This window comes from Cytobacillus sp. FSL W7-1323 (assembly GCF_038595015.1).
Taxonomy (GTDB): Bacteria; Bacillota; Bacilli; order Bacillales; family Cytobacillaceae; genus Cytobacillus; species Cytobacillus kochii.
The window spans coordinates 3,687,513-3,802,855 of record NZ_CP151998.1; the positions used below are offsets into that span (position 1 = coordinate 3,687,513).

At 36.6% G+C, this 115,343-nt stretch carries 125 protein-coding genes, 1 riboswitch and 1 other annotated feature (2 of these 127 cut by a window edge); of the genes, 32 read left to right on the top strand and 93 right to left on the bottom strand.

Features of this window, described 5'->3' with window-relative positions; translation table 11 throughout:
- From MKX67_RS18685 to MKX67_RS18810, 26 genes are all read right to left on the bottom strand, one after another.
- Window positions 1-747: the 5' portion of a polysaccharide pyruvyl transferase family protein gene (locus MKX67_RS18685; protein WP_095372109.1), read on the bottom strand. 414 nt of this gene lie to the left of the window's left edge; the window shows 747 of its 1,161 coding nt (coding positions 1-747); the start codon lies at window positions 745-747; the stop codon falls past the left edge of the window.
- A complete protein-coding gene (locus MKX67_RS18690; protein WP_342488580.1) occupies window positions 744-1,793 on the bottom strand; it encodes a glycosyltransferase family 2 protein in 1,050 nt (349 codons plus the stop codon). Before MKX67_RS18690 ends, MKX67_RS18685 begins: the two co-directional genes overlap by 4 nt.
- Window positions 1,794-1,811: 18 nt before the next feature.
- Entirely contained in the window at window positions 1,812-3,005 is a 1,194-nt protein-coding gene (locus tag MKX67_RS18695; RefSeq protein WP_328197434.1) for a glycosyltransferase, read from the bottom strand.
- The gene (locus tag MKX67_RS18700) at window positions 3,002-3,739 is read right to left on the bottom strand and encodes a glycosyltransferase (protein WP_342489292.1); all 738 of its coding nucleotides are present in this window, start codon (window positions 3,737-3,739) and stop codon (window positions 3,002-3,004) included. The genes MKX67_RS18695 and MKX67_RS18700 overlap by 4 nt, the downstream gene beginning before the upstream one ends.
- Window positions 3,740-3,774: 35 nt before the next feature.
- Window positions 3,775-4,089, bottom strand: coding sequence for a helix-turn-helix transcriptional regulator (locus MKX67_RS18705; RefSeq protein WP_095372106.1), 315 nt, complete (start codon window positions 4,087-4,089; stop codon window positions 3,775-3,777).
- A 10-nt stretch (window positions 4,090-4,099) separates the two neighbouring features.
- Window positions 4,100-5,281: an aminotransferase class I/II-fold pyridoxal phosphate-dependent enzyme gene (locus tag MKX67_RS18710; protein WP_322910400.1), complete on the bottom strand. Its 1,182-nt coding sequence runs from the start codon at window positions 5,279-5,281 to the stop codon at window positions 4,100-4,102.
- Complete coding sequence (locus tag MKX67_RS18715; protein ID WP_322910401.1) at window positions 5,268-5,915, bottom strand: acetyltransferase; 648 nt, start codon at window positions 5,913-5,915, stop codon at window positions 5,268-5,270. Before MKX67_RS18715 ends, MKX67_RS18710 begins: the two co-directional genes overlap by 14 nt.
- Window positions 5,916-5,920: 5 nt before the next feature.
- A complete protein-coding gene (locus MKX67_RS18720; RefSeq protein WP_322910402.1) occupies window positions 5,921-6,523 on the bottom strand; it encodes a sugar transferase in 603 nt (200 codons plus the stop codon).
- A gap of 35 nt (window positions 6,524-6,558) precedes the next feature.
- The gene (gene galE, locus MKX67_RS18725) at window positions 6,559-7,617 is read right to left on the bottom strand and encodes a UDP-glucose 4-epimerase GalE (RefSeq protein ID WP_322910403.1); all 1,059 of its coding nucleotides are present in this window, start codon (window positions 7,615-7,617) and stop codon (window positions 6,559-6,561) included.
- A gap of 21 nt (window positions 7,618-7,638) precedes the next feature.
- Window positions 7,639-8,709, bottom strand: a complete 1,071-nt coding sequence (locus tag MKX67_RS18730) for an EpsG family protein (RefSeq protein WP_095372102.1) — start codon at window positions 8,707-8,709, stop codon at window positions 7,639-7,641.
- Between the two features lie 2 nt (window positions 8,710-8,711).
- Window positions 8,712-9,620 carry a glycosyltransferase family A protein gene (locus tag MKX67_RS18735; RefSeq protein WP_095372101.1) on the bottom strand — a complete coding sequence of 303 codons (909 nt, stop codon included), beginning with the start codon at window positions 9,618-9,620 and terminating at the stop codon, window positions 8,712-8,714.
- 1 nt (window position 9,621) lies between these two features.
- Window positions 9,622-10,746 (bottom strand): glycosyltransferase family 1 protein, encoded by a 1,125-nt coding sequence (locus MKX67_RS18740; protein WP_233435205.1) that lies wholly within the window; start codon window positions 10,744-10,746, stop codon window positions 9,622-9,624.
- Between the two features lie 6 nt (window positions 10,747-10,752).
- Complete coding sequence (locus MKX67_RS18745) at window positions 10,753-11,826, bottom strand: glycosyltransferase family 2 protein (RefSeq protein ID WP_095372099.1); 1,074 nt, start codon at window positions 11,824-11,826, stop codon at window positions 10,753-10,755.
- Window positions 11,789-12,952, bottom strand: a complete 1,164-nt coding sequence (locus MKX67_RS18750; RefSeq protein ID WP_095372098.1) for a glycosyltransferase family 4 protein — start codon at window positions 12,950-12,952, stop codon at window positions 11,789-11,791. Before MKX67_RS18750 ends, MKX67_RS18745 begins: the two co-directional genes overlap by 38 nt.
- Window positions 12,949-13,830, bottom strand: coding sequence for a UTP--glucose-1-phosphate uridylyltransferase GalU (gene galU, locus MKX67_RS18755; RefSeq protein ID WP_095372097.1), 882 nt, complete (start codon window positions 13,828-13,830; stop codon window positions 12,949-12,951). The genes MKX67_RS18750 and galU overlap by 4 nt, the downstream gene beginning before the upstream one ends.
- A gap of 20 nt (window positions 13,831-13,850) precedes the next feature.
- Window positions 13,851-15,677, bottom strand: coding sequence for a nucleoside-diphosphate sugar epimerase/dehydratase (locus tag MKX67_RS18760; protein ID WP_095372096.1), 1,827 nt, complete (start codon window positions 15,675-15,677; stop codon window positions 13,851-13,853).
- Between the two features lie 262 nt (window positions 15,678-15,939).
- Window positions 15,940-16,605 carry a CpsD/CapB family tyrosine-protein kinase gene (locus MKX67_RS18765; RefSeq protein WP_095372095.1) on the bottom strand — a complete coding sequence of 222 codons (666 nt, stop codon included), beginning with the start codon at window positions 16,603-16,605 and terminating at the stop codon, window positions 15,940-15,942.
- Window positions 16,565-17,314: a Wzz/FepE/Etk N-terminal domain-containing protein gene (locus MKX67_RS18770; protein WP_095372094.1), complete on the bottom strand. Its 750-nt coding sequence runs from the start codon at window positions 17,312-17,314 to the stop codon at window positions 16,565-16,567. Before MKX67_RS18770 ends, MKX67_RS18765 begins: the two co-directional genes overlap by 41 nt.
- 100 nt (window positions 17,315-17,414) lie before the next feature.
- Window positions 17,415-18,602 (bottom strand): nucleotidyltransferase family protein, encoded by a 1,188-nt coding sequence (locus tag MKX67_RS18775; RefSeq protein WP_157733907.1) that lies wholly within the window; start codon window positions 18,600-18,602, stop codon window positions 17,415-17,417.
- Window positions 18,596-19,072, bottom strand: a complete 477-nt coding sequence (locus MKX67_RS18780) for a lasso peptide biosynthesis B2 protein (RefSeq protein ID WP_095372092.1) — start codon at window positions 19,070-19,072, stop codon at window positions 18,596-18,598. Before MKX67_RS18780 ends, MKX67_RS18775 begins: the two co-directional genes overlap by 7 nt.
- Window positions 19,065-19,364 (bottom strand): lasso peptide biosynthesis PqqD family chaperone, encoded by a 300-nt coding sequence (locus MKX67_RS18785; RefSeq protein WP_095372091.1) that lies wholly within the window; start codon window positions 19,362-19,364, stop codon window positions 19,065-19,067. Before MKX67_RS18785 ends, MKX67_RS18780 begins: the two co-directional genes overlap by 8 nt.
- On the bottom strand, window positions 19,333-20,286 hold the full coding sequence (locus tag MKX67_RS18790; protein WP_095372090.1) for an aldolase: 954 nt from the start codon (window positions 20,284-20,286) through the stop codon (window positions 19,333-19,335). The genes MKX67_RS18785 and MKX67_RS18790 overlap by 32 nt, the downstream gene beginning before the upstream one ends.
- 208 nt (window positions 20,287-20,494) lie before the next feature.
- A complete protein-coding gene (locus MKX67_RS18795) occupies window positions 20,495-20,620 on the bottom strand; it encodes a paeninodin family lasso peptide (RefSeq protein ID WP_157733906.1) in 126 nt (41 codons plus the stop codon).
- A complete protein-coding gene (locus MKX67_RS18800) occupies window positions 20,580-22,544 on the bottom strand; it encodes an asparagine synthase-related protein (protein ID WP_095372089.1) in 1,965 nt (654 codons plus the stop codon). Before MKX67_RS18800 ends, MKX67_RS18795 begins: the two co-directional genes overlap by 41 nt.
- Before the next feature lie 233 nt (window positions 22,545-22,777).
- Window positions 22,778-23,587 carry an endonuclease gene (locus MKX67_RS18805; RefSeq protein WP_095372088.1) on the bottom strand — a complete coding sequence of 270 codons (810 nt, stop codon included), beginning with the start codon at window positions 23,585-23,587 and terminating at the stop codon, window positions 22,778-22,780.
- Between the two features lie 375 nt (window positions 23,588-23,962).
- On the bottom strand, window positions 23,963-24,604 hold the full coding sequence (locus tag MKX67_RS18810) for an SDR family oxidoreductase (RefSeq protein WP_322910405.1): 642 nt from the start codon (window positions 24,602-24,604) through the stop codon (window positions 23,963-23,965).
- A gap of 102 nt (window positions 24,605-24,706) precedes the next feature.
- Between MKX67_RS18810 and MKX67_RS18815 the strand changes: the two genes are divergently transcribed.
- A complete protein-coding gene (locus MKX67_RS18815) occupies window positions 24,707-25,699 on the top strand; it encodes a potassium channel family protein (RefSeq protein ID WP_095372086.1) in 993 nt (330 codons plus the stop codon).
- On the opposite strand, the gene MKX67_RS18820 is transcribed toward MKX67_RS18815, so the two are convergent.
- Window positions 25,696-26,103, bottom strand: coding sequence for a YugN-like family protein (locus MKX67_RS18820; protein WP_095373616.1), 408 nt, complete (start codon window positions 26,101-26,103; stop codon window positions 25,696-25,698). The two genes, MKX67_RS18815 and MKX67_RS18820, sit on opposite strands and share 4 nt — an antisense overlap.
- 259 nt (window positions 26,104-26,362) lie before the next feature.
- Here MKX67_RS18820 and MKX67_RS18825 point away from each other — a divergent pair, with 259 nt between their 5' ends.
- The 4 genes from MKX67_RS18825 (at window position 26,363) to MKX67_RS18840 (ending at window position 28,968) form a co-directional block, all read left to right on the top strand.
- Window positions 26,363-27,406 carry a hypothetical protein gene (locus MKX67_RS18825; protein ID WP_322910406.1) on the top strand — a complete coding sequence of 348 codons (1,044 nt, stop codon included), beginning with the start codon at window positions 26,363-26,365 and terminating at the stop codon, window positions 27,404-27,406.
- 158 nt (window positions 27,407-27,564) lie between these two features.
- On the top strand, window positions 27,565-27,963 hold the full coding sequence (locus MKX67_RS18830; protein WP_322910407.1) for a peptidase G2 autoproteolytic cleavage domain-containing protein: 399 nt from the start codon (window positions 27,565-27,567) through the stop codon (window positions 27,961-27,963).
- Between the two features lie 5 nt (window positions 27,964-27,968).
- Complete coding sequence (locus tag MKX67_RS18835; RefSeq protein WP_322910408.1) at window positions 27,969-28,205, top strand: peptidase G2 autoproteolytic cleavage domain-containing protein; 237 nt, start codon at window positions 27,969-27,971, stop codon at window positions 28,203-28,205.
- 247 nt (window positions 28,206-28,452) lie between these two features.
- Entirely contained in the window at window positions 28,453-28,968 is a 516-nt protein-coding gene (locus MKX67_RS18840; protein ID WP_180317064.1) for a DUF3189 family protein, read from the top strand.
- A 63-nt stretch (window positions 28,969-29,031) separates the two neighbouring features.
- Here MKX67_RS18840 and MKX67_RS18845 read toward each other — a convergent pair whose 3' ends face one another.
- The 4 genes from MKX67_RS18845 to MKX67_RS18860 all read right to left on the bottom strand — a co-directional run bounded on the left by MKX67_RS18845 (window position 29,032) and on the right by MKX67_RS18860 (window position 31,256).
- On the bottom strand, window positions 29,032-29,190 hold the full coding sequence (locus tag MKX67_RS18845; protein ID WP_180316939.1) for a hypothetical protein: 159 nt from the start codon (window positions 29,188-29,190) through the stop codon (window positions 29,032-29,034).
- Window positions 29,191-29,725: 535 nt separating this feature from the next.
- A complete protein-coding gene (locus MKX67_RS18850; RefSeq protein WP_095372083.1) occupies window positions 29,726-30,124 on the bottom strand; it encodes a hypothetical protein in 399 nt (132 codons plus the stop codon).
- A gap of 50 nt (window positions 30,125-30,174) precedes the next feature.
- Window positions 30,175-30,768, bottom strand: coding sequence for a hypothetical protein (locus MKX67_RS18855; protein WP_095372082.1), 594 nt, complete (start codon window positions 30,766-30,768; stop codon window positions 30,175-30,177).
- Between the two features lie 80 nt (window positions 30,769-30,848).
- Window positions 30,849-31,256 carry a hypothetical protein gene (locus MKX67_RS18860; protein WP_095372081.1) on the bottom strand — a complete coding sequence of 136 codons (408 nt, stop codon included), beginning with the start codon at window positions 31,254-31,256 and terminating at the stop codon, window positions 30,849-30,851.
- A gap of 725 nt (window positions 31,257-31,981) precedes the next feature.
- Between MKX67_RS18860 and MKX67_RS18865 the strand changes: the two genes are divergently transcribed.
- Window positions 31,982-32,416 carry a ferritin-like domain-containing protein gene (locus tag MKX67_RS18865; RefSeq protein ID WP_095372080.1) on the top strand — a complete coding sequence of 145 codons (435 nt, stop codon included), beginning with the start codon at window positions 31,982-31,984 and terminating at the stop codon, window positions 32,414-32,416.
- A gap of 532 nt (window positions 32,417-32,948) precedes the next feature.
- Here the strand turns inward: MKX67_RS18865 and MKX67_RS18870 are convergent.
- The 3 genes from MKX67_RS18870 to yugI all read right to left on the bottom strand — a co-directional run bounded on the left by MKX67_RS18870 (window position 32,949) and on the right by yugI (window position 36,374).
- Window positions 32,949-34,298 carry a glucose-6-phosphate isomerase gene (locus MKX67_RS18870; protein ID WP_095372079.1) on the bottom strand — a complete coding sequence of 450 codons (1,350 nt, stop codon included), beginning with the start codon at window positions 34,296-34,298 and terminating at the stop codon, window positions 32,949-32,951.
- A 314-nt stretch (window positions 34,299-34,612) separates the two neighbouring features.
- Window positions 34,613-35,776 (bottom strand): iron-containing alcohol dehydrogenase, encoded by a 1,164-nt coding sequence (locus tag MKX67_RS18875; protein ID WP_095372078.1) that lies wholly within the window; start codon window positions 35,774-35,776, stop codon window positions 34,613-34,615.
- Window positions 35,777-35,969: 193 nt separating this feature from the next.
- Window positions 35,970-36,374, bottom strand: a complete 405-nt coding sequence (gene yugI, locus MKX67_RS18880) for a S1 domain-containing post-transcriptional regulator GSP13 (protein WP_095372077.1) — start codon at window positions 36,372-36,374, stop codon at window positions 35,970-35,972.
- A gap of 191 nt (window positions 36,375-36,565) precedes the next feature.
- On the opposite strand from yugI, the gene MKX67_RS18885 reads away from it, so the two are divergent.
- Together MKX67_RS18885 and MKX67_RS18890 are read left to right on the top strand one after the other, a co-directional pair.
- Window positions 36,566-36,850, top strand: a complete 285-nt coding sequence (locus MKX67_RS18885; protein WP_095372076.1) for a helix-turn-helix transcriptional regulator — start codon at window positions 36,566-36,568, stop codon at window positions 36,848-36,850.
- A 193-nt stretch (window positions 36,851-37,043) separates the two neighbouring features.
- Window positions 37,044-37,880, top strand: a complete 837-nt coding sequence (locus MKX67_RS18890; RefSeq protein WP_233435204.1) for an alpha/beta hydrolase — start codon at window positions 37,044-37,046, stop codon at window positions 37,878-37,880.
- A 19-nt stretch (window positions 37,881-37,899) separates the two neighbouring features.
- Here the strand turns inward: MKX67_RS18890 and MKX67_RS18895 are convergent, their stop codons facing one another.
- Entirely contained in the window at window positions 37,900-38,163 is a 264-nt protein-coding gene (locus MKX67_RS18895) for a DUF1871 family protein (protein ID WP_095372075.1), read from the bottom strand.
- A gap of 88 nt (window positions 38,164-38,251) precedes the next feature.
- Here MKX67_RS18895 and MKX67_RS18900 point away from each other — a divergent pair, with 88 nt between their 5' ends.
- Window positions 38,252-39,421 carry a MalY/PatB family protein gene (locus tag MKX67_RS18900; protein ID WP_095372074.1) on the top strand — a complete coding sequence of 390 codons (1,170 nt, stop codon included), beginning with the start codon at window positions 38,252-38,254 and terminating at the stop codon, window positions 39,419-39,421.
- A gap of 46 nt (window positions 39,422-39,467) precedes the next feature.
- Here MKX67_RS18900 and MKX67_RS18905 read toward each other — a convergent pair whose 3' ends face one another.
- From MKX67_RS18905 to MKX67_RS18920, 4 genes are all read right to left on the bottom strand, one after another.
- Window positions 39,468-40,040, bottom strand: a complete 573-nt coding sequence (locus MKX67_RS18905; RefSeq protein WP_342488587.1) for a GNAT family protein — start codon at window positions 40,038-40,040, stop codon at window positions 39,468-39,470.
- 254 nt (window positions 40,041-40,294) lie between these two features.
- Complete coding sequence (locus tag MKX67_RS18910) at window positions 40,295-40,855, bottom strand: superoxide dismutase family protein (protein WP_095372072.1); 561 nt, start codon at window positions 40,853-40,855, stop codon at window positions 40,295-40,297.
- Between the two features lie 110 nt (window positions 40,856-40,965).
- Entirely contained in the window at window positions 40,966-41,175 is a 210-nt protein-coding gene (locus MKX67_RS18915; RefSeq protein ID WP_095372071.1) for a hypothetical protein, read from the bottom strand.
- A 67-nt stretch (window positions 41,176-41,242) separates the two neighbouring features.
- Window positions 41,243-41,986 (bottom strand): peptidylprolyl isomerase, encoded by a 744-nt coding sequence (locus MKX67_RS18920; RefSeq protein WP_342488589.1) that lies wholly within the window; start codon window positions 41,984-41,986, stop codon window positions 41,243-41,245.
- 147 nt (window positions 41,987-42,133) lie between these two features.
- On the opposite strand from MKX67_RS18920, the gene MKX67_RS18925 reads away from it, so the two are divergent.
- Entirely contained in the window at window positions 42,134-42,514 is a 381-nt protein-coding gene (locus MKX67_RS18925; RefSeq protein WP_095372069.1) for a kinase-associated lipoprotein B, read from the top strand.
- Between the two features lie 416 nt (window positions 42,515-42,930).
- Here the strand turns inward: MKX67_RS18925 and kapD are convergent, their stop codons facing one another.
- Both kapD and MKX67_RS18935 read right to left on the bottom strand, forming a co-directional pair.
- Window positions 42,931-43,542, bottom strand: coding sequence for a 3'-5' exonuclease KapD (kapD, locus tag MKX67_RS18930; protein WP_180316938.1), 612 nt, complete (start codon window positions 43,540-43,542; stop codon window positions 42,931-42,933).
- A 382-nt stretch (window positions 43,543-43,924) separates the two neighbouring features.
- Entirely contained in the window at window positions 43,925-44,128 is a 204-nt protein-coding gene (locus MKX67_RS18935; RefSeq protein ID WP_095372067.1) for a hypothetical protein, read from the bottom strand.
- Window positions 44,129-44,386: 258 nt separating this feature from the next.
- Here MKX67_RS18935 and MKX67_RS18940 point away from each other — a divergent pair, with 258 nt between their 5' ends.
- The 7 genes from MKX67_RS18940 to mnhG are packed head-to-tail and all read left to right on the top strand — an operon-like array spanning window position 44,387 to window position 50,149.
- Entirely contained in the window at window positions 44,387-46,762 is a 2,376-nt protein-coding gene (locus MKX67_RS18940) for a Na+/H+ antiporter subunit A (protein WP_342488590.1), read from the top strand.
- Entirely contained in the window at window positions 46,734-47,174 is a 441-nt protein-coding gene (locus MKX67_RS18945) for a Na(+)/H(+) antiporter subunit B (RefSeq protein ID WP_180316937.1), read from the top strand. Before MKX67_RS18940 ends, MKX67_RS18945 begins: the two co-directional genes overlap by 29 nt.
- A complete protein-coding gene (locus tag MKX67_RS18950) occupies window positions 47,174-47,515 on the top strand; it encodes a Na(+)/H(+) antiporter subunit C (protein WP_095372064.1) in 342 nt (113 codons plus the stop codon). The genes MKX67_RS18945 and MKX67_RS18950 overlap by 1 nt, the downstream gene beginning before the upstream one ends.
- Window positions 47,508-48,998, top strand: a complete 1,491-nt coding sequence (locus MKX67_RS18955) for a Na+/H+ antiporter subunit D (protein WP_095373614.1) — start codon at window positions 47,508-47,510, stop codon at window positions 48,996-48,998. Before MKX67_RS18950 ends, MKX67_RS18955 begins: the two co-directional genes overlap by 8 nt.
- Window positions 48,999-49,003: 5 nt before the next feature.
- Complete coding sequence (locus MKX67_RS18960) at window positions 49,004-49,483, top strand: Na+/H+ antiporter subunit E (RefSeq protein WP_095372063.1); 480 nt, start codon at window positions 49,004-49,006, stop codon at window positions 49,481-49,483.
- Window positions 49,480-49,764 carry a Na(+)/H(+) antiporter subunit F1 gene (locus MKX67_RS18965; protein ID WP_095372062.1) on the top strand — a complete coding sequence of 95 codons (285 nt, stop codon included), beginning with the start codon at window positions 49,480-49,482 and terminating at the stop codon, window positions 49,762-49,764. Before MKX67_RS18960 ends, MKX67_RS18965 begins: the two co-directional genes overlap by 4 nt.
- Window positions 49,748-50,149 (top strand): monovalent cation/H(+) antiporter subunit G, encoded by a 402-nt coding sequence (gene mnhG, locus MKX67_RS18970; RefSeq protein WP_095372061.1) that lies wholly within the window; start codon window positions 49,748-49,750, stop codon window positions 50,147-50,149. The genes MKX67_RS18965 and mnhG overlap by 17 nt, the downstream gene beginning before the upstream one ends.
- Window positions 50,150-50,388: 239 nt before the next feature.
- Here mnhG and MKX67_RS18975 read toward each other — a convergent pair whose 3' ends face one another.
- Window positions 50,389-50,775: a hotdog fold thioesterase gene (locus tag MKX67_RS18975; RefSeq protein WP_095372060.1), complete on the bottom strand. Its 387-nt coding sequence runs from the start codon at window positions 50,773-50,775 to the stop codon at window positions 50,389-50,391.
- 125 nt (window positions 50,776-50,900) lie between these two features.
- On the opposite strand from MKX67_RS18975, the gene MKX67_RS18980 reads away from it, so the two are divergent.
- On the top strand, window positions 50,901-51,296 hold the full coding sequence (locus MKX67_RS18980; RefSeq protein ID WP_095372059.1) for a hypothetical protein: 396 nt from the start codon (window positions 50,901-50,903) through the stop codon (window positions 51,294-51,296).
- A 148-nt stretch (window positions 51,297-51,444) separates the two neighbouring features.
- Here MKX67_RS18980 and MKX67_RS18985 read toward each other — a convergent pair whose 3' ends face one another.
- The 6 genes from MKX67_RS18985 to MKX67_RS19010 form a co-directional block, all read right to left on the bottom strand.
- Window positions 51,445-51,735 carry a hypothetical protein gene (locus MKX67_RS18985; RefSeq protein WP_180316908.1) on the bottom strand — a complete coding sequence of 97 codons (291 nt, stop codon included), beginning with the start codon at window positions 51,733-51,735 and terminating at the stop codon, window positions 51,445-51,447.
- 92 nt (window positions 51,736-51,827) lie between these two features.
- Window positions 51,828-52,412: an ATP-dependent Clp protease proteolytic subunit gene (locus MKX67_RS18990; RefSeq protein ID WP_095372058.1), complete on the bottom strand. Its 585-nt coding sequence runs from the start codon at window positions 52,410-52,412 to the stop codon at window positions 51,828-51,830.
- 24 nt (window positions 52,413-52,436) lie between these two features.
- Entirely contained in the window at window positions 52,437-53,075 is a 639-nt protein-coding gene (locus MKX67_RS18995; protein WP_322910411.1) for a sigma-70 family RNA polymerase sigma factor, read from the bottom strand.
- A gap of 81 nt (window positions 53,076-53,156) precedes the next feature.
- Entirely contained in the window at window positions 53,157-54,587 is a 1,431-nt protein-coding gene (gene proS, locus MKX67_RS19000) for a proline--tRNA ligase (RefSeq protein WP_322910412.1), read from the bottom strand.
- Window positions 54,588-54,645: 58 nt separating this feature from the next.
- Window positions 54,646-54,857: a binding site (T-box leader), on the bottom strand.
- A gap of 480 nt (window positions 54,858-55,337) precedes the next feature.
- Window positions 55,338-56,468, bottom strand: a complete 1,131-nt coding sequence (gene ald / locus MKX67_RS19005) for an alanine dehydrogenase (RefSeq protein ID WP_307318163.1) — start codon at window positions 56,466-56,468, stop codon at window positions 55,338-55,340.
- A gap of 175 nt (window positions 56,469-56,643) precedes the next feature.
- Window positions 56,644-57,903 carry a helix-turn-helix domain-containing protein gene (locus MKX67_RS19010; RefSeq protein WP_224937995.1) on the bottom strand — a complete coding sequence of 420 codons (1,260 nt, stop codon included), beginning with the start codon at window positions 57,901-57,903 and terminating at the stop codon, window positions 56,644-56,646.
- A gap of 289 nt (window positions 57,904-58,192) precedes the next feature.
- Between MKX67_RS19010 and MKX67_RS19015 the strand changes: the two genes are divergently transcribed.
- Window positions 58,193-59,578, top strand: coding sequence for a sodium:alanine symporter family protein (locus MKX67_RS19015; protein WP_224938113.1), 1,386 nt, complete (start codon window positions 58,193-58,195; stop codon window positions 59,576-59,578).
- Window positions 59,579-59,652: 74 nt separating this feature from the next.
- Here MKX67_RS19015 and MKX67_RS19020 read toward each other — a convergent pair whose 3' ends face one another.
- Window positions 59,653-59,886, bottom strand: coding sequence for a hypothetical protein (locus MKX67_RS19020; RefSeq protein WP_224937996.1), 234 nt, complete (start codon window positions 59,884-59,886; stop codon window positions 59,653-59,655).
- A gap of 179 nt (window positions 59,887-60,065) precedes the next feature.
- On the opposite strand from MKX67_RS19020, the gene MKX67_RS19025 reads away from it, so the two are divergent.
- Entirely contained in the window at window positions 60,066-60,581 is a 516-nt protein-coding gene (locus tag MKX67_RS19025; protein ID WP_341106091.1) for a MerR family transcriptional regulator, read from the top strand.
- 416 nt (window positions 60,582-60,997) lie between these two features.
- Here the strand turns inward: MKX67_RS19025 and MKX67_RS19030 are convergent, their stop codons facing one another.
- Together MKX67_RS19030 and MKX67_RS19035 are read right to left on the bottom strand one after the other, a co-directional pair.
- Window positions 60,998-62,311 (bottom strand): Na+/H+ antiporter family protein, encoded by a 1,314-nt coding sequence (locus MKX67_RS19030; protein ID WP_224937997.1) that lies wholly within the window; start codon window positions 62,309-62,311, stop codon window positions 60,998-61,000.
- A 238-nt stretch (window positions 62,312-62,549) separates the two neighbouring features.
- Complete coding sequence (locus MKX67_RS19035; RefSeq protein WP_342488591.1) at window positions 62,550-64,052, bottom strand: leucyl aminopeptidase; 1,503 nt, start codon at window positions 64,050-64,052, stop codon at window positions 62,550-62,552.
- A gap of 206 nt (window positions 64,053-64,258) precedes the next feature.
- Here MKX67_RS19035 and MKX67_RS19040 point away from each other — a divergent pair, with 206 nt between their 5' ends.
- Both MKX67_RS19040 and MKX67_RS19045 read left to right on the top strand, forming a co-directional pair.
- A complete protein-coding gene (locus MKX67_RS19040) occupies window positions 64,259-64,735 on the top strand; it encodes a divergent PAP2 family protein (RefSeq protein WP_095372049.1) in 477 nt (158 codons plus the stop codon).
- Window positions 64,736-64,754: 19 nt separating this feature from the next.
- Window positions 64,755-65,549 carry a cobalamin-binding protein gene (locus MKX67_RS19045; RefSeq protein WP_307318173.1) on the top strand — a complete coding sequence of 265 codons (795 nt, stop codon included), beginning with the start codon at window positions 64,755-64,757 and terminating at the stop codon, window positions 65,547-65,549.
- A 34-nt stretch (window positions 65,550-65,583) separates the two neighbouring features.
- On the opposite strand, the gene MKX67_RS19050 is transcribed toward MKX67_RS19045, so the two are convergent.
- The 13 genes from MKX67_RS19050 to MKX67_RS19110 form a co-directional block, all read right to left on the bottom strand.
- On the bottom strand, window positions 65,584-66,282 hold the full coding sequence (locus tag MKX67_RS19050) for a 3D domain-containing protein (RefSeq protein WP_224938001.1): 699 nt from the start codon (window positions 66,280-66,282) through the stop codon (window positions 65,584-65,586).
- Window positions 66,283-66,808: 526 nt separating this feature from the next.
- On the bottom strand, window positions 66,809-67,714 hold the full coding sequence (locus tag MKX67_RS19055; RefSeq protein WP_342488592.1) for a nuclease-related domain-containing protein: 906 nt from the start codon (window positions 67,712-67,714) through the stop codon (window positions 66,809-66,811).
- Window positions 67,715-67,835: 121 nt separating this feature from the next.
- Complete coding sequence (locus tag MKX67_RS19060) at window positions 67,836-68,159, bottom strand: YuiB family protein (protein ID WP_224938003.1); 324 nt, start codon at window positions 68,157-68,159, stop codon at window positions 67,836-67,838.
- 202 nt (window positions 68,160-68,361) lie between these two features.
- Window positions 68,362-69,786, bottom strand: coding sequence for an FAD-dependent oxidoreductase (locus tag MKX67_RS19065; protein ID WP_224938004.1), 1,425 nt, complete (start codon window positions 69,784-69,786; stop codon window positions 68,362-68,364).
- The gene (locus tag MKX67_RS19070; RefSeq protein WP_224938005.1) at window positions 69,787-70,995 is read right to left on the bottom strand and encodes a dihydrolipoamide acetyltransferase family protein; all 1,209 of its coding nucleotides are present in this window, start codon (window positions 70,993-70,995) and stop codon (window positions 69,787-69,789) included. It abuts the gene before it with no gap.
- 18 nt (window positions 70,996-71,013) lie between these two features.
- Window positions 71,014-72,030, bottom strand: a complete 1,017-nt coding sequence (locus MKX67_RS19075) for an alpha-ketoacid dehydrogenase subunit beta (protein ID WP_224938006.1) — start codon at window positions 72,028-72,030, stop codon at window positions 71,014-71,016.
- 2 nt (window positions 72,031-72,032) lie between these two features.
- A complete protein-coding gene (gene pdhA, locus MKX67_RS19080; protein ID WP_224938007.1) occupies window positions 72,033-73,094 on the bottom strand; it encodes a pyruvate dehydrogenase (acetyl-transferring) E1 component subunit alpha in 1,062 nt (353 codons plus the stop codon).
- A gap of 14 nt (window positions 73,095-73,108) precedes the next feature.
- On the bottom strand, window positions 73,109-74,245 hold the full coding sequence (locus tag MKX67_RS19085; RefSeq protein WP_224938008.1) for a Glu/Leu/Phe/Val dehydrogenase: 1,137 nt from the start codon (window positions 74,243-74,245) through the stop codon (window positions 73,109-73,111).
- Between the two features lie 12 nt (window positions 74,246-74,257).
- The gene (locus MKX67_RS19090; protein ID WP_289434473.1) at window positions 74,258-74,653 is read right to left on the bottom strand and encodes a thioesterase; all 396 of its coding nucleotides are present in this window, start codon (window positions 74,651-74,653) and stop codon (window positions 74,258-74,260) included.
- 698 nt (window positions 74,654-75,351) lie between these two features.
- A complete protein-coding gene (locus MKX67_RS19095) occupies window positions 75,352-76,008 on the bottom strand; it encodes a GntR family transcriptional regulator (protein WP_224938010.1) in 657 nt (218 codons plus the stop codon).
- A 185-nt stretch (window positions 76,009-76,193) separates the two neighbouring features.
- On the bottom strand, window positions 76,194-76,316 hold the full coding sequence (locus tag MKX67_RS19100; RefSeq protein WP_224938011.1) for a YuiA family protein: 123 nt from the start codon (window positions 76,314-76,316) through the stop codon (window positions 76,194-76,196).
- Between the two features lie 164 nt (window positions 76,317-76,480).
- The gene (locus tag MKX67_RS19105; RefSeq protein WP_342488593.1) at window positions 76,481-76,969 is read right to left on the bottom strand and encodes an NUDIX hydrolase; all 489 of its coding nucleotides are present in this window, start codon (window positions 76,967-76,969) and stop codon (window positions 76,481-76,483) included.
- Window positions 76,970-77,043: 74 nt separating this feature from the next.
- Window positions 77,044-78,258 (bottom strand): NAD(P)/FAD-dependent oxidoreductase, encoded by a 1,215-nt coding sequence (locus MKX67_RS19110; RefSeq protein WP_251163656.1) that lies wholly within the window; start codon window positions 78,256-78,258, stop codon window positions 77,044-77,046.
- Window positions 78,259-78,689: 431 nt separating this feature from the next.
- Between MKX67_RS19110 and MKX67_RS19115 the strand changes: the two genes are divergently transcribed.
- Window positions 78,690-79,679 carry an NAD(P)/FAD-dependent oxidoreductase gene (locus tag MKX67_RS19115; protein WP_218971962.1) on the top strand — a complete coding sequence of 330 codons (990 nt, stop codon included), beginning with the start codon at window positions 78,690-78,692 and terminating at the stop codon, window positions 79,677-79,679.
- Window positions 79,680-79,863: 184 nt separating this feature from the next.
- On the opposite strand, the gene MKX67_RS19120 is transcribed toward MKX67_RS19115, so the two are convergent.
- Window positions 79,864-80,226, bottom strand: a complete 363-nt coding sequence (locus MKX67_RS19120; protein ID WP_191817221.1) for an iron-sulfur cluster assembly accessory protein — start codon at window positions 80,224-80,226, stop codon at window positions 79,864-79,866.
- Window positions 80,227-80,348: 122 nt separating this feature from the next.
- Window positions 80,349-80,579: a DUF1450 domain-containing protein gene (locus tag MKX67_RS19125; RefSeq protein ID WP_224938063.1), complete on the bottom strand. Its 231-nt coding sequence runs from the start codon at window positions 80,577-80,579 to the stop codon at window positions 80,349-80,351.
- Between the two features lie 262 nt (window positions 80,580-80,841).
- Between MKX67_RS19125 and MKX67_RS19130 the strand changes: the two genes are divergently transcribed.
- Window positions 80,842-81,909: an NAD(P)/FAD-dependent oxidoreductase gene (locus MKX67_RS19130; protein WP_095372031.1), complete on the top strand. Its 1,068-nt coding sequence runs from the start codon at window positions 80,842-80,844 to the stop codon at window positions 81,907-81,909.
- Between the two features lie 514 nt (window positions 81,910-82,423).
- On the opposite strand, the gene MKX67_RS19135 is transcribed toward MKX67_RS19130, so the two are convergent.
- The 3 genes from MKX67_RS19135 to MKX67_RS19145 form a co-directional block, all read right to left on the bottom strand.
- Window positions 82,424-83,044, bottom strand: a complete 621-nt coding sequence (locus tag MKX67_RS19135) for a VanZ family protein (protein WP_224938065.1) — start codon at window positions 83,042-83,044, stop codon at window positions 82,424-82,426.
- A gap of 55 nt (window positions 83,045-83,099) precedes the next feature.
- Window positions 83,100-83,321, bottom strand: a complete 222-nt coding sequence (locus MKX67_RS19140) for a hypothetical protein (protein ID WP_224938066.1) — start codon at window positions 83,319-83,321, stop codon at window positions 83,100-83,102.
- 117 nt (window positions 83,322-83,438) lie between these two features.
- Entirely contained in the window at window positions 83,439-84,047 is a 609-nt protein-coding gene (locus MKX67_RS19145) for a hypothetical protein (RefSeq protein ID WP_342488595.1), read from the bottom strand.
- 356 nt (window positions 84,048-84,403) lie between these two features.
- On the opposite strand from MKX67_RS19145, the gene MKX67_RS19150 reads away from it, so the two are divergent.
- Window positions 84,404-85,930: an AbgT family transporter gene (locus tag MKX67_RS19150; protein WP_224938068.1), complete on the top strand. Its 1,527-nt coding sequence runs from the start codon at window positions 84,404-84,406 to the stop codon at window positions 85,928-85,930.
- Between the two features lie 68 nt (window positions 85,931-85,998).
- On the opposite strand, the gene MKX67_RS19155 is transcribed toward MKX67_RS19150, so the two are convergent.
- Window positions 85,999-86,322, bottom strand: a complete 324-nt coding sequence (locus MKX67_RS19155) for a YuzD family protein (protein WP_095372025.1) — start codon at window positions 86,320-86,322, stop codon at window positions 85,999-86,001.
- A 154-nt stretch (window positions 86,323-86,476) separates the two neighbouring features.
- Here MKX67_RS19155 and MKX67_RS19160 point away from each other — a divergent pair, with 154 nt between their 5' ends.
- Window positions 86,477-86,716 carry a NifU family protein gene (locus tag MKX67_RS19160; protein ID WP_095372024.1) on the top strand — a complete coding sequence of 80 codons (240 nt, stop codon included), beginning with the start codon at window positions 86,477-86,479 and terminating at the stop codon, window positions 86,714-86,716.
- 25 nt (window positions 86,717-86,741) lie between these two features.
- On the opposite strand, the gene thrB is transcribed toward MKX67_RS19160, so the two are convergent.
- The 7 genes from thrB to yutH form a co-directional block, all read right to left on the bottom strand.
- Window positions 86,742-87,674, bottom strand: a complete 933-nt coding sequence (gene thrB, locus MKX67_RS19165) for a homoserine kinase (RefSeq protein WP_224938069.1) — start codon at window positions 87,672-87,674, stop codon at window positions 86,742-86,744.
- Window positions 87,671-88,735 carry a threonine synthase gene (thrC, locus tag MKX67_RS19170; RefSeq protein WP_342489293.1) on the bottom strand — a complete coding sequence of 355 codons (1,065 nt, stop codon included), beginning with the start codon at window positions 88,733-88,735 and terminating at the stop codon, window positions 87,671-87,673. The genes thrB and thrC overlap by 4 nt, the downstream gene beginning before the upstream one ends.
- On the bottom strand, window positions 88,735-90,030 hold the full coding sequence (locus MKX67_RS19175) for a homoserine dehydrogenase (protein WP_224938070.1): 1,296 nt from the start codon (window positions 90,028-90,030) through the stop codon (window positions 88,735-88,737). The genes thrC and MKX67_RS19175 overlap by 1 nt, the downstream gene beginning before the upstream one ends.
- A 203-nt stretch (window positions 90,031-90,233) precedes the next feature.
- Complete coding sequence (locus MKX67_RS19180; protein ID WP_342488596.1) at window positions 90,234-91,565, bottom strand: PepSY domain-containing protein; 1,332 nt, start codon at window positions 91,563-91,565, stop codon at window positions 90,234-90,236.
- A 30-nt stretch (window positions 91,566-91,595) separates the two neighbouring features.
- Window positions 91,596-92,165: a DeoR family transcriptional regulator gene (locus tag MKX67_RS19185; protein ID WP_251163567.1), complete on the bottom strand. Its 570-nt coding sequence runs from the start codon at window positions 92,163-92,165 to the stop codon at window positions 91,596-91,598.
- 291 nt (window positions 92,166-92,456) lie between these two features.
- A complete protein-coding gene (locus MKX67_RS19190) occupies window positions 92,457-93,422 on the bottom strand; it encodes a D-glycerate dehydrogenase (RefSeq protein ID WP_342488598.1) in 966 nt (321 codons plus the stop codon).
- A gap of 253 nt (window positions 93,423-93,675) precedes the next feature.
- Window positions 93,676-94,695, bottom strand: coding sequence for a spore coat putative kinase YutH (gene yutH, locus MKX67_RS19195; RefSeq protein WP_224938073.1), 1,020 nt, complete (start codon window positions 94,693-94,695; stop codon window positions 93,676-93,678).
- Window positions 94,696-94,880: 185 nt separating this feature from the next.
- Here yutH and MKX67_RS19200 point away from each other — a divergent pair, with 185 nt between their 5' ends.
- A complete protein-coding gene (locus tag MKX67_RS19200) occupies window positions 94,881-95,381 on the top strand; it encodes a phosphatidylglycerophosphatase A (protein ID WP_341108265.1) in 501 nt (166 codons plus the stop codon).
- 211 nt (window positions 95,382-95,592) lie between these two features.
- Here the strand turns inward: MKX67_RS19200 and MKX67_RS19205 are convergent, their stop codons facing one another.
- Window positions 95,593-96,360: a TIGR01457 family HAD-type hydrolase gene (locus tag MKX67_RS19205; RefSeq protein WP_224938074.1), complete on the bottom strand. Its 768-nt coding sequence runs from the start codon at window positions 96,358-96,360 to the stop codon at window positions 95,593-95,595.
- Between the two features lie 11 nt (window positions 96,361-96,371).
- Window positions 96,372-96,809, bottom strand: a complete 438-nt coding sequence (locus MKX67_RS19210) for a DUF86 domain-containing protein (protein WP_095373609.1) — start codon at window positions 96,807-96,809, stop codon at window positions 96,372-96,374.
- 160 nt (window positions 96,810-96,969) lie between these two features.
- Here MKX67_RS19210 and MKX67_RS19215 point away from each other — a divergent pair, with 160 nt between their 5' ends.
- Window positions 96,970-97,236, top strand: a complete 267-nt coding sequence (locus tag MKX67_RS19215) for a DUF3055 domain-containing protein (RefSeq protein ID WP_095372016.1) — start codon at window positions 96,970-96,972, stop codon at window positions 97,234-97,236.
- A gap of 92 nt (window positions 97,237-97,328) precedes the next feature.
- Window positions 97,329-97,586, top strand: coding sequence for a hypothetical protein (locus MKX67_RS19220; RefSeq protein ID WP_251163570.1), 258 nt, complete (start codon window positions 97,329-97,331; stop codon window positions 97,584-97,586).
- Window positions 97,587-97,630: 44 nt separating this feature from the next.
- On the opposite strand, the gene MKX67_RS19225 is transcribed toward MKX67_RS19220, so the two are convergent.
- Window positions 97,631-97,906, bottom strand: coding sequence for a YutD family protein (locus tag MKX67_RS19225; protein ID WP_095372014.1), 276 nt, complete (start codon window positions 97,904-97,906; stop codon window positions 97,631-97,633).
- Window positions 97,907-98,064: 158 nt separating this feature from the next.
- Between MKX67_RS19225 and MKX67_RS19230 the strand changes: the two genes are divergently transcribed.
- The gene (locus MKX67_RS19230; RefSeq protein WP_224938076.1) at window positions 98,065-98,649 is read left to right on the top strand and encodes a YhcN/YlaJ family sporulation lipoprotein; all 585 of its coding nucleotides are present in this window, start codon (window positions 98,065-98,067) and stop codon (window positions 98,647-98,649) included.
- A gap of 55 nt (window positions 98,650-98,704) precedes the next feature.
- Here the strand turns inward: MKX67_RS19230 and lipA are convergent, their stop codons facing one another.
- On the bottom strand, window positions 98,705-99,625 hold the full coding sequence (gene lipA / locus MKX67_RS19235) for a lipoyl synthase (protein WP_224938077.1): 921 nt from the start codon (window positions 99,623-99,625) through the stop codon (window positions 98,705-98,707).
- Window positions 99,626-99,876: 251 nt separating this feature from the next.
- Between lipA and MKX67_RS19240 the strand changes: the two genes are divergently transcribed.
- A complete protein-coding gene (locus tag MKX67_RS19240) occupies window positions 99,877-100,809 on the top strand; it encodes a M23 family metallopeptidase (RefSeq protein WP_342489294.1) in 933 nt (310 codons plus the stop codon).
- 108 nt (window positions 100,810-100,917) lie between these two features.
- On the opposite strand, the gene MKX67_RS19245 is transcribed toward MKX67_RS19240, so the two are convergent.
- The 11 genes from MKX67_RS19245 to MKX67_RS19295 all read right to left on the bottom strand — a co-directional run bounded on the left by MKX67_RS19245 (window position 100,918) and on the right by MKX67_RS19295 (window position 113,177).
- Window positions 100,918-101,622, bottom strand: a complete 705-nt coding sequence (locus tag MKX67_RS19245) for an ABC transporter ATP-binding protein (RefSeq protein ID WP_095372011.1) — start codon at window positions 101,620-101,622, stop codon at window positions 100,918-100,920.
- Window positions 101,609-102,400 carry an ABC transporter ATP-binding protein gene (locus tag MKX67_RS19250; protein WP_095372010.1) on the bottom strand — a complete coding sequence of 264 codons (792 nt, stop codon included), beginning with the start codon at window positions 102,398-102,400 and terminating at the stop codon, window positions 101,609-101,611. Before MKX67_RS19250 ends, MKX67_RS19245 begins: the two co-directional genes overlap by 14 nt.
- Window position 102,401: 1 nt before the next feature.
- Entirely contained in the window at window positions 102,402-103,343 is a 942-nt protein-coding gene (locus MKX67_RS19255) for a branched-chain amino acid ABC transporter permease (protein WP_224938079.1), read from the bottom strand.
- Window positions 103,344-103,348: 5 nt separating this feature from the next.
- Window positions 103,349-104,224 carry a branched-chain amino acid ABC transporter permease gene (locus tag MKX67_RS19260; protein ID WP_224938080.1) on the bottom strand — a complete coding sequence of 292 codons (876 nt, stop codon included), beginning with the start codon at window positions 104,222-104,224 and terminating at the stop codon, window positions 103,349-103,351.
- Window positions 104,225-104,465: 241 nt separating this feature from the next.
- The gene (locus tag MKX67_RS19265) at window positions 104,466-105,653 is read right to left on the bottom strand and encodes an ABC transporter substrate-binding protein (protein ID WP_342488600.1); all 1,188 of its coding nucleotides are present in this window, start codon (window positions 105,651-105,653) and stop codon (window positions 104,466-104,468) included.
- A gap of 478 nt (window positions 105,654-106,131) precedes the next feature.
- Complete coding sequence (locus tag MKX67_RS19270; protein ID WP_342488601.1) at window positions 106,132-107,703, bottom strand: Na+/H+ antiporter NhaC family protein; 1,572 nt, start codon at window positions 107,701-107,703, stop codon at window positions 106,132-106,134.
- Window positions 107,704-107,875: 172 nt separating this feature from the next.
- Window positions 107,876-108,060: riboswitch (Lysine riboswitch) on the bottom strand.
- A 124-nt stretch (window positions 108,061-108,184) separates the two neighbouring features.
- Window positions 108,185-108,487, bottom strand: coding sequence for a DUF1805 domain-containing protein (locus tag MKX67_RS19275; RefSeq protein WP_095372006.1), 303 nt, complete (start codon window positions 108,485-108,487; stop codon window positions 108,185-108,187).
- Between the two features lie 61 nt (window positions 108,488-108,548).
- Window positions 108,549-109,394: a DUF72 domain-containing protein gene (locus MKX67_RS19280; RefSeq protein ID WP_342488602.1), complete on the bottom strand. Its 846-nt coding sequence runs from the start codon at window positions 109,392-109,394 to the stop codon at window positions 108,549-108,551.
- 322 nt (window positions 109,395-109,716) lie between these two features.
- Window positions 109,717-111,702 carry an iron ABC transporter permease gene (locus MKX67_RS19285; RefSeq protein WP_307318385.1) on the bottom strand — a complete coding sequence of 662 codons (1,986 nt, stop codon included), beginning with the start codon at window positions 111,700-111,702 and terminating at the stop codon, window positions 109,717-109,719.
- Between the two features lie 4 nt (window positions 111,703-111,706).
- Entirely contained in the window at window positions 111,707-112,675 is a 969-nt protein-coding gene (locus MKX67_RS19290) for an iron-siderophore ABC transporter substrate-binding protein (protein ID WP_342488603.1), read from the bottom strand.
- Window positions 112,676-113,030: 355 nt separating this feature from the next.
- Window positions 113,031-113,177 carry a lmo0937 family membrane protein gene (locus MKX67_RS19295; protein WP_157733904.1) on the bottom strand — a complete coding sequence of 49 codons (147 nt, stop codon included), beginning with the start codon at window positions 113,175-113,177 and terminating at the stop codon, window positions 113,031-113,033.
- A 159-nt stretch (window positions 113,178-113,336) separates the two neighbouring features.
- Between MKX67_RS19295 and MKX67_RS19300 the strand changes: the two genes are divergently transcribed.
- Window positions 113,337-114,641: a SidA/IucD/PvdA family monooxygenase gene (locus tag MKX67_RS19300; RefSeq protein WP_342488604.1), complete on the top strand. Its 1,305-nt coding sequence runs from the start codon at window positions 113,337-113,339 to the stop codon at window positions 114,639-114,641.
- A gap of 64 nt (window positions 114,642-114,705) precedes the next feature.
- Here MKX67_RS19300 and MKX67_RS19305 read toward each other — a convergent pair whose 3' ends face one another.
- Window positions 114,706-115,343 carry the 3' portion of an SDR family oxidoreductase gene (locus tag MKX67_RS19305; RefSeq protein ID WP_095372001.1) on the bottom strand. It continues 160 nt past the right edge of the window, so 638 of the gene's 798 nt are visible here — the last part of the coding sequence; its start codon lies off the right edge, out of view — the gene reads right to left on this strand; its stop codon occupies window positions 114,706-114,708.

The window sequence follows — 115,343 nt, forward strand, 5'->3', positions numbered from 1 at the left end:
CTTTTGCATGACATGTGGTGTGAGCGCGATGACAGATTCGGTATTTTCTAAAATATATTCAATTAAATGAGAGACAGCTTGTTTACTACCTTGATTCTTGCTAACTAAAAGTGGACTGATATTTAAGCCAATCGTATCCCCATCTTTCCAACCAATGGGCAGGTCTACTTCTTCTTTCTCTAGTGTAAATGCAGGATCACCACAAAGTGTCACATGATGAATGCCTCTCTTTTTTAACATTTGGTACGTATATGTCTCTCGAGCCAAAATTAAATCAAATGTTTTGAGATCTGCTAGCTTTCTTGCCGACATATCTTCCTCTCCGATCGAACACCCCCATAATACTAATTTTTTCCCTTTCTTTTTGACCATTTTATCAACTTCATACCAACCGGGCTGTTCACCATAACAGTAATTATCTCCGCCAATTGAAAGACAAATGTCAGCCACATCAATTTGATTAATCGTTTTTTGTTGCGTTTTTTGCAAGGCGTATGTTTCGTCTTGAAAGAGTTTATTCCGAATCGCAGCTCTCCACCAATCTGTTGAATATTTCCTTATAATTGTTTCTGAACCATCAAAGATTCCATCTAGCTGTTGTATATGTTGATCTGTTTCAGGTTGATAAGATGAAAGAAAAACAGCCACATCTTCCACTTTTTCTTTGAGCATAGTTGACGTTGATCGTACAATCGCCTCACAACCGCGATTCTCACTTCCTCCATGGGCAAACATCAGTATTTTCATGAATGAACCTCCCCTTTTTTTCTATTTCGCCACCTACTATATGCAGTTGCACTATATAAACCAAGAAGCGATTGATGCTTTATACACTTCATTAAGAAGCGGTCATATCTGCCGAGCATTCTTACCTTTTCTACCGGGTAGAGTCGTAAAGCTTCTTGAACAACTGGATGATGAATCATTGTTTGTACATATTGCCTTCTTTCTTTTTTACTTAATTCATTTGTAGGTAAAATATAGATGTGAATATAAGCTAACACTTGATGAAGCAGCTTCATAGCCTTTAGTGTCTTGATTTGAGGGCTACTCATTTCAATCCGACCTGGTATACTACGCTGATAAGAGCGTAACGCATGAGAAAAGTAATCTTTTTCTTGGAGATTTCTTGTCGCACTGCCTGCTACTTCACGATAATAATAACCAGGAAAATCGCTATAAATCGCTGAATTCGCACATAAAAAAAAGGACCAATTAAATTGTCCATCTTCCCCAAGCACCTCGTTTATCGGAAATTGCAGCCGAAGTTTATTCAATGTTTCTCTTCTATATAACTTGTTACACACACTATTAAAATCTTCTTTTTGTAACATGTGTGGAATGATAAACTCATGAATGTCATTTTTATGTAATTTTACCCGCCTTGGAAAGGGATAGCTAATCACTCTTTGAATGCCATTGACCTCTTCAACTAAGTGAAATATAACGACCTCACTATCGAATTGATTAGCAAGCTGATATACGTGCTGATAAGTATTTTCTGTTATTGTATCATCAGCATCTATAAATCCGATGTATTCACCTTTAGCTATTTCAACCCCCTTATTCCTCGCATAGCTGACCCCGTGGTTTTCTTGATTCAAAAGTTTAATGCGATAATCTTTTTCTTGATAAGCTTCAATGAGTTGTTGACTGTGGTCACTAGACCCGTCATTGACGAAGATAAATTCACATTGTTGTAAACTTTGCGTAAGTAAAGATTGAATACATTCTTCCAAATAATCGGCTGCGTTATAAACGGGGATGACGACACTTACTTTCGGTTGTTCCAATGGCCCTATCCCCCTTTTTCATTCACAAATAGCATGTAATTTTTCGAGCTCGGCTTCATTACTAAAGTTCGTTCGTTGACAATTCTTGCTCAACCTCTCCCTTTCCTCCGGATGTTCATATAGCTGAATAATGCTTGAAGCTAATTCTTCTGGATTGTTGCCAGCGATATAACCATCCACTCCAACACGAATTTGGCTTTTTGCTGTAGGATAATTCATAAGTAGTACTGGCTTTGCTAGTATTTGCGCTTCACTTACTGTAACGGCTTTCCCTTCATAACGAGAGGGTTGAACATAGAGGTCACATGCCTTCATAAATGGATAAGGGTTGACCTTTTTACCAAGTAATATAAACTGACTTTCTAAATTACAAGCTTGAATGAGTTGTGTCAGTTCTTTTTCATCTCCACCAAAACCAATCACATACCACACAATGTCGTGATAACCTTTTTCTTTAACTATTTTCATCGCCTGTATGGCAATATCTATTCCTTTTGCTTTTGAGAGTCTAGCAACTGTAACAATAGTAAAACGATGATCTAAGAGAATAGGATTTTCGACTATTTCCTCAGACAATTCTTGTATAAATGTCGGCGATATCAGATTTTCCATCACCATCACCTTATTGGCTAACTGTGGATAAACGGTAAGAAATGCTTCTCTACAAGCATCAGAAACTGCGATAATATGATCAAATAACCGCCAAACTTTTTCATCTTCATTCGTATCAATATGAAGAGAGGAAAAGTCAGTATGAATCCAAGCAATCTTCTTTTTAGCCTTTACTTTATAGGCTACAAAATGGTGGGGCCATAAATAACTAATAGCCACATCGTAAGTTTTATCCATTGTAGGAAGGAAGGGTGATGAATATTTACCGATTTGCTGCATCTGATAGTAACCCCACTCTTCATCACGTGCGTGCAGGCTTTTCCATTGTGTTTGCCATTTGGCTAGTAGTCTTACAGAAGCCAATAGCATATGCTTCTTTTGGATTGTTTCAATAATGGACTGACGAAATGTAGCCATACTTGAAAACTCTTGCAACAAATGCACTTGTTTAGGAAGCAGATGAAAAAAATCGCCTTGATGACGATATAATAATAGATCCACCTCATACTTTTCGTAGTTAAGTTGTTTCAATAATTGTAATAAACTTCTTTCTACCCCACCAATTTCCATATCATATGTAGCAATGAATATTCGGCTCATGACCTCACTCCCGAAAACTTCTTACGTAAATTAGCTAATTTTTCTCCGCCAATCAATTTGACTATATTCCTTTTCACGATTCGTTTAACTAATACATGAGGAGGCAACCAACTCTGATAAAAATGATGCTTCGTTACTGTTTCATCTGATTGCAGGTCGCGACAATTAATATAATCATATGGGGAGAAAATTGTTTGCTCGAATATTACTCCCATTTCTTCTATCACTTGCTTTTGTCCGTTACATATAACCCCTTTTTTCTTCATTTCTTCTGTTATGGCGGCAACATTTGTCCATTCGTTAAAAGTCCCGTCATCATTGATAAAATGATTAGATTGATAGGATTCTAAAAAATACTGGATAAGCGGATGCCCCTTACTGGCACCAATCGTGCTTGTTGCAATATAATTGCCTTCTTCAAATCCCCAAAAGGATGGATAATGAAGGAAACGATCAAAAGATTGATAAACCTCGACATCTGTATCAAGATAAACCCCACCTTCTGTATACAAAGCATACATTCTAAAATAATCACTCACAAAAGCATATTTTTTCGCTTGATACGCTTCGTGTACATAAGCATTACATGTTACATCAACATTGCTTTCATCCCATTGTTTTAGCTCATAATGAGGGAGATGTTCTTCCCAGGACCTTATACACTGTTTCATTAACTCTGGCTTTTCCCCGCCACCAAACCAACAATAATGAATAATTCTTGGTATCTTCTCCATCATTCCAGCGCTCTCTTCCTTTTCTTAAAACTGAGTTATTTATTCTTTACTTCATAAATTCTTTGTTTAACTGTCTCCATCTGATCTTTTTCAATACCTAACTCTCGCATTTCCTTAATAAGTATTTGCCATTGTCTATTTTGCTCCGTGATATAAACGCCTCTGATGACTTCTTCTATTTCAACACCGAGTACGAAAATAATTTTTTCAATGACTTGAATAGAAGGATTTTGATGGACCTCCCTTTCAATATTACTAAGATATGACTTCGCTACGCCCGCTCGTTCGGCTAGTTCTGTTAATGTTAATCCTTTTTGTTTACGTAGTTTTGCAATATTCTTTCCAATCATTCTCTGCCACCTATCCTAATAAATATGGATGCAGATGAAGATTTGAGGTAATGGTTGTTTGAATACAATGTATCACTCTGTTTTGTTGCTCAATTGTCAAATCAGATCCTGAAGGTAAACAAATTCCTTTTTCGAATATCATTTCAGAGATAGATTCGTGCTCGACATCATGTGGATAAAAACTATAACCTTGAAATAACGGTTGTAGATGTAATGGTTTCCATACTGGACGAGCCTCTATATTCTCATTCCTAAGAGCGAAAATTAGCTCCTCGACAGTTACACCAATTGTCTCACTATCAATCAATATAGTAGTTAGCCATCTATTGGAATAGGTTCCCGGAAGCTCAGGTAAAAATGAAATGCCTTCCAATCCTTGAAGCCCTTCTTCATAACGCTGAAAAATTTTCCGACGTGCATTTATTCTCTTTTCCAGATAGGTCAATTGGGCTCTACCAATACCGGCAGCGATATTACTCATACGATAATTAAACCCGATTTGGCTATGCTGGTAATGTAGTGCTATATCTTTTGCCTGTGTGGCTAAAAACGAAGCATACTCCACACCTTCTTTATGATTGGAAACGAGCATCCCCCCTCCAGAAGTAGTAATGATTTTATTACCATTAAATGAGTAAATACCATAACTGCCGATTGTGCCGGTTGGCTTCTCCTTGTATGTAGAACCGAGAGATTCAGCAGCATCTTCAATTAAAGGCACACCATAACGTTGACAAATCATTAGCAATTCATCCATTTTGGCAGGTTGCCCATATAAATGAACGACAATTACCGCTTTTGGTAAATTTCCATTTGCACTCGCTTCCTTTAGAGCTCTTTCTAACGCATCAGGAGACATATTCCAAGTTTCGGGTTCTGAATCAATGAATACCGGTTTTGCCCCAATATAAAGAATAGGATTAGCCGTAGCTACAAATGTAAATGTAGAACAAAAAACGGTGTCTAGAGAGCTAATACCAAGTGCTAATAATGAGAGGTGAATGGCAGCAGTACCCGAGTTCACCGCTAAGCAAGATTGGACATTCACAAGTGTTGACATTTCTTGTTCGAACAAATCGATATGAGGACCGACGGGTGCCACCCAATTATCCGTAAATGCGGATTGTACATAATGAATTTCTTCACCAGTCAAATGGGGAGGCGATAAATAAATACGCTCAGTCAATGTCATCACTCCATTTCAATATTTTCTTTGCTTGTGCGGGTAATCCCACTGCCATTACTCGCTCTGGTATTGAATGAATCACTGTCGAACCTGCCCCTATGACAGACCATTTTCCTAATGTTACTTGTGGAATGACAACAGAAGCAGAACCGAGATGCACCCCCTCTTCAACTTTTACTGATCCAGTTAAAGTTGAACGCGGGGAGATGTGCACATAATCACCAATTTCATTATCATGTTCAATCACTGCTCCTGTATTAATGATTGTATGATGACCAATCACCGCATCCGCATTAATAACCGTCTGCGGCATGATGACGGTTCCTTTACCAATTATTGCGCTCGGACTAATACAAGCAGAAGGATGGATACAAGTGGTGTAGTATTCTATTGGTAAAGCTAGCCTTTCGAACATTTGCTTGCGGATTTTATTATTGCCTATAGAGATAACAAACCGCATATTAGGGTTGATTTTTAGGACATCATGCACATAATCAATCGGTGCTAAAAACGCATTCCCTTTCATTTTTAATGAGCGATGCTTATCATCAAAAATACCAACCACTTTATTTTTTTGCATTGTAATAATGTCAAAGATTACTTTGCTATGCCCGCCATAACCAATTAATGCAATATCCATTTATGTCACTCTTTCATTTTTATTTGGCTTCCCTTAAACACTTCAGTTGTGGCAGCACCTGGCTGATTAATTCCTTCTGAACGGATGACCTTACTAATCGTAAGAAAAAGAATTTTTAAGTCTAGTAAAAAATGTTGATGATCGACATACCATACATCCATTTTTAATTTTTCTTCCCAACTAATCGCATTGCGGCCATTTACTTGTGCCCAGCCTGTGATTCCAGGTTTGACACAATGTCTTCTTGCTTGTTCTGGTGAATATAATGGTAAATAATCTATTAGTAACGGACGAGGTCCAACCAAACTCATTTCACCTTTTAAGACATTAAGCAGTTGTGGTAATTCATCCAAACTATATTTTCTTAACTTATTACCGATTTTGGTCAATCTTTTCTCATCTGGTAACAGATGACCTTGCTCATTTGTTTCATCAGTCATTGTACAAAATTTATATAAGCGAAAGGATGATCCATTAAGTCCAGGTCTTTCTTGTCTGAAAAAAATGGACGATCCGTTGATAAGCAAAACGGTAGATATAATTGCCATTACAGGTGCAAATAAAAGAAGCAGTAAACATGCGCTAATAAAATCAAATAATCTTTTCATTTCCTTCCTCTTCTTATACGGGTTCCGACATCTTATTAAGAAAAAGAAAAAGCCCCACTTTGCATTAAGTGCGGATTTTTCTTATCACTATATCCAGTGGGGTTATTTTTCTGCCAACGCCAGGCGTCTATACACATTTCCTCTAATCCTCTTTGAGCCTTCCAACCTAACCCCGTCGCAGCAGCTGTTGGATCAGCATAACTAATAGGGATATCACCCATACGGGCATCCGTAATGATATACGGTATATTCACATGATTTACTCTCTCAAAAGTTTGGACAATTTCTAAAACACTATAGCCTTTCCCTGTACCTAAATTATAAAAATTAAAACCGGTTACCTTTTTTAATTGTTCTAGTGCACAGATATGTCCCTCAGCTAAATCCATTACATGGATATAATCTCTTACTCCTGTACCATCTTTAGTAGAAAAGCCATCGCCGAATATTTGTAATACCGGTCGTTTACCAATAGCTACTTGGGTAATATAAGGCATGAGGTTATTAGGGATACCTCGTGGATCTTCGCCTAAATTTCCACTTGGATGGGCACCGATTGGATTAAAATAACGTAAGCATGTAATCGCCCAATCATTATCGGATGCATAAATATCTCTCAACATATCTTCGATTATTAGTTTTGTTCTGCCATATGGATTAGTTGCCGATAGATGAGCATTCTCCGCAATCGGTACCTGCTTTGGTCTACCATAAACAGTCGCTGAAGAGCTAAACACCAGTTTTTTTACGTTAAACTGTTTCATTACTTGCAATAAGTAAATCGTGGAAATGAGATTATTATCATAATAGGAAAGTGGATTAACAACTGATTCTCCAACTGCTTTATACCCTGCAAAATGAATCACTGCCTCGATTTCATTATCAGCAAAGACAGAATGAACTGCGTCTTTATCCTTTAAATCAATCGAATAGTACTTTACCTCTTTCTTCGTCATATGCTCAATCCGCTGCACCACTTTTTGATTACTGTTGGAAAAGTCATCAAGAATAATGACATCCATACCACGGTTTAATAAAGAGACACATGTGTGACTGCCAATATACCCTGCTCCACCGGTGACGAGAACACTCATTTTTTTCCCCTCTTTCTCTCGTTATCCTAACCAATCACTTTGGTACTGAATATTTAAACTAATGACTGTTTCATAAAAATAATAGAAAAAATATAGCACAAGGATACAATAATAAATAAAGCGTTGATCCTTTGGTTGAAATAATTTGACTATCCAAGCAACAAGAATCAATTGATAAAGACTAAAATAGATAGAAAATCGCGCAAAAATCCAGTTTTGTGTAGAAATAATCATAAATACTAAACCAACTAGTGCCATATTCACAATAAAATCACTTTTAGGAAAGATAGTCCTTAACTTCTCTCGCCCAAGATAAGCGATGAATAAAGGGGTTGCTTCCACAGCCACGCGTAAAATATTTGCTCCTCCTTCTTGGAATTCTGCATATTGCCCATATTGTGTATCTTCTATCGCTGAAAAAAGGAGTGTCGAAAACTCATTAAAGCCGACAACAATAAGAACGGCTATCAGAAGTAATATCAACGTCGCTTTCGACCAAGCCTTATAACGTACAAAAAAGTAAATAGGTAATAAAATGAGCGCACTTTGATGAATTGAAGAAGCAAGGATAACAAATAAAAAGTACACAGGCCAATTCCCATTTATAAGGAACTTTGTTGCCGCAAATACTATCGCCGCTGCTAAGCATTGGCGAATACCATTCATCGTAACTAAAAATAAACCACCAGTTATATAAATATAAATACTCAACTCAAATAATCTTGCATAGTGTGCGAGAACAAATACTATTAAACTGTTCGTCAATAACGAGACAACGAAAATTAACACTTGCGGGTCATCAGTATAAAACTTCAGAACCATTTGTAATAATCCGAAGCCAATATCCTTTCCCTCTACTATTGTTGCCCAGCTAAAATCATTGACTTCATATGCATGCATATAAAAAAAAGTATCGCCAATATTGGTTCTTGCCCCTGAAACAGCAATAAGAATGAAAGCAACACAAGTAATCATCAGTTTATTAGGATAAACAGTCTGAACTGAATCCCCTACAAGTACAGGTCTAGAAAAGTATCTAGCTATTAAAGCAACACTAAAACTTGCGAATAAACACATCCAAAAAACAGTCATGATTACTGGTCACTTCCCATGGCATTCCTCTTTCGTTGCTCATAGCGTACATAAAATGAAAGTAGATATCCAAATGGTAGCGCAACAAATGTCATTCCTTTTAAAGGTGACGCTTGAATGAAGTGTTTCTTTCGACTTAATAAACAACTAGAAACATAATGTATACATTCTCTTAATTTTTCTTTCAATGATGGAGCATGGATCATTGCTGTTTGACGAAAGAATGCAAAACCTTTCGGGTTTTTATAATATTGATTAAGCATATTTAAACTCGATCCGTCTGGTAAATATTCGACATGGCATAATACTTCATTGAGAAGTAATAACGGTTTTAACTGATCAATAAAAATATACTTATAGCTTAATGGGTAATACTTTTCTCCTGAGAAAATCGGATAAGCAGGGGTCGTTTTTGTCAATGCTGTTCGATAGACAAGCTTCTTATCACCCTTCACTTTATGAACACCATACAATTCCCCTAGAGTACAAGTAGACAAATCAGCGGGTAATTCGGTCCCTATGATATCCCCATTTTGATAGGCATCAAGCCCGACAATTCCAGCTACCTCCTCACTCCCAAATTGGTTCCAATAAGTAATGATTTTCTGTACCGCATCCACTGGCATATAATCGTCAGAATCAATGCACACATTCAATTCTGTTTCGATTAACTCATAGGCTGTATTATGTGCCCCATGCATACCTGAATTTTCCTGGTAATGGTAGCGAATAGAAATGATTCCCTCTTCTATCCACCCTTGAACCAATGACCTTGTTCCATCATTCGAACCATCATCAATGATTAACCACACAAAGGATTGACATGTTTGTTTCTTTAAACTTTCATAGCCTAAATGTAGGGTGTAAGCACGGTTATAGGTAGGGGTAAAGATTGTTAATATTGGTTTCATCTTATCTCGTCCCGCTTGCATGATGTTTAGTATCGTTATATTCGTTATAAAAGGTAGATAACCACTGACTCGTGGTCTCGATATCATAACCAGCTACTTTTAACTCCGTAGAGGTATCCTTATGTTGGTTATCTAATTGCAACAGTTTATCTGCCCATTCAGAAGCCTTTCTAGATAAGCTCACAAATGTTACCCTATTCGTCAGATTCACTTCTGCCGTTATCGTATCAGAGACAAGGCAACTGAGACCTGCAGCTTGTGCTTCAATTAAAACTACAGGTAAACCTTCAAAATGAGAAGGGAATAAAAAGACGTCCAAGGATTGCAAAAGCGAAGGAATATCTTCTCTAACACCTAAAAATTTCACTTGTTGTTCTAGCCCTAGCTTGTGAACTTTTTTCTTTATTTGTGGCATTAAGTCACCATCTCCAGCTAAAATTAAAACAGCGTCTTTTCTTTTATCAGATATAGATTGGAAAATATCTATGATGAAATCATGATTTTTCTGATAATTAAAGCGCCCAATATGACCAATTACAAAAGAATCATCCACGCCCAATTCTCTTCTTATCCGCTTTCGCTCTGGCAAATGATAAAGATATTGACTCACATTTACTGCGTTAGGTAAAACAATTACCTTGTTCTTAGATGATGATGTAAATAACCATTCCCCAGCACGTTCTGAACATGCAAAGTAATAATTAGGATATTCCTTCATGCATAATCTTGCATACTTGCGAAACGGCCATTTAAAATCTATATGTAAATCGCTCAAATGGCTATGCGCAATCCGACACGGCACTCCAGCATCATATGCTGCACGCATAACAAAACTACTGTTTTCGTTTAAATGAGCATGTACAATTCGATAATATGCGTGTTCGGCAAAAAAGGTGTCCAATTGTTTAAAGTATTTTTGGTAATTGCCTGGGCGAATGGATGGCATATGAAATATACGACCACCTAGCCTCTTAATTTCCTTGTCATAATGACCTTCTTCCTGCCGATGGACAATGAAGTCAAATTGAATGCCAACATGCCTAAGCCGACGATAATAATTCATTAACATGGTCTCTAACCCACCACGATTCATAATCGTTACCACTTGCAACACTCTTAATTCCATTATGACCTACCCCCCCCAGCGTTTTTTTCTTAATTTATCAATCATCATAAGCATATAGTAGACACTGCTAGCTGAACGTGAACGGGCACAAACAAAAAATACCCTCCAAACGAATGGAAAGTAGCTGAGATCCAACGCTTTAAAAGCCTCTCTAACAATAGGTGCACTTAATATGTTATCTATTTCATTGATTTTTTCTCGTATCGTTAGTTGGCTTTTAGAAGCAAGGATATTTAAGCCTAAACCAATCATATTTAAGCAAATACGATTATTTAAAGCTGATTGGGCATGACGACTGAATGAATATTCCTTTATGCAATGATTCATTTCATCATAAAGTTGTTGCCAAAGCTGAAATAAATCCGATTTATATTCACTCGTTTGTGAATGTTCATTTTCTTTCCAGTAATGATATAAAGGCCGATCGACATAAACAAAAGAGTCAGCTAGGCTCATCACTTTCATATTGAAAAGGGTATCCTCATTTGATCCAATATGATGTAAATCTGTAAAAAAGATAGGTTGTTTTGTTAATAAATTTTTACGGTATAACTTTGACCAAACGGTTCCCATAGCATCAAGCATACTAGGATCAGATACTTCTTCCTTAATTGGACCTACTAATCGCCTGACAATTTGTTCTTTATAGGCTTGATCTCTATAGGTTTTTTCTTTCAAGTGATGGAAGTATCTTTCCTTAGAAAAGTGTTGATACGCTCGTGTGTATCGGCACATAGCGATATCTGCCTGCTCTCGTTGAAGCGCTTCATATAATGCCTCATACATCTCTTGGTGAACCCAGTCATCAGGATCGACAAAACCAATATACTCTCCTTCCGCGTGCTTTAGTCCAAAATTACGGGCCTGGGAGACACCTTTATTCTCCTGGTAGAAGACCTTCAGCCTTTTATCCTTCTCTTGAAATTTTGAAAGAATGTCCCCCGTTTGATCGGTTGAACCATCATTGACGGCAATAATTTCAATTCTTTTAAATGTTTGTGTGAGCAAACTATGTAGACATCTTTCAATATACATTTCCATATTATATATAGGCACGATAATGCTGATGATTGCTTTCATCTTTCTTCTCCTGCGTGTATTTAGCGTAAAGGATCATTAATTCTTCCATGACGACTTCAGTTGAATATTTGCTAATAAGTTGCCTATTTGCTTTAGCGAACCTCTCTCTCTCTTGTTCAGAATGTATAAGACTCTCCATTTTTTCGGCGAAATGATGAACATCAGTCGCTGCTATAAGATATCCATTATGCCTGTCCCTGATCAATTCATGATGCCCTCGATTCATAGTAGCTACAATGGGTAGGCCACAAGCCATTGCTTCCAAAATATTCACTGGGAGGCCCTCCCTTAAACTAGAAGCCACAGCCACATCACTCATTTGTAACCATTCCTTCACTTCATTTGTAAAGCCGAGAAATACTACCTGACGATCAATTCCAAGCTCAGTAGCAAGCCTTTGACAATCTGATAACAGCGGTCCTTCTCCTGCTAATAGTAATTGGCTAGATGGGTGTTGTTTCGCTATTTTCTTAAACGCTTGTAGTAAAAGCCTTTGGTTTTTGTTTCGATTAAACTCTGCTGCATAAAAAAATAAAAAAGCCTCTTTTTCAATCAGATGCTTTTCTCTTAGTTTTTCCTTTATTTCCTTATCAATTGGCTGATATTGCGCTACATTGACGCCCACTCCATGGATAAAAGCTATTTCCTTCGCTTTCAATGCCTTAGTGGCTAAGGCATAATCTTCTTGATTAATCGTAATTAAACAGTCCGTTTTCCGCGCCAAGGTTTTTTCAATAGGATAATAGATAAGCCAATTAAGTAGTGGTGCACCTTTGCAAAAATGAAATCCATGGGCAGTATAAAATAGTAATGGCTTCTTCTTCAAACTAAAAGTTGCCAATCTACCAAGTAATCCACCAGTGGGTGTATGGCAATGAACAATATCGTATTGATGAATCTCCATTAAGCTTTTCAACTGCTTGTACGCATATAGATTGGCTTTTTTCAACGGATGCCTTTCTATTGGGAGGCGATGCTGTTTGGATACAAAAGGTAAGGTTAAGTCTCCTTTAGCCGCTATATGGATTTCCCAACCTTGTTCGTATAGTTGTCGCATAAAGGGGAGATGAAATGCCTTGAAATGATAGTCGACTGTGGCAACTAATAGCAGTTTCTTTGCTGTCATTTGATTGGATATCTTTCTGTTATCGTTTGTAGAAAACCTAACAGCTCCTCTTGTAAATCCTCACGTTTTAAAGCAAATTCAATGGATGTTTGAATATAACCAAGTCTCTCACCAACATCATAGCGCTCTCCTTGAAATTCGAATGCAAATATCGGTTCACTATGATTTAAAGTAGCTAACGCATCTGTTAGTTGAATTTCATTCCCCCTCCCTGGCTCTTGATATGAAAGAATATCAAAAATACTCGGTGGTAGGATGTATCGCCCCATGATAGCTAAATTAGATGGTGCCTGATTAAGGTCTGGCTTTTCAATTAAAGAACGAACCGTATGAAGTCTTTCCGTCACTATTTCACCATCAATGATGCCATACCTTGATACTTCTTCGTCTTTCACTTTTTTCACCCCGAGAATCGTGCCTTTATGCTCTTCATACTGTTCTATCATTTGAGCTATGCAAGGCGTAAATCCTTCAATAATATCGTCACCTAACAAGACCGCAAACGGCTCATCGCCAATAAACTTCCGTGCACACCATATGGCATGTCCTAACCCAAGCGGTTCTTTTTGTCTGATATAATGAAGGTTGGCCAGTTGAGATGACTTCTTCACTTCTGATAATAATTCAAATTTACCTTTGCTCATTAAATTTTGTTCTAGTTCAAAAGAATAATCAAAGTGATCCTCTATTGCCCTTTTCCCTTTACCTGTAACAATAATAATATCTTCAATACCAGCAGCAACTGCTTCTTCTACAATGTATTGAATTGCCGGTTTATCGACAAGTGGTAGCATTTCTTTTGGCATTGCTTTTGTTGCAGGAAGAAATCTAGTTCCTAAACCGGCAGCTGGAATAATCGCTTTTCTTACTTGCCTCATACTTACTCACTCCTTCTTCCTTAAGATAGTGATAACATATTAGCAATTTCCTGCTGTTTCTCTGGCGTTTCTTTTCGGTTTGCAAGGGTTAACAATCGTTCTCTTAATTCCTCTTTACTCATCACAGGATATAAATCAATTAAACTTTCAATCTCTTCAATATAAAGAGTGGCGCTTTTCCCAATATAAATATGTGGGTAAATTTGCTGATCGTCCATTTCTTCCTTATTCAATAGTTCTTCAAATAACTTCTCCCCTTGGCGAATACCAGTGAATTTAATACTTATTTCCTGAGTTGTATAGCCGGAAAGTTTAATTAAATTTTTTGCTAAATCATATATTCTTACCGGTTTACCCATATCTAAAATAAATATCTCACCACCTAATGCTAGTGCACCTGCCTGTAGCACAAGCCTTGACGCCTCAGGAATGGTCATAAAATATCTCACCATATCAGGGTGCGTGACAGTAATTGGTCCCCCTTTTTCGATTTGCTTTTTAAAAAGGGGAATAACACTCCCTCTACTACCTAATACATTGCCAAACCTTACCGCAACAAAACGAGTTGTACTTACTTTATTCATTTGTTGAACAAGCATTTCTGCAAGACGCTTCGATGAGCCCATTACACTTGTTGGATTTACTGCTTTATCTGTTGACACCATTACAAATACATTGACTTGTGACTGATGAGCTGCCTCTGCCATATTCCTTGTACCAATTATATTATTTTTTACTGCTTCCTCTGGATGTTCTTCCATTAATGGTACATGCTTGTGGGCGGCTGCATGATAAACAACTGCCGGTTGATATTTTTTCATGACTTGAATCATGCGTTCTTTATCTTGAATATCAGCAATAACAGGAATCAGTTCGCTATCACTTTTCATATCTACCAGTTCTAATAATATGGAATAAATGCTGTTTTCTCCATGACCGAGAAGAATCAAACGCTTCGGTGAAAAAATTAAAATCTGTCGACAAATCTCTGAACCAATTGAACCACCTGCACCAGAGACAAGTACCGTTTGATTGGCAATATACTCCGAAATGCTATTGTCCTCTAAGAGAATCGGCTCTCTTCCGAGTAAATCTTCCACCTTTACATCTCGTATATGATTGACTTTTACTTCTCCCATGACAATATCTTCAATAAAGGGTAGTGTTTGTGTCTTGCTATTCGTTTTGGTACATTCATTAAAAATGATTTCGAGCTCTTCTTTTTTAAGTGAAGGGATAGCAATGATTAAATGCTCTATACCCATTTCCTGAACAATCTCTCTTAATTGTTCTACCTTCCCTAAAACCTTTAAGCCTGCTAAATACAAGCCTTGCTTCCTAGAGTCATCATCAATAAATCCGACTGGAATTAATTGATCATGTCCTTGCATCAATTGTTTGGCAAGCATCCCTCCTGCTGAACCAGCACCAATAATTAATGTTTTTTTCTTATTAATAGCTAACTCTTGCATTTGTTCTCGATAGACTCTTACGCCATATCTCGAACTTGTTAATATAATAAGCAACACTAAACTATAAATGATTGTAAATTGTGGAAGAAACGCTTTTAATAACATGTAGTATGTAATCATTGTTAAACAGACTGTCGTTCCTACAAGCCTGAGAATAATGAGAAATTCTCGAATACTAGCATAGGACCATAATTGCTCATAGAATTGCTCTTTATAAGCAAAGATATAATAAAATAGAAGTGATAAACTATAAATTATAATAGCTTGATTGTATGAGATCGAAGTTGGGAGTAATAGATACGTAAATATAAAAGAACTCAATAGTAATACTGCATCCATCAATAACGAAAATATAAGCTTTAGTCTGTATGACACAATATCATCCCTCCCTTGCTTCAGGATTTCAAATGACTTATACCATCAGTGAATGATTAGAACTAATACAAGTCTCAACACATGTAAAGACATTAAATATTTTAAAAGTAAAACAGGGCATCTAACCCCCCCTCTCACCACACTCTTGACGACAGGGCGTCTAAGGTTTCTTTCAACCCACAGCATGACCGAGTATCTCTCTTAGATAAAGGCAAGGAGACATCACCTTAAATATTCTTTATAACGAACAATCATAAAAAAATTAATGGCTTCCATTCAAGATGGTGCCAATAATGTTCGACTTTGCATATTGTAGTGTTTTTTTAGCATTGTAGACATGTTCTGCTTTTGTTTGCCCTTGTTTTACGACGAGTATCACACCATCACTAACATTCGCTAACACCTTTGTATCAGTAACATCTAATAAACAAGGGGAATCAATTAAAATTACATCATATAATGGACTAACTTTAGCTATGAGCTTCTTCATGACACTAGAACCAAGTAGTTCTGAGGGATTGGATGGAATCTTCCCACTAGGCAATAGTTTTAGGCCAGGAATTTGCGTAGAAATAGTCACTTCTTCCTGTATTGCATCGCCTTTCAATACATCTGTTAAACCAGGCTCTTGAGCTGCCATAAACATTTGATGTAATGCTGGATTTCTTAAATTAGCATCAATCAAGAGTACTTTCTCTTTTTGGTTCGCAATTGATACAGCAATATTGCCTATCATTGTCGTTTTACCTTCATAACGATCTGGTGAAGTAATAAGCAAGACCATATGCTTTTTCTCACCATTGATAAATTGGATATTTGTTCTTATCGTGCGGAATTGTTCAGAAATGATAGAATGAGGGTACAAATAAGTGACTAAGTTTCGTCCCTTATTGCTCGTACCGATTTTCCATTTCCGCATATTGACCATTAGTCTTCCTCCTTTCTTTCATTGTTTGTTTTTGTTTCTTTTGTTTCAAATTTTTTGTATGTATGATTGAAACAGTACCAATTGTTGGCACATCGATTAATCTCTCAAGCTGGCTTTCTGACTTTACAGAATCATTTAATGAGTCTAATAGAAAAATAAAGCCTATTCCCGCAACTAAACCTAATACCCCTGCAATTACTATTATATTCAGCCCATTACTTTCATTAATAGGGGTCGGGTTTGTTCTTGCCTCCGACAAAATGCTGACTTCATCAAAATCCATAATTGTCGGGATTTTTTCAATAAACACTTTTGCTGTAGTATTAGCAATTAAAGCGGCTCTTTCTGGATGTGAATCAACTACGGTTATATTCACCACCTGCGTATCATCAACACTCGTAACAGCAATCTTATTCGCTAATTGATCACTTGTTTCCGCTAATCTCAATTCTTTAATTACTTCCTCTAACACCACTGTGTCTCTAATGATGACCTGTAGAGTATTTCGATACCCTACTTCTGCCCCAATAATAATATTCGTATCACTTTGATAGAGTAACGTTGGTTTATTTAATAAGTGATAAATAAAAGCAATCCCACAAGCAAGCAACGTAAAAAGAAGCACCAGCCAAAACCTTTTCTTAATGACTTTAAATAGTTCAGGTAATTGTATTTCTTTAGCCTCAGGTTCATTCAAATATCTGTTCATTTGTAATCCACCTTTTGTATTTTCTTTATAAAGAACAAAAAGAGTAAAAAAATAGAATTAGATTAGATTGATTTTATTTTAGTTCTTTATAAAGAACAAGTCAACAAGTTTTCTTTCTTGCATTTTGTAGTATTTGCCGTTTCCTATTTAGCCATAGAAAAGGTTTTATCACATAATAGAGTGGGAACCATTTTTTCGGTAACGGGAATGCTTGATAATCTTCGGACAAAGGATAGAACCATTGCAAATAATGAATGAACTTCTGCTTCAAAGTAAATAAACTACGTAAATATTGCGCATGATAATGAGCAATTTCCTTTGGTACATGATGATCATGTAACGAAACCAATTGGTGAAAATAAAACGATGCCCCTCTTGCTAATTTTATTGATGCGCGCTTATCCATGCATGTTGATTTTACATTTGAATTAAATAGTTTCACTGATAATAATAATGCCTGCCCAGCGATTTTATCGTATTTGTATTGGGTTAAATGATGTGACCAGTCCTTATCATTCACAAAACTTCCCTGTAACAAGATCTGATGAATGTCGAACAGCCATCTTAACCTTGACCAACCGTGCCTAGCACCGTGAGTACTTAAGAAATAGAATAAATCTTTTTCACCTAAATAAGGAAAGCTAATTTGACTACTCCATTGGCTTTCTCTTCTTCTCTCCCATAACTCGGTAAAATGGGGCTCTGTGCTTGGTGCAGGGTGAAGGCGCCAGTGAACTTCTACCTTCGTTCGATGTTGCTTATGAAAATAGGTAAAGTGGTGATGTCGCCATTTCCAATCATCCAGCACCGATTCAATATATTCATCTTTTTCATAACCTTGTAGGAGCATTAATTGTTCTGCTTGTTCAATACGTTCAATCGGCACCAGCAAATCAATATCAGCACAAGTACGCAAAGACAGATCACCGTAAAGCTCTTTAGCTAGTATCGGACCTTTGAGAAAAAGAAGCGGTAGAGATGCTTGTTGAAACTGCAAATAGAGTGTGTGCATTTCCGCAGTCAAATGCAGCATACGATAGATATTCTGCTCATAATCTTTCTTTATTTTTGTAAATATATATGCTGGCATCTTATCAGCTACCCTTTGTTCATTTATTGCATGATATATTTGCGGGAATATTCGATGATGCTTTACTGCTAGCAGGAACTGATCCCAATCTACCTTGGTACATAATGAAAGTACTAATTGCTTTTCATTTTTCATCAATGATACGATCAACTGCATTTCTAAAGGTAAATTTTGATTATCCAATGACGTTCTTACCATCTCTCCTTCTCCTTTTTCGGTATACATGCAAACATACTAACAATTGTAAACTTATCTTTTTCATGCGCCCCGCTCAGAAAGAAAGTACCACTTCTTAACCATGCATGAGCGACAAACTCACCGTAATCATCCCTTGCAGTCCCTAAATATAAAGTACTTTCTATTCCTCTTCTTTCAAGCATTTTCATACAAGCAACAGCCTTCACTAAGCATTCACTCTCCCAAAACGTATACCGACTCATATGATGTACTGCTTCAGAAATTTGTTGAATAGGATTCTCTCTATGAAGGTCCTGTGTTTGTTCTGTCTCTTTCATATGCTTACCTAATAGATGTGAAACTTTAGAAAATGGTAACTGCTTATAGATTCTTGCATAAGCTAGATAAATTAGGGCCTCTATTAATAATTGTTTTTTCTCCCAGGGAAGAGCAAGAAAATGTTTAAGTTTATGAAAAAGTATGCTATTCATGTTGATGTACTTCAATAAGCCCTTCTTTTAAAAGCTGATCAAGAAAGGAAAACACCTCTTCTTCACACTTGATTTGCTCCACTTCGTATTCTGCTTGCATTTGCACAATGAGAGAAGAGATTAACACGCCTTCTTGCATCTTTCCCCAGATTTCACCACCAATGACACCTAAATTATAATACTTACCGTTTTCAATATTCAGCATCACTTTCTCACCGTTCATATCACTTACCATATTTCCACTTACTTGTTTCACGATATCATTGATTGACAATGGCTTCTTTGTTATCATTCTGCTCCTCCTCAAACAAGTTATGAATCGTATCTGCCAGCTCATATGCTGAAAATAAGTTCGACCGCTCGATCGCATACATAGGAATTTGACTAGCAATCTTAACCGATAAATCAAAATGCCAAGCTAATAGTCCTAACCGCCCGATCATAAAAGGACGATATGTATGAGCATCCAAAACTTCAATTTTTTGCAACCCATTTAAAGGGTGTATTTCTTTTGGTCTTTCATTCACCTGATGTAGGACGAAAATACCTGCAAGTGGAACCGAGTGATGTGTGAATACATTCTGTACAGGTATAGCATATTTATTTTCTCTATCAAAAAGAGGATGATAACTTGTAACTGATAAACCTAACTTTTTAATACTTTCATCCCATAGTTTTTGTTGTGGGTAGCTCGGTACTACATAGGCCGTGCCGTTTACTAATTGAATAGGTATGACATCATCACTTAATAACGACCATCCTTTAAGAATAAGCGTCGAAGCTAGTGTCGACTTTCCTGCCCCTGAATCTCCGACAATTAAATAGGCTTTGCCATCCTTCATTACTGCACTTCCATGAAGGGGTAATATCCGCCTTTGCATTAACAGTACACCCATACACGATCCTAATATAAACAAACGGACCTTATCTATTGAACTACTAGGATGGGGATCAAAATAAATGCTCCTGCCCCCCTCAATATAGAAAGTTGCCGTTTCATTAACTGTAAATAGAACGGATTGATCTGTTAATACTTTAAATTTTCTTTTCTCTCCATAATTATCCCATATAGATGATAAATCTCTTTGTTTAATACTAATCATCTCAATAGGATTAGAAGGCTCAGATTCTTCGGTAGCAACAAGTTCTTTAAATGGAATATCACTTAATACATATAAACCGAATGCCCGATATTTATGTGTCTTCTTATCCAAAACGATCCTCCTTTCTTAGAAAAGCGCCAGACACCACTGCCTATAAGCGTAAAAGAAAGGACGCTGCTTATCCTGTTTTTTTAAGCTATACCAAAGAGTAATAGCGTCCATATTTAGCGCACGAAACGTCAATTAAACTAATTATCTCTCCAACTCTTTTCTAAGAAGCCCTTATACATAAGCACAAGGGCCGTTTCCTTTAATGTGCTTACGAATGATGAATGGTTTCATCTTCATCTGGTTGGACAGCATCCGGGATTTTTAATCCTGGTCCTCCCATTGTTCTTTTTATTTCAAGTTCTTGCAAAGTGGGTGTTTGCCAAATTTTTGTCACTTGTTTCACCTCCTTTAATAAGAAAACGGTAAAGAATGAGTGTCCGCATCGCTATGCGAAAATCATCATCAAACACCTGGTTTGCTTGTGGTTGCTGAATACGCTTTAGATGGTTCCGGATGACTGACACATCGATAAAGTACTGAATGCGCTGATCGTTTAGTGCTTTTTCCATTTCATTTAGAAAAGACGACCAATTTGGTAGGAGACGCAGCAGCCCATCTGCACCTTGCACACCCTTGCTTTTCACATTTAATCGATTAAGATTCGGTAAATATCCTTTTGTTGCTCTACGAATAAAGGCACGATTGAATCCATTTTTCACAAATTGATCCTCCGGAAGCGATAAACAAAAACGGACCACTCGTAAATCATCTGTAGGATCTCTAGGAATTACTCCATATTTCAAGGCCATTTTTGCGCCATATACCCCTGTTGTATGCCAATAATAGAGGTCATTGAATTGTTTTTCTCTCACTTGATATGCATTAGTTAGCCCGTTCCCCGCTTGGTCAATGCCGTTGTCTCTTAATTTTTCATACACCTTTGTTTGCCTTGCAAATGCAGGATGAATAAATTGTGGAAAAGGATGCCCCCGATTCACATGGGATGCTCTTATTTTTTTATTTATAATAGTCGACCAAACTTTTTTTCGATCAACACCTAAAGCGATACTATAGGAATTAGTCTCTTTAAAAAAATGTAATAATCGATACTTTTTAAGAAGACTTGCATAGTAATCAAGCGCTGGACCCCAAGAAATGGTCCAATTGCCACGTTGGCCATTGAGGAGAATACCTATATCTAAAGCTGATGCTTGTTCGTAAATCCCTCGTAACCAATACGTATTATCGAAGTATTTATAAGGTGATTCAATCACATTCAACCACTCATCCATTTCTGTATAAGCATTACGGTCAGAGAAAGATAAGAAGTGCGGAACGAGAGTAGGGTATAGCTTAAGCATCTCTTCAATCCATGGTCTTTCGTTCGCTTGTCTGCTTTTGGGTGTCCAATCGTCAAACTTGGGAATAGGGATGTAACTGAAAGTATGTAACGGTTCCCCTTGTAATGATTTGGCCGCAAATGCAGTGACTGTACCTGAATCCAACCCCCCACTTAAATGAGCACCTTTTCCCTTAAATGTTCTTAATTTAGAATCAACTACTTTTTGAAATAATTCTTGAAATGCTTCAATATATTGTTCATCATTCTTTAGTTTAAGCGGTTCTCTTTCTTCTAGTAGGTGACAGTATTGTTTAAACTGCGTATGATGTTTCGTTATCGTGATTGAGTGTGAAGGTGGAATTTGATAGATTGATTGATAGACTGTTGAGGTTAAATCTACTGATTCTATCGTTAATGGATTAGCAAGATATTCAGCGATCCAGTTCTCATTATATGTATCTTCTACTTCTGGTAAAGTCAGTAGTGCACCCATAGTCGATGCGAATGAAAAGAACAAAGCATTTTTAGTAAAATATAATGTTCTCGTGCCTGAGAAATCTCTAGCTCCAAACCATGTTTGTTTTTTGTCATTCCAAATCATGAATACAAAATCACCGACTAAAAACCTAGGACAATCTTCTCCCCATTTTTCATAGGCATATAAAATCAGTTGACTATCGGTAATCATATATCTCTCATACTTCCGAATATTTAATAGCTGGTATAAGTCTTCGCGATTATCAATAATACTATTGCATATAATAGCTAACCCTTTTTCTCGATTATAATAAGGAATTTCCTCACCCATAGATTGTGGTGTAATCCAATTTAAAGAACAACTTAAGAATAGGCGGCGCTCTCTTATTGTTTGCACTTGATCATAACGGAACCCTTGAAACTGTTGCAACATCCTATCCCCATAATGAACGGGAATTTCCCACTCATTGAAGCTCCATATACCAGTAATTGCTGTCATGCGCTACCTCCCTCTTTGTTAGTTCTTTATAAAGAACATGTAAGTACTTTTAAACTAACATCATACAAATCAACTGTCAATATTGTTTTTGATACAAATGGCTTATTTTTTTAAAATTAAAGTTATTTTGTTTATTGCTAAAATGAGCCTGCCTTTCATTCTCGTGAAGTAAAAAAAGTCTGGTTGAAATGTAAAAAAATTTACAATTATACCAGACTTACTCTATTCCACTTTTACTGTTCATCATCCCAAATAGCAAATGCCCATTCAGGATTATCAATGAAGGGATTGCGGTTATTTTGAAATTCTTCATAGATGAATTGATTTCTACGTTGTTCATTCTCATCTACAGGGTCCTCTTTATGCCACTTTAACAAAACGGATAATTTTCCATGCAAAGGCGTGCGTCCATTATTGACTCTATCGTTCAATTCTAAATCTAACTCGCCATCATCTCCCTCATAACGTACCGCCATATAGAAAAGCATTCTGGCAATATCACCCTTCACTTCATCACGAGGTTCAAAAGAATCATGATCATAATAATTACCCTTTGCTTCCTGATGTTCTTTTCCACCATTATCAAAATCTAAGTTTCCTCTAGAAGCATTTACACTTACATCCGTCGGCCTTAAATGATGCAGGTCTGTTCCTACACCTGGATCAGTATCAAATCCACCATGGGATTTTGCCCAAATATGTTCACGGTTCCAGTCATCTGCATCTGGACCTTTTAAGTCCTTGTCTTGCGATCTTCCACTATAGAATAAAATTACATTGTCTCTATTTTGTGGATCTTCATCTGTCACCATTAACGCTTCCCATACCTCACGATAAGTCAGTTCATTATGATCATCTATAATCTCATGAAGTGCTGCTTTTAATTCATCTCCCGTTTTCCCTTTTGCCTCTTTATAATAGTCACTATCAACCTGATAATCATTTGTTTGTCTTCCCTCTGTAAATGGGGATTCCCCTTCTGGCGTACAACTAACTAACAAGCTCAATAAAACTAATAATGGGATAAAAGAACGTATGCCCATTGTTTCCTCTCCTTCATAAAGTACTTAAAAGAATATTATCTATGAAAAATAAATATTTGAACAGCACCAACAGGAAGGTTTTATTTAATAGAAGTTTTCCTCCCCTCATATGACTATTTTTTATGCAATGAATGCTGAAAGTAATATCTATCTAAAAACTGCAGCAATGAATTGGAAATATCATTTTAGGCAGCTGAGTACTCTTCGTCGTTTTTTAATTTGAATTGGAGGGATTCCTTATATGAAGAAAAATTCATGAGTATGTCGGCAACGAAATTATAAACAGATTGTTTCCAAATGAAACTAGAGCAAATTCTCTATTAGAATTTGCTCTAGTTTCTTTCTATTTATTTCCATGTCTCTGTATTTTTTTTACTAAATCCCTTTTAGCGCCTCACCTATCGTTTCCTCCCCTGTAACGAGGTCGAATGATTTATGAATGGTCTGATCATTATGAAGCACCTCAACGATTGTTGCAGCCACATCTTCACGTGGAATTGTATTTCTTTCAAGAGAAGCAGCAGCCTTCACTTTCCCTATTCCTGGTTCATTTAATAAGCCACCAGGACGTACGATCGTGTAGTCTAATGAGCTATTCATCAGCATTTTATCAGCATAATGTTTAGCTGCCATATATGGCTCAATCGCTGACCATTTTTCTCGGTCATTCGCATGTATGGCACTAACCATCACAAATCTAGAAACGTCGGCTTTTTCCGCTGCTTCGATTGCTTTACCTGCGCCGTCTAAATCGATGAGCAATGTTTGGTCATATCCTGTATGGCCTCCTGATCCTGCTGTGAAGACAACAGCATCACATCCTTGCATAGCCTTAGCCAAATCTTCAACCGTACCAGTTAATGATGCATGGACCGCTTCCATCCCACGGTTTTTAAAATCAGTTAATTGTTCTTCTTTTCTTACCATTGCTACAGGTATATCACCGGTTGTTTCACTTAATTTATCCATCACTTGTTTACCAATTTGCCCGTTCGCTCCTATTACTAATACTTTCATTCTCTTTCTCCTCTCTTCCTTTTCATTTATCGGTGAAAATCGTTTATGAAAATGGATTTTCACCTATACTAAATAATACTATTTTCTAGGGGAGTTTATAAAATGCCACATTATCTGTATTCTTATTTCACTCGCTTACCATTGGTCTTTCGTATACTCATCATGGCACTGATGACAATTATCCTATTTGGCGGTTTTGTTCACTTATTAGAGCCAAATAGTTTTCCTACTTGGTTTGATGGTATCTGGTGGGCTGTCATAACTGCTTCAACTGTCGGGTATGGTGACTTTGTGCCTCACTCTGTTGTCGGAAGACTAGCAGGAATTGTCCTTGTTTTGACAGGAGCAGGTTTTATTGCTTCTTATTTCGTTGCATTGTCTACTGCCGCTGTCGCTAAGCAAAATGACTATATTCAAGGAAATTTCAAGTTTAAAGACCGTGATCATATTATTGTCATCGGTTGGAATGCTCGTTCGAGAGAAATTTTGAAAACGATATGTAGCTATGTTAATAGCGTACCCGTCACATTAATTGATGAAACATTGGAGGAAAATCCATTGCCCCACCAAAACCTTCATTTCGTCAAAGGCAATCCACAAAGAGATGATGTGCTCATGAAAGCAAGTGTAATGGACGCTAGACAATTGATTATTACCGCTGATCAAAACAAAGACGAACACCAAGCAGATATGCACAGTATCTTGACGTTAATTGCTGTTAAAGGAATGAATCCATCCTTACCTTGTATTGTAGAAATCCTAACAACTGAACAGATGAAAAATGCGAAGCGAGCAGGCGCAGATGAAATCGTGCAAACGAACTTATTAACAAGCTTTGTCATGATTAGTAGCCTTACTTCAAGAGAAATGGTTACGGCATTTCTCAGTTTACTAAGGCAAATTGATCAAAGAAGACTAGGTATTGAGCCCATATTGACTGACCATATTGGGGCTAATTTTCGTGATGTAAGTATTAGCTTAATGAATGAAGATATATTGATTCTTGGCATCAAACGAGGAGAAGAGATGATTATTCATCCCCCTCACCCGTTTTCACTTCAAGCAGAGGATTTGCTTATCACGATAAAAAATTAATATTGCAAAATCCCCTCTAGTTCTTTAACAAGCTCGTGACCTATAGCTACATATCTTTCGGTAACTTCTCCGTCCTTATCAACTGGTGCCTGAAATTGATTAAATGAAGCAGAGAAATTACCGATATTTGCGTTATTTTCATCAATATTGCTCTCGTAAATATGTGACAAGAGGTAAGGTGTTCCCAGTTCTACTGTACAATTGCTTGTATCTAATTGACCATCTATGGATTTGAAGGGTATACGTAAGAAATGATAACCATTGTTCGTATCAATCTTGTAATCAAACGCACCATGGTCATAATCCCAATTCCCTCCAATTGTATAACCCATTGGTTTTAATAACTGCTCCAGTTTAAACAAGTGATATTGCTTTCCCTCGATATTAGAATGAATTTCTCTCATTGCTTTCATTCCTTTCAACATCATATTTTGCTTAGTTTTACCCTATTCCCTCTCACTAATACTAGCGCTTTTCACTTCTCTTTAGGCTTCTTCGCAAAAATAGCTAACCTTAATGGACAAACATACAATCGTGATAAGTGCTCAACTCATAAGTTAAAGCAGATGAAGGGTAAATGTATACAGAGTGCCTTCAGTTAACCTCTTTTAAAAATACATCTATATAATTTTATTAACCCGTATGAAAGGAGAGAATTATGTAATGGCAGAATGTAATCGCAATGCAAATGGTGCCTGTTCTGATGCAGGTGGAATAAATACAAATGCAAACGGTGAAGCTGCTCACGCGGAGGGGAATTCAACGACTGCTGATGGTAATGCTTCTCATGCGGAGGGGTTTGAAACATTAGCTACTGGAGTCGCTTCTCATGTGGAAGGGAGCCAAACAAATGCTATTGGCACAGCTGCTCACACAGAGGGGTTTCAAACCACTTCTGTTAGTGACGCTTCTCATGCGGAAGGGAGTTTAACAACTGCTGAAGGTGAGTCAGCTCATGCGGAAGGAACACTCACCTTAGCCAGTGGTCTTAGTGCCCATGCAGAAGGGAATACAACAACAGCTAGTGGTGACTACACGCATGCGGAAGGAATGGACACTGAAGCAAGTGGTTTTGTTGCTCATACAGAAGGAAGAAGTACAGTTGCAAATAATTCTTATGCTCATGCGGAAGGCTTTCAGCCAAATGCTTCTGGGAGTATTTATCATGCAGAAGGGCAAGGGTCTATCGCTTCTGGTACTAACTCTCATGCAGAAGGATATTTAACGACTGCATCTGGCTCCACTTCACATGCAGAAGGTGGTACCAGCGTAGCATCTGATAGCTTTGCTCATGCAGAAGGTCTTTTCACCCAAGCAAGCGGTTATGTTTCTCACGCTGAAGGAAGTTCAACTGTTGCTTCAAATGCTTTTACCCATGCCGAGGGAATAGAAATGACAGCAGCAGGATACGCGTCGCACACCGAAGGATCTCGTACAAGAAGAGAAGGTATAAACGCTCACGCTGAAGGAAATACAACACTAGCAAGTGGGGATTATTCTCATGCAGAAGGAAGAGGAACCACCGCTAGTGGAAACTATGCACATGCAGAAGGGTTCAATAATATCGCCTCTGGAAATGGGGCCCATGTGGAAGGGGAGCGAATGCAAATAACGCTTCTTTACCCAATACTGCTTCTGGTAATAGTTCGCATACTGAAGGTTACGGAACCACCGCAAGCGGCACAGGTGCTCATGCAGAAGGTTTAAATACCCTATCTACAGCGAATGCCTCACATGCGGAGGGTGTCAACAATAACGCGACTGGTCAAGCCGCTCATGTAGAAGGACAAAATAATGTAGCCCAAGGTGTTTTTTCTCATGCTGAAGGGTTTCAAAATATAGCTACAAATATCGGTTCACATATAATGGGAATATATGGAGAAACAACAGACAATTATTCTTGGCATGTCGGTAATGGAACAAGTGCTAGCAACAGAGGTTCAGCTGCGCTACTCCAAGGATGTACAGGAGATTTATTTATCGATGGTACACTTCATGAAAATGGCGCTGACTATGCTGAAATGTTTGAAACGATTGATGGAAACAGCATTACACCAGGTAGATTTATCACATTACAAGGTAAAAAGGTGAAAATAGCAACCAGCGCAGACAGCTATATTTTAGGCATTACAAGTGCTGCCTCCGCCATTAAGGGGAATGCCGCTGAACTGCATTGGCATCATAAGTATCTAAAGAATCAATGGGGCCGTACTCAATATGAACAAATTCCAAGTGACTCTAATGATGAGTACCTCGCAAAGTAACGCGAGTGGCACCAAAATTAACCCCCGCATACGATTCACAGCAATCTTATATACCAAGAAGTAAACGTAAAGAGTGGGTAACAGTTGGATTACTCGGTCAATTGCTAGTGACTGATGATGGTAGTTGCTCAATTAATGGTTACTGTTTACCGAATGATGAAGGAATCGCCACATATTCAGAAACAGGTTACCGTGTGTTGGATAGAATAAGTTCTAATCAGATACTAGTCATGTTTAAATAGAGTTGGCAAGTACTATGGAAGGATCAAAGTTAACTGAGCACAGAGACGTTTCTCATAGCTATTATCGAGAGCTGGTTAACTTATAATTACCACTCTTAAGCCGGTTCTCCTATTTTTCGATTATCATTTCCACCTTTTGGCTCCTCTCAAGAATCTCCAAGGAATTATAATAGGCTACTTTTATGGAAAGAATGAAGTAGGATTACCCTAATTATAAAAGAGAGGATGGATGGATATGAAAGAAAAAATCATCTATATATATCACGATTTTGGAGGTACCCATACCACCTCTTTAGCCGCTGCCTATCACCTAAATATTTTGAGTGATACTAATTTAATACCAAGTAAAGAAGAGATTTTATCTGTTCCGTACTTTAACAAGCTAAAAAAGAAGGACGCTGGGGAGTTTATTTATCATGGAATTGATAGTGATGGTAATACGGTTTATACTATCGGGAGAAGATCATCCAAACTAACTGTAAAATCACTATATAATTTTAGTGAACTTTTATCTCTACAGCATCAAACTATGAATAAAAAAATAATATTTTCTAATACCTCTCCTGTTGTACCGTTAGCTATGACACTCGGAGGCTTTTTTTCACGAGGTCTTGGAATTGATTCCATAGGGGTGCCACTTTTAATTAAAGGGGCACAGCGTTGTAGCGAAAACATCTTTCAACTTGTAATGGAGACAAAAAAAGTGGCTAAAGAATCGAATCAATTAATCGTTAAAATCGAAAACAAAAAATACCAGGCTTGATGTTCTTTAAAGTATATAATAAGGTTGTCACTTATACAAAAAAACCCTTCTATATAGAGGGGTTTAACCATTTAAAAGTCTCATATAAGCTTGGTAACCTACAATTGCTGCTATTAATGATCCAATTAAAAATAAAACTGACCCACCCAATGTAAATAATCTTCCTATATAAATATTTTTAGCTTCTTCGATTTCAATTGAACTATTACTATTTTTATTCATATTGAACTATACCTCCATCTAAATAATCTAAGATATGAAGGATCTGAATAATATAAATCCTATACCTAAACGCCCAGAGTTGTTATTTTTGAATATACTTAAATTATATAATTAAAAAGAAGAACAGCTTTAAATGCATAAAATACCAACAACTTCTAAAACCACACAATGACGATATCAAATGCAATATTTTTCATCTAATAAATTTATGGTACAGTTCGTCTTTTAGCATTATGATATTAGCCTAGAAATGTTTCTTGGCTAATATCATCATTTCACCTGATTTTTTCTGCTTATCATATTTAATAATTGAGCTAAGAAATAAGGAGTTAAACAAATTGAGCATGATAATTGAATAATTATTTCTAATCCTAGATTAAGAACAAGTAAAAAAATTCTCCAGGATGCTTTAACAAAATTAAATAATGCAGTAAATGCGACAGGTATTTTAACTAGAGATCAAATCCCCTTATTAAAACTCTTTATATAATTACACCTAAAATAATATAAACCATTCCTTATTAGCATATAAGTTTTACTTGTTTTTTTTATTTATTTTTTCTATCATTTGCATTGTAGCTAAATATAGTTCTGTTTCTATTTTTTCTAGATTAACAAAATGGGTACTTAAATTTTCAATTTTGATATTTGGTGATCCCTTTATTTCCTGTAATAAATCTTCTAAACATATTATTAGTTTCCTATATGCTTTTACTAAAGATTTAAGCTCACTGTTCATTATTGTTGATTTTTCAGTATTTTCTATCGAAAATAAACAATTATAGCCTGAATTAATGCATTTAGTAATATTATCAATATATTCAATTTTATTTAATATAAGTCTATTCTTATTTATTTTTGGAGATATCACTTGAGAAATATTAATGATATTCCCACCAATTAGTTGTATTGTTTGTGCATATTGTTTACTCATAATAACACCCCCTTACTAACATTTCTCCTTAAAAAAAGTTTGTAAAAGAACTAAGTGACAAACTCTTTATTTATTGCGAATATTAAAATAAAAGATCCGATCACTTGTAACCAACTTCCAATGAAAAGTATTAAATCTCCTTTATCTCTAAAATTATTTAATATAAAGATATTCCCAATTGCTACAACAAAGGATCCGAAAGATATAAGTCCATTACCTAAAATGCCTAGAGCTCTAAAGTTTGAATCCTCCGAAATATATGCACCATATGCTTCAAGTCCTGCACCTAGACCTTGAACTTCACTACCAAGAGTATCAATGAGAATTCCATCTTCTTCTAACCCTGACAGTTCAATACTTATTCCTACCGCATTCCCTGTATTTCCTGCAGCTTCTAGCCATGCTCCTGTAATAGTATAAAGCTCTGAAGGTGTGACCTCTCTTTTGTCATTTAGTAGTAGCGTTCTCCCCACAGCCTGCAAAGAATTCCCAAATGCTTCAACTGAATTTCCTTCTACAATAAGATCCTTACCTAAATCTGTGCCCGTAAAAGATGATTCTGTTTGACCTATGCCCTCAACAACGGCACCTATAGCAAGTATAATGGCTCCAGAAATTACAAGCTTTTCTCCTGAAATAATCATTAACTTAATAATCCTTTCGACAACTAAAGGGGTAATTGATACTCTTACTTATTAAAGAGTTATGTGCCGTTGTTTTCATTTTAAGGTATTATATTTTCATAAATGTTCCCTATACCATCTTCAGCTAAAATCTGTTCTCCTCCAATTGCTTGTAGCCCTGCTCCTATGGATTGAAGTAAATCTCCGGCAACCGCAATTTCTTGAAATTTAAGCAATGTTAGATCGTCTAAAGTTTCTAATTGTTTAGTTACTCCAGTAGCCTCTACTAATTGTCCTATTGTTTGTACCCATATGCCAGATAATATTTTACCCTCCCCAGTTAAGTTTATATTGTCGTTATCTTTTAAGAGATATAGTTTAGTAAGAAGAACAGCTTCGGATAAAACGCCAACTACTTGTATCCACTGTGTAATTACAATATTGCTTTCGATGTTCTTAATTTTTTCTTCAACAGATTTCTCAGATTTATCAGTAGAATTAATTGGCATAAATAATGTCACTCCGGCTCTTTATTATTTTCCTTCTTTCTCTTGCTTTTCGTTCATCCATACTTTTTCTTTTTCACTGTTACTCACCTTTTATACATTATGATATCAGCCTACAAATGTTACTTGTTTAAATCAAAGTTTCCTCATAATTTGTAACCGCCATATAACTTCTCTAAAAAAACTATAATTTCACCTAAAGTCCATGAGTTACCATTATTGAAAGTTCTGAATGTGAAGAGATAAAATTGAAGGTAGAACAAATGAAAGAAATTTTACACAAAGCTTTTAAAGAACCATGGGCGGTGTATCTCCTAAACGATTAAACATTATTTACCACATGCCTTGACCTGTATTAAAGGTGCTCGTTCCCCGTTACCCTTTGAATAGATACCCTAATTAAAAAAAGAGCTTAATCATTTTTTCTTCGGTAGCTCTTTTAAAAAGAAATTCTTTCGTCATAGGGTCTTCAAATCACTATGTACCAAAGACAAGCCTCAGCTATAAATTCTTTTACTTAATGGGGAGGAATGAGAATTGTTTTTCACCAATTTTCACCTTATTCCCTATAGCGGCCTTCCACCCTCTGTTTAGAGCATGGGTGAAACCGTTGAGTTTGTTCATCACCATTATTCTCAGTACTAGTAGTCTTAATAATTCTTGTGGACAAATTCCTTAATTTTTCAAATTGCATATTCTAAACTGATTTAGATTAAGGAGTTGATTAAATGTACTATATGAGTAAGCCAATACAATTCAGAGACAATCACGAACTTATAATGGATATTTCTAAAGCCATTAATGGTGAGTACTCTGCAATTAATTGTTATAAGAAACTTCAGCAATTAGCACCTAATGAGAAAACTAGGACTATTATTAAAGAAATAAGACAAGATGAGAAAAAACATTTTAGGATTTTTAACGAAATATACAGACAACTAACAGGGCATGAGCATTCGCCTCAATTAACTGATCAATGTCCAAATTCTTATCAAACTGGTTTAGATTATTCATTTAACGATGAGCAACAAACTGTGGATTTCTATTTAGAAATTGCCGATAAAACCAGTGACCCATATATTAAAGAACAATTTATTAGAGCAGCTAAAGATGAGCAAAATCATGCTGTTTGGTTTGTCTATTTAATGAATAGAGGATATTAATTTTCATTATTCTTCAAAACATAACAAAAAAGTAGTAATATAAACCCTTCACGCTATAAATACCGATACCGGGATAAACAAACCCATAGCCAATATGTATTTCATTTACTGATCTTCATTTACTGATCTTATGTTTCGGTACGCTTATCTAGTAAACGAAAACAACCTAGGGCATTTCTCTATCTATGACCTATTCGGACTTTCAGTATCGAAGCAAGGAAGTGCTCGGTGGATGGAAAGTAGCATCTAAGACCAACCAGGTCTTATTTTTTTAAAAATAAGAGCATATATTTTAGAGGAGAATGTAAAAATTGTTGATTAACATACCTAAAAGGAGATATTGAAGGTTATATGAAAAGAGGCTGGGTATCATTTGAAGAAATACAAGTTAATCTTGGACATAGAAACCTTATGATTGATAAAATCTCAAAAATATATGGCTGATCTATAGACTTTATGCATGAATTGTGGTCAATCAGCCATATACAATTGTTTTATGTTTACTTATTAGACCATTAAGAGTTGAAGGCTTTTATTTCAAGCGTTCTTCAAGCTCTTTTTTCTTCTCTTCATAACCTGGTTTACCTAGCAATGCAAACATATTCACTTTATATTCTTCCACACCAGGTTGGTCAAATGGATTCACCCCAAGTAAATACCCGCTAATAGCGCAAGCTTTTTCAAAGAAATAGACAAGATAACCAAAAGTGAATGCATCCATTGCTGGAATCGTTACAATGAGGTTAGGTACATCTCCATCTGTGTGGGCAAGCATTGTTCCTTGAAATGCTTTATGATTCACAAAATCAATCGATTGATTAGCTAAATAGTTTAAACCATCTAAGTCATTTTCAAGGTTTTCAATTTTCACTTCATGTCGTGGTTTCTTCACTTTAATAACTGTTTCAAATAAATCTCTTCTACCTTCTTGCACATATTGACCAAGTGAATGAAGATCAGTAGAAAAATTGGCAGATGAAGGATAAATTCCTTTTTGATCTTTTCCTTCACTTTCACCAAATAATTGCTTCCACCATTCTGAAAAGTATTGTAACCCCGGCTCATAATTAACAAGCATTTCAATTGTTTTGCCCTTATTATAAAGGACATTCCTTACTGCTGCATATTGATATGCGATATTCTCTTCTATATCGGCAGAACTTAACTCTTTACGAGCGGCTTCAGCCCCCTCCATTACTTGATTAATATCAATATTCGCAACGGCAACTGGTAATAATCCAACGGCTGTTAACACAGAGTATCTTCCACCAATATCATCCGGAATAATAAATGACTCATAGCCTTCTTCATTCGCTAATGTTTTTAACGCGCCCTTTTCTTTATCAGTGGTAGCGTAAATTCGTTTTCTAGCTTCCTCTACGCCATATTTCTCTTCTAATATTTTTCGAAATAAACGAAAGGCAATTGCTGGTTCTGTCGTTGTTCCAGATTTAGAAATGACATTAATAGAAAAGTCTTTACCTTCCAATAAATCGATGACATCATGTATATAACTTGAGCTAATATTATTGCCTACAAAAACGATTTGAGGTGTTTTCCTTTTTTCTTTTGAAAGAGCATTATAAAAACTATGTTGTAACATCTCAATAGCAGCTCTTGCGCCAAGGTAAGAACCACCAATTCCGATTACTAAAAGAACATCAGAATCTTGCTTGACTTTTGTTGCTGCCTGTTGAATTCTTGCAAATTCCTCGCGATCATAATTTTTCGGTAAATCTACCCACCCTAAGAATTCATGACCTGCTCCTGTTTTATTTTCTATAGCGGTATGCGCTGCTGTTACCGCTCCTTTTAAGTATGATAATTCATGCTCACTAAAAAAGCTAAACGCTTTCGTATAATCAAACTGTATATGAGTCATCGTTATTCCTCCGCTTATGTATTTCATGAATCAATAGTCCTCTATCACTTTATCGAAAGACAAGGAATTTTTCAAGAATCAGTCTTCGCCACCGACGGTTTGCACAACCAGTTTAACCGTTATATAGTTCATGATTACATCATTTCCAAAAATAAGGTTTATAACCCATCACTCGTGCATAAGCCAAATTATCCTTCACATTTTTTACTATGCTTGTATAAAGCAAACTCATACCAGGTGATCACATTTCCATTAAACCCAAATATGATAAGAACCTATAAAGAAAGCTCCCGTTTCACACGAGAGCTTCTTCCTTATAATGCTGAACGATAGATTGAAAGAACATCCTCTTTATCTAATACTTGAAAACGACCAAAAGGACCATTATGAACGGCTTTATTTGCCATATCTTCTAGTTTGCTATCGTCTATACCATAATCTGATAATTGTTCTGGTGCATCAATACTGTTCCAAAACAGTCTTAAACGAGCAATCCCTTCTAATGCGACTTCCTCATCTGTTTTACCTGTTGGATCGACTTCAAACACTCTTATTGCTAATTGTTTCATTCTCTCAGGCTTGGCATGTAATGTATGCTTAATCCAATGAGGGAATAAAATGGCCAAACCGCCACCATGAGGGATATCATAGACTGCCGAAACGGCATGTTCAATATTATGCGTTGCCCAGTCTCCTTTATAACCCATATTGAGAATACCGTTTAACGCCATTGTACCGCTATATAAAATGGTCGCACGATGCTCATAATTTTCTAAGTCATCTATTAGTTTTGGAGCTGTATCCATTATCGTTGTTAAGAGAGATTCGCACATACGATCTTGAAAGTCCGTATTTTCTTCCAAATGGAAATAATGCTCAAGTACATGAGACATCATATCGACTATGCCATAAATCGTTTGGTCTCTTGGCACTGAATATGTATGTTCTGGATCTAAAATTGAAAATTGAGGGAATACAGCTGGGCTTCCCCAAGACAATTTTTCATGTGTTTCCCAATTAGTAATGACCGCTCCAGAATTCATTTCAGAACCCGTTGCAGCTAATGTAAGGACAGTACCAAAGGGAATCGCTTCTTCCATTCTTACTTTATTTGTCACCATATCCCAAGCATCACCAGCAAATTTCGTTGCCCCCGCAATAGCTTTTGTACAATCGATAACACTCCCACCACCAACAGCTAGAATGAAATCAATTTCTTTCTCGCGGCAAATATTCACACCTTCACGAACAGAAGAGACACGAGGATTTGGATCAACCCCACCTAGTTCATACACTTCTGCATCCATTTTCTCAAGCTCATTCATTACCTTATCATATAGACCATTCCTTTTAATACTTCCACCACCATAAACTACCAGCACCTTACGGCCAAAAGGAGAAATCTCTTCACTTAATTTACTAAGTTCACCTTTACCAAAAATCAATCTCGTTGGATTCCAAAATGTAAAATTCTCCATTCTATCACCTTCCTTTTTTGTTATTATCATTTTTTTTACTAAGGATTGCAAAGAATACATCTTTTTTTATTTATTTTAAAAAATAAAATAAATGCCTCTCTGTAATTGTTTCTCCCAAGAAACTAAATGATTCTTTCATTCAACAAAAAAAGACACCGAGATTTCCCGGTGTCTTCTATGAAGCTGAACTAGCTTATTTTTTGATTAAATCTTCACGCTCAGATTGTGCAATCCACTCTTGCAACTTATCTTTTAGTGTATTGAAACCTTGGCTACCATTATCCTCTACTTTTTGAGCTACAGGATTATTTGGACGCTTACGAGGTTTTTTCTCTTTTTCTGTTGGAGCTGGTGCTTCTTGTGTTGCACGAATAGAAAGACCGATTTTTCCGGCATTTTCATCAATAGAAAGTACTTTTACTTGTACTTCATCTCCAACACTTAAATGTTCATTAATATCTTTAACGAAGCCATGAGTAACTTCTGAAATGTGAACAAGTCCTTGTGTATTTTCATCTAATGCAACAAAGGCACCATAAGGTTGAATACCTGTTACTTTACCAGTAATCACGCTGCCTACTTCAATTTTCTCTGACATGGGAACACTCCTAATTATTAATATTTTATCGTTTATATACGCAATAAAAAATTATATCATACTCTGTAGCTAATATCAAAAGTAAAATGGATAGTCAATAAATAGTCACAATTAATTAACGAAATGTTCATACAATTATCCATTAAAAAAGTTTATTGGTGGTAAAATAAAATATAGAAGGGGGGATAAAAATGAATCACATTGGTGAAAACATTCGCTTAGTCCGTGAACAACATGGGTTAACAAGATTTGAACTTGCAAAAAGAGCGCGGGTAGGTAGTGCAGTAATCGAAAGATATGAGTCAGGTATTTCCACCCCAGATACGCTAACAATCCTCAAGCTATGTACAATATTGGACATCCCAGTATCAACTATTACAAATCCACAAGTTGACCTTCAAAATCAGAACGAGTTGAACCATCCTATGCTTCATCAACAGGATACGAATGAAACTATTTCCAATTTTTACGTATAAACATGTAGGTATTCGGAAAGGCTTGTATTGTAAGTCTTTCTAGAATTCCCCCTTTGTTGAAGGCAATCTGTTATAGGATTGCCTATTTTTTATTTTATGCCGAAAATACAATGTTTCTCCTTGTAAGTAATGGCCACGAATGATATGACTTATAGTAACACCTTACATCACTGTAAAGAAATGAGGACAACCATTGCCAAACGATAAAATGCTTCTAAATGGAAATGACTTTTATTATGAATATTACCCACACCCAACCCCTAAACAATCATTTGTATTATTGCATGGGTTTCTTTCTTCCAGTTTTAGTTTTCGAAAGCTCATACCATTGCTACAAAAAGAAAATACAGTACTCACAATTGACCTCCCACCATTTGGGAAGAGCGGAAAAGCAAAAAAGTTTATCTACTCTTATGAAAATATTGCTTCAACTATTATTTTACTTCTTGAAAAATTATCTATTCAACAAATCGTGATGGTTGGGCATTCAATGGGAGGACAAATTTGCCTAAACATTGCTCATCAAAGACCAGACTTGCTCGAGGCTGTAGTCTTATTATGTAGCTCTTCTTATCTACCGAAAATGCCAGCAAAGTATGTTTACGCAAGTCACCTACCTTTCTTTTCTCATTTTGTAAAAAGATATCTTGAGAAATCAGGTGTAGAAAAAAACTTAAACAACGTTGTATATGAAAAAGAAATGATTGATGATGCCATGAGGGATGGTTATCTAGAACCATTTTTAAACAAGGATATCTTCTATTCCTTAGCGAGAATGATACGTGACCGGGAGGGAGATTTGGATGAGACCTTATTAAAAACAATTAACACTCCTTGTTTACTCATATGGGGGGAGGCAGACAAGGTGGTCCCTCTCTCTATCGGTCAAAGGTTACAGGGAGACCTACCGCATAGCGAATTACATATCCTTAAGCAGGCAGGACATCTTATACCCGAAGAAAAGCCTGAGGAGATTGTAGCAATTATCGAACAATATTTACAGAAAAAAGAGAATGGTGGGGTGAGATAATTTTTATTCCTTCACCCATTCATTCAATCTCGCAAGAACTATTATTTTTTATAACCAGGAGTTTCTTCGCGTATTTTTTACATTGAGCAAGAGGAATTACTTCATCAAAAGAGAATTCATATATAGCTTGGATGTTATGGGCCAATTCATTAGTATCGTCAACAGTTTGTACTATTTGGAGGATATCAGCTATTTCCGTATCGTAATTGCCTGTACCGATTTGAAATGGGTCCCAATCATTTAAACAATCTACTAACAATAGATTCATTTGTTGTGTATTCATTATACATTCACCTTATTATTTTTCATTTATGTTTACATATCTTATCATATAGATAGAAATCGATAAATAAAGAAATGGTGGGATAGAAGTGGAAAATCAATATTTTCATGAAATTTTTGATCGTAAAAATACGTCATCAGTGAAGTGGGAATTGACCAAAACGGTTTTTGGAGAAGAAGACGTCCTTCCAATGTGGGTCGCAGATATGGATTTCAAACCGCCTAAAGAGGTAACAAATGCACTACAAAAACGTTTAGATCACGGAATTTATGGTTATACATTTGCGTCCCCATCCTTACCAAAAGCAATCAAGGATTGGGTAAGTGTTCATCACGGCTGGGATATTCCCCTGCAGTCCATATTATACAATACCGGTGTGGTTCCATCTTTGGCAGCGGTCGTACAGACCTATACAGAAGAAGGGGACAATATATTAATACATACCCCTGTTTATCCACCATTCACAAATGTCATTGAAAGTAATCATCGTAAAGTTTTACGTTCTCCACTTAAGCTTGTTAATGGACATTACAAAATTGATTTTGATGACTTTGAACAGCAACTCAAAAAAGGGGCGAAAATGTTTATTCTCTGTAATCCTCATAATCCAGGAGGAAATGTGTGGTCAAAAGAAGATTTACAGAAGATCGGTGACTTATGTATCGCTTATGATTGCTTAATCCTATCAGATGAAATTCATGCAGACCTCGTCTATAAGCCAAAAAAACATGTCGCTATCGCTAGCTTAAGCGAGGAACTGAGAGGCCAGACGATTACATGCATTGCACCAACGAAAACTTTTAATATTGCTGGGTTGCAAGCATCCGCCCTTATTATTCCAAATGAGACATTAAGGAAAAAATTTGAAGATTTTCAAGCAAGACAAGGCTTCCATCAATTATCCATCTTTGGAATGGTCGGCATGGAAGCTGCTTATACCCATGGAGCAGAATGGTTAGAAGCTTTACTCTCATATTTACAACAAAATATCCAGAGTGTAAAAAGTTTTATTGATAAAGAATTGCCTGATATTGATGTCGTTGATCCAGAAGGGACGTATTTAATCTGGCTAGATTGTCGTAAACTCGGCTTAACTGATGATGACATTCAGCAAAAGCTTGTAAAGAAAGGAAAACTTGGATTAGAGCCAGGACCAAAATATGGCCCAGGTGGTGAAGGGTTTGTCCGTATGAACATCGCCTGCCCTCATGATATACTTATGGATGGACTTCACCGTTTAAAAACAGCATTTTCATAAGGATTCTGTAAAAACATGTCCGAAAAACTATTTCCGACATGTTTTTTTATTTCAATAAATTCTCTTCTATATGCTTTTTTATTTCTAGCCAATCTTCTATTGTCACACTATACATCACTGTGTGACGAATTTCTCCATTCCTACGAATCATATGATTACGTAATATTCCCTCCTTCTTAGCACCTATTCTCTCAATTGCCTTTTGTGATTGGAGGTTCTCATGGCCTGTTTTTATTTGTACTCGATTAAATTTCAGTTCTTCAAAACAATAAGACAATAAAAGGTATTTACAATTTGTATTGATTGCACTTCGCCAATAATGAGGATGAAGCCATGTTGAACCGATTTCTAACCTTTTATGGGTAAGATCCACATCTAAAAACCAGGTACAGCCAATAATTTGCTGCTCCTTTTTATTAAAAATAACAAAAGGGAACTCTCTTCCTTCTTCACGCTTTTTGATACCCGCTTCAACATATGTAACGACGTCACTATATTGGGTTAAATCCACTGACATATGTGTCCAAATTGACTCTTCTTTCGCTGCCTTGCTTATCCCTTCAATATGACAAGTTTCCATTGGAATCAGTTGTACTACATTATTTTCTAGTAGCTTCATAAAGGTCCCTCCCTTTAACCTATTAAAGCATATTTACTATAAAATAAATATGCTTTTTTACATAATATTCTTACTTTTATTCACGCAATGATTTTCATAAATTTTATTTTAAAAAACTTATGACTCACTTCGCTCACTTAATGGTTTACTCTCTTCCATCGATAAACCAGCCTAGTTTTTTTTCGTTTCCTAAGCAATAAAAAAGAACAAATTCCTTCCAGAATTTGTTCTTTCTTCCATTCATATAATATTGGTTAACTCTTACTATTTTGTGCTTCTTTCTGCTTTGGTTCTTTGTCTTTCGAAATCACTCCACAGGCAATTCTTTCCCCGGAGTCGCCAGAAGGCTGTGTCATTCCATCATCTGTTTTTTCATCAATGACAATAGATGTACCATCTTTTGTTAATAATGAAGACTTTTCATCTTTCATTGTAACTTCAGCTGCAACTAAGTCTGTCTTCACTTTCCCATCATCTTCCACAATAATATTAGGTAAATCACCCGCATGATGACCATCTTGATTCAGTAAACCATGATCTTTATCTTCGGGATTAAAGTGATTACCAGCCGATTTAAAGTCAGGAGCCTCACACTCACCTTTCTCATGGATATGAATAGCATGATCCCCAGGTGGCAGACCTTTTAAATCTAACCCTAACTTGACCCCACTGGCTTGCTCTTCTAATTTAACCTTACCAAGAGAATCCCCAACTGCGTTAAACATCTCTACATCTACCTTTTTTACTTCCTGTTCTGTACAACCCATTAATAAAACAGATAGACTAAATAATAAATAAACTATCTTCTTATTCATAAAGAAAGCCTCCAAAAAGAAAATCATGCACTTAGCTTTTCCCAATCCAAAAAAAATACAACCACTACTCAAAGTGGTTGTCGAAAAGTTTACAAACATGAAAGTTGTCTTCAATCAACAGAAGAGTTTTTACTTTTTTGTTTTAATTGGTCTTCGAGTTCGCGTGTTTTTTCACTCTCTTTTTTTGAGTGGTGAATAAACCATCTCATTACAAATGCTGCGAGAATCATAAAGGCAACTAACCATATAACGGCCGGAATATATTCTGTCTTGTCTTCTGGAAAATAAAGAAATAAAGAAAACACATAAGTTTGAAGCACGGCTATGTTCCTTTCTTACTTTCGTTGATATCCTTATTATAACAGTCGATGTAATCTATACCAACCTTTATTCGATGACTTGTATTTTCTCAATAATCACGTCTTCTACTGGTTTATCGTTTTCATTTACTTCTACTTGTGCAATATCATCAACAATATCCATTCCATCTATCACCTGTCCAAAAACAGTATGACGCCCATCTAGCCATGGCGTTCCACCACTTTCCACATATTTCTCAATAATTTCAGCTGGATATTCATTATCTTTCATCTGTTGTTCTAGGCCATCCCCTAATGTTGTATTCTGAACAATGAAAAATTGACTACCATTTGTATCAGCACCTTTGTTAGCCATCGATAAGGCACCGCGAATATTAAATAATTGATTAGAGAATTCATCCTCAAAGTATTCCCCGTAAATACTTTCTCCACCAAGTCCTGTGCCTTCAGGGTCTCCACCTTGGACCATAAACTCTTTCATAACACGATGAAAGATAACGCCATCATAATAGCCTTCTTTACTATGAGTGATAAAGTTTTCTACTGTCTTTGGTGCAATATCGGGAAAAAGTTTAATCGTAATTTCGCCTAATGATGTTACCAACTTAACGACTTGCTCATTTTCCCCTACTTCATTGGAAAGCTGTGGGAAACCTTTTACTTTAGCAGCTTCGCCTGTATCATCTTCTTGTGCTTTTTCCTCTGCTGTTGACTTGTCCTCTTTGTCTGCATCAGTTGTATCGTTATTCTCACCACAACCAGCAAGTAATAAAAGAAGCGTGGCAAATAAAACAAACCATTTTTTTCTCATTTTCTCACTCCCAAGCATATGTATTATACTACCATTATTTTAATATTGTACCGCTTTGTAAAGAGCCTATCTATCTGTTTTATGGATTGTCTTTCATTTCTTTCTCATTCATAATATAGGCAAGATCAATTGTTAGGAGGTACATCAATGAGTGAATTAAATATTGGAGATAAAGTTACCGGGATATACAAAACAGGGAAATATATTGGAGAAATCACAGACATCCGTCCGCAAAGTTATTTGGTAAGGGTCTTAGCAGTGCTGAAGCATCCTACACAAGGTGATCTTCACCATCCTAAAGAAGTAGACGGCGTTTTCTTTCAAGAAAGAAGAGCCTTGGCATATAGGGAACAAACGAATGTCCCTTTAAAAATGGTGAAACCTTTTACCGAAGATATTCCCGACTATCAAGATTCACTTCAAGAAGCCATTGAAAAAATGCGTGCAGAATTACTTAGCAAAAACACGCAATGGGCAGAAAAAAGCTTAATGAACTTAAAATCATTAGAAAAAGACTATTTTAAATAATTGTTTTTAAACGAACTGTCACAGATTGAGTCCTAAATCACATTGAGTAATTTAGGACTTAAACACCCCTTAACAGTCCATCTCTTTTGCCTACAGTTCTGGCTGATTTTGAAATCATTTATGTGGGCATTTCTTTGTACTCCATATTTCTAGTTAGCTCCTTTGCTTTTCTGATATTTGCTTTCTCAATAGTATGTGTGCGCTTCGGCTTGCTAACCGTCATTCCTTCTCTCACACCATGAATCCAATGCAAGCTAGTACTGGATTAAGTGGAGTAGATTAGCAACAGTACTGTAAAAACAGCGACTTTTTTCATTCGTAGTTTAGCAGCACCTTGACCACTTTTTTTGCATAAGGTTTGATATTAAAAACAGGTTTACATGCAAAAAAATAAGACCCAATTTCACTTTGAGTCCTTACACATGTTGCTTCAACAGCTTAGAAAAATCTATGACATCCCCGATTGTAGCAGGCTTTGGTTTCTTTAGATAGCGCTTATCTTTTTCCACAAGCTTAAAGATCTGATAAGTCGTTAAGGCATCATCCAATGCTTTATGGTGCTTCCCCGTGCCTTCTTTTCCATACTCTTGCACAGCTCTCCATAAACCTGTCTGATTCTGATTACCGAAGAATCGTTTATATTCCATTGATAAATCTATTTCTTTACCATCAAAGGGAAACGGTAACTCCGTATGTAAACAATTATTTCGCAGCACCTTCATATCCATATTTCCCCATGTAACGATTTTTAAGGAGGAGACAGTTGGTATTTTCGAAAACTGGTCTAGCATTTGTTTAAAAGTGATGCCTGTATCAACCTGTTGTTGAGAAATTTTCAAAAACGAGCTACACCTTTTAGATAAATGAGGGTACTTAATTGGTTTCACATAAGATGAAAACTGGTCAACGATGTTTCCACCCTCTACCAAAATATAGCCTACTTCAATGATTTCAGGATAAAACCCTTTCCAATTCCGTTCTGGCATTGTAAATTCAAAATCAATAAATAAATACCTTGCTCCTTCCATCAGCTGAGATCCCCCTTTTTACGTAAATAATAAGAAAAGATCCTTTCTTTAAACGGATTTTTCCGTGTACTCTTTATTGTTATTATAGCATGCTATTTTTTTATTTTTCAGTTATTTGAATTAAAACCTAAATATACTCCATCATATTCCTGACTGTCCCAAATATGTACCTTTTTATTTCTCATGTGATGTACGCTCATTTCAGAAAAACCCCAAAACCCCTTACCTAAATAAACCAAAGAAGTTATGCATCGTATTAGGATTGCATTATTCATTATAATCTCATAATCATTTCAAATAAAAAAGATCCGAGCAAAGTCAAATTTGCCCGGACCTTCCAAGTCTCATTAGTCATATTTACCACGTATTTTTGAAAATTTTCTCAAGACACTTCTCTAATTTTCACGTACTCTCTCGGAGCAAAATCAGATACATCCGCTTCTATTTCCAGATTACTCCATTCACTTTCATACTTTTTAGATTGATCTGCCTTCAGTTTATTTGACATTTCCTGAGATTCAACGAACCAAGCACTGCAGAAAATAATGGCAAATATGCCTATAGCAGTTATTATTTTCCCAAACATTTACAAACCACCACCTAAAAATAGTTTGTATAATTATTCGTTTTTTTATTCATTTAAAAAATTTTTGCCAAAAATCGACGTGTTTCTACTTATTTATAAAGTTTATGGGGAAACCTACTGCTAGAGGATTTCTTCAATGCAACTGATAACTTTTTACGTTATAATTACTACCGTAGCTGTTGAACTTTAGTATGAATAGCATATTTCTCTGCATTATCTTGCAATTCACAGATTTTTTCTTCAAAAGGGGGTAATTTCTTGTCACTGTTACATTTGGCGATTATTGCGCCATTTATTATCGCAGTGTTTGTACCGCTAATATATAAAAATATTAAGTCAGTACACACAGGGTGGTTTATACTACCACTTCCTATTCTGCTGTTCATTTATTTCAGTAGTTTTATTTCTAAAACAACAAATAAACAAGTAACAATGGAATCGTTTTCATGGATCTCTTCTTTAGGAATTGACTTCACAGTTAAAGTGGATGGACTAGGTTTATTATTCGCTTTATTAATTACTGGGATTGGTTCGTTAGTTATTCTGTATTCTATTTACTATCTTTCTAAACAGAAAGAGAAATTAAATACATTCTATGTTTATTTATTGCTGTTCATGGGGGCAATGCTTGGTGTTGTTTTATCAGACAATTTAATTGTCCTTTATGCGTTTTGGGAATTAACTAGCTTTTCATCTTTTCTCTTAATTGGCTATTGGTACAATCGAGAGAAATCACGTTATGGTGCACAAAAATCAATGATTATCACCGTTTTAGGTGGACTAGCTATGTTGGGAGGAATCATCCTTCTCTATAACATGACCGGAACGTTCAGTATTACCGAAATTGTCGCACAAGCTGACACAATTATTGATCACCCACTTTTTGTTGCCGCTCTTTTATGTATTCTATTAGGTGCATTCACGAAATCGGCACAATTTCCATTCCATATCTGGTTACCAGATGCGATGGAAGCACCAACCCCTGTTAGTGCTTACCTTCACTCAGCTACAATGGTTAAAGCGGGGATCTATCTAGTAGCTAGAATGAGTCCAGTTTTTGCCGAAGACACTTTATGGATGGGGCTCATCATTGCTTTTGGATTGTTCACATTATTCTGGGGATCCTTCTCAGCGGTCAAACAAACAGATCTAAAATCTATCCTAGCCTTTTCGACCATAAGTCAACTTGGATTAATTATGTCTTTACTAGGCGTAGGAGCTGCTGCGCTGCATTACGAACAACCTGAATATTTTATGGTAGCAACTACTGCTGCAATTTTCCATTTGATGAACCATGCTACCTTTAAAGGAAGTTTATTTATGGTCGTAGGGATAGTCGACCATGAAACAGGTACAAGGGATATTCGTAAGCTAGGTGGTTTGATGAACCTCATGCCAATTACATTTACGATTGCTATAATTGGCACCTTTGCTATGGCTGGGTTACCACCATTCAATGGCTTCCTTAGCAAAGAGATGTTCTTTACTGGTATGATTAATGCACTTCATATGGATTTTGATTGGAGCATTATTATTCCAGTTATTGCTTGGATTGCGAGTGTGTTTACTTTCATATACAGTATGATCCTTGTTTTCAAAACATTTACAGGGAAATATCAACCAGAGAAATTAGAGAAAAAACCGCATGAAGCCCCTATTGGTATGCTTATTTCTCCAATTATTTTAGCATCATTAGTTATTGTAATCGGCTTTTTCCCTAATCTCGTAAAACCTTTGTTAGTACCTGCTATAGAAACGATTATGCCTATGTATGAGTTTGATGTTCATATTTCTATGTGGCACGGTTTTAATACAGAATTATTTATGACAATCGGTGTTATTATTGTTGGGATTCTAATGTACCTTGGATTAAATAAATGGCGTGGCATTTATGGTATTTTCCCGGAGAAAATTACACTTAACCGCTTCTATGATGGGTTACTTGATTCAATGTATAAAGGCTCTTTCAGCTTAAATCGCAATGTAATGTCAGGATCCATTAACCATTATTTAAGCTATATGTTTATTTTCATGGTTGTGCTTATTATTGGTTCATTATTTGGGCTAGACGCTTTCGCCTTTAGCACTGATAATTTAGCGCCAATTGAATTCTACGAAGTAATACTAACATTTATTGTGGCTGCTGCATCTATCGCTCTATTGTTTACTAAGTCTCGTATTGTTTCTATTCTACTAACTGGAACAATAGGATATATGGTTGCCTTGCTATTCATCGTTTTTAGAGCGCCAGATTTAGCGCTCACTCAATTGGTGATTGAGACAATTTCTGTATCACTATTCTTACTTTGCTTCTATCACTTACCGAAGAAATTGACAGACGATCCTGTACCAGTGAAAGTGCGAAATGCCATTATTTCAGTAGGGGTTGGCTTATTCGTCATTTTAGTTGGATTAACAGCGCATAGTACGAAACTATTTGATTCTATTTCACAATATTATATTGAGAATACGTATAGTGAAGCTGCTGGGAAGAACATGGTTAATGTAATCTTAGTTGACTTTAGGGGCTTTGATACGATGTTTGAAATCGCCGTGTTAGGTATTGCTGCATTAGCTATTTTCGGTCTGATTAAGCTAAGGAGAAATGGAGGAAAGAAAATTGAAAACAAGTAACGTTATCTTGCAATCGATGACGAAAGTGTTATTATTTCTCATCATGATTTTCTCCATTTATATCTTTTTTGCTGGACATTATACACCTGGAGGCGGATTTGTAGGCGGCTTATTAACGTCAGGCGCCATCCTGCTTCTACTCTTAGCCTATGACCTTCAAACAGTAAGAAATATTTTACCATTCAACTTCTTATATATGGTTGCACTTGGTTTAGTTTTTGCTATTGGAACAGGTGCAGGTGCATTTATTTACAACAAACCTTTTTTAACACATGCATTTGGAGACCTTCATGTACCTATTTTAGGTGAGCTTCACTTGCATACAGCGACATTGTTTGATCTAGGGGTATATCTTGTTGTTGTAGGTGTAACGATGTCCATTATTCAAACGATAGGAGGAGATGATGAATAATGGAAATACTAATGATTTTTATTGCCGGCATTCTTTTCATGTCTGCAACCTATTTGATGCTTTCACGAAGTGTTGTGCGAATCATTTTAGGGACAACTGTATTAAGTCATGGCGTACATCTTCTCTTATTAACTATGGGAGGCTTGAAGAGAGGTGCACCACCTTTAGTGGGTGAAGAAGCAAGCGCATATACAGACCCTCTTCCTCAAGCACTCATTTTGACAGCAATCGTTATTGCTTTTGGAGTTACTGCTCTATTCCTCGTATTAGGGTATCGCTCATACAAAGAACTTGGCACAGATAATATGGAGAAATTGAGAGGAAATGATGGCAATGATTAATTTTTTGATACTCCCTATTCTAGTTCCGTTAATTACCGCCGTCATTCTGATCTTTTTAAATAAATCAGTTATTGCTCAAAGGTGGGTTGCTGGTCTATCAGCCTTTGCTACAGTCATTCTATCTGCACTATTAGTGAATCAGGTAAAAAATGACGGTATACAAACATTAAACTTATCGAACTGGGATGCCCCTTTTGGTATAACCCTTGTTTCTGATATGTTATCATCTTTACTTGTATTAACAACGAGTATCGTCGCATTTGCATGTATTATTTATTCATTTAAAGGAATTGGCGAAGATCGTGAAAAATATCATTTTTATGCCGCTTTACAATTTTTAATTGTTGGTGTAAATGGTGCTTTTACGACAGGCGATATTTTTAACCTTTTTGTATTTTTTGAAGTCATGTTAATGTCTTCTTATGCTTTAATTCTACTCGGTGGAACGAAAATTCAATTAAGAGAATCCATCAAGTATATTTTAGTTAACGTTATTTCTTCCGGTTTATTCGTCATTGCAGTTGGTTACCTTTATTCGGTCGTAGGAACTTTGAATATGGCGCATATTGCTGAGAGAGTGAGTGAAATAAGCGGGGTTTCTCAACCTGGTGTGATTACGATTATTGGAATCATATTCCTCATCGTCTTTGGTTTGAAAGGGGCAATATTCCCGTTATATTTCTGGTTACCGGGCTCTTATTATGCACCTCCAGCACCTGTAATGGCTATTTTTGGAGCACTCCTCACAAAAGTCGGTGTATATTCTATTATTAGAACTTACTCCCTATTCTTTTACGAAGAAGGTGGATATGTTCAACAAGTGATCATGATCTTAGCGATTTTAACTATTATTACTGGGATTATCGGTGCACTGGCTTATTGGGATGTTAAAAAGATTATCATATACAACATTATTGTTGCTGTCGGTATCATTCTGTTCGGAGTAAGTACAATGAATGAAAATGCTTTAACAGGATCAATATTCTATCTTATTCATGACATGATTATCAAAGCAGGGTTATTCTTACTTGTTGGGTTAATGGCAACCATTACGGGTACAAATAACTTAAAGCAAATGGGCGGATTAATAAAGAATTATCCAGGGTTCAGCTGGACATTCTTCCTTGCAGCACTTGCATTAGCTGGTATTCCACCATTAAGTGGTTTCGTTGGAAAAGTCCTTATTGTTCAAGGTGGATTTTCATCTGAACACTTCATTGGCGCTGCAATTGTGTTAGCATCTAGCTTATTCGTGCTCATCTCTATTATGAAAATCTTTATTAATGGCATTTGGGGCGAACCAAAAACATTTGCAAATGAAAAGACAGTTCCTTATAAGCAGTTATTAATCGCTCCAGTGATCTTAGTCATTCTTTCTATCTGCTATGGTGTAGGTGCAGATTTTGTTTATCCGTATATCTCTCAAGCTGCTGAAAGTTTAATCAACACCAATTTATATATCGATGCAGTTCTAAAGGAGTAGTGAGTATGGCAGTTCAAATTTTATTAAATGTTTGTCTTGGGTTTATGTGGATGTTTCTAACAACAACGTATGATCTAGTGGCATTTATCAAAGGATACTTTTTTGGCCTACTCATTTTGTTTGTATTTAGAAATTTCTTCAGCAGCCGTTTTTATTTGTACCGTGTTTATGCAGTGGTTAAATTGCTCTTTATCTTTATACGAGAGCTAATTCTAGCCAACATTGCTGTCGTTAAGATTGTGTTAACACCTAAGCTACACAACACGCCTGGGATATTTGCCTATCCAACAAGTTTAGAAAAGGACTGGGAAATTACCACACTATCTAACTTAATTACCCTAACACCAGGTACGTTAGTAGTAGATATATCAGAAGATAAGAAAATCCTTTTTGTACATGCTGTAGATATGAATGATGTCCAGGATGAAATAGAAGCGATTCAAACAAGCTTCGAAAAGGCGATTATGGAGGTGAGCCGAAAATGATACAAACTGCCGTTACAATTGCAATCATTTGTTTAGCTCTATCCATGCTTGCATTAGTCTACCGAATCATTAAAGGCCCAACATTGCCGGATCGTATCGTTGCTTTAGACGCCGTTGGTGTAAACATTGTTGGTATTGTCGCGTTAATATGTATCAAAGTAGATACAACTGCCTATGTAGAGTTCATTTTACTATTTGGGATATTAGCGTTTATCGGGACAGTAGCCTTCTCCAAATATCTAGAGAAGGGAGTCATCATTGATCATGATAGAGATCGCTAATATTATCATCGTCATATTTATTATTCTCGGAGCGTTCTTTCACTTAATAGCTGCGCTAGGTGTAATCAGATTACCTGATGTATATACGAGAAACCATGCTGCTTCAAAAGCTGCTACACTTGGTGTCCTTTGTATATTATTAGCTGCATTCTTTTACTTTTATTTTCATGAGAGTGAGTTTAATACAAGAGTACTTCTCTGCATCGTCTTTATGTTTTTAACAGCTCCAGTTGCTGGCCATTTACTTGGAAGAGCAGCCTATCATCATGGCGTAAAAATGGAAGGTAGTAAGGTTGATGATTACCAAGAATACCTCGAGATAAAGAAATCTAATGAACAACAAAAATATGAAGAATTTAAAAAGAAATTAGGGAAGAATCTATAAAAAAAAACGCTACCATATGCAATCTAAACTGCATGTAGGTGGCGTTTTTTTTATTTTAATAAACAAATTTTCCAATCGTGACTAATCAAATGAATGAAACGTAACTAAGTGCGGTTTATTAAAAATGATTGTTGTGTGGATACTGGACACCATGCGAAGGTTTAACTTTCATATCATACAATGCCACATATAAAACCAAAAAAAAACAGGGTAGAAATTACCTTTCCACCCGCATTTCATTAAGACTTTTTCAATTTTAAAACAGCCATTGTACACCTTGATGCACATATTAATTTTTCTTGTTCATCGACGATCTTTATTTCCCAAACCATCGTTGTTTTTCCTTGATGTAGAACTGTTGCAATTGCTGTCACAACGCCGTCTTTCTTTGACTTAATATGGTTAGCATTAATCTCTAGTCCTGCTACACCTTCTGTTTCTTTATCAACGAGTTCATAAGCACCTAAGCTCGCTACAGTTTCAGCAAGCGCTACAGAAGCCCCTCCATGAAGGATACCAAATGGCTGTCTCGTTCTGCCGTCTACAGGCATAGTGGCAACAACCTTTCCCTTTTCAAGGCTTGTAATTTCAATACCTAACGTTTCTATCATTGTTTTTGGATACATATGTACGCCTCCCCTCAACTACCATTATAACCGAACATATATTTTATGGGAATATTCTGTTTAATCATAGAATAAGCCTTAGGCACATATATTTATGCTAATGCGATATTGAAAGGAGACCTATGATGTATCCTACACGTTTTAATCCCTCTCCTATTTGTCCGTATCCTTATACCTATCCTATATATTGCCACCCTTATCCACCAATACCTATACGTTCATTCCCTCCAGTTAATCCGGATCAGTTCATTCAATCAGCAAAAGCAATGGAAGTATTAATGAATAGTGCTAGTAAATTACTTGATAAAATGGCGAAGTCCAGAGAATACTCCTATAATATTATGACTGCTGCCCAGGAATCAAATCAAACAAAAGTTAATCAATTAATTGATTCTGCTAATCTGAACAATCATCCGAAAGTTACTTATACACCAGATGGATTAACATTAAATTTTCAATCTGCCGGTGATCAAAGTGCGAATTTGTCATTAAAATTAAAATGGACTACGATGCAAATGTAGGGGTAAGCCATATTTTCAAACCTAATATAGAAGAGCAGTCAATTTACGACTGCTTTTTATTTTTATAATCTTGGTTATGATTTTGCTGTACTATAAATTTAAGCTTACAAAAAAATACCACAGCATCTCTCCGTGGTATCATTTTTATCTAGTTAATCTCATTATTTATATTAATATTTGGTCCATAAAGATTGGGATTGCCAGCATAGGGATTTTGGTAGCCACCAAAACCTTGATTGCCATATGGAACAGGGCCGGGGCCGTAACCGTATCCATATGGTGGACAAGGTCCTCCAAAACACGGCCTAGGTCTAAAGAACAGCGGTGCGGCTAACGCCCCTCCCGCTAATCCTCCAAGAAAACCGCCAACAAATGGCGCCGCCAAAAAGGGAAAAAAGCGTTCATCCGCAACACCAGGATGTCGATAATAATAATGCACTAGGGATTACCTCCTTTAATTAAAAGCTGGGTACCTTCCCTATTACATATGCATCTATCATCAATTAAGCGTGGGCTTAATGTGAGTTATTATCATTCACTCTTCGTTAAAATAGCATCCGCGATTCCATAATCCACCGCTTCTTGTGCGCTCATAAAATAATCACGTTCTGTATCCAACTTCACCTTGTCTAATGGTTGATTTGTTTTCTCGGCAATCATTTGGTTGGTTACGTCTTTTAGCTTTAATATCCTTCTTGCAGAGATCTCAATATCTGTCGCTTGCCCTCTTGCACCACCTAAGGGCTGATGAATCATTACTTCGCTATGAGGAAGCACAAATCGTTTTCCTTTCGTGCCAGATAGAAGCAGTAGTGCACCAAATGAGGCAGCCATCCCTGTACAGATAGTGCGAATATCACACCTAACATAGTCGAGTGTATCTAAAATAGCAAAGCCCGCTGTTGTTGATCCTCCAGGACTATTAATATAGAGTGAAATATCTTTTTTCTCATCTTCTGCAGCTAAAAATAGTATTTGAGCAACAATATTATTCGCCATATGATCATTGATTTCTTCACCAATCATAATAATCCGATCTCTCAATAGTCTTGAATAAATGTCATAGGACCGTTCACCTTTAGCCGTTTGTTCAATTACATAAGGTATTGTACTCATTAGGAAACCTCCAAAAGGCAAGCATTAAGCTGCCATCATATTGAAAGCATTTGAAGGGGTGCTTTGCTTGGAAGTACTATAATGATTAATTATTGGCAGTAATTTGATAAGCTCAGTGGGATGTTGATGCTCAAATGCACGATGGAAAACTTGAAAGATTTTTCTCTCGACCGGCTCATCCCATTGCTGATTTAATTCTTTCATATCTGTTCCTAAACGTCTTCTTGCTCGATGCAATAAACTCTTAACAGAGGCTTCTTTCATATTTAACATCTCTGCAATTTCACTATTCTTAAATAAAAACGCTTCTTTTAATGAAAAAGCTAGCGCCTGTTGCACAGTTAATTTCTCTAATAATAATTCAATTGTTTCTGTCAAATGATGATTTCTTGTTTCGATATCAACATGATTTTCTGTTAATTGCTCTTTTTTCTTTTTTCTAACCACATCGATCCATTGATGATAAGCAATTTTCTTTAACAAAGCTCGTGTTAATTTAGCCTCGTTATACTTCATTGCCTTCAAGATGGTTTCTTGCGCTATGTCCTCTCCATCCCACTCATTTTGGCAAAGAAAGGTGCAATAGCTTACTAAGTCTCGATAATACTTTTTCGCAATCAAATCTAACGTTGCTGACCGGCTTACCATCTGCTCCTTCTGCATTGTTTCCTTCACCCCTTCACACTTTCTATTACTTAAACGGCTATAAGTGAAAAAAAGATATGGGTCAATAAAATTTTTTTCTTAATAAGCTTTAGCCCAATAGACAAGATGCTGTGCTTCTTCTTTACAGCAAACACACGCTTTAGCAATCGCCGTTTCATCAAATGGCATACATCGGGAAGTCACACTTGTGTCTTCTTTTATTTTCTCTTCGCATGCTTGATTGCCACACCACATCGCTTTGACGAATCCTTGTTTTTCATTAAATATCTGCTTAAACTCTTCATAAGTATATGCTTCATACGTATGTTCGTTGCGATGTTCTTTTGCCTTATGATAAAGTGAAGTTTGAACCTTTTCTAAGAGTTGAACAATTGTTTCTTCTAGATTTTCTAATGGAGTGACCATTTTCTCCCCTGTATCTCTTCTTGCAAGTACGACTTGGCCCTTTTCAATATCTTTAGGACCTACTTCTAAGCGAATGGGCACACCCTTCATTTCATATTCATTAAATTTCCAACCTGGCTTTTTATCACTTGCATCAATATCTACGCGCGCTACTTTACTTAGTCTTTCTTTTAAATCATAGGCAAAATCTAATACGCCACCCTTATGTTGCGCAATAGGAACAATCATTACCTGCTTTGGGGCAACCTTTGGCGGAATTACTAAACCTCTGTCATCACCGTGGACCATAATCATCGCACCGATAATTCTGGTTGTGAATCCCCAAGAAGTTTGCTGCACATACTGCTCTTTTCCATCTTGGTCGGTAAATTGAATCCCAAATGCCTTTGCAAAGCCATCTCCTAAATGATGAGATGTCCCTGATTGTAGCGCTTTACCATCATGCATTAAACTTTCAATTGTATAAGTTAATTTAGCGCCAGCAAACTTTTCTTTTTCCGTTTTCTTGCCTTTAACAACAGGGATAGCTAAAAGATTTTCACAAATATCTGCATAGACTTCTAGCATCTTTACTGTTTCTTCTAACGCTTCTTCATCCGTCGCATGACAAGTATGGCCCTCTTGCCATAAAAACTCCAACGTTCGTAAAAATGGTCTTGTTGTTTTCTCCCATCGAACAACATTTGACCATTGATTATAAAGCTTTGGTAAATCACGATAAGAGTGAATAATATTTTTATAATGTTCTCCGAATAGTACTTCTGATGTCGGGCGCACACAAAGTCTCTCAGCAAGCTCATCTTCCCCACCATGAGTTACCCAAGCGACTTCTGGGGCAAATCCTTCAATATGATCTTTTTCTTTCTGAAGAAGGCTCTCAGGTATAAATAGAGGCATATAAACATTTTCATGCCCAGTTTCTTTTATCTTTTGATCAAGTGCTGATTTAATGTTCTCCCAAAGGGCGTAACCATATGGACGAATAATCATTGAACCTCTCACACTCGAATAATCGACTAAATCAGCTTTCTTTACGACATCTGTATACCATTGTGGAAAATCTTCATTCATTGATGTTATTTCTTTCACAAACTGCTTACCCATATTGACACCTCATTTTTAATTTTTATTCTTTCAAAGACACAAAAAAGCCCTGCTTTCAAATAGGGACCCAATGACTGGTGGTACCACCCTATTTCAAAGCAAAGCTTTGCACTCTTATTGATAACGGTTCAACAAGTAAACCGCATATTCTAAAGAATATGTACTCAGAGGGCAGGTTCAGCTTTTCATTAATAGATATCTTACAGCACAAACGGATACCTTCTCTGAAAATAATGATGAAAACTTACTATTCCTCATCAACGATTAACTATTTTTTGAAGATTATATAGAGTTTAATGAAAAATGTCAAATTTTGATTGAAGGCTCTTGGTCTAATGGCTTTTTACTTCTCTTTTTAGCCCTCTCAAGTGACCTTTTTTCTATTACTAGACTAATTGGTACACAAGAAGAGGCAAAAAAATAAGATGATCAATAACAGAATGTGAAAAGATAAACCTTTCCGTACAAAGAATACAATCCATTTTTCTATTTTAATATTTTGAAGGAATTCGATTATCCCCTATATGTGTAACTAGAAAAATACAGCCCTATTAAATCCTTGAATGGTAAAGGGGCTCCTGAAGATACGTTAACCATCATAGCAAAGAATACTAAATGAAGGCTATAAGAAAATCGCGTTCAACATGATTTAGTATCAACTGAACTACTCCTACAAATTCATACATCGTCTAATATATCATCCAAAAAGTAAAAAAACCTACCCCTATTAAGAGGTAGGAGAAAGTATCATTAGTTTGTTATTTCTTCATTTGCGAATGCTGCATCGACTTGAACATAATCATAACCTAAGTCCCTTGCGACTGCTTCATACGTTACATGCCCATTTACTACGTTTACCCCTAATTTCAATGCTGGGTTTTGTTCAACAGCTAGATGTGCACCTTTAGTCGCTATTTGTAATGCATAAGGAATTGTTACATTCGTTAATGCGATTGTTGATGTTCTTGGCACGGCACCTGGCATGTTTGCCACAGCATAATGCACAACACCATGTTTAATATATGTTGGATCATCATGTGTAGTTACATGATCAACCGTTTCAAGAATACCACCTTGGTCAACCGCAACGTCGATAACGACTGCACCAGGTTTCATCGTTTGAATCATTTCTTCTGTTACTAATTTTGGCGCTTTTGCTCCTGGAATGAGTACAGCACCAATTACAAGGTCAGCTTCTTTTACAGATTCAGCAATATTTAATGGATTAGACATTAATGTTTGAATACTATTACCGAAAATATCATCAAGTTGACGAAGTCTTTCAGGGCTTAAATCAATGATTGTTACATCTGCACCAAGACCGATGGCCATTTTCGCAGCATTAATACCCACAACGCCCCCACCAATAATCGTCACTTTTCCTCTTGATACACCTGGTACACCCGCAAGTAATATTCCTTGGCCGCCGTTTGTTTTTTGTAAGAATTGCGCTCCAACTTGTGTTGCCATTCTACCAGCAACTTCACTCATTGGTGTTAGTAATGGAAGTGTACGGTTCACCTCAACCGTTTCATATGCAATAGCCGTTACTCCGCTTTTCACTAGCGCATCTGCCAATTCTGGTTCTGCTGCTAAATGCAAATAAGTAAACAATACTAGGCCTTTACGGAAATAGTCATATTCAGTTGGTAGCGGTTCTTTTACCTTCATTACCATCTCCGCTGCCCATGCTTCTTTTGCCGTGCCTACGATTTTCGCGCCTGTTAACTCGTAATCTTGATCTTGAAATCCACTTCCGAGTCCTGCAGTCGTTTCAATAAGTACTTCATGTCCAGCTTTTACTAATGCATCTACCCCCGCTGGTGTCATTGCTACACGGTTCTCGTTGTTTTTAATTTCTTTAGGTACGCCGATAATCATATCCTTTTGGCCCCTTCCATTTATTATATTAATTTTTAAGTATGAATAAATTGCATAGAATAAATTGTCAAATAATAAATGACAATTTTATGTTTCCCTATTGTCAGTATAATAATAGAATGTTGAAATGACTTTGTTTATATTTGAAAAATGAAAAAGCATCATTTGTGTAATTTCACAAACGATGCTTTTTTTCTATGTATTTGCGGATTTGCAGTTCTAAATACAAGGAAAATTTCTCATGTGTACTTTTAAAGTTCACATGAGTGAGTTCAGTAATTCTCTTCAAACGATAATTTAATGTATTAACGTGAACATGTAGTATCTTAGCAGCGTCATTTACATTGCTATCATTTAAAATAAAGGCTTCTAGCGTCATTAATAGCTCCGTTCGATGAGCATGGTCATAATCTATTAAACGTTGGATGACGGGATGTTCATATGCATCACGGCTTCTTATATCAAGAATGGCATCCAAATATTTAAAGACACCCAATTGGTGATAAGTATAGATTTCTTGCATTTCTTTCGGATATTGTGATTTTAAACGAAGTACTTCTAAGCATTCTGAATAGCGATCTTCAACATGGTCATAGGTCAATTTCAAACTGCTACTACCACTAATGATATGATCAATTTCAAATCTTACATACATTTGATTGATAACAAACTGGACAAACTCAGATAAATCTGTTTCATTTGCCTGTGTAGATGGCGGAGATGCTAGTAAGATAAAATCATTACCCATCGTTGCATAAAAAGTCATATGGATTTTTTGGCTCGTTGAAATGAGATAAATCATGCTTTGTTCTGTTTGCATGTCTATATCGTCTATAAAGCGAAAAATAATGACAGCAGAGTGTAGAGATGGTTTGATATGAAAATCATCTAACTTGTCTATTACTTCTGCATGCTTGGGATATCTGCCAGTTAACAACTGCCAGAAAAAATCCTGATAGCTTTCTTCTCTTTTCTTTTTTTGACGATAAAGCTTCAACAATTCAATTCTTGCCGATTGAGCAGCCAGTTTTAATAAATACATATCTTCTGCTGTAAGAGACTTATCTCGTTCGACCACCCAAATATAGCCAAGCACCTCTTCTTGATGCCTAATGGAGATTGCTACCCTATTCCCCAGACCAATTTCTTTAATTTCTGGAATCTTTAATGGTTCAGCACTCCTTAATAATTGAGGTATAGCATCTGCTTTCCATAAACTATTTATTACCTTTTCGGGAACTTTTCTGCTAATAATCGTTGCAATCCTAGCCTGATCGGTTTGATCATCATGCGTACTATAAGCTAATAACCGATGATTAGCATCTTCAATAGTAACTGGACATTCAAGAACATCTCTAATTTTATCTACAAATGTTTCTAAGTTATCAAATGATCGTTTAAATGGATCTTTCCCGTACTGTTTTTCTCTCTCCATTTCAAACCTCCAACTGCCTCTTTTTTTTATTATATCTAAACCTTTACATGCTGTCGAAAAGCTCTTTTTAAACTTATTGATTATTATAAATAGTTAAACTTTTTTAAAATTGATTGAAGTTATCTTTGTATAATTTTACAATAATAAGTATTCTTATAATTTTCCGTGCACTTCAAGAATTTTACCAAGATGAAAATGGTTTTGGTTTATTCATTTAAGAAAGCGATTACATTTTAAAAAATATAGTATGATATTCAACTAAAGAGAGGAAGATTCATCTGTGGACATTATGAACATACTTGAAAAAGTTAATTCCTTTTTGTGGGGAACCCCCAGTTTAATCTTATTATTTGGGACGGGCCTACTTCTAACAATCATGCTTAAAGGCCGTACATTTACGAAACTTTATTATGCTTTCAAATTAGCATTTACAAAGGAAGGAAACGCGAAGGATACAAATGATGAAGGCGATGTAAGTAATTTCAAAGCGTTAATGACTGCATTGGCAGCAACAATAGGTAACGGAAACATCGCTGGAGTCGCCACAGCTATCACTTTAGGTGGACCAGGCGCCATTTTTTGGATGTGGATTGTTGGGCTTTTCGGGATGGCTACTAAATACGCGGAAGCCTTACTAGCAATGAAATATCGTGTAAAGAATAGCAATGGTGAATATTCAAGTGGACCCATGTACTATATTGAGAGAGGATTAGGAGCTAAGTTTAAATGGTTAGCCATTGCCTTTGCCATTTTTGGTGCTTTTGCCGCTTTAGGTATAGGGAATAGCGTGCAATCTAATACGATTGCTCAAGTAGCTAGTGAATCCTTTGGTATCAACAGTGTGATTACTGGCATCGTTTTAGCTGTTTTTGCTTCACTTATTATTTTTGGAGGTATTCAAAGAATTAGTACCGTCGCTGGATTCTTTGTTCCCATTATGGCTTTTCTTTATATTGGTGGCGCTTTAATCATCATTGCGGTCAATTATGAAATGATTATTCCGTCATTTCAATTAATTTTTCATTATGCTTTTAATCCGATCGCAGCAACCGGTGGTTTTGTAGGAGTTGTTGTATCAGAGGCAATTAAAAATGGTGTCTCAAAAGGAATCTTCTCTAATGAAGCTGGTTTAGGTACTGCTGCTTTAATCGCCGGTAATGCCAAAACAGACCATCCTGTGAAGCAAGCACTTGTTGCTATGACAGGCACTTTCATTGTTACCATCATCGTTTGTACAATGACTGGACTTGTATTAATCATTACTGGCTTTTGGGATTATACAGGTGGATTACTTTCTGGCGTAACCCATGACCCTAATCTCGATGGTGGTGCATTAACGAGTGCAGCATTTGCATCAGTATTAGGAACAGCAGGAGAATATATCGTCGCTTTTTCTGTTATCTTTTTCGGATTTACAACAATTGTAGGCTGGTATGTATACGGTGAGAAATGCTTTGAATATATAGCTGGTACAAAAGGAATTGCAGGCTACCGCGCGATTTATATTATTGCTTGTGCAGCTGGTGCAATGGTTAACTTAGCTACCGTTTGGGCATTTGCTGATATGGCTAACGCATTAATGATGATTCCGAACTTAGTTGGTCTACTCCTGTTGAGGAAAGTTGTTGTACAAGAAACAGACGAATTCTTCACACAACATTATAAAACAAAATAACTCCCTTCATTACGCAAGTAATAAGAGCCTCACAAATTGAATAATTTGGGGGCTTTTTTTATTTACCTGTTCATTTAATAAAAAGCATTCTTCTTCTTTATGTTTTTAAAGATCTTATAATGAAATAAGAATTCCTTACAATATAATTCTTCGTCGTGGTCAAAATCATAAATATTTAGGAACTCGGATAGTATATTTCGATCTGCCTCTAGCCATTGATAAGCAATCCATAATTTATACTTTAATTGTTCATATAAGTGGTAATGCCCTGACTCATGGAAGATGTCTTCTAATTCGTATTCTGTCATTTCACCTATCCTCCCATCTGTTTTCTTCATTCTCCCCACTAAAAACGATTATTACTCAAAAGGTTGTAAAATATTCACTATCTTTGACGAAGCAACACTTGTTTTGTCAAACGTAAAGGAAAATATATTTCTATAAGCGAATGCTTCTTAATAAAGTAATGATAAGGAGGAGATTACTTTTGAATACAGGCGCTGTAGCGAAACTACTCGGTGTATCCCAAAGTACTATTCAGCGATGGATAAAACAGCTAAATTTAAATATGACAAAAAATGAGCATGGACATTATGCTTACTCAGAAGAAGATATTCAATTATTAAAAAGAGTTCATAATCAATTAAATTCAGGTGTCCTTCTTCAAGACATTAAAGTAACTAGCAAAAAAATTCGGCACGCCACTATATCTAGTCCACAGATATCTAATGATGAACTTAGCGCAAGAATAGATATGTTAGAACAACGCTTAAATGCAAAAGCAGATGATGTGACTTCTTATCAGTTGCTACATCACCGGCAGGAGTTAGAAGAATTACACGCAGAAATTGAACGTTTACATGAACGTATACACATACTTGAAAAGCAGAATTTCATGCAAGTGTCTCCTATTCCCTCTGACAGCCCTACTGTTAGTACCTTTCCCAAAAAAAGAATAAAAAAGCGTAATATCCTTACAATGCTTTTCGGCATTAAATTTTAAACAAAAATGGTTCCTCCTCAGATTTGGTTGGAACCATCTTGTTATCCTTTATGCGGTAATGCTTAAAACGAATATCTAGTTCTAAAGATCGCGTTGGAAAATGAAAAGAAGATTGACTGAGGGAACTGATATCCTGTCAATATTCTTTAATAGTTTCTATTCATATCTTATCTGTTAAATCCTAGCTTCCTTTAGGTGTTTATAGTGACATATGCAATGTACGACTACATTTAGCTTTATGGCTTAGACTTTATTACTTTTTCACTTTTTACTCGATTCTGTTCTTTGACGGTCAGATTTACATGCTTAGTCATTCATGATTCAGAAAACTCGACCTATATCCATTGCCTCAGGTCGAGTTCACAAAAATAAACCCAATCAAATATGATCGGGTTTAAGTAATACTCGTTTTTTTTTTATAATACCATTGCAGCAATCCATCCAAATATAATGACAGGTATATTATAATGAATAAATGTTGGTACACATGTATCCCAAATATGATTATGGTTACCATCCACATTCAATCCAGATGTCGGTCCAAGTGTACTATCTGAAGCAGGTGATCCAGCATCACCTAATGCAGCAGATGCACCAATTAATGCAATCGTTGCCATAGGACTAAACCCTAGCTCTATACATAAAGGCACAAAAATGGTCGTGATGATTGGGATAGTTGAAAAGGATGAACCAACACCAATTGTGACTAATAAGCCTACTAAAAGCATTAATAACGCACCAAAGGCTTGATTATTACCTATCATCTCAGCTACATTCGACACAAGGACTTCAACATCCCCTGTTTCTTTCAGCACATCACCGAAACCAAATGCCGCGAGCATGACAAACCCGATAAATGCCATCATTTTCATTCCATCTGTTAATAAGCTATCTGCTTCAGCGCCCTTTATGGTCCCACTTAAATAGACAGTTATAATACCGGCCACTGCTCCCATAATCATTGAATCTAGTTGTATTTGTACAACTAACGCAATAATGATTGATAATACAGCAAATAAGACACCGCGCATACTATAAGATACCGTTTCAGTTTCTATGATTTCTGATGATTGATAGTCTCTCGGTTTTCGATAAGATATAAATACGGCTATTATTAAGCCTACAACCATACCTAAAGCTGGAAGTAGCATAGCTAGTGGTATTTGTTGCATATCAACATTCAAACCGCTACTTGTCATATTATCTGCTAAGATTTGGTGAAATATTTGGCCAAACCCTGCAGGGATAAGCATATAAGGAGTAACTAAACCAAATGTAAGAACGGAAGCAATCAATCTTCTGTCTATCTTCAATTCATTCATCACTTTTAATAATGGTGGGACTAAGATAGGGATGAATGCAATATGAATAGGAATTAGATTTTGTGAGAAACACGCCATAATTAACAATGACAAAATGACTAATGTTTTAGATAACCCTTTCTTTCTTGTCTCTCCCTCTTTCCCTACCTTTTGAATAATTTTATCAACAAGGAGATTAGGTAGACCTGTACGAGAAATAGCAATAGCAAAGCCTCCTAATAAAGCATAACTAAGCGCTACTTCTGCACTGCCACCTAAACCATTTGTAAAGACTTCAATTGTGTTTGTTATACCAAGTCCACCTGTTAACCCTCCCACCAATGCACCTATAATAAGGGATAACACGACATTTACACGTAATAGACTTAGTATTAACATGACTAATACAGCAAGTAAAACAGCATTCATGATTAAAACCTTTCTTTCTATTTATTATTTGCTTTATTTTAGTAAAGTGTTAGAGTAATAAATTAACATACTGATTCAAGTTCGTCAAATAATGGATTTTTAAGAAAAGTTCCATAATTCTCACTCTTATTCATCAACTATCGGAGGTTTCACCTATGCAAATATAAGTGCTAAGGAGGAGTAAAAAAGCATCTTAAGGAGTTTCTCATCCTTTAAGATGCTTTTAATGAATGGTTGATTACTTTACTTCAAATCTTTCTACTAGTAGAGCTAATGTACGCGTCATTACCCCTGTGGCTCCAGCAGGACCTAATTCATAAGGTTTATTTGTTGTAGATGTACCAGCTATATCCAAATGCACCCATGGTGTATCTTCAGCAAATTCTCCAATAAAGCCGCCCGCCATAATCGCATGGCCTTCTCTTCCTGGTGAATTGTTTAAATCTGCCACTGGGCTATTGCGAATTCTTTGTTTATCTTTTTCAAATAATGGGAGTCTCCACATCGCTTCGCCTGCTTCGAATGAGGCTTCTAATACTTGTTCAAAGAAGGTTTCATGATTAGTAATCGCACCTGTTGTTTCTTCTCCTAAGGCAACAATAACACCTCCCGTTAAAGTAGCAACATCGACTAAATAATTGGCACCATGCTGTTTTGCGTACGTAATGGCATCAGCTAAAACGAGACGCCCTTCTGCATCTGTATTTAAGATCTCTATTGTTTTTCCACTTAATGAAGTAATAACATCATCTGGTTTAAAGGCAGATCCACTTATCATATTATCTGTTGATGGAATAACGGCTAATACATTCTGTTCTGGTCTTAACTCCCCGATGATTTCCATCGCACCCAGAACGGCTGCTGCTCCGCCCATATCTGTTTTCATTCCAACAATCCCTGTTTTCGGTTTTATCGAGTAACCACCAGTATCGAAGGTAATTCCTTTTCCAACTAAACTAATGACATCTTCCCACTGATCTTTCCCTTGATATTTTAGAACAATCATTTTCGGTGGCTCTGTCGAACCTTGATTGACAGCTAACAGCGCACCCATCCCAAGCTCTAACATTTCTTTCTTATCTAGTATTTCTATTTCAAAATCATATTTATTAGCTAACTCAATCGCATACTCTGCCATTGTTGTTGCTGTTAACATATTCCCAGGCATATTCACTAAAGTTCTTGCAGAGTTTGTTCCCTTACCATAGGCATAACCAACTGTTAAAGCAGATAAAACATCTTCTCTATTTTCAGTCGTATAGGCTGTGATTTTATCAATTGTCTTTTCAGGTTCATTTGACTTTTGTTTATATCCCTCAAAACGATAGGTAGCAAGGGTATATGCTTCACTAACTGCATGACCAACATCGAGGGCATCAAGCTGATCGGCAACCGTAAATGTGTCTAAAAAAACAGCTACTTCCGAAAGTTTACTTTTTTGAATTTCTTTAAAGGCTAATCCTATCGCTTCTTTTAATTGATTGAATTGTAATGTCTTTTTCTTACCTAGCCCCACAAATAATAATCTCTTTGCGCCAATTTTATTGAAGGTATGTACTTTACTTACTGATTTTAACTTCCCTGATATATCACCTTGCTTAAGAAAATCATTCATTTGTCCTTCAAATTTTTCGTCCAGAGAAGATAATGCATCTTTTATTATATTCGGTTCATCGAACAAACCGATGATTAAAACTTCATGAGCTGAGTCATAAAGATTTTCTTTTTTAACTGTAAACATGTTAACACCTCCATAAGATATATAATCATTATATCTAATCTTTCACATTATTTCGACTAGCTAACTTTATCGTCTAAGAAGATCTGATTTTCAAATCAAAATGTTTTGTGCTAATCTGTTACTAATAGAAAATCCTTCCTTATAGTAATAATTAATTAAAATTAAACACGAACAAAGAATACAAACATCGATAAGGTGGTTAAATAATGGAATTATTTTTGAACTTTCCTCTTTGGTCAGCATTAGCTGCCATTCTCTTTGCACAATTTGTAAAAGTCCCTATTACCTTTTTTGCTACAAGAAAGCTAGATTGGTCACTGTTAACAAGTACAGGAGGGATGCCAAGCTCTCACTCTGCTGCCGTTACAGCTTTATCGACAGGGGTGGCCATCGAGGCAGGATTAGATTCAGTTCCCTTCGCAATATCAGCCATGTTTGCTATCATTACTATGTTTGATGCAACCGGAGTTCGAAGGCAAGCGGGTGAACAAGCCATTGTGCTTAATCAGCTTGTCAATGACTTTAACCGTTTTGTCGATGAAGCGAAATCATGGCCCAAAAAGCCAGACCAAGTAAAACGTAAAGAACTGAAAGAATTATTAGGCCATAAACCAGTAGAAGTGTTTTTTGGAGGATTAACAGGTATTTTATTAACATTACTCTTATATGCATTGATATTTTAAGATATTGGAGGTTTCAATCATGCGAGTCGCCTCTCTTTGCCCTAGTAATACAGAAATTCTCGCCTACTTAGGGTTAACCGATCAACTTGTTGCTGTTGATGATTACTCTGATTGGCCAGCAGCAGTAAATACTCTACCAAAGCTGGGGCCAGACCTCTCTATAGATATGAACGCTGTAGAAAAGGCTAAACCAGACCTTGTGCTGGCATCCTTAAGTGTACCGGGAATGGAAAAAAATATTCTAGCATTGGATGAACGAGGCATTCCCTACATAACATTAAATCCACAAAGCTTAACAGATATAGAAAATGACTTAATCACTGTAGCCACAGCCCTAGGTGAAAAAGAAGTCGGCATGCAGGCCGCAGCAAGCTTTCATGAAGAAGTAATGAACTTAAAAAAGTTAGCTAAACAGGTGAAAAACCCTCTCTCTATTTATTGGGAATGGTGGCCAAAGCCAGTTTTTACGCCTGGAGGTACAAACTGGCTAACTGAAATTAGTGAACTTGTGGGCGGCAAAAACCTTTTCGCATTTAAAGAACAAGCAAATATCCAGACAGACTGGGACACCATCCGTTCGCAAAATCCTGATGTCATTTGTTTAGCCTGGGTAGGTGTAAGACAAGAAAAAGTGAATCCAGTCATTTTACAGAAACGTCCAGGTTGGTCAAATATGGATGCAATGAAAAACAATAACGTTTATGTCCTAGAGGAAGAATTGTTTTGCCGTCCTTCACCAAGATTAATCGAAGGGGCAATCAAATTGGGGCAGTTATTACATCCGAAAATATATTCTTCTCCACTAAAAAAGTAATGGGTGCTCATCCCCCATTACTTTTTTAGTTTAGTTATTCTTTTGTATACTGCTGTCTAAATACTTGTAGTGATTCCGTTTCATTTAACTCTTGTAAATCTTCTTCAGTTAACGTACCATCACCGATTGATATTACATAAACATCCAAAGTTTTCTTCCCCCAAGAATTATATACATCATCTACTGTTTCATAATATAAGTCCAATTTATTTCCTTTAATGGCGCCACCTTTGTCAGCAACTACGCCAAACCCATAATCAGGAATCCACAGTATCGTACCAATGGGGAAAACAGTTAAATCTGCAGCAATCGTAGAATATAAATCCCTTTTCACCTTTACACCAGAATATGTAATACCAAATTCAGGATGACCAGGATTTTTACCTGTCGACTCATAATAGGCCGTATATCCGGTTGCGATAACTTCCTTAGTGTCGTATTGTGACCAATCCCAATCATTCAAAGAAGGTGGTTCCTCAGCAACTGTGCTTGCTGATAATTTCAAGTGATCTGCTTCCAAAGTCTTATTTAAATCTTTAAAGGCCAGTCCAATCGATTTTAAAGCATGTTTGAAAGATAGGGTAGATCCCTCTCCTTCATTAGCTTGTTCACTCATATAATCAATCACTTGCTTTGCTTCTACACCTGAAATCGTTTGGAATGTGGATAATAAAGCGAAAGAAAACGCTACAGCTATCACCATTCTTTTCGCCCATTTTTTTATATCATACATCAGTTAATCACTCCTCCCAACAATAGTCATTTCCCTTAATTCAAGGTAATATTCATTTTTTTTAGAAAGAAGCTAAACATACGGTCCTATAATCAAATAAAACCCTTATGAAAATTCAATATTCCTCATCATTTGATAGCTAACTAATAACCGCTTGGACTTTCATATCAAAAAAACCAAGAGATTCACTCTCTTGGTCCAATAGCTTTCTGCTCGAATCCTTCTACTTTTTCTTTGATCATGGGGGTTTTTGACGAGTTTATGCATGAATCCTACCACTTTTTTCTTCGGTCACGGATTTTTGACGCGTTTTCGCCTGAATCCTACCATTTTTCTCTTCGGTCACGGATTTCTGACGCGTTTTCGCCTGAATCCTACCATTCTTTTCTTCGGTCACGGATTTTTGACAGGTTTTCGCCTATACACTACCAAATTTCTCTTCGATCACGGAATTCTGACACGTTTTCGCCTGAACACTACCAAATTACTCATCAACCACGCATGTTGAAGCAATCCTTGCATTGTTCTATTTTCTTTCATAATAAATACCTCGGCCACTTCCTTTTAAGGAATAATTGTTTAGGAGGACTCTTCGAATAGTTGATTTGCTTATGATCCCATTACACCAATTAAATATGACTTGGTTCGTTACTTTCAAAGCAGGAAAAAGAATGGAAAAATCATGAATCAGATCTAACAATGCATTTTCTAAGGAACACTGACTTTTACACGTAGGGCAGATGACCCGATTAGCTTTCCTTTCCATCTTATTCCTACATTTTTTACAAAATAGCCCTTTGGCTAATTCCTGATATGTATACTTCGGAGTGAAGAACAATGGAGACTCGGTTTGATGGGTTAATAAAGTTTGAATAATCTTTGTATGATGGATTGTGGGGGTGTGACGCATTTGGCTTAAATTTCTTATTAGATTTGGGATTTGTGGGGGAAGAATGAGTTTCTTTCTTGGCTTAGAATCATACAGCATGAATTCAGGGTTTACAAAAACCAACAAATAATCAAAGGTTAGTTGTAAATGATGTTGGTCTACAAATTGTCGAATCAGTGTTTGATTCCGTTCTATTTGAATCAATGGATTTTTTATTTCTTTATTTGAATGATACCAATGCCCATCTTTTATCGTAAAGTTACCGCTAAAATTTTTAATCTCAAAAAAAGTAATATGATGCTGGTGAACCATGAGTGCATCTACCTGAAAAATCGTATGATTACTTTTTAGCGTGAGGTCAAATAGAATAGGGATTTCAGAAGGAAAGCCGTTTAAATATTCTCGCCACCTTTTTTCTCCTTCGTAACCTTTAAGCAATAAGTGAAAGTATTGTTTTTCATCGAGTGAAAATTCCTTTCGCACACTCAGTGCACGTAATAATTGGAGCTGATGTGAGGGATTCAGGGGTTTAATAATGGCCATGATGTACCGCCTTTCTTTTTATCCATTATAAAAGATTCCACCACAATAAACGACATTATTTTAAAATACAAAAAACTCTACTTTTATATATATAGTAGAGTTTTCTTTCCCTATGTATAGATTAAAACATACGATATCCTCTTTTGCGGAGCATGTTAATGACTATGCCAGCAACAATGGCACCAACAAAGCCACTGCTCAAGATGAGAATATCAGCTAATTGGAGACTCGTGATTTCCGTCCAAAGACTAGAAAAGGCAGCACGAGTGTCATTAAAGTATTCAATGAGTCGAACCTTATCAATAATCCTAATAACGACAATTGGATAAACAATTGCCATGATCCATGACATTCTTAAAAGCATATTTAATATAAAACCAATTCCGAAAAACAAAACAAAAAAGAGTAACATAGAAATCGGCAATACGAAAATGGTCATTTGCATTCAGCTTGTCCTCCCTTGCACATCAATACTAAGTTTACTGAAACTTCTCTCTATGCGTCAACATGTTCTTACAATAGAAATGACAAAAAATAAAGATTTTTCTACTTAAAAGTTAAATTTCTACCTTTAAATCGCATTGAAAATGTAAAAAAGCTAGAAGTGCCCATCGAATACGCACGCCTAGCTTCATTATGATTACTGTTCACACCTTAACAGATTTTTTCTCATTCGGTTTCATATGAATCGCACGGTTATTCAAGCCCTCAATTGCTTCTAAAATGGTTTCGTTAAAACTCGGGTGAGGGTACAGTGGGAAATTTAAGTCTTCGTCACGACCAACGAGTTCCATGGCTGTGACTGCTGTACTAATTAATTCAATAGCTGAAGAACCAATGGCATGAAAGCCGAGTAGCACATCATTATCTGCATCTTTAATAATTTTCATGATGCCACTTTTTTCACTAGTCACCATCGCATAGCCATTGCCGCTATAATTGAATTGACTAACAGCAATGTTTAACCCTTTTTCTTTTGCTTCTTGTTCTGTCATGCCCACTGTTGCAAGAGGTGGTATTGTATGGGCAACTGCTGGCATTAAGCTTAAATCCACTTCACTATTCAAGCCAGCTATCCTCTCAGCGACCACTTTTCCTTCTTTAATTGACTTAACAGCCGATTGCCCGCCACCCGTGACATCACCAATAGCGTATATTGTCGGTATATTTGTTTGTAATTGCTGGTTTACTTTAATAAAACCATCAGTTGTACATTCCACACCTATTCTTTGTAAATCGAGGGTCTTGATATTCCCATGATGCGTTCCTTCCATAAATACATGACTACCTTCACATGTGATCTCCTGGTCTGATTTAGATAACTTCAGCTGCAAGAGAGTATGACTTTCTTTTATATCTATTAATTGATAATCACGGTATACTTTGATTTTTTGCTTCTTTAATAATCGCTGTAACTCCCTATTAATACTTTCATCAAATGAGAAATTTTCTTTATTTAAAATGAGGGTCACATCTGCACCAAGTTGACGATAAGTAAAGGCCGCTTCTAATGCAATATAACTATGACCATAAATGATAAGATGAGGAGGAATCTCCGTTAACCGATAAAGTTCAGCTTCTGTTAGGATTTTGGCAGAGCGATACTCTGTTGGTATTTCAGCAGTGCTTCCGGTCGCTATAATGACTTTCTCAAAATCATATAAATCAAAATGATGAGACATTTCAATACCTAAACGCTTTTGATTTATAAATTGAGCCTTGCCACGAATTAACTCAATTTGGTTTGCTTTACAAAGTTCTTCTACCCCTTTACGTAACCGTTCAATTGTCATATTCTTATAATCATTTAACGATTCAATAGCAAAAGTAGGTTCATCAATAGCAATACCAAAAGAAGCATAATACCCTAGCGCTTCTAACTTCTTTGCAGCTTGCGCGTAAACCTTTGAGGGTATACAACCTGAGTTCAGGCAAACACCGCCCAATTCATTCTGTTCAACTAAAGTTACCTTCAACCCTAATTGCGCTGCTCGAATCGCCGCGTTGTATCCTCCAGGACCGCCTCCAATAATGATTAAATCCCGCTTTTCAGCGAATTCGCCTACAACCATTTAAATCAGCTCCACTAATAGTTTTGTTGGTTGTTCAATTAATTCAATGAAACGGTTAGAAAAAGCAATTGATTGCGCACCATCTATGACGCGGTGATCAAAAGAGATAGAAATATTCATGATAGAACGTATAACGATTTCATTTTCAGCATTTACTACCGGCTTTTTCTTCACTGCATGGAAGGTAATAATACTTGTTTCAGGATGATTGATAATTGGCGTTGCCCCTGTACCGCGGCCAAGAGGGCCAACATTATTAACTGTAAAAGTTCCACCCTTCATATCATTAGGAGTTAGCTTACCTTCTTGTGCTTTTTTCGTTAACGATTTCATCTCCTCATGGATCGCTCGGACTGACTTTTGATTAGCTTGGTGAATGACCGGTACCATTAAACCTTCTTTTCCATGTGTCGCCACCCCTATATGATAATCCTTTAACAACCGAATGACACCTGCTTCTTCATCTAATCTTGCATTAAATAATGGGTGTTCTTTTAAGCAGATAACAACTGCTTTCAAGAAAAATGCGGCTGGAGAGAGGCGATCCCCTAAATCCTTTAATTCATTTCGCGCTTCTAATAATTGGGTGACATCGACCTCATCATAATGCGTAACATGAGGAATTGTAAGTAGAGAATGACTCATTCGTTGAGCGATGACTTTTCTAATTCCTGTAAAAGGAATAGTCTCCTCTAATTTTGTTGTTTCTACTTGTGGCTCTGTTCTCTCTTTTTTCGTTTCTTTCGCACGATATCCTTCCACAAATTGATACACATCATCATCCATTACTCTTCCTGCTGGTCCTGTACCAACAATTCTTTCTATATCTATATTTAGATCTCTTGCAATTTTTCTTGTATAAGGTGCTGCAAGTATACGTTGATAGCGATTCCCATTCGCTTCAGGAGGAACTTCTTTTTCCATACGCGGTGGAACGGTTTCCATCACCACTTCTTCTCTCTTTGCAAGGCTCTGTCCATTATCAATTGTCATAATCACCGTTCCAACCGTAACGACTTCTCCTGTTTGAAAAGGAATGGAGGTGATGACACCAGCTGAGGGAGCAGGGATTTCAGCCACCATTTTATCAGTTTGTAGTTCAACCAATGGCTGATCTATCTCCACTGTATCTCCTTCTTTGACAAAGTAATGGATAATCTCTCCTTCTGTCATTCCTTCACCTATATCGCTAAATTTCACATCAGTCATATCATCTCACCCTCCCCTCTAAAATGTATAAGCTTTACGAATAGCTGTCTCTACTCGTTCTGTTGATGGTAAATAATCATTCTCCAAAGAAAATAATGGCACAGGTACATCAAAGCCAGTCACTTTCTCCACCGGTGCTTTCAAATATAGAAAAGAAGTATCATTTATAATAGAAATAATTTCGCTACCTAACCCGCCTGTCTCATGCCCTTCATGAACTATGACAACTCTCCCTGTTTTTTGTACAGAATCAGCAATCAAGTCACGGTCTAGTGGATAAAGGCTTCTTAGATCAATTACATCACAGGAAATACCGTCTTTTTTCATTTGTTCACTAACTTTCATGACTAAGGGAATCATTGCACCCCAAGCAAAAATGGTGACATCATTGCCTTCTTGCACACGAGTGCCTTTGCCTATTTCAATTCGATAATCGCCCGTAGGCACTTCTTCTCTACTTCCACGGTATAGACGCATCGGTTCTAAAAAAAGGACGGGATCTGGGTCATCTACTGCTGCTAACAATAAACCTTTTGCATCATAAGCGTTAGATGGGCACACGACTTTTATTCCTGGCAAATGTGTAAATAATGCTTCGACACTTTCCGAATGGATTTCTGGTGAGCGGACTCCTGCACCGTATGGAGCGCGAATCACCATGGGAATATGATATTGACCGAGTGTACGCATACGCATTCTTGTCACATGAGTCGCAATTTGTTCAAATGCTGGATAGATAAAACCGAGAAATTGAATTTCGACGACTGGTTTTAATCCCGCTAACGCCATCCCTACGGCTGTTCCGACGAACCCTGCTTCACTTAGTGGTGTATCGATGACTCTTTTTTCACCAAAAGTCTCCTGTAAACCATCTGTTGCTCTAAACACACCCCCATTGCGTCCAACGTCTTCACCCATAATAATCGTGTTTTGATCACTGTCTAGCATCGTCTTTAATCCATCCGTGATCGCTTGGATCATCGTCAACGACTGACTTGTTGCTTTCGTTTTTATTATTTCATTTGACATGACCATGATTATCGATTCCCCCCAATCAAGCCTAATTGTTCTTTTTGCCTTGATATCGTCCAAGTAGGTTCTCTAAAGACATGATCAAACATGTCATCTGTGTTAGCAGCAGGTGCATTTTCCATTTTCTCTACAGCTGCTTCTATCTCCTTACGTATATCAGATTGAATACTCTCTACCCACTCTTCACTCCAAAATCCGCGAAATTGTAAATGCTTTTTCAACCGAAGAAGAGGATCCTTCGCCTCTTTTTGACGATTGATTTCTTCTTGATCACGATATTTCGAAGGGTCATCTGCTGTTGTATGTGCCCCAAAACGAATAACAACTGCTTCAATAAGCGTTGGTCCCTGCCCTTTTCGCGCCCGTTCTAAAGCTTCTTTCACTGCATAATGGACAGCAAAAACATCCATACCATCTACCCGCACGCCCGGTATCCCATAAGCAACAGCTTTCTGTGCAATCGTTTCGGAATTCATCTGTTTTTCAATAGGTAACGAAATAGCGTAACCATTATTTTGATTAAAGAAAACGACTGGTGCCTTAAATACACTTGCTATATTTAATCCCTCGTGAAAATCACCTTCAGAAGTAGCACCATCTCCAAAATAAGCAATGGCAGCGTTGTCAGTTCCTTTATAAACCTCCGCAATTGCAGCGCCTGTAGCATGTGGTAAATGGGTAGCAATTGGTATGGAAGCTGGCATAATTCGCTTTTCTTTTGATGGTAAACAACCTTCAATTCTACCATTCCAATGAAGGAGCATCCGATCTAAATCTGCACCAAATGTGAGAGAGGCACCGTGATCACGATAAGTAGGAAACATCCAATCATTTTCTGACAACGCCAGTGCGCTTCCTACTTGTGCTCCTTCGTGCCCTGGAAAAGGCACATACGTACCAATTCTCCCTTGCCGCTGTAACGCAACCCCCTTCTGGTCATAGGTGCGTATACGCAACATGTGGTAATAAAATTCCTTTACTTTTTCCTCATTGAATTCTTCTTCATATGACTTGTTAACCCATTCCCCGTTCTCATCGATCATTTGATATAGTGGATAACTTTCCATAGTAACGCCTCCCATCATTTAAAATCCCATTTAGGTCTTACATTCCGAGAGAAAAAGTTGCTTCTATGTTGCTGTTCTTTCATCTGTCTTTGTAGACGATCTTGGGCGGCTTCTACTGTGTTCTTTCCAGTTGTAGCAGATTCTCGATATAATTGTAGTAAAGTATGATAAATCGTTCTTGTTTTCTGCAATACTCGCTCTTTACTTGGTCCATATAATTCATCTGCAACTTGAATGAGCCCCCCAGCATTCACAATATAATCAGGAGCGTATAGGATACCCTTATCATGTAAAAGAGCGGCGTCAGAAGAATGTGCCAGTTGGTTATTAGCAGATCCGACAATGGCATGGACTCTTAATTCGCTGATGGTTCTTTCGTTTAACACTCCACCCATTGCACATGGAATGAAAATATCGGCCGATACGCGGTAAATTTCTAGATGATCAACTACTTGCACATTACCTCTTAACGTTTCTGCCTTTTCTACAAGTTCTGCTATTGCCTCTTGATTAATATCTGTAACAAACACATTACCACCAGCTTCAAGCAGTGTTTCTGCAATCTTCATCCCAACTTTGCCTAATCCTTGAATACTGTATGTGCGTCCTTCCAAAAGGTCTGTACCATGTAAATATTGATTAGTTGCCTGTATAGCATAAACAACCCCTTGAGCAGTAGGGATGGACGAATCTCCTCCACCTCCATATGCTTCAGGTATCCCATTAATGAATCGCGTTTCTTTTGAAGCATGGACAAAGTCCTCCATCGTTGTCCCCATATCTGTCCCTGTATAAAATCTACCATTCAATGAATCTACAAATTGACCAAAAGCACGAAATAAGGCAGGTGATTTATCCTTTTTCGGATCACCAATAATGACTGCCTTTCCTCCTCCAAAATCAACATCTGCTGCTGCACATTTTGCGGTCATTCCTTCAGCTAAACGTAAAGCGTCTTCTAAGGCGGCATCCATATTTTCATAAGGGTACATCCGCGTTCCACCAAGAGCTGGACCTAATGTGGTATTATGAATGGCTATAATTGCTCGTAAACCTGTACTCGGGTCATTACAAAAGACTACTTGTTCATGATTAGCCATCTTCTTAAAAATATCGTTTCCTACTTCTTGAGACTGATTAAGCTTTTCCATCCTTGCTCCCCCTTAATTGTTGGTAGCTAAAACTTTCTTCGCAATTACTTCTTTCGGAAGAACCGCTTGTTTGACTTCTCCTCTACCAATTAGTCCAAGTTCATTCATCACAATAACCTCCGTTACTAAAGAACGTTCAGTAATTGTCGTAACGGTCGCAGTTAAAGTCACTTTAGAATTTCCCCCAGATGGAGCAACATGTTGCATGTGGACAGCTGCCCCCATTCCCTCTTCATGATCCTCAAGAAACGGAAGAAGGATTTTTCTAGAAACCCACTCCATGTGATACACCATGGATGCAGTTGAATAGACGGGATGAACAACTTCTCCGTCGAACTGCGCAAACATATCCTTTGTGACATTAATTGTCATTACTTCTGATAGACCAATATGTAATCCATCCTTCATTGCTACACACCACCCTTCTTGTATGCGCTTTCATTGTAGTAACAAAAGAAAATTACCCCATGTTAAATTTTTTCGCCGCACCACACTTCTGAATTTTCTTTATATTTCGGATATTACAACATTTACTATTTTTAGTCAACGGAAAACAGTTAACCAACATACCTCTTCATTTATTATTCGCCTTGTTTGACTTGAAAGAGCGAAATGAAATGAAGCTGCAATATTTCTACCTCATACATAGTTTATGTGAAAAAAGGCTGAAAAAGACATACTCACTTTGTGCATTTAAACAAGTAAGGATAACGCAACAACAGGAAAAAGAAGAAGTAGAAAACTTGATCACCTTCAGTTATAGAGGAGGTATATAAGGTTTGCTGCCAGAACAAATATCAGTCAGCTCGAATGCGGGGATGAATTTAGCTATAGGTGGGATCATATGTACACTATTTTTATGAATGAATAACCTAACTCAGTTAGTAAAAGGGATGGGAAATTACCATTGAATTCTCTATAATGGCACTTCCCTTATAAGATGTATATGGTCGTCACTACAAGAGCACACCATACGGGAAACTTTATGAATCAAGTAAACAAGCTGACTTGTCTCACCAGTGTTACAATCAAACCTTTAAACGGGAATCTCTCATAATAATTAAACAAAGCTACTCTATGTAGGCTCTACTTAGAGTAGCTGATCTTTATTTAGAAACGCTTTTATCAATATGCATAAGGACGCCATCAAGTCCTTTTTTTATATGCTGTCTGATATATTCTTGTGCTCCTTTTTCATCACCGCTAAATAATAAGTCTATAATTCTTTCATGTTCTTCTACTAATGTAGGATAGAAGTTTTCCTTTACCATATTACTACGCATATAATGAATCTTTGCCCGAATCATTTCTAATAGCTCTGTTAGCTGTTTATTCTTTGAGGCATAAATAATAATATCATGAAAGGCTTGGTCGAGCTTACCGAGTTCAATTATATCTTTCTTTTCATTTGCCTGATAACTAGCTACTAAATTCTTCTGTAACTTTTCTTTCTCATTCTCTGATATATTATGAATAGCTAAGCTGATCGCAAGAGCTTCTAGACTTTCTCTACATTGGAAAAGATCCACTACATCTTGAACCGTCGGTGTATAAACCTTTACATAGCCATCATTATATACAAGAAGACCATCTTGAATAAGCATTCGAATCGCTTCTCTAACGGGTCCTCTACTTATGCCTAATTTACTTGCCGCTTTTGCTTCTACAATTCTCTCAGAAGGTTGATAAACCCCTTCAAGAATTTCGCTCTTAATTATATGATATGCCTGTTGATGCAGAGACTCAGGTTTAACGATACGCATAAATTGCAACCTCCATTACAAACTTCGCCAATTAATAAACTTTATTATAGCAGAATTTTATTTAAAAATTTTGATATTTGATAGCATGTGAGATAATTCTGCTGTATTTCAACAAAATTAAAAGCGCTCTAAAACTTAGAGCGCTATCATTACATCTTATTCATTTGCTTTATTCATTTGCTGAATTATTTTTCATGTTTACCAGAACCACCGCAACAAGCACATGTTTCCGATCCTCCAAGGATCAGTTGGAAATACCCTTGACCTGCACAATAGATACAAACTTTAGATTCATTTTTTACTGCCATGTTGTTCATCTCCCTTGGAATAATTGAATTTTCTGATAATAACTAAATAATACAGAAAAATATCAAAAATGGAAAGGTTCAAAAAACAGTAAAAACCCTTTATGTAAACGCATACAAGCATTATTATCTTTCTTATGCTTTAAATTATGCAATATATCACGAGGTTACAAAAATAATTTATAAGCAGTGTATCCAAATTGATCTCCGGGATTAATGTCATCAATTAATGTTTTGTTGTTATGATTGAGGTTCTCCCATATATACTGAATCATGACTGAAGTTGGTTGATGATGAATAAGTTCCAGTGGATCCATAAATTGGACATCATCTAATTCTTTGTCTTCTATTACAATTGCCTGATTTGTATCAGCTTCCAAAAGAAAAATGACCATATTATTGCTAATTTCCCTTTTAATCACACCCGTACGAAGACCTATCATCTCTTTCACACGACAAGATAGCCCAGTTTCTTCCTTCACTTCTCTAATAATTGCCTCATCTGCTGTTTCATCTTGCTCTACAAAACCGGCAGGTAATGACCATTTTCCTTTTAAACCACCGTATTTCTTGTTTACAACTAACCATTCATTCTTTTCATTGATTAAAAGACCACTAACCCCAAGCCATACTTTACCTCTATCGGCTTTTCCCATTTTATCTCTCCTTAGATGAATTAATCTATAAAAAAAAGAGCAAACATATCGTTTGCCCTCTTATATTTAACACATTAAAGAACGTTGAATTTACCTTTTTTCGCAACTAATGAAGCGCCACCGATCATTAATAATGCACGGTTATCAACCATCTTCTTCATAAATGAAGCCTTTTTACCAACCACTTTTTTACCAAATACAACACCAATCGCATCATCTTCACCTAAAGAACATACTGTACCTTTGTTATCAAAAGTAAATGTCCCTAGTTCTTTATTTTGAATAAGTGCAGCAATATTTTTTGCAACTAATTCACCTTGTTGCATAGCAATTTGTGCAGTTGGCGGATAAGGGCGATTAATTTCTTCATTAATTACTAATGAACTATCACCAATAACAAAGATATTGTCATGTCCAGGTGCTCTTAAGTTCTCATCCACTTTTATACGTCCACGCATGGCTTCGAATCCTGATTTTTCAATAATGGCATTCCCACGAATACCAGCAGCCCAGATTACAGTACCTGCTTTAATTTCTTCTACATCATCTTCGCCTTTAGCTACGATAATACCATCTGGTGTACCTTCTTTAATCGCTGTGCCAATACGGAATTGAACACCTTTCTTCTCAAGATGAGCAACAGCATATTCAACTAATTCAGGATCAAATCCTGGTAATACCATTGGAGCTGCCTCAACACATACAATTTTCACCTTTTCAAAAGGTACATCATATTCTTTGCATAATTCAGGAATACGGTTACCTAATTCACCAAGGAACTCGATACCTGTGAAACCAGCACCACCAACAACGATTGATAGGCGCGTATCATCTTTTACTTCTTCTGTATTATAAGTAGCAAATTGATACTCGATATGCTCACGAATTTGGCGTGCAGAATTGATATTAGAGATAGAGAAAGCGTATTCTTTCAATCCTTTAATACCAAATGTTTCAGATTCTCCACCTAGTGCAACTACTAGATAATCATATTCAAGCTCACCTTTTTCAAGTAGAACTTTCTTCTCATCTGTTTTAATTTCAACAGCAGTGCCTTTTACAAACTCAACTTTACCGTTGTCAATTACCTTACTTATATCATAACGTACACGGTCGTGATGTAATGTACCCGCAGATGCTTCATGTAACCAAGTTGTTTCATAATGGTAATCATTTTTATTCACAAGAATAATTTCAGCATCATTTGCTCCGATTTGTTTCTGCAAACGAGTTGCAGTCATTAATCCACCGTAACCTGCACCTAAAATAACGATTTTTGGCTTTTTCAAGTGTATCACTTCCACCTTTAATATATTTTATAGTACTTCTTATCTCCTATTTTTCATAAAATAAAAGATTGTGATATTCTTCACTAATACGGACAAAAAAATGTTCGAAAAATGTCACAAAAAATTAATAAATATATCTTCTATTACATAGTATTCCTTTTCTATCTTATTTTCAAGCTAAATTGACACTTTAAGAATTTTAAGATTTTTTAATTTGATAATGATTATCAATACTATAAAATCAACATTGGTACCGCTTTCACATTTTACCTTTCTAAAGGAAATTTAACCGTATTTTTCTAGTCAACGCTGATTTTTAAAAGATTATTTGATGGTACATCTTTTCCTCATGCAACACCAAATGATACAGAATAGTCTAATATTATGGTAAACTAATTAAAATACCATAAATATACTTAGGGGGAATCACTTTGACTGAACAGAAGATTTACGACATCACGATTATCGGCGGGGGTCCAACTGGGCTATTCACCGCTTTTTACGGTGGGATGAGACAAGCATCTGTTAACATTATTGAAAGCTTACCTCAACTAGGTGGACAGCTTTCTGCCCTTTATCCAGAAAAATATATCTACGATGTTGCAGGATTTCCGAAAATCCGCGCACAAGAGTTAATAGATAATCTTGTTGAACAGATGGACAAATTTGATCCGACTATATCTTTAGAACAATCTGTACAAACATTGGAAAAACTAGCAGATGGTACATTGAAAATTACGACAGATAAAGATGTCCACTTTTCAAAATCTGTCATTATTACTGCAGGTAACGGCGCATTCCAACCCCGTCGTTTAGAATTGGAAAGTGCGAAAGAATACGAAGGAAAAAACCTTCATTATTTTATTAACGACCTCAATCATTTTGCCGGAAAAAGAGTCGTTATATTTGGTGGAGGCGATTCAGCAGTGGACTGGGCTTTAATGCTTGAACCTATCGCAGAAAAAGTTACAATCGTTCACCGCAGAGATAAATTCCGTGCACATGAACATAGTGTAGAAAACCTTGAAAACTCTAAAGTTGATATCAAAACACCATATATTCCAGCTGAATTAGTCGGTGATGAAAGCGGTGTAAGCCAAGTAATCCTTGAAAAAGTAGGCGAAGAAGAGAAAGAAGTTATCGATGTCGATGCAGTTATTGTTAACTATGGTTTTGTCTCTTCATTAGGTCCAATTAAAGAATGGGGCTTTGACATTCAGAAGAACTCTATCGTTGTAAACCAAAAAATGGAAACAAATATTGAAGGTGTTTATGCTGCTGGAGATATTTGTACTTACGATGGAAAAGTAAAATTAATTGCATGTGGGTTTGGTGAAGCACCAGTCGCAGTTAGTCACGCTAAAACATATATTGACCCTAAAGCAAGAGTACAACCTAAACATAGTACTTCAATGTTTTAAAAGAAGCCCGGATGATTCCGGGTTTTTTTATACCATTAAACCGGAGGAAGTTTTGACCATTTCCACATGCTAATACCTACCAATCACACTTCTTGTGGATTAAAAATTAACTTACTGACTTCAAATAATCATGCAAAGTAAAAAAAGACCTTCCCTTTATAAAGGAAAGATCTCTTCACTAAGATTAGCACTCTTCTGGCGTACCAACCTTTGTTGCGGTTCTAAAAGAAGATCCACAGCCGCAATTGGCAATCGCATTTGGGTTGTCGATAGTGAAACCGCCACCCATCATGGATTCTTTATAGTCTATTTTTGTCCCTTGTAGAATCGGTGCATCTTCTTTACTTACAACGATTTCAAGGCCATGTAATTCAAAAGGAATGTCGTCTTCTTCTACTTCTTGAGCAAAGCCCATTCCGTAAGATAATCCGCTACAGCCACCGCCCTTTACTGCTACACGTAATTTGGCGTTCTCTTCTTCATTTTGTTTCATCATTTCTTTAATGTGAAGGGCTGCCGCTTCTGTAATCTCAACAACTTGATTCATCATAATCCCTCCAAGTTTATATTATAGGCTTAGTATATACTTCTTTACAGTGTTTCACAAATTTACTGCCTTCATTAACGTACCTATACCTTATTATATGGCAACAAAAGAGTAAAGGAACATTATTCTTCATCTAAATGTTGATAAATGTTATAAACCAATTCCTCCGCATTTTCCCCATGAATGATGTCATTGTCAACTAAAGCGAATAATAAATGCCGGCACTTTCCACAATATCCTAAACAGCCATATTCAATGACATCTAAATCATAATCTTTTTTTAACTTTGCAAAGGCATGGTGAGAACCATTGGCCATATTTGTTATACAAAATTCTACAACAATCTTCCTCATAATATTAACTCCTTATTCGCTTCCTTTTCCTTCTTTTGAAGAAACTATAAATATCAGAATATTTTTACTCCGTCTTATCTGCATAAGTTTCCTTTTGTTTTCTGTTGTGATTTAGAGATAATTTCGTTATACTTTTTATGGGATTATGCAATATGGATGGTTATATTTATTTTTTTAAGATAATTTGGACACTTATGTTTTTTCCATTGTATCAGATTATCTTCTTGTATGAGAACGGACAAAATAAAGGGGATATCAGCAAATGAAAAATCTTGTTATTCTTGGGGGAGGATACGGCGGAATGCGAGTGCTTGCTCGTCTTTTACCGAATCAACTGCCGGATGATGTTTCGATTACTCTCGTCGACCGGGTACCTTATCATTGTTTAAAAACAGAATACTATGCACTTGCCGCTGGAACGATTTCCGATCAACATGTACGTGTTGCTTTTCCAGAACACCCTCGCTTGAACATTCAATATGGAGATATTACAAAAATTGACACAAAAGAAAAGATGGTCCATTTAAACGATCAACAGCCCATTTCATATGACGATCTTATTGTTGGGCTTGGTTGTGAAGATAAATACCATAATGTTCCTGGGGCAGATGTATATACTCACAGTATTCAATCTATTGCCAAGTCACGAAAAACATATGAAACGCTGAATAATTTGCCAGCGGGTGCCATTGTTTCGATTGTTGGTGCTGGTCTCAGTGGTATCGAGTTAGCATCTGAACTAAATGAAAGCAGACCTGATTTAACGGTCAAGTTGTTTGATCGGGGGAATCGCATCTTATCTGCCTTCCCAGAGAGACTAAGTAAATATGTACAAAACTGGTTTAACTCTCGAAGCGTACAAGTCATTAACAACTCTAATATCACTAAAGTCGAAGAAGGCGCTCTATACAATCATGATGAGCGGATTGAAAGTGATGTCGTTGTATGGACTGCAGGTATTCAGCCGACACATGTTGTACGTGCGATGGATGTTGAAAAAGACAAACAGGGTAGAGTCGTATTAACCAAGTATCACAATATCCCTGATGACGAGCATGTATATGTAGTAGGTGACTGCGCAAGCCTTCCTCATGCACCAAGTGCGCAACTAGCTGAAGGACAAGCAGAACAAATTGTACAAGTCCTTTTAAAACGTTGGAAAAATGAAGAACTACCCGAAACCCTTCCTGTGATAAAACTAAAAGGAATCATGGGTTCACTAGGTAAAAAACATGGCTTTGGTTTAGTTGCCGAACGTCCAATTACAGGACGAGTAGCACGTCTTATTAAATCAGGCATTCTTTGGATGTATAAATATCATAACGGTTAATCAAACTCTTGATTATCTACAGTTTTATAATTTATTGATTTAAGAGGGTTTTTCAATCCTTTTAAATACAGAAGTACAATTTCTTTTAAGAGATTGTACTTTTTTGTTGGGTTTTTGTTGGGTTTTTATATCCCACTACCAATCTCCTTCAAAACTTTCAACAGCACCGGCATAATTTGTATAAGCACATATCCAAGTGCACCATGTAAGTGTCTCGAATACCACAGTGGAAGAATTATGGGGAGAAAGTGTTGAAGGAGGCAAAAATTAAGACAGCTATTTTACGAGGCGATCTTATTTACCTTTAATGTTCTTGGTCTCCCCCGGCTTACATAGCCATTCTCGTCCATTTTATTTAGGTTTTCGCTTATAGTTGAGGAAGATGCAATACCAACCATAGTTCCTATCTCTCTAAATGAGGGTGGATAATGATTTATTGCAACGTATTTTCCAATGTTTCTAACACTTCTTTGTCTAGAGGTTAAATCCCAGAAAAAACCTAAAAAGATCAACTTTAAACAGTGTCCTTAAATTTAAATGATTCGTTTTTTGAAACTTTATTAATATACAACAGAAATGGAGACAACTTCTCATTCTTAGGTATGTATTTTTCAATAATCCAAAGTATCATTTTAGAAAATAAAAGAAATGCAATATAACCTATTATAACTCCAAAAAGATTGGCTAAAACATCATTAATATCTATAATTCTATAAGCATATCCAATAATAAAAGAAATAATAAGTTGAGCTGTTTCTATTAATAACGTAAATAATAAACCACAACCAACGATTGTTTTAAAGTTCATTTTCCTCTTTACATAAGGTAACCCAAAACCAAATGGCACAGTCAAAAGAATGTTTAATAATGTTTGTTCTATGTATTGATAATTAAAGGGTATAAGATTTATATTACTCGCTATAGTGGTAGTTTCTTTCATTTCCTCTGCAAATGATGTTCCAACTATTATAGGAAAAAGCGTAAATTTAACAACATTTATAATGTAAAAAAAGAAAATTGAAAAGAAAAAAAGGTACATTTTAGATTTATTAAGTCTAACCCTTAATGCAGCCAATATTGCTCCTAAAAAACCAAAACCTATTAAGTATGATAATAAGTCAAAATCTATTAACATATGACTCTCCTTATAAAATAGAGAGCAATAAAAATATATTACTCTCCATCAATTATTAATAGGTACTTTTAAATGTACCTGATCCCATTAAATCCCAATAATCATCCGCCGTCCTACTGAAATATAGATAATATTGTTCTGTGGGTTGACCACTAGCTGATATAATGATTGATTTCTCGATACCTAATGTTTTAGATGGTGTAGCAAAAAAACCAGCAACACGAGTATCCGGACCGGCGCAATTGTAGTCTGATCGTCCACCTTCAACCCATTTCACCAATAATAACTGCACAAATTGAATTTTGGCGTACATCTATTCCAATTTTATCCGGAGATAGCTCGGCAAAAGTTACATAATTCCCTCTGAAATCATCGTTATTTTACTTATAAGTTTTTAAATCAATTTTTCTATACAGGTGACCAATGCTTTTGGTGGATAAGATTCAAGCATGCGACTATATCCGATAGCTACTTGATCACCACTAACAATCCCCTCTAGAAGAAGCGGTGACTCTATATGTAATAATACAATTTGGTATTTTGCTTGTAATTCATCCATATCTAAATGGATGTCTTTGGCATGGAAATTTCCATCTTCTATTAAAATTTTTTCTTCTATATAAATATGTCCTACCAGTTCACTCTTTTTTTCACAAGATGATGTATACAGTTCCATAGCTTTTACAGCGATTTGAGGAATTTTTGTTTGAGATATCTCACTATAGCTTACTTTCACTTTATCGCCGTTCTTTATACCCCCTGGAAGCTGAGATGCTTTATATGATAGATAGTAGATAATGTCGTACTTTTCTTTTAAATGATTTACATCAAGATGAAGGTCTGCCTGTTGAAAATCTTCATCACCAATTAACATATGCTTATCTAATAGAAGATACCCTATTTGTGATCTTTCTCCATATTCAGAAGAAGCGGAGGACAAATGCATATAAACGAAAGAATTCAATCCCATAAGCAACAAAAACATGACAATAAAACCTTTCATTCCGTTTCTCCTTTTTTACTTTTTTTCTATCACTTTTAAAAATTAGACTCATTTAGCTTTCAAAAGTTTCAACCAATAAGGGTCATTTCATAAAATATCCTTTTATCAATAGGTATTCTCTTCAGGACAAGATTAAGTATCACCACAGTATTCTCCTGCTATAATGGTTGTTTTTTTACATAAAAACCAAATTCTTTTATAATGATATGAATTTTTACAAAAATAACAGTTTTCTTACTTTTTTACTTTCTATTTTCTTATATAGACTTGCCCTTTATAATGGCAAAGAAGCGCTTACAAAATAGTTAGGTTATATTCAAAATATTTCCTAAATAGAAAGAAGGGAGAAAATATAAATGAAGAAAAAGAGAAAAGGTTACTTGCAGCGTTCATTAGATAGTGTTGAAACAATTGGTAACAAATTGCCTCATCCCGTCACTTTATTCGCAATATTGTCATTAATTGTTTTGCTATTATCTGCTGGTCTATCACAACTAGGAATTAGTGTAGAGCATCCGGGCGAAGAAGGAAAAATGGTTGAAATTACTAACCTTTTAAGTGCAGAAGGTATCCAATATATATTTTCTAGTATGACAGATAACTTTATTGGGTTTGCCCCTCTGGGTGTCGTTTTAGTGACGATGTTAGGAATAGGTATTGCTGAGCGCTCGGGACTCATTAGTGCCTTATTACGTGGGTTTGTCTTATCAGTACCTAAGAGATTTATTACACTAGGATTAGTATTCGCAGGAATCATGTCTAGTGTCGCTTCCGATGCAGGGTATGTTGTATTACCGCCACTTGGTGCACTTCTTTTTGCAGCAGTAGGTAGACATCCATTGGCAGGATTAGCTGCAGCCTTTGCCGGGGTATCAGGAGGATTTAGTGCAAACCTTTTACTTTCAGGTACAGATGCATTATTAGGGGAGCTAACCATTGCAGGTGCTGCAATTATAGATCCTGTCTATGCAGAAGGTATGAGCATTGCCATGAATTATTGGTTCATTATTGTTTCTGTGTTTTTATTGACAGTTATAGGAGCATGGGTAACAGAAAAAATTGTTGAGCCACGACTTGGGGAATATAAAGGCGACTACAGGGAAAAAGTTGAAAAGTTAACAGCTATCGAAAAGAAGGGGTTAATCTGGTCAAGTGTTTCAATTGTAGTAGGAGTTATTTTAGCAGCATTACTCGTTTTACCAGAAGGCGCTCCAATGCGTGGTACTGGTGACCAACCAATTATCTCCTCTCCATTCATGAGTTCTTTAGTACCAATCATTGCGATTCTTTTCTTTATTCCAGGTTTAGTATATGGCATGGTTACTAGAGAAATTAAAAATGACAAAGATGTGGCAAATCAACTCTCTGATACAATGGCGTCAATGGGAATGTTTATTGTACTAGCTTTTACAGCGGGACAATTTGTCGCTTACTTTAATGAATCTAATATAGGATTAGTTCTAGGGGTTTATGGTGCTGAATTCTTACAAAACATTAACCTCACAGGCATTCCATTAATTATCGTCTTTATTCTTATTGCTGCATTTATTAACATATTTATCGGCAGTGCTTCTGCAAAGTGGGCAATGATGGCTCCGGTATTTGTTCCAATTATGATGCAATTAGGTTATTCACCTGAACTTACTCAGATGGCCTATAGAATTGCAGATTCATCAACAAATATCATTTCTCCGTTGATGACGTATTTTGCCATTATTATTGCTTTTGCACAGAAATATGATAAAAAGATGGGAATTGGTACGCTTGTATCAACAATGATTCCTTATTCAATGTTCTTCTTAGTCGGATGGACACTTATGTTGATTGTGTGGATGTTACTTGGTATAGAGCTTGGACCAGGTGCACCGATTATGTATGAATAAATGCTTTTTTAACAAAAAATGCAACCTCTATCTCATTCATCTGAGGTCAGAGGTTGCATTTTTTTCACTTACACCGCTGTAAATCCGTATTTCTCCATCTCCGCATAAATCACTTTCAACCTAGGATTACCTTCTCCAACAATTTGATCTTTGATTTTAACTACGGGATAAAACATATCTTCTTCAATTACACGAGAGGCGAAAGCTTTTTTTTCTTCATCTAATGGTGGGTTGAATATATCGACATATGATACTTTAAATTTTTGGTTTTCAAACTTTCTTGCCAGTGCCGCTTCAAGCCATTCGTATGTCTCTTTAGATGACGGTAAATTCACACAGCTTGCACATAGAACATCTGCTCCATATACAATAATCTCTAATTGGTCAGCCATGAAATGCTTCCCCCTTTTTCAATAAAAAAAATAATTTCACTCTTCATTCTATTTTACAATATAGTATAATAAGAGACATAAGTAAATGTTTCCTTATCATAGATTTTTATGGTTATCTTGATTATAATATAGATATGAAAGGAGTCGATTTTAAATGGCAGAACAAGCAGAAATGACAGGTCAAGTCCAAGAAGTACTAGATAAATTAAGACCGTTCCTTCTTCGTGATGGAGGAGATTGTGAATTAGTAGATGTAGAAGACGGGATTGTAAAATTACGTCTTTTAGGCGCATGTGGTAGTTGCCCAAGTTCTACAATTACTCTTAAAGCAGGTATTGAACGTGCTCTTTTAGAAGAAGTTCCTGGTGTTGTGGAAGTAGAACAAGTTTTCTAATGCCTACTTAATTAAAAAAGCGATGTCACATGACATCGCTTTTTATTTTTGAACTATTTTCTTTATAAATACGACTACCGATTAAATCCATTTGCAATGGAACTACTTTCATTCCATGCAAACCTGCACTCAAGAGCGTTGCCAGTTTTTGTCCTTCCCCATCACGTGCTAAGCATAATATAGTCGGTCCTGCGCCACTTAGTGCTACACCAAGTGCTCCATTCGCCATTGCAACTTTTTCTACTCCTTCAAGCTCTGGTACAATTTCTTTACGATAAGGTTGATGATAAAGATCTTTCATCATCATTTTACCTGCTTGTTCATAATCCCCACTAATAAGTGAAGCAATAAATACATTGCCAATTGCCCCTGCGTGAACAGCATGTTTATAAGAAAGTTCCGTTGGCAATACTTGGCGCGATTTCTTCGTTAATAATTCAGATGTTGGGATACAAACGACAAAATCAACTTGAAGGTGGTATAGTGATAAAGCGTCTACACCATCATCTGCTTGACTACCGATTAGCAATCCTCCAAGTAGGGAAGCACCGACATTATCGGGATGTCCTTCTAATTCAGTTGCCCATTCGAGCTTTTGTTGTTTTGTTAATCGTAAATCACATAATGTATCAGCAAGTTCGATTCCAGCCACAATCGCTGCCGCACTTGAACCTAACCCTCTAGCAATGGGGATATCACTGCTCACCGTTAATCGACAAGGTGGGCAATCCTGATTGTATTTCTTCGCTGTTTGCATAGCCACTTGAATAATGTAATTCTGCTCATCTGTTGGAAATGTCATCAATCCTTCTGAAAGAGGAATGACTTCCCATTGATCATGGGTTGTTACCTCAAGTCGCAAATACAAATTGAGGGCCAAACCAATGGAATCAAACCCTGGCCCTAAATTTGCTGTACTAGCAGGTACTTCAATGACTAGCACTTCACCTGCCATCATACGTGGACAACTCCCTTTATATGCGCTGCCACAGCTTGCTCATCATTTGGCAATTTCACAGGTTGAACAGGACTCGCATCAATCGCCGTATTCGGATCTTTCAATCCATTTCCAGTTAAAACTGCTACTACTTTTGTTTGATGCTTAATTTCTCCATTACGTAATTGCTTATATACACCTGCAAGAGAGGCACATGATGCCGGTTCAGCAAAAATCCCCTCTGATGAAGCTAATTTTCTATACATACAAAGAATCTCTTCGTCACTGACTTCATCAATTTTCCCTTGCGATTCTTTCGCTGCATTCACAGCTAAATCCCAGCTTGCTGGATTACCGATACGGATAGCTGTAGCAACTGTTTCAGGGTTTTCAAAAACACGATTATGAACAATAGCTGCTGCACCCTCTGCTTCAAATCCATGCATTTTTGGTAGGCCTGTTTGTTTAGCTTGATGATATTCTTTAAACCCTTTCCAGTAAGCGCTAATATTGCCCGCGTTTCCAACTGGTAAGGTAAGAATATCTGGCGCCATCCCACCTAACTGATCACAAATTTCAAATGCTGCTGTTTTTTGTCCCTCAAGACGATAAGGGTTTACAGAGTTTACCAATGTAACGGCTTCTGTTTCACTAATTTTTCTAACCATTGATAAAGCTTGATCAAAATTCCCTTCAATTGAAACCACTTCTGCCCCGTACATGACTGCCTGTGCTAATTTTCCCATAGCGATTTTTCCTTCAGGAATCACGACAATACATCTTAGACCAGATCTCGCTGCATAGGCTGCTGCTGCTGCTGAAGTATTACCTGTAGATGCACAAATAATTGCTTCACTTCCAGCTTCTTTCGCTTTAGCTACAGCCATAACCATACCGCGGTCTTTAAATGAACCTGTTGGGTTTGCTCCTTCTGTTTTCACATATAAATCAATTCCCCAATCTCTTGAAAGGTTATCTAACCGAATTAAAGGAGTGTTGCCTTCATTTAGTGTAAGCATCGGAGTATTTTCAGTTATTGGTAAAAATTCTTTATATGATTGTAATAAGCCTTCCCATCTCATCATTTGGCTCCTCCTTCTACACGATACGAACTTTTAATCTCTTTTACTGCCTCTAAGTCTCTTAAATGAAGCATAATATTTTCATAGTCTTCTAACGATGCTTGGTGTGTAACCACTACAATTTCAGCTAGTTCTTTCTCTTTGACAGGTACTTGTAGAATCTTCTCGAAACTCACACCTCTTTGCGAGAAAATATTTGTGATATTAGCGAAAACACCGACTTCATCACTTACATGTAAGCGCAGGAAGTATTTGGCGAAAATTTCATTATCGTTTTTTAATTTCTTCTCAAACTGTGGAACTGCCGCACTTCTTCCATTAACTCCTAATCTCATATTCTTCATGACTGCAACCAAGTCTGAAACAACAGCTGTTGCTGTAGGTAAGCTTCCCGCTCCTGGACCATAAAACATTGTTTCACCCACTGCCTCACCATACACATATACGGCGTTATATTCATCTTGCACACCCGCAAGTGGATGGGTTTCTGCTAACATCGTCGGTTGTACACTCACTTCTACTTTTTCGCCTTCTCGGTGAGCGATCCCAATTAATTTCATTGAATAGCCGAGTTGCTTCGCATATTGTAAATCTTCTTCCGTGATTTCCGTAATCCCGTTAACCTTCACATCATCTAAATCAATATTCATAGAGAAGCCTAATGTTGATAGAATGGCCATTTTTCTAGCTGCATCTAATCCTTCTACATCAGCAGTAGGGTCACTTTCTGCATAACCAAGTGCTTGTGCCTCTTTTAGAACCTCTTCGTAAGCACTGCCCTCTTTACTCATTTTTGTCAAAATAAAGTTTGTCGTGCCGTTCACAATGCCCATCATTTTCGTAATGCGGTCAGATGCTAAACCATCTACTAGCCCTCTTAAAATAGGAATACCACCAGCTACACTTGCTTCATAAAATAAGTCACATTGATTTTCCGAAGCAGATTGTAATAATTCCGGCCCATAAACCGCCATTAAATCCTTATTAGCTGTCACAATATGCTTATGATGATTGATTGCTTCTTGGAGATAATCCTTCGTTTTCTCCAGTCCACCCATCACTTCGATGACTACATCTATATTATCGTTCTTTAAGATATCATCAGGGTTCGCTGTAAGTAGCTCTGGGTTTATTTCTACCTCTCGCTTTTTATCTAACTCTCTCACCAGAATTTTACTCACCTTTACTGGGCATCCAATTTGATGCATAAGCTTATCCTGGTTTCTTTCAATGATTTTTACTACACCTGAACCTACTGTGCCCAAACCTAATAAACCGATCGAGATTGCTTCCATTTCCGTTCCCCCTCAGATTGTTCTTATAGAAAGTACATTTGTATTTGTATAGTAGACATTATAGACCTGTTTCTTGTCTTTGACAATAGGAGAAAGTAGTTTTTTCTATTTTTCTATTAACGCTTTATCTTATAAATTTATAGCATCCGACTCTTGAAAATAAAAAAAGACATTTTCATAAAAACTGAAAATGTCTTCATCGCTTATTCTTTATTTTTTTTCACAAAACTAACTATACATTCAATAAGTGCCACGATAATGAGGGATATACCAAATAAAGGCATCAGTATACCTAAAAGGACCATTAACATTATAAAACCAATGGATATCCCTTTAAAATTTTTCGGTGGTGCAGAAAACTTGTCTTTTTTCTTCCGCGAAAGCCATGTTTTAAAACCCCAAAAAATAACAAAAAGAAAAGCAAGACAAACTACTAAGTTTAAAACCTTATTTGGCCAGCCAAATAAATGACCTTCATGTAATGGAATCCCCCATGTAAACCATTTTTGTAAAAGATTATAATCCTCATAATTAACAGCGGCGATATATTCACCGGAATATTGGTCAAAGTAAGTAGTCATTTCTTCTGACGGACTCACATCCAAACCCGTTACACCGGAATTACTTCCTTTAGAAACAATATAAACACCGTCATCAGCAGAAGGGTAAACAATAGAATAAGGTTTACTAATATTTTCACTTTCCACTTCATCTATTAGTTGCCCTACTGAAATCATAAACTCATTATGTTCTCTCTGACCTGATCCTCCGTGATGATGGGCATGAGGATCATCAGATGCTGGGGTTTCCTCTTGCCTTGTCGCCCATGGGATCTCATTAATATCAGATGTTGGTGGATTTAATTCCAGTTCAGGTGCATTATTACTGGCAGTTGTATAGATTATATTCCCCATAACCGCAGACCACGGTAAGCCCGTGAAAATAATAACTACCATTGGAATGGTAATGATTACACCTATAAGCGCATGTAATTTTTTATTACGAAAGTTCTTAGAACCACTTGCTTTTCTCGTTAAGATCTTCCCTTTAAAAGTCATATACAACCCACTGATTAGTAGAAAGATGGCCCAACAGGCCGCTAGTTCAACTAAATAATTGACCGGTGTTCCTCCTACAAATAGGGAGCTATGTATGCTACGCATCACATTTGAGTATGTATTGGCTGCATCCTGACTCCCAACAATTTGGTTTTGTTCATCAAGGAAAACATACTTTTGTTCCCCAGCCTCATCTGTTAAAGTTAAACGAGTATTATATGGCTCCTCCATGATACTAATCTTTGTAACAGCAAAGCCATGAAAGTCTTTTTCAACTTTCTCCATTCCTTCGTCTATCGTTAATTGTTCACTGTTTTCACTATCTCCAAAGAATAAATCATCATATAATTGATTTTCGACTTCTGGAAAAAACAAATAACCAATTCCTGAAAGAGTTAATGTAATAAGTAAGGGAGCAATAAAAATCCCCGCAAAAAAATGCCATCTCCAAAAACGATTATAAAATCCCTTTTTCATCTTGTATTCTCCTACTCTATAATCATAAAATTAGTTCGAATGACAACAGCCACCAGACATTTGCTTCACAATTTCTTTTATCGCTTCTTCAAACGGTAAGATTTCTCCGCCAAACCCTTGTTGGAATTGTTTGGCATGTTTATAAGAATTGAAACAAATCACTTGAGGGTGGCAGCAATTTAAATCAAGGTCAGCATTAATTAAATACAATGCTGCTTTTGCGCTCATCGTCGTATCTTTTAAGAAGTCTCTACAAATAATTTGTGTCACATCTTCCTTAATATCTTCATAACGTAATAATCCACAATGAGGACAACATGTTTGCTCAATCACATCATTCTCTCTGATGATTTGCACTGATAATCTTGCTTGCAATGGTTTCAAACAATAAGTACATTGGTTCTCTTTCATTAAATTTCTTGGAATGAGTGCAATCCCGTTAGATGTTTTAATGATTTTATCCTGTTTCAATAATGGCTTTATATCTCTATAAACTGTCATTTCTGATACGCCTAGTCTCTTACTAATTGTCGAAACTTTTAATGATCCTTCTTTCTCTAGCCAATCTATCATTTTTTCTCTTCTTTCAATTGGCAACATGAAATCCCTCCTCAAAAATATTTATGTTAGTAAAAGTGAATTCATAACGAATAATAACATAAAATCACATTTTTTTATTCGTTACTCTAAACAATTACTAAAAGGTTTGCTATCTATACACACTCTCTTCATATATATTGGTTTTTTTTCACATTTCAAAAAACACCATGATGAAAAAGAAATATACTTGTGGATTATTTTTAAGGAGCATAAAGATAAATGAAATGTCAAAAACCCGTGTGCTATAACGCCCACGGGTTTTAACCTACTCGTTTAATTTACAAAGATGGTTTATTGTTTTACTGGTGTAAGTGGAGTCCCATCTGAAAATACTCGGTCAATGTTCTGTACGCATAATTCCATCATTTTATATCTTGTTTCAGTTGTTGCACTTCCAATATGAGGCAATGCGACTACTTGTTTTAATTGCAATAGAGGATGATCTCCTGAGATTGGTTCTTCTGCGAACACATCTAATCCAGCTCCCGCAATTTCACCCTCTACTAAGGCAGAGTAGAGGTCATCTTCATTGACTACTGGTCCACGTGAGGCATTAACAAAAATACCTGAAGGTTTCATTTGCTGAAAGACTTCTTTTGTGAAAAGATTTCTTGTTTCATTTGTTAAAGGCGTTAAGCAGACGATAAAATCAGATTGACTGACAAGTTCTTCGAATGATACATACTGGGCATGAAGCTCTTCTTCCGCTCTCTTTTTCCTAGTTCGATTATAATAAAGGATATGCATATCAAATCCTTTTGCACGTTTAGCAACCACCTCACCAATACTCCCCATGCCAACAATTCCAATGGTTTTTCTATGGACGTCATGTCCAGCTAATAGCAGTGGACTCCAGCTTTTCCACTGATTATTTTTCACATATTCTGCCGCTTCAATCATTCTCCTTGCCGTAGCTAATAATAATGAAAAAGTCAGATCAGCTGTTGATTCTGTTAGGACATCAGGTGTATTAGTGATTGTTACATTCGCGCGCTCTGCCGCTTGTATATCTATGTTGTCATAACCAACGGCCATATTGGCCACAACCTTTAATTTCGGGGCATGTTGAAATAATTCCTCATCTACTTTTTCTGATAACATTGTCATTAAGCCTTCTGCATCTTTCACCTTTTCGAGTAACACATGACGAGGGATTACTACATCCTCCTTGTCCCACATCTCAACATCGTATTTTGCTTGTAATGGCTCAATGACCTCATATGGAAGTTTCCTTGTAATAAACAATTTCTTACCCATTCTCTCACCACTTCCCATTTTCTTTTCATTATAGGCAAATTTTTCATTTGGTGGAAGTGATTTTGCTTGGTGAGAAAGCACGATCCAGCTTGAACTTGGCTCGTGCTTATAAAATGGTTGATCTTTAGCTTTAGGTGAAGACTCATCTTAATTAAATTAATTGCTACATTATTGGAATGAAGGTGTGCTTATTTCAGATTTCCCCACACTTTCCAACTTTTTTTCCTGATGAAGGGTACATATATAAATTTATTTATTTCGATTCCAACCATTCAGGCATAGGAATATACCATTGTTTAGATACTTCCTGATGGTTTACGATCTCAAAAAAACGCGATATGAATTGTTCATATTCTGGCGATTGGTGCAAATACTTTTCTAATTTTTCCTTCAGAATATTTCGTTCTTGTTCTGTTTGTGCACCGTAATAGCTTTCGATGCATTCAAAATAATGAAGTGGGAACATCATTCTCGCATAATATAAACGCCATGAAAAACTTGACAATGGACTGATCGATTCATATTCTTCAACAAACTTTCTTACATCTGGTTGATAGGTTTTTATATTCTTGAAGTACTTCTCTCTCGTCCATTCGGCTAAATCTCTTGTGGCATGGTCAAATACCCAATCAAAAGGGTTTTTCACATAATATTGTTCTCCCCATGTACGATTAGAAAATCTTTCATGGCAGACAGTGCCAGTATCAGTCATCATCGGTTCATCATCAAATTCCGTATCAACAATATATTGAATCGCATTTTCAGCCATTCCCATGTAATAAGGAAATGATTCTAAAAATAGGCGGTCAAATTCACTTTCTCCATCAAATTGAAATACCATATCATTCCATACCTTTTCCATTTGATCGAGTCTTGTTTCCCACAGTGTTTTCCATTGACCGATTCGACTTGTTTGTTCCACTGCAAAATTAACCGTTCTCCCTCGAAAGTGGAATTTTGCCAACTTCCTGCCGAAATGTCCTTCTTTTCTTGGCTGTAAACGTTGATTACTTAAAACTGCATATCTCGCTTCCTCCCACTCAGTATAAGGCTTTCCTTCTGTTGTTTTTTTAAATCCAGCAATATTCTTATCCCCACTCATTCTTAAATGCTCTGCAATTTGATCCAGTTCAGTGAGCGCCTCTTCTTTTAAATGATTAGCAGGGACTAATATATACACTTCATTTTGTGATTTACAAGCATTATAATGATCAAATCGAAACTCTTCTTCCGCCTGAATATTATATTTTTCCTTGAGTAAACGTCTTAACATTCGTCATAACCCCCTTTAATCAAGCTAAATAGATGCATTTTATTCAAATATATGAAAAAATAGCTAAAACTTGTTGATTTATTTTTAGGGGATATGATGGTTTGAAAGTTCGCAAGCTATCATTACTATCATATAGTAGTAAAGAGCAGCAGAAAGCGAATAAAATTATAGAAAAAGGTGAACTCATGAGTGAAGAAAGAGCAATTACTTTAACAGAGAAAACAGCAAGAAAATGGCTCAAAGAACGAGGAGTAGAGATTGTTGATATTGCTGAGTTAGTGTATTTTCTTCAAGAGAAATATCATCAAAACTTGAAAATAGAAACATGTATCGACAATGTAGAAAGAGTATTATCCAAACGGGAAGTACAAAACGCCATTCTCACCGGTATTCAATTAGATATGCTTGCAGAAGAAAAGAAATTAATGGAACCACTGCAATCCATTATTGAAACAGATGAAGGATTATATGGTGTTGACGAAGTTTTAGCGCTATCAATTGTAAATGTGTATGGTTCAATCGGAATGACCAATTTTGGTTATGTAGATAAATTAAAACCCGGTATCTTAGGTCCATTAAATGATAAAAACTCTGAAAGATGCCATACTTTTTTAGATGATATTGTTGGTGCCATTGCTGCTGCGGCTTCTAGTCGCCTTGCTCACCGTGCGCATCATGTGGAATAGATAGAAGAAAAATAGTAGGACATCACTTTATAGTGAGCCTGCTATTTTTATTTTACTCGCCTTTATATTACAGAGTTTTAGATAAATTTGTTGTTATAAAAAGCGTTCATGTTCACTCGCATGAATGTCTATAATCGTCTTCGCAGTCAACATCTATTCCAACAATATAAAAAACAGCAAGTACATCTTTCGTACTGCTGTTCTTCATTTCTTATAAGTAATCCCACTGATTTAGTGTATCCACAACAAAGGTTGGTTGCTTGTCGTAGCCTTTTAAAAGTTCCTTCGTTGTTACGCCTGTATGAACCAATAATGTGTCTAAACCAGCATTCATTCCTGCCTTGATATCTGTATCATAGTTATCTCCAACCATCAATGTATGAGCTTTATCTGTGCCTAAAACTTTTAACGCTTGCTCCATAATGATCGCTTCTGGCTTGCCAATAAAAGTTGGGATAGTTTGCGTCGATACACTAATGACTGAGGTTAATGAGCCATTGCCAGGTAAAAGTCCTCTTTCAGTTGGAATGGCAATATCACCGTTTGTAGAGATAAAGGTAGCTCCATTTCTTACAGCCAAACAAGCTGTTGCAAGTTTCTCGTAGTTGATGTCACGATCGATTCCTGAAACAACATAATCGGCGTGCTCCCCTGCAAAGTGAAAGCCCTTTTCTTCTAATGCCTGTCTAATCCCTTCTTCTCCGATCACAAATATAGACGCTTCGGGACTTCTTTGAAAAATATAATTCGCCGTTGCCATACTAGTTGTAAATACTTTATCTTCAGTCGCCTCAATGCCAAAATTTTGAAGTTTTTCAGCAACTTGTTTTGGTGTTCTAGATGAATTGTTTGTGACAAAAAGGTAGGGAATGCCTCTTTCTTTTAACCCTTGAATAAAGGAAACGGCTTCATGAATTAATTGTTTTCCTTTGTACATCGTCCCATCTAAATCAATTAAATAACCTTTATATTTTGTCATTTACTTTCCCCCTAATTTCTAAAAGCTGATACAGGACCAAGTTCTTTCATTAAATAGTCTCTAACAGCTGTAGGGAATTTTTTTAATTGAGCTAATTCTAATTGGAAGCTCTTGTTTAATTCATCATGTTGAATGCCTGTATAACTTTGCACTAATGGCTTACGGTAAGCAATAACCTTTTTATAGCTGATAGCCATTTCATGGTCAATGACTTTTTCATCTTCCAGAATATCAATAATATCTTCATAACTACCTGGGTCTCTCATAATAAAGCCATCAATCATTGCATTACCTACATCTAAGACCGCCTCAATAACCATATGGCTCAGTCTTTCAAGCGCAAGTTTCTCTATATCCGAATGAAGTGCTGTATGTTTCCCTAATAGTGATAGTTGTTTTTCCAAATAAACGAGGATTTCCTCAATTTTTTCTCGATCAACAAAATACATGTCCCTCACCTTTCTCATCCCATACTTCCTATCTATTGTATCTCATTCATAACAATGAAGAAAGTTCTCCCTTATGTGAGTATAAAATCAATTTCCTGTCTGCTAAGATTTTGTTATGATAAATGTAGCATGGATAGTTAGAAAGGGGTCTATACGTTAAATGACCGAAAGATTCTTTTTATATGATGATTTAGAAGATACAAAAACACGCTTTGTTAGTTTTATGGGTGAAAATCAACGCTTTGATTTAGCGCTTGTTCGTTCAGATCGGTATTATGGAAAACAACTTGTTCTTGATATTCAAGGAAGTCGTTTTGCTATTATTGGTACCGATGACCTTGAAGAAGAGGGTTATTTAGAACATGCTTTTCAATTGGAGAGCGAAGATGCAGAAGAGTTAAGAGCCTTTTTATATGAGGTCATTTAACCGATTGGATAATATTGATTGCTCCTGCAAATAGTATAAATGGGAGCGTAGCAAGGCTCTCATTTTTTCTCATATTATTAGGAGTGATATCAATGGATCAAAAAAAGAATTACTCGGATTTTGACAATGTTGAATCACAAAAGGAAAACCTCGCAGTGGAAGATTTACCTGAGGGCCCGTATGGTGCACCAAGAGGGAAGCATACACCTGTTGAGAACAAAAGTTCAGAGTGGGAAGAAGGTCAACACCAATCTAGTGCATTTGTTTATGAAAATCGGGAACTTCATGCTGACATTCCTAGAGAAATGCCTGGAGCACACGATCCCCATTCAGAAGCTTCAGATGAGTAATTTTAACAGAAAAAAAGCTGGACGAATAATTCGTTCAGCTTTTTCTATTGCTTCACTCTTTTTACAACGAAATAAGGACAACCAAAATTACAATATTCGTATAAATACTCTGTCAAAGTGCTAATTTTCGTATCATACGTCGCTTTTTGATTCTGATCGTCAAAAAAACCTCTAAGTCTTAGTTGGCCGTATCCCCAGTCACCTACAATATAATCATAACGATTTAATATTTCACTATATCGACCCCGAAAAGCTTCTTCATTAAATCCGTCTCTAATATCTTCAATTACTTCATAACATGCGTTTTGTATACAAACCAATTGATCTCACCTCTTTTTCATTGGCTCACTAATTAAATTATAAAGAAAGTTAACGTCTATGTACAATAGTCCTATTTTAAATTATAACTGATTCACCATCAATTACTAAGGAAAAAAACGAAAGAATCGGAAAAGATATTGTTAAGGGGGTGTTTCTGATGAAAAAAATGATAATGTTCATCGGGATATCCAGTATGGTTGCTCTCACTGGATGTCAAGCAGCCGATCATTCCGCTAAAGGTGATATTTATCCCGAAAGTGGCAATACGGTTAATGTGAATGATCAGCGAACAGATATTTACAATACTAGTCAGCAAAGTAGTGAAGATTTCGGATACGTTCGTCATCAAAAAAGTCCTATTTATGGAGAAAAGGTATCCAATGAACATTATGCTGCCATTAATCGTGAAAAAGTGGCTGATATTATCGGAAAATATTGTACTGAACTTCCAAATGTGGATGATGTGTCTACATTAGTGACAGACAATGAAGTGTTAATTGTTTACAATACGGATTCAGATAATCGTGAATCAACTGCTACACAAGTAGAAAAAATGGCAGAATCAGTTGTTCCCGGATGGTTTGATATTTATACGACTGACAATACCAATCTCCGCAAAGAAATAGAAAGTTATTCTACGATGGATGCAGATAGTGAGCACACCCATTATGGTATTGATCAATTAACGAGCCAAATGAAAAAAGCCGATATTAACAAGTCTGAAAAGATGTCAAATAAGTAACGCTGTGAAATATCAAAAGAGGATTAGCTCCTTTAGCTAATCCCCTTTCTTGTGTTTACGCTTCTTTCGCGTCTACTTCACCCATTTGTTGTCTTTGCTTAGCTGCTGCATTTACTTGTTCATCTGCATGATAGGAAGAACGAACCATTGGACCTGCTTCACAATGGCTAAACCCTTTGGACATTGCAATTTCCCTTAATTCATTAAACTCATCTGGATGATAATATTTTACAACTTTTATATGTTTTTTAGATGGTTGTAGATATTGACCAATCGTCATAATATCTACGTCATGCGCTCGCAAATCATCCATCGTTTGAATGATTTCTTCTTTTGTTTCCCCTAGCCCCACCATTAAACTTGATTTGGTTGGAATTTCAGGTTGCATTTCTTTAGAACGTTGTAAAAATTCAAGTGATCGTTTATATGTAGCACGCGCTCTTACTCTTGGCGTCAGTCTTTCTACTGTTTCAATATTATGGTTTAAGATATCTGGTTTTGCATCCATTACTGTTTTAAGATTTTCATATACCCCGCCCATATCAGAAGGTAAAACCTCTACAGTTGTAAATGGACTTTTTCTTCTAATGGCACGAATCGTTTCCGCTAAAATAGCTGATCCACCATCTTTTAAATCATCTCGCGCAACCACTGTAATAACTGCATGTTTTAAATTCATTAAAGCGACAGAATCAGCTACGCGTTCTGGTTCTTCCCAATCAAGCTCAGTTGGCAGTCCTGTTTTGACCGCACAAAAACGACAGGCTCTTGTACAAACAGAACCTAAGATCATAAATGTTGCTGTCCTTCTTACCGCCCAACATTCATGAATATTTGGGCATTTTGCCTCTTCACATACAGTATGAAGATTCTTTTCTCTCATCATTTTCTTTAATCCGGTGTAGTTTTTATTAGTGTTTAACTTTATTTTCAACCAATCCGGCTTACGTAAATGTTCATCTTTCTTAGTCGTCATTCTTCTTCACTCCATCCCAGAATTTCAAAAAGACGCTTTTTTTATCATCATTTTTATCTAGAGAGTCTTACAGAAGCAACTTTAACACATGGAAGTAGATAGAACAACCTCGTTCATTAAAAACCTTCCAATATTTTATATTTATCGTTTTTCTATTTTATCACAAACTATAACAGTAATTAGAAGAGAAGGGAGGTTTATTGGTGCGAGTTTTCACATTACTTATCACCTTAACAACGGTCTTATCCTTTATGCAACCAGAAACGGCAGCAGCCTCCGAATTAGATGATATTTACGCAAAAAGAATGGCGCTTTATGAAAGAATTGAAACAGTCACGACCATTCCTTGGTATTATCTTGCTGCCATCGATCAATATGAAAGAAATGTAAGACAATCAAGACGAGACTTACCTAAAGCTGAAGGGATTACTGGCATTTACTTTAAACCGGAGGAATGGGTTGGTTTCACAAACCCAAACATAAATGACGAAGATCCAAAGACGATAGAGTTCTTTAATGGTATTGGCTTTGATGGTGATGGTGACGGAAAAGCAAGTTTAGATAGTGATGACGATGTATTGTACGCATTTGCTAACTTTCTACTTCGTTATGGTACGGATTATGAGAACATTAAAATTGGTATTTGGAACTATTATAAACGTGATAAATCGGTCAGAATTATTATGGGAAAGGCAAAGCTTTATCAAAACTATGGGAGACTTAACTTAGATGAACATGTTTTTCCTGTCCCGATTGGTACTCATTATAGCTATCGTAGTACATGGGGAAGTGCGAGAGGTTGGGGTGGTAGAAGAATCCATGAAGGAACAGATATTTTTGCTGATTACGGATTACCAGTTAGAGCTACCAGCTATGGTATTGTCGAAATGAAAGGCTGGAATAAATATGGTGGTTGGCGAATTGGTATTCGCGATATCAACAATAACTATCACTATTACGCTCACCTAAGCGGATTTTCTGATGATTTAAAAGTTGGTCAAATTGTTGAACCTGGCAAAGTCATTGGTGGTGTCGGTAGTTCTGGCTATGGACCAAAAGGGACTTCGGGAAAATTCCCTCCACACCTCCATTATGGTATGTATAAGGATAATGGCTATACTGAATGGTCGTACGATCCATACCCTCATTTGAATCTTTGGGAAAAACAAGAAAGAGCAAAGTAAACGAGGAATAGATGACGCCTTCTTGTTAGAAGCGGCATCTAACTCCTCGCTTTTTGAATTTCGCTTGAGCAATGATCCATTACCCAATATTTTGTTAACGGGTTCTTTTTATCCGCCTAAATAAGCCATACGGATTTCATCACTTTCTTGTAAATCTTTTGCTGATCCGGTGAGCACTACTTTTCCAGTTTCAAGGACATACCCTCTTTTCGCAATAGAGAGGGCCATATGCGCATTTTGTTCAACAAGTAAAATCGTTGTTCCATTTGTTTCATTAATTTCTTCTATAATACTGAAGATGGTCTTAACCATAATTGGGGCAAGGCCCATGGATGGTTCATCTAACAAAAGCAACTTAGGTCTAGCCATAATGGCTCTGCCCATCGCTAACATTTGTTGTTCTCCGCCTGATAAAGTTCCGGAAAGCTGTCCTTTTCTTTCGAATAATCGCGGGAAAAGTTCATAGACTTTCTGGATATCTTTTTGTACTTCTTTATCTTTTCTCACAAAAGCGCCTAGTTCTAAATTTTCTTCTACAGTCATATTCGAGAACACGCGTCTTCCCTCTGGTACATGCGATATCCCAGCCTTTACAATCGTTTGTGCTTGTTTACCAACAATCGATTGATTCTCATATTGAATCACGCCTTGCTTCGGCTTTAATAATCCTGATAACGTTTTTAATAGCGTGCTTTTCCCTGCTCCGTTTGCACCAATTAAAGTGACAATCTCTCCTTCTAATACCTCTAACGAGACGCCCTTTAATGCATGAATATTCCCATAGTAAACATCTATTCCATCAACCTTGAGCATCCGAAGAAACCTCCTCTCCGAGATAAGCCTCGATTACTTTTGGGTTACTTCTAATTTCTTCTGGCAACCCTTCGGCAATTAATTGCCCATGGTCAAGCACATAAATTCTTTCACATATCCCCATAACTAAATTCATATCGTGCTCAATTAAGAGTATTGTTAAATCAAACTTCTCTCTAATAAAGCGAATGAGCTCCATAAGGTCATGTGTTTCTTGTGGGTTCATACCGGCAGCCGGCTCATCTAACAGCAAAAGCTTTGGTCCAGCCGCTAATGCTCTTGCGATTTCTAATCGCCTTTGTTGTCCATATGGCAAGTTTTTAGCTAATTCATCCTTCACATGTTCGAGCTGAAAAATACGTAATAGTTCTATTGATTTGTCTTCCATTTCTTTTTCTCCGTTAAAATGAGAAGGCAACCGGAGAATCGAGCTTAACATCGAATGTTTCGCACGCGAATGATTCGCTACTTTTACATTATCTAACACAGAAAGATCATTGAATAAACGAATATTTTGAAACGTCCTACTGATTCCTTTCCTTGTCACCTGATAGGGAGGGAGTCCGTTTAAACGTACACCTTCTAAGAAAATATCTCCTTCAGTCGGCACGTAGACACCAGTTAATAGGTTGAAGCTGGTCGTTTTCCCTGCTCCGTTTGGACCAATCAAACCGATCAGTTCCCCTTGGTGAATTTCCAAATCGAATCCTGAAACAGCTTTTAAACCGCCAAAAGAAATACCAGCTTGATTGACTTTTAATAATGGTTGATTCTCCATTTTAGCTTCCTCCTTTCACGCTTTTACGTTTAAAGAGGTCCGTAATTTCCTTTGTCCCCAATAAACCTTGCGGACGGTAAAGCATAACTAGAATGAGCACGGCACTATAGATAATCATTCGTGTTTCAGGATAACTTTGTAAAAATGTGGAGATAATCGTTAACAAAATAGCCGAGATAACCGCCCCAGATAGACTGCCTAATCCCCCTAATACGACGAAAATGAGGATATCAAATGATTTCAAAAAACCAAATTGAACGGGTTGAATAATATAAAAATTATGAGCATATAACCCCCCTGCGATTCCTGCGAAAAAAGACCCAATGGCAAATGCCGCTACTTTATAATAGGTCGTATTAATACCCATCGCATCGGCAGCGATTTCATTTTCTCTAATCGATATACATGCGCGACCATGCCTTGAATTTGTAAAATTCACAATCACTAATACGGTAATAAATAAGCAGATGAAGGCCGAAGTCCAAGTTGTCATCTTTGTGACCTGCATACCTGCTGCTCCACCTACTGCATCAATATTTAAGAAAATGATGCGGATAATCTCTGCAAATCCTAATGTTGCAATCGCTAAATAATCACCACGTAACCTTAAAGAAGGTATCCCAACAATTAAGCCAGTTAAAGCGGCAACAATCCCACCAATAATAAGTGCAATAGGAAATGGAAGTGAAAGTTTCATCGTTACAATTGCTGAAATGTAAGCCCCAACAGCTAAAAAACCAGCATGTCCGATTGAAAATTGTCCTGTAATGCCAATAACTAAATGTAAACTGACGGCCAAAATAATATTAATACAAATATAAACAAGTGTATTCACATGATAATTATTAATCATTCCAGTATTTGCAGCCATCTGAACTGCAAAATAAACAATAATGGAGAGAATAACAAACAACCAGAAACCTTTGATCTTCTTCGTATTCATCCTTTTTACACCTTCTCTCTTGCATTTTTACCAAAGATACCTGATGGCTTGAATAAAAGGATTAAAATGAGAATGACAAATGCTGCCGCGTCTCTCCATAAAGAGTAACCAAGGCCACTAACAACCGTTTCAACTACGCCTAACACAAGGCCACCAACCATCGCTCCAGGAATAATACCGATGCCACCTAGTACAGCTGCAACAAAAGCCTTTAATCCTGGAATCACGCCCATTAACGGTTCTATTTTTGTATAATACACACCAAAGAAAACACCTGCTGCCCCGGCCAAGGAAGAGCCAATAGCAAATGTGGCGGAAATGGTTGTGTTTACATTAATCCCCATCAACCTTGCAGCATCCATATCATGTGACACAGCCCGCATTGCTTTACCGATTTTGGTTTTATGAACAATAAATTGTAGAACGATCATTAGCACAATCGAAGTGCCTAAAATCATAAGTGATTGACTACTGATTTGTGCACCCAAAATATTATAGGTTTGATTGCTAATGACTTCAGGATAAGCTTCTGGTTGTGCACCTCTAAAGTAAATAAATAAATACTGTATAAATAAAGAAATCCCTATCGCTGTAATGAGGGCAGCAATTCGCGTAGAACCTCTCAACCTTCGATATGCTACTCGCTCAATTAACATACCCATCCCTGCACAGACAGCCATTGCAATAATTAAGGCAGGAAAGAATCCTAACCCCCATCCAGCAATCGCATAAAAACCAACAAACGCCCCAATCATAAATACTTCACCGTGGGCAAAGTTAATCAATTTGATAATTCCATAAACCATTGTATAGCCTAAAGCAATCAGTGCATAAATACTTCCTAACGATATCCCATTTACTAACTGTTGAATCCAATCCATGAATCCCCACTCCTCTTCAAATAACCCGAATAGCTTCAGATAGAGAGTGACAGCTAGCGAAAACGCTATGCTGAATATCTCCTCATAAGGTAATAATTGACACGCTAATTTCAAAAAACCATTGCTCCTGAGCAATCTTGGACTATGAGATTATTAGCTATCACATCAGGAATTACCCTTTCATATCTGATAAAAAAAATGGAAGGCCCACTCGCTCCTCCCATTTTAATACAGCCTCATTTTAAGGATTTACTTTCGTTTTGAAGACTTGCTCCCCATCCTTATATTCCAATACAGTAGCTGATTTAATTGGGTTATGATCTTCATCAACTGAAATGATACCCGTTACAAGAGTTAAATCTTTCGTCTCAGCTAAGGCATCTTTGATTTTCTTCGCATCACTTGTACTTTCGGCACGCTCCATGGCATCTTTCAACATATATACAGAGTCATAACCTAATGCATTAAAAGCATCTGGTGATGAACCATTATATTTTTCACCAAACTTTGTTACAAAGGATTGAATCGTCTCGTCTGGATCACCCGAAGAATAATGGTTTGTTATAAACGTATTATTTAAGGAATCCCCTCCGGCTAATTCAACTAGCTTTGGTGAATCCCAACCGTCAGCACCCATTAGCGGTACGTCAATACCCATTTCTCGTCCTTGTTTGACAATAAGTCCTACTTCTTCATAATAACCAGGGATAAAAATAAATTCGGGATTAGCTGATTTAATTCTTGTAAGTGTGGACCTGAAATCAGTATCCTTCGCCACATACGATTCTTCGGCTACTATTTTCCCACCTGCTGCTTCGAAAGTTTCTTTAAAGGAAGCTGCTAAACCTTTTGCGTAATCACTTGCGTTATCAGCATAGATAGCTACATTTTTCACTCCTAATTCATTGGCAGCAAAATTCGCTGCTACTGTTCCTTGGAAAGGATCAATAAACGAGGTACGGAATACAAAATCATTTAAGCTTCCATCATCATTCACTGTTACATTTGGACTCGTACCTGAAGGAGAAAGCAATACCGTCTCTGAATTATTAGCCACTTGTGCTTGAGCAACTGTGTTACCACTTGTAGCAGACCCAATAATAGCTACGACATCATCATTTTCCGTTAATTTAATAGCTGCATTGGTTGCTTCTGCTGCATCCGATTTATTATCTACTTTTACAATTTCTATCTCTTTACCGTCGATTCCACCATCTTTATTAATTTCATCCACAGCCAATTCGATTCCTTCAGCAATTCCTTCACCATATGAGGCAACTGCACCAGAAAGTTCTAGGTTGGCACCTATCTTGACAGTATCACCAGACTCACCACCACCTGCACTATCACTACCACAGCCAGCAAGGAAACCTGCAGCTCCTATGGTAGAAGCTAAAAGAACAGCGGTCATTCTCTTTTTAAATAACATAATGATCCCCCTTTTTTTGATTATTCCAACAACTAAGAGCATGGTTCAAATCCCCCATATAAACCCCACAAGAAAAGATACCACACAAAAAAAGTAGACTAAAATAACCAAAATGTAATATTTTTCTGATAATTGCTATAAATCTAAAAATAGTATAGTATCATTTTATTCATCTGTCAAAACAATCTTTGTGAATAATATTAATATTTAGAAATCTATTAATAGTTTAGAGCGTTAAAGGATTTCTCTTTACTATGTTTTGTTTGTAAAACTCTATCATTATATTCATAAAATAATTAATAGTAGATAGGTATAATGTAGTTCAGTTAATTGTTAATAATTAGCAATTAAAATAACTAGCTACTTTTATATAAAGTAAAATAACTTTGCTTATGTAGTGATTTTAGACTTGTAGGATAGAAAAAGAGGAATGAACCGACGAGTTCATTCCTCCTTCCTATATTGTTCAAAAGAACTATTATATCATCTTCTCGGTTTTTGTACCGAACATTTTAACAACAAGGAAAATCCCCGCCATCATAACAATCAAAGCAGCTAATGCAATGATTACACTTCCACTTACACCCAAAATGATATAAGAGATGGCCGCAGCAACAGCTGCTGTAAAGGCATAAGGAAACTGTGTAATGACATGGTCAATCAAATTACTCCCTGCACCTGTGGCGGATAAAATAGAAGTATCAGAAATCGGTGAAGCATGATCTCCGAATACTGCCCCTCCAAGTACAGCTGCCATTGCAGGAATCAGCAGGGATATATCTGTAGCTACAGCAATATCACCAGCTATTGGAAGAAGAATGCCAAATGATCCCCAAGATGTACCTGTACTAAATGCCATAAGTGCCGCAATAATAAATAGGATAACAGGGATAAAATCATGACTCAGATTCGATTGATTAATAACGCTAGCCAAGTATTCCCCTGTACCTAGTTGACTAATCAAATCTCCGAGTAACCAGGCAAAAATTAAGATCAATACTGATCCAAACATAGATTTCATCCCAACCCATGTAGCTTTCAAATAAAAATTACTCGTTAGTTTATCATCTTTCTTTAATACTTGAGCAAATTGTACGTAAGCAACAGCTAAACTCAATAATCCTCCGACAATTAATGATAAGGCCACATCTGTGTTTTCTAATAAGGATACTAACGACACATTCCCCTCTGCACCATTAATGCCTGTCCAAGCCATCATACTCACTGTTCCAATAAATAAAACAATGATTGGCCAAACAAGATGATCAACAGTCCCTTTCGTACTAATAGGTAATTCTTCTTGAACTTCGTCTTTCAACTGTTTCTTCTTATCAAATAGAATTCCTTGTTCAATAGCTTGTTTCTCATGTTTCTTCATCGGACCAAAGTCAATTTGCCCAACAACAATGATAAACACCATTATGATTGCCGCCCACACATAAAAATTTAACGGAATGATTTGCATGAAAGCAGAGAAAGCACTATAATCAGTTATTTTATGAGACACTAAAATCGAGCCAATTAAGGCGATAATTGATGCTCCCCAACTTGATATAGGCGAAATAACACATAAAGGTGCGGATGTTGAATCAATTAAATAAGCAAGCTTTACACGTGATACTTTTTGTCGATCGGTAACAGGTCGAGATACCTGTCCAACTGTTAGCGCATTAAAATAATCATCTATAAACAAAATCATACCTAAAACTACGGTTAATAACTGTGCACCCACTCTCGTTTTCACACGCTTCATTGCCCATTCACCAAAGGCACGACTACCACCCGATAGTGAAATAAATGCAGTAATGCTACCAAGAATAAGTAAGAATAATAGAATGAATATATTCCAAGTATTTAACCCTTCATCTGTTATAAAAAGTGCTATAAACGACGAGAAAAATATTTGTAGCGTATCTAGCGGTTGATATCCTCCAATTATGATAGCTGCTGTTAACGCCCCTAAACCAAGGGAGAGAATCACCCTTTTTGTTAGTATAACCAAAAGCATCGCTACCAAAGGTGGCAGCACAGAAATAAATGTACCTGTCATAAAAAGACCTCCTATTAGTATAGGAGCTATAGACATGAACGAATGCGTCTCATATCAATTAACGATCAGAGAAAGGTATCCTCCACTTTTCTTTGATCCTTAATTGATAATAAAAAAAGAGTAACGATAGAGATTCTATCATTACCCTTCAAGAAGTAACGTTATTCTCCATCACGACTGTAGCTCCCCATTATGGTTAATATACCTCCATAATGACAGTGTTACTCCTATTAAGAGCAACCCCAACAAATAAATATTGACGTACCTATTTGCTTCGGCAAATCTCCCTTTTATCAAAGTTCACTGTTGTCATCCTCACATTGATTACTAATGATGATTTGCGCCTCTACCCCATCGGATTGATAAGGCATTATTCAATTGTTATACATTATATCAAAATATAATTATTTATGCAAAACTCTATCAAAACCTAAAATATTCATAAATTTATTATTTTTAAGATATAGTAGGATACTATAACCTATACCATTCTTAATAGCGCTTCTCTACCGATCATCCCTTTTTTAATGCCTAATTCCTCTGCAGCAAAAGTGACTGATTCAAGTGGTGCATCTATTAGCTGTTGAATCGTTTTTACCCCTACTGCTCTACCAGCAATGACATGGCGATCTTTTAATTTTTCATTTAATAACGCAACGTCTAATGCACCACACATGATATATCCTTTATCATTTGATACGACTAACAAATTAGTTTTTGGCAGCTCAACGGATACAGTCATAAACGTATGACCATCCAAAATAACAGGCTTTAATTCAACCATGACCGTCCCCCCTTCCCTTTAACAATTTATGTTATAGGTAGAGATTCGGTGTACTCATTAGTTAAAATAAACCGAGTTGTTTTGGAGCTAATCCCTCATATTCAATTCCTAATATTTCTAGAATTCCCTTCGCATTATCCGCTGCGTCACCACCAGAATTATTATTAAATAGTACATAGACCTCCTTCGCCTCTTTTTGTAATTGCTTTAATCGCTCTGCCCACTCCAATAATTCCTGGTGATTATAACGGTATAGATAGCGAACTTCACGCCAATTTGGTTGATTTTTATTTTGCCATCCATGAACATTACGACCGTGCAAGCGGACCAGTACAATTGGATTACCGCAAGTATGCATCACAATTGGAACAGACCCCTCCCCTGCTTGTGGTTCATCACAAACGGTATGTATCCATTTCTCTTCCTTGATAAAATTTAAAGTACCTTCTATAAACGCATCTTGATACCAAGACTGATGACGAAATTCAACAGCACATGGTATTTCTCCCATTTGCTGTTTACACCAGCGTAAATATTGCACGTTTTCCTTTTTACAATTAAACCACGGTGGAAATTGAAATAGGACCATCGCTAACTTATTTTCTCTTATATAAGGGGCAAGCGACGCTTTAAAAGCAGCAAACATTTCTTCCTTTGTCTCAAAAGGAATCTCCCCCCTTTGATGCCCCGTCATCCCCTGATAAGCTTTCACAACAAATTTAAATGAAGCAGGCGTTTCCCTCACCCACTTTTCCCCGTTCCTTTCTGGCTGTACGGCATAAAAGGAAGCGTCTACCTCAACTGTTGGAAAATGAGCGCCATATTCTAATAGTTTATCTCGGTTAGATATACGCTCCGTATATAGGCTGTCATGATCTCCCCATCCAGTTAAACCAATCCTAATCATTCCATCACCTCATCTACCAATAATCTTCATACTGATTATTTTACCTAAAGGATATAACCATAAACAAGAAGGGCAATGAAATAAGTGAAAAAGAATCAGTCAAAACAGAAAAGAAGATTCTTAGAACATTTCATTGGCCCATTTTCTTATTTTGTGATTGTTCATCGGTATCGAAAAAGGAACCCTTACACAGTAATAAGGATAAGCATATAGAAAAAGTAACTTATGGAAATGGTATAAATCAAATATTCGTTTTTTACTATGAGTTAAAAAGAAAAAAAATAACCCGAACCATTGTTCAGATTATTTTTTATTAAACAGGTTAACTCGCTTTGATTTTGTTCGTTTTTTTCAATAAATAAAGTAAGTATGGTGCACCAATTAAAGAAACAATTATTCCAGCAGGTATTTCTTTCGGAGCTAAAACGACTCTTCCAAGAAAATCAGCTGAAATAAGTAAAATCCCGCCAATTACTATGGTTAATGGCAGTAATTGTAGTAGCTTCGGACCGACCAGTTGTCTAGCAATATGTGGAGCTAGTAAACCGATAAACCCAATTGCTCCAACCACTGATACACTGATGCTTGACAACATAACAGCTAGTATAATCATAAACATACGCATTTTACTTGTTTTCACACCTAAACCAATGGATAGTTCATCACTCAATGATAAGATCTCGAATGTATTGGCCATATAGAGAATAACCGGAAATAGTAGTAACGATGTTATCATCACAATTACTAGATCACTCCAGCTTGTCCCATAGGTGCTACCAGCAAGCCATGTTAAAGCTTGTGATGCATGAAGGTTCGCACGTACTAATAAAATCTGTATAATAGCAGAACCTACCGCGGATACAGCAACACCCATTAATAATAGAATCATCGGTTGATAACCGCTCCGCGCACTAATAAACAATACAATTCCCATTGTGACAAGTGCACCAATTAATGCACCAATTGGAATAAGGACAAAGGGGGCTTGTGGAAAAACAATGAGAACCAACATCGCCACTACACTTGCACCTGAAGTCACACCTAAAACAGAAGCGTCAGCAAGTGGGTTACGTAAAACAGTCTGCATCATTAAACCGCTAGCCGCCATCATCATACCAATTCCGAAGCTGACAACCACTCGAGGCAAGCGAAAATCCCAAACGAAGGTATTATACATCAATTCTCTTGGCAATTCTAAAAGACTAGTGAAACTTGTTCCCCCAAACGAAAGGCTAAACCCTACTAATCCAAGAACGGCGAGAGATATGAGGACATAAAATCTTTTAACATGCTTAATTCGCACTTTCCCCTCTAATGCTCCTCCAGCAGTTCTCGTTTTCCTACTTATCTTTAAGGCTAAATAGACTAACCAAGGTGCTCCTATAATGGCCGTCATTGCTCCTACAGGTAACTCAGACATACTAGATATCATACGAACAAAGATGTCAGCACATATGAGTAAGCCTGCACCGACCACTATATTTCCTATTAGCATGGATCGATGCTTTCTAAATCCCATTAAACGAACAATATGTGGAGCCATAATACCAACAAAGCCAATTGGGCCTACTACTGTAACAGAGACAGCAGCTAATATAATTGCAATGCCCCAACCTATTAATTTACTTATCATCACATTTTGTCCTAATCCTACAGCTACATCTTCCCCCAACAGTAAAGCGTCAAAACGATGACCTATTATAAAGGCAAAAAGAAGAGTGAAGAGAACCCATGGCAAAGCAAATTGAACGCCACTCCAATCAAGCTGTAACAATGTTCCCGCTCCCCATAAAAATAACCCGGACACTTCATTTTCATATAAAAGCTGCAGGGCACTAGTAAATGAAGAAAACAACATTGTTACTATCAATCCAGTTAATGCGATTCTAATAGGATCCAATGCTCTACCTACTAAAAAACTAACAATTAAAGCTGCTATAATTCCTCCAAGCATCGTCACCAAAAATGGAAAGGCACCCTTTATAGAAGGAAAGAAAATGGAAAAAAGAACAACAAAGAAAAATGCTCCTGCATGAATGCCTAGTGTACTTGCACTTGCGAGTGGGTTTCTTGTCATTGTTTGTAATAACATCCCTGCTACGGCAAGTGCAGCTCCAACTAAACAACCAATTAAAAACCTCGGCATTCTACTATAAAGGAGAAAATTCAGTTCCTGCTCATTATCCCATACTTCCATCCAAAAGCTGAGTAAGCCTGTTGAAGCTTGTCCTTGGCTCAAGTGGATGAGACCAAGAATAATAAACAAGAGCACACATACCGCAAATAATAGAAAGGGTTTAACTCTCATAACATTACTTCACTAATGTCTCTTCAACATGATCAACTAAAGTTTCCATAGAAAGAACACTACCAAACGTCCACACACCTGCGCCTACATCGTACATCAAATCATTTTCTACAAAGTATAAAGAATTCCAAGCTTTGTTTCCTTCTAAATTATTAAATAACGGATCATCTTTTTGTACAGTATGAAGAAATATAGCTTCTTCGTACTTAGATACACCCTCTACATTTGTTGCAATAAAACCACTCGGCTGAGGATCTTGGTCCTGTATTTTATTCGTCAATCCTATACCTTCAAGTGTATGGCTCACCGTTGAGTTTTCTGTAAATAATCGAAAGGTCGGGGCTTGATTCGCAGAATAAGCTTGTGTAAAAACAAATTCATTTGTCTTTAATTGAGCTGCAGATATATTCTCTTTCGCTTCTGCCATTTTTTCCTCTAAATGAGCAACTGCCTCGTCAGCCTCTTGTTCTTTACCTACTAGCTTACCTGTCTGCTTTAATGTATGTAACATGTAAGCATATAAGTCTTTTTGAGCTTCCTCTGTAGAACTATCAAAAATCACTACAGGAGCTATGTTTTCAAGGTCCGCTTTAAACTGTTCTTGATATTCCATACCAATAATCACATCGGGCTCTAACTTTGCTATTTCTTCAATATTTGGTTCTGTTCTTAAACCAATATCCACAACACTATCATCTAATTTAGCGTCAATTGTTACCCACTTATTAAACCCCTCTACATCAGCTACTGCAGCTGGTTGTACACCAACAGCTAATAACTCTTCAGCCACGCTCCATTCAAGAGCAACTACTTTCTCCTGAACTCCTTCAAAGCTGCGTTCACCTGACGCATCTTCAATGACAATCGTTTGATTGCTATTATTCTCTTCTCCACTATTACTCTCTTCTTCCTTTTGCATACAACCAGCTAAAATGAGTACAAATAAAAGCATAATAAAATATAATTTCTTCATTAATCAAAGCTCCATTTCCAAAAAAATTAATTATCACAGCAATCTCATTCAAAGTGAAGAAAATTCCGAAATATTAAAAGCTAATCATTTGAGAATTTAATTTGATTTTAACCTTTCAACAATGATAATCATTCTCATTTTAATGTAAAAAATAGCGTTTGGCAATACACTATTTTTATTGCTCACACTACTATTCATTCTTTAATCATTTTAAATGCTCTTATCTTTAATAAAATCGTATATAATCGATATCATATCTTGAATGAACATTTCTTCAATCAAACGACACAATGAAAACGCCCACCTTCATTAAGGTGGGCGTTCGTTCTTATATTATTTACCCTCAGATGTCCCGTTAAGGTCTACGTCTTCCAGTAATTAATTGGAATAATAAAACGACGAGTGCAATAACTAATAATAGGTGGACAAGTCCTCCTGCGACATCAAAGCTAAATCCCAAAATCCATAAAATAATTAAAATACCGATAATCGTCCAGAGCATTTTACATTGTCCTTTCTGTTGTGTATTTGTTCGATACTCTTACATACCCCAGAAAAAAAACACTTAAACCTACAGAACATTTCTCTATGTTTAGAATATATGAGAGGAAGGGAAAATACAGAATAGATATTTCACCTATTAACGGAAGAAGGGATACTATTGGGCACACCTGTCGTTTATGACTTTATTGGCATTGGCTTAGGGCCTTTTAATTTAAGTCTTGCAGCTTTAACTGATCAAGTCAAAGAGATAGATGGATTATTTTTTGAACAAGAAGAGGAGTTTGTATGGCATCCAGGTATGCTTATAGAGGGCACAGATTTACAGACACCCTTTTTAGCTGATTTAGTAACATTTGCCGACCCAACTAGTCCATATACATTTATCAATTATTTACATACTAATGAGCGCTTATATGCGTTCTACTTTTTCAACCAATTCAACATTCCGCGCAAAGAATATAGTGACTATTGTAGTTGGGTAGCCCATCAATTATCACATTGTTATTTCAGCCATCGTGTAACAAATGTGATAGAAACAAAAGATCATCTTTATCAAGTAACTGTAGAGAATCTACTAAAAAAAGAAGTATCCAACTATTTAACAAAGAATCTCATTATCGGAACTGGCAGTATACCAATGGTTCCAAAGGGATTAGATGGAGATTGGCCAAACAATGATATTAGTCACTCAAGTGAGTATTTGTTTCATGAGAAGCAATTGAAAAGTGGGCATTCAGTCACTGTAATCGGTTCTGGTCAAAGTGCATCTGAGATTTTTTACGACTTATTGTTAGATCAGAAAAACCACGATTATGAACTAACATGGTTTACAAGATCTTCAGGCCTTTTTCAAAAAGAAGATGCCAAATTAGGGAAAGAATTTTTCTCGCCTGAATATATTCATTATTTCCATCAACTTGATTTTGACCATCGTCTAGAAGCATTAGATTCTTTAAATCAACTACGGAATGGCATTGACCCCGAAACTTTAAAGAAAATTTATAATCTGCTTTACCATCGTTCTATTAGTGGAGAAAAACTCAATGTAACTATCCAACCCTTAACAGAAGCGAAGAAAATAGAGAAAATAGAGAAGACGTACCATCTACATTGTCAACAATGGCAGCAGGAGAAAAAATTTACTCATCAAACGGAAAAGGTCGTCTTAGCAACTGGTTATAAACCCGCCCTACCGAATTGGTTATCACAATTTGCCGATGAAATTATTTGGGAAGACAATAAACGATTCAAAGTAACGGAAAATTATCAAATTGACTTTAAGAAAAAGAAAACAAATCATATCTATACCTTAACCAATATCGAGCATTCTCACGGGGCTAGTGCAACAAATCTAGGCCTATCTGTTCTAAGAAATCTAAAAATCATCAATTCAATTGCTGGAAAAGAAATATACCCTGAACCAACAAAAACGGTTTTTCAGCAATTTTCACCGAAACACTAGTCAATGTTGATACAGTCAATAAAGAAACCCTGCTGATGAAAGTCTATTCAGCAGGGTTTCTTTTTTATTTTAGGTTAGCGACAGTGCCACCATCGACTCTTAAATCAGTTCCAGTAATATAGCTTGCAGCATCACTCACTAGAAACGCAACGGCTGAAGCAATTTCAGTTGATTCTCCTTCACGCTGCAAAGGTGTTTTTTCTAGTAACATCTTCATTTGCTCAGATTGACTAGCTTCCTGTCTACCCATTGGTGTATTTATCGTACCTGGAGAAACAGAAACAATTCGCGCCCCTTTCTGTCCCCACTTCCATGCTTGGTCTTCTACAATTAATAAAACACCTAATTTCGAAAAGCTATAGGCAGCACCAGAATTCGTTTGATAGAAAGGCTCCATCTTCTTGTGTAAATCTTCAGCTAACGGCGCCTTTAGTATTTCGCTATACGGCCCTTCCTTTGGCACCATATGTCCACTCATTGAGGAAATACAGACGGCAACTGTCCCTTTTTGTGCGATTTCATAGAAGGCATTTAAAATGATACTTGTTCCTTTTAAATTAACATCAACAATTCTTTTCGCATCAGCCATCGTCGGTGATAATCCAGCTGTATTGATGATGGACTTTAACTCACCTAATGAATCAGCCTTTTGCACCAATGCTCGAACATTTTCTTGATCTGTTATATCTACTGTTTGATAAT

Excerpts from the sequence above, each read along its gene's own strand:
- MKX67_RS18695 (WP_328197434.1), bottom strand. The coding sequence starts at position 3,005 with ATGAGCCGAATATTCATTGCTACATATGATATGGAAATTGGTGGGGTA.
- MKX67_RS18700 (WP_342489292.1), bottom strand. The coding sequence starts at position 3,739 with ATGGAGAAGATACCAAGAATTATTCATTATTGTTGGTTTGGTGGCGGG.
- MKX67_RS18705 (WP_095372106.1), bottom strand. The coding sequence starts at position 4,089 with ATGATTGGAAAGAATATTGCAAAACTACGTAAACAAAAAGGATTAACA.
- MKX67_RS18710 (WP_322910400.1), bottom strand. The coding sequence starts at position 5,281 with ATGACATTGACTGAGCGTATTTATTTATCGCCTCCCCATTTGACTGGT.
- MKX67_RS18715 (WP_322910401.1), bottom strand. The coding sequence starts at position 5,915 with ATGGATATTGCATTAATTGGTTATGGCGGGCATAGCAAAGTAATCTTT.
- MKX67_RS18720 (WP_322910402.1), bottom strand. The coding sequence starts at position 6,523 with ATGAAAAGATTATTTGATTTTATTAGCGCATGTTTACTGCTTCTTTTA.
- galE (WP_322910403.1), bottom strand. The coding sequence starts at position 7,617 with ATGAGTGTTCTCGTCACCGGTGGAGCAGGGTATATTGGCAGTCACACA.
- MKX67_RS18730 (WP_095372102.1), bottom strand. The coding sequence starts at position 8,709 with ATGACTGTTTTTTGGATGTGTTTATTCGCAAGTTTTAGTGTTGCTTTA.
- MKX67_RS18735 (WP_095372101.1), bottom strand. The coding sequence starts at position 9,620 with ATGAAACCAATATTAACAATCTTTACCCCTACCTATAACCGTGCTTAC.
- MKX67_RS18740 (WP_233435205.1), bottom strand. The coding sequence starts at position 10,746 with ATGGAATTAAGAGTGTTGCAAGTGGTAACGATTATGAATCGTGGTGGG.
- MKX67_RS18745 (WP_095372099.1), bottom strand. The coding sequence starts at position 11,826 with ATGAAAGCAATCATCAGCATTATCGTGCCTATATATAATATGGAAATG.
- MKX67_RS18750 (WP_095372098.1), bottom strand. The coding sequence starts at position 12,952 with ATGACAGCAAAGAAACTGCTATTAGTTGCCACAGTCGACTATCATTTC.
- galU (WP_095372097.1), bottom strand. The coding sequence starts at position 13,830 with ATGAGGCAAGTAAGAAAAGCGATTATTCCAGCTGCCGGTTTAGGAACT.
- MKX67_RS18765 (WP_095372095.1), bottom strand. The coding sequence starts at position 16,605 with ATGGTCAATATGCGGAAATGGAAAATCGGTACGAGCAATAAGGGACGA.
- MKX67_RS18770 (WP_095372094.1), bottom strand. The coding sequence starts at position 17,314 with ATGAACAGATATTTGAATGAACCTGAGGCTAAAGAAATACAATTACCT.
- MKX67_RS18775 (WP_157733907.1), bottom strand. The coding sequence starts at position 18,602 with ATGGTAAGAACGTCATTGGATAATCAAAATTTACCTTTAGAAATGCAG.
- MKX67_RS18780 (WP_095372092.1), bottom strand. The coding sequence starts at position 19,072 with ATGAATAGCATACTTTTTCATAAACTTAAACATTTTCTTGCTCTTCCC.
- MKX67_RS18785 (WP_095372091.1), bottom strand. The coding sequence starts at position 19,364 with ATGATAACAAAGAAGCCATTGTCAATCAATGATATCGTGAAACAAGTA.
- MKX67_RS18800 (WP_095372089.1), bottom strand. The coding sequence starts at position 22,544 with ATGACAGCAATTACTGGTATATGGAGCTTCAATGAGTGGGAAATTCCC.
- MKX67_RS18805 (WP_095372088.1), bottom strand. The coding sequence starts at position 23,587 with ATGGGCATACGTTCTTTTATCCCATTATTAGTTTTATTGAGCTTGTTA.
- MKX67_RS18810 (WP_322910405.1), bottom strand. The coding sequence starts at position 24,604 with ATGAAAGTATTAGTAATAGGAGCGAACGGGCAAATTGGTAAACAAGTG.
- MKX67_RS18815 (WP_095372086.1), top strand. The coding sequence starts at position 24,707 with ATGCCACATTATCTGTATTCTTATTTCACTCGCTTACCATTGGTCTTT.
- MKX67_RS18820 (WP_095373616.1), bottom strand. The coding sequence starts at position 26,103 with ATGAGAGAAATTCATTCTAATATCGAGGGAAAGCAATATCACTTGTTT.
- MKX67_RS18825 (WP_322910406.1), top strand. The coding sequence starts at position 26,363 with ATGGCAGAATGTAATCGCAATGCAAATGGTGCCTGTTCTGATGCAGGT.
- MKX67_RS18830 (WP_322910407.1), top strand. The coding sequence starts at position 27,565 with ATGGGAATATATGGAGAAACAACAGACAATTATTCTTGGCATGTCGGT.
- MKX67_RS18845 (WP_180316939.1), bottom strand. The coding sequence starts at position 29,190 with ATGAATAAAAATAGTAATAGTTCAATTGAAATCGAAGAAGCTAAAAAT.
- MKX67_RS18850 (WP_095372083.1), bottom strand. The coding sequence starts at position 30,124 with ATGAGTAAACAATATGCACAAACAATACAACTAATTGGTGGGAATATC.
- MKX67_RS18855 (WP_095372082.1), bottom strand. The coding sequence starts at position 30,768 with ATGATTATTTCAGGAGAAAAGCTTGTAATTTCTGGAGCCATTATACTT.
- MKX67_RS18860 (WP_095372081.1), bottom strand. The coding sequence starts at position 31,256 with ATGCCAATTAATTCTACTGATAAATCTGAGAAATCTGTTGAAGAAAAA.
- MKX67_RS18865 (WP_095372080.1), top strand. The coding sequence starts at position 31,982 with ATGTACTATATGAGTAAGCCAATACAATTCAGAGACAATCACGAACTT.
- MKX67_RS18870 (WP_095372079.1), bottom strand. The coding sequence starts at position 34,298 with ATGACTCATATACAGTTTGATTATACGAAAGCGTTTAGCTTTTTTAGT.
- MKX67_RS18875 (WP_095372078.1), bottom strand. The coding sequence starts at position 35,776 with ATGGAGAATTTTACATTTTGGAATCCAACGAGATTGATTTTTGGTAAA.
- yugI (WP_095372077.1), bottom strand. The coding sequence starts at position 36,374 with ATGTCAGAGAAAATTGAAGTAGGCAGCGTGATTACTGGTAAAGTAACA.
- MKX67_RS18885 (WP_095372076.1), top strand. The coding sequence starts at position 36,566 with ATGAATCACATTGGTGAAAACATTCGCTTAGTCCGTGAACAACATGGG.
- MKX67_RS18895 (WP_095372075.1), bottom strand. The coding sequence starts at position 38,163 with ATGAATACACAACAAATGAATCTATTGTTAGTAGATTGTTTAAATGAT.
- MKX67_RS18905 (WP_342488587.1), bottom strand. The coding sequence starts at position 40,040 with ATGAAGCTACTAGAAAATAATGTAGTACAACTGATTCCAATGGAAACT.
- MKX67_RS18910 (WP_095372072.1), bottom strand. The coding sequence starts at position 40,855 with ATGAATAAGAAGATAGTTTATTTATTATTTAGTCTATCTGTTTTATTA.
- MKX67_RS18920 (WP_342488589.1), bottom strand. The coding sequence starts at position 41,986 with ATGAGAAAAAAATGGTTTGTTTTATTTGCCACGCTTCTTTTATTACTT.
- MKX67_RS18925 (WP_095372069.1), top strand. The coding sequence starts at position 42,134 with ATGAGTGAATTAAATATTGGAGATAAAGTTACCGGGATATACAAAACA.
- kapD (WP_180316938.1), bottom strand. The coding sequence starts at position 43,542 with ATGGAAGGAGCAAGGTATTTATTTATTGATTTTGAATTTACAATGCCA.
- MKX67_RS18935 (WP_095372067.1), bottom strand. The coding sequence starts at position 44,128 with ATGTTTGGGAAAATAATAACTGCTATAGGCATATTTGCCATTATTTTC.
- MKX67_RS18945 (WP_180316937.1), top strand. The coding sequence starts at position 46,734 with ATGGAGGAAAGAAAATTGAAAACAAGTAACGTTATCTTGCAATCGATG.
- MKX67_RS18950 (WP_095372064.1), top strand. The coding sequence starts at position 47,174 with ATGGAAATACTAATGATTTTTATTGCCGGCATTCTTTTCATGTCTGCA.
- MKX67_RS18955 (WP_095373614.1), top strand. The coding sequence starts at position 47,508 with ATGATTAATTTTTTGATACTCCCTATTCTAGTTCCGTTAATTACCGCC.
- MKX67_RS18960 (WP_095372063.1), top strand. The coding sequence starts at position 49,004 with ATGGCAGTTCAAATTTTATTAAATGTTTGTCTTGGGTTTATGTGGATG.
- MKX67_RS18965 (WP_095372062.1), top strand. The coding sequence starts at position 49,480 with ATGATACAAACTGCCGTTACAATTGCAATCATTTGTTTAGCTCTATCC.
- mnhG (WP_095372061.1), top strand. The coding sequence starts at position 49,748 with ATGATAGAGATCGCTAATATTATCATCGTCATATTTATTATTCTCGGA.
- MKX67_RS18975 (WP_095372060.1), bottom strand. The coding sequence starts at position 50,775 with ATGTATCCAAAAACAATGATAGAAACGTTAGGTATTGAAATTACAAGC.
- MKX67_RS18980 (WP_095372059.1), top strand. The coding sequence starts at position 50,901 with ATGTATCCTACACGTTTTAATCCCTCTCCTATTTGTCCGTATCCTTAT.
- MKX67_RS18990 (WP_095372058.1), bottom strand. The coding sequence starts at position 52,412 with ATGAGTACAATACCTTATGTAATTGAACAAACGGCTAAAGGTGAACGG.
- MKX67_RS18995 (WP_322910411.1), bottom strand. The coding sequence starts at position 53,075 with ATGCAGAAGGAGCAGATGGTAAGCCGGTCAGCAACGTTAGATTTGATT.
- proS (WP_322910412.1), bottom strand. The coding sequence starts at position 54,587 with ATGGGTAAGCAGTTTGTGAAAGAAATAACATCAATGAATGAAGATTTT.
- ald (WP_307318163.1), bottom strand. The coding sequence starts at position 56,468 with ATGATTATCGGCGTACCTAAAGAAATTAAAAACAACGAGAACCGTGTA.
- MKX67_RS19010 (WP_224937995.1), bottom strand. The coding sequence starts at position 57,903 with ATGGAGAGAGAAAAACAGTACGGGAAAGATCCATTTAAACGATCATTT.
- MKX67_RS19015 (WP_224938113.1), top strand. The coding sequence starts at position 58,193 with ATGAACATACTTGAAAAAGTTAATTCCTTTTTGTGGGGAACCCCCAGT.
- MKX67_RS19020 (WP_224937996.1), bottom strand. The coding sequence starts at position 59,886 with ATGACAGAATACGAATTAGAAGACATCTTCCATGAGTCAGGGCATTAC.
- MKX67_RS19030 (WP_224937997.1), bottom strand. The coding sequence starts at position 62,311 with ATGAATGCTGTTTTACTTGCTGTATTAGTCATGTTAATACTAAGTCTA.
- MKX67_RS19035 (WP_342488591.1), bottom strand. The coding sequence starts at position 64,052 with ATGTTTACAGTTAAAAAAGAAAATCTTTATGACTCAGCTCATGAAGTT.
- MKX67_RS19040 (WP_095372049.1), top strand. The coding sequence starts at position 64,259 with ATGGAATTATTTTTGAACTTTCCTCTTTGGTCAGCATTAGCTGCCATT.
- MKX67_RS19045 (WP_307318173.1), top strand. The coding sequence starts at position 64,755 with ATGCGAGTCGCCTCTCTTTGCCCTAGTAATACAGAAATTCTCGCCTAC.
- MKX67_RS19050 (WP_224938001.1), bottom strand. The coding sequence starts at position 66,282 with ATGTATGATATAAAAAAATGGGCGAAAAGAATGGTGATAGCTGTAGCG.
- MKX67_RS19055 (WP_342488592.1), bottom strand. The coding sequence starts at position 67,714 with ATGGCCATTATTAAACCCCTGAATCCCTCACATCAGCTCCAATTATTA.
- MKX67_RS19060 (WP_224938003.1), bottom strand. The coding sequence starts at position 68,159 with ATGCAAATGACCATTTTCGTATTGCCGATTTCTATGTTACTCTTTTTT.
- MKX67_RS19065 (WP_224938004.1), bottom strand. The coding sequence starts at position 69,786 with ATGGTTGTAGGCGAATTCGCTGAAAAGCGGGATTTAATCATTATTGGA.
- MKX67_RS19070 (WP_224938005.1), bottom strand. The coding sequence starts at position 70,995 with ATGACTGATGTGAAATTTAGCGATATAGGTGAAGGAATGACAGAAGGA.
- MKX67_RS19075 (WP_224938006.1), bottom strand. The coding sequence starts at position 72,030 with ATGGTCATGTCAAATGAAATAATAAAAACGAAAGCAACAAGTCAGTCG.
- pdhA (WP_224938007.1), bottom strand. The coding sequence starts at position 73,094 with ATGGAAAGTTATCCACTATATCAAATGATCGATGAGAACGGGGAATGG.
- MKX67_RS19085 (WP_224938008.1), bottom strand. The coding sequence starts at position 74,245 with ATGGAAAAGCTTAATCAGTCTCAAGAAGTAGGAAACGATATTTTTAAG.
- MKX67_RS19090 (WP_289434473.1), bottom strand. The coding sequence starts at position 74,653 with ATGAAGGATGGATTACATATTGGTCTATCAGAAGTAATGACAATTAAT.
- MKX67_RS19095 (WP_224938010.1), bottom strand. The coding sequence starts at position 76,008 with ATGCGTATCGTTAAACCTGAGTCTCTGCATCAACAGGCATATCATATA.
- MKX67_RS19100 (WP_224938011.1), bottom strand. The coding sequence starts at position 76,316 with ATGGCAGTAAAAAATGAATCTAAAGTTTGTATCTATTGTGCAGGTCAA.
- MKX67_RS19105 (WP_342488593.1), bottom strand. The coding sequence starts at position 76,969 with ATGGGAAAAGCCGATAGAGGTAAAGTATGGCTTGGGGTTAGTGGTCTT.
- MKX67_RS19120 (WP_191817221.1), bottom strand. The coding sequence starts at position 80,226 with ATGAATCAAGTTGTTGAGATTACAGAAGCGGCAGCCCTTCACATTAAA.
- MKX67_RS19125 (WP_224938063.1), bottom strand. The coding sequence starts at position 80,579 with ATGAGGAAGATTGTTGTAGAATTTTGTATAACAAATATGGCCAATGGT.
- MKX67_RS19130 (WP_095372031.1), top strand. The coding sequence starts at position 80,842 with ATGAAAAATCTTGTTATTCTTGGGGGAGGATACGGCGGAATGCGAGTG.
- MKX67_RS19135 (WP_224938065.1), bottom strand. The coding sequence starts at position 83,044 with ATGTTAATAGATTTTGACTTATTATCATACTTAATAGGTTTTGGTTTT.
- MKX67_RS19145 (WP_342488595.1), bottom strand. The coding sequence starts at position 84,047 with ATGAAAGGTTTTATTGTCATGTTTTTGTTGCTTATGGGATTGAATTCT.
- MKX67_RS19150 (WP_224938068.1), top strand. The coding sequence starts at position 84,404 with ATGAAGAAAAAGAGAAAAGGTTACTTGCAGCGTTCATTAGATAGTGTT.
- MKX67_RS19155 (WP_095372025.1), bottom strand. The coding sequence starts at position 86,322 with ATGGCTGACCAATTAGAGATTATTGTATATGGAGCAGATGTTCTATGT.
- MKX67_RS19160 (WP_095372024.1), top strand. The coding sequence starts at position 86,477 with ATGGCAGAACAAGCAGAAATGACAGGTCAAGTCCAAGAAGTACTAGAT.
- thrB (WP_224938069.1), bottom strand. The coding sequence starts at position 87,674 with ATGATGGCAGGTGAAGTGCTAGTCATTGAAGTACCTGCTAGTACAGCA.
- thrC (WP_342489293.1), bottom strand. The coding sequence starts at position 88,735 with ATGAGATGGGAAGGCTTATTACAATCATATAAAGAATTTTTACCAATA.
- MKX67_RS19175 (WP_224938070.1), bottom strand. The coding sequence starts at position 90,030 with ATGGAAGCAATCTCGATCGGTTTATTAGGTTTGGGCACAGTAGGTTCA.
- MKX67_RS19180 (WP_342488596.1), bottom strand. The coding sequence starts at position 91,565 with ATGAAAAAGGGATTTTATAATCGTTTTTGGAGATGGCATTTTTTTGCG.
- MKX67_RS19185 (WP_251163567.1), bottom strand. The coding sequence starts at position 92,165 with ATGTTGCCAATTGAAAGAAGAGAAAAAATGATAGATTGGCTAGAGAAA.
- MKX67_RS19190 (WP_342488598.1), bottom strand. The coding sequence starts at position 93,422 with ATGGGTAAGAAATTGTTTATTACAAGGAAACTTCCATATGAGGTCATT.
- yutH (WP_224938073.1), bottom strand. The coding sequence starts at position 94,695 with ATGTTAAGACGTTTACTCAAGGAAAAATATAATATTCAGGCGGAAGAA.
- MKX67_RS19200 (WP_341108265.1), top strand. The coding sequence starts at position 94,881 with ATGAGTGAAGAAAGAGCAATTACTTTAACAGAGAAAACAGCAAGAAAA.
- MKX67_RS19205 (WP_224938074.1), bottom strand. The coding sequence starts at position 96,360 with ATGACAAAATATAAAGGTTATTTAATTGATTTAGATGGGACGATGTAC.
- MKX67_RS19210 (WP_095373609.1), bottom strand. The coding sequence starts at position 96,809 with ATGTATTTTGTTGATCGAGAAAAAATTGAGGAAATCCTCGTTTATTTG.
- MKX67_RS19215 (WP_095372016.1), top strand. The coding sequence starts at position 96,970 with ATGACCGAAAGATTCTTTTTATATGATGATTTAGAAGATACAAAAACA.
- MKX67_RS19220 (WP_251163570.1), top strand. The coding sequence starts at position 97,329 with ATGGATCAAAAAAAGAATTACTCGGATTTTGACAATGTTGAATCACAA.
- MKX67_RS19230 (WP_224938076.1), top strand. The coding sequence starts at position 98,065 with ATGAAAAAAATGATAATGTTCATCGGGATATCCAGTATGGTTGCTCTC.
- lipA (WP_224938077.1), bottom strand. The coding sequence starts at position 99,625 with ATGACGACTAAGAAAGATGAACATTTACGTAAGCCGGATTGGTTGAAA.
- MKX67_RS19240 (WP_342489294.1), top strand. The coding sequence starts at position 99,877 with ATGCAACCAGAAACGGCAGCAGCCTCCGAATTAGATGATATTTACGCA.
- MKX67_RS19245 (WP_095372011.1), bottom strand. The coding sequence starts at position 101,622 with ATGCTCAAGGTTGATGGAATAGATGTTTACTATGGGAATATTCATGCA.
- MKX67_RS19250 (WP_095372010.1), bottom strand. The coding sequence starts at position 102,400 with ATGGAGAATCAACCATTATTAAAAGTCAATCAAGCTGGTATTTCTTTT.
- MKX67_RS19255 (WP_224938079.1), bottom strand. The coding sequence starts at position 103,343 with ATGAATACGAAGAAGATCAAAGGTTTCTGGTTGTTTGTTATTCTCTCC.
- MKX67_RS19260 (WP_224938080.1), bottom strand. The coding sequence starts at position 104,224 with ATGGATTGGATTCAACAGTTAGTAAATGGGATATCGTTAGGAAGTATT.
- MKX67_RS19265 (WP_342488600.1), bottom strand. The coding sequence starts at position 105,653 with ATGTTATTTAAAAAGAGAATGACCGCTGTTCTTTTAGCTTCTACCATA.
- MKX67_RS19270 (WP_342488601.1), bottom strand. The coding sequence starts at position 107,703 with ATGACAGGTACATTTATTTCTGTGCTGCCACCTTTGGTAGCGATGCTT.
- MKX67_RS19275 (WP_095372006.1), bottom strand. The coding sequence starts at position 108,487 with ATGGTTGAATTAAAGCCTGTTATTTTGGATGGTCATACGTTTATGACT.
- MKX67_RS19280 (WP_342488602.1), bottom strand. The coding sequence starts at position 109,394 with ATGATTAGGATTGGTTTAACTGGATGGGGAGATCATGACAGCCTATAT.
- MKX67_RS19285 (WP_307318385.1), bottom strand. The coding sequence starts at position 111,702 with ATGAGAGTTAAACCCTTTCTATTATTTGCGGTATGTGTGCTCTTGTTT.
- MKX67_RS19290 (WP_342488603.1), bottom strand. The coding sequence starts at position 112,675 with ATGAAGAAATTATATTTTATTATGCTTTTATTTGTACTCATTTTAGCT.
- MKX67_RS19295 (WP_157733904.1), bottom strand. The coding sequence starts at position 113,177 with ATGCTCTGGACGATTATCGGTATTTTAATTATTTTATGGATTTTGGGA.